Source organism: Denitratisoma sp. agr-D3, assembly GCF_054658675.1.
The window spans coordinates 789,804-903,165 of the sequence record NZ_BAAGIA010000001.1 but is presented as its reverse complement, the minus strand read 5'-3'; the positions used below and the strand labels follow the sequence as shown (position 1 = coordinate 903,165).

Annotated in this window: 110 protein-coding genes and 1 tRNA gene (2 of these 111 only partly in view); 40 read left to right on the top strand and 71 right to left on the bottom strand. The window is 62.4% G+C overall.

From position 1 onward, the window contains the following. Positions 1-1,229, bottom strand: the 5' portion of a protein-coding gene (locus ACYQ2U_RS04295) for a putative bifunctional diguanylate cyclase/phosphodiesterase (protein WP_459949091.1). 907 nt of this gene lie to the left of the window's left edge; 1,229 of the gene's 2,136 nt are visible here — the first part of the coding sequence; it begins with the start codon at positions 1,227-1,229; the stop codon falls past the left edge of the window. A gap of 295 nt (positions 1,230-1,524) precedes the next feature. Here ACYQ2U_RS04295 and prfB point away from each other — a divergent pair. From prfB to ACYQ2U_RS04280, 3 genes are all read left to right on the top strand, one after another. Beyond that, positions 1,525-2,629, top strand: a protein-coding gene (gene prfB, locus ACYQ2U_RS04290) for a peptide chain release factor 2 (protein ID WP_459949090.1) whose coding sequence is annotated in 2 segments (ribosomal slippage) — positions 1,525-1,605 and positions 1,607-2,629 — 1,104 coding nt in all. Because the reading frame shifts where the segments join, the coding sequence is not laid out codon by codon here. A 166-nt stretch (positions 2,630-2,795) separates the two neighbouring features. Continuing rightward, a complete protein-coding gene (locus tag ACYQ2U_RS04285) occupies positions 2,796-3,944 on the top strand; it encodes an ABC transporter substrate-binding protein (protein WP_459949089.1) in 1,149 nt (382 codons plus the stop codon). A 189-nt stretch (positions 3,945-4,133) separates the two neighbouring features. After that, complete coding sequence (locus ACYQ2U_RS04280; RefSeq protein WP_459949088.1) at positions 4,134-4,574, top strand: hypothetical protein; 441 nt, start codon at positions 4,134-4,136, stop codon at positions 4,572-4,574. Positions 4,575-4,868: 294 nt separating this feature from the next. Here ACYQ2U_RS04280 and ACYQ2U_RS04275 read toward each other — a convergent pair whose 3' ends face one another. The 4 genes from ACYQ2U_RS04275 to clpB all read right to left on the bottom strand — a co-directional run bounded on the left by ACYQ2U_RS04275 (position 4,869) and on the right by clpB (position 10,440). After that, positions 4,869-5,081 carry a hypothetical protein gene (locus tag ACYQ2U_RS04275; protein ID WP_459949087.1) on the bottom strand — a complete coding sequence of 71 codons (213 nt, stop codon included), beginning with the start codon at positions 5,079-5,081 and terminating at the stop codon, positions 4,869-4,871. Positions 5,082-5,184: 103 nt separating this feature from the next. Continuing rightward, a complete protein-coding gene (locus ACYQ2U_RS04270; protein WP_459949086.1) occupies positions 5,185-5,787 on the bottom strand; it encodes a hypothetical protein in 603 nt (200 codons plus the stop codon). Positions 5,788-5,881: 94 nt separating this feature from the next. Then, positions 5,882-7,561: a DUF262 domain-containing protein gene (locus tag ACYQ2U_RS04265; RefSeq protein WP_459949085.1), complete on the bottom strand. Its 1,680-nt coding sequence runs from the start codon at positions 7,559-7,561 to the stop codon at positions 5,882-5,884. 293 nt (positions 7,562-7,854) lie between these two features. Next, entirely contained in the window at positions 7,855-10,440 is a 2,586-nt protein-coding gene (gene clpB, locus ACYQ2U_RS04260; protein WP_459949084.1) for an ATP-dependent chaperone ClpB, read from the bottom strand. Between the two features lie 127 nt (positions 10,441-10,567). Between clpB and ACYQ2U_RS04255 the strand changes: the two genes are divergently transcribed. Then, positions 10,568-13,849, top strand: a complete 3,282-nt coding sequence (locus tag ACYQ2U_RS04255) for a PAS domain S-box protein (RefSeq protein ID WP_459949083.1) — start codon at positions 10,568-10,570, stop codon at positions 13,847-13,849. Positions 13,850-13,928: 79 nt separating this feature from the next. After that, positions 13,929-14,432, top strand: coding sequence for a phasin family protein (locus tag ACYQ2U_RS04250; protein ID WP_459949082.1), 504 nt, complete (start codon positions 13,929-13,931; stop codon positions 14,430-14,432). 128 nt (positions 14,433-14,560) lie between these two features. Here ACYQ2U_RS04250 and ACYQ2U_RS04245 read toward each other — a convergent pair whose 3' ends face one another. From ACYQ2U_RS04245 to acs, 7 genes are all read right to left on the bottom strand, one after another. Next, positions 14,561-15,685, bottom strand: a complete 1,125-nt coding sequence (locus tag ACYQ2U_RS04245) for a PepSY-associated TM helix domain-containing protein (RefSeq protein WP_459949081.1) — start codon at positions 15,683-15,685, stop codon at positions 14,561-14,563. 61 nt (positions 15,686-15,746) lie between these two features. Then, on the bottom strand, positions 15,747-17,783 hold the full coding sequence (locus ACYQ2U_RS04240; RefSeq protein ID WP_459949080.1) for a TonB-dependent receptor: 2,037 nt from the start codon (positions 17,781-17,783) through the stop codon (positions 15,747-15,749). A 235-nt stretch (positions 17,784-18,018) separates the two neighbouring features. Beyond that, the gene (gene moaE / locus ACYQ2U_RS04235) at positions 18,019-18,459 is read right to left on the bottom strand and encodes a molybdopterin synthase catalytic subunit MoaE (RefSeq protein WP_459949079.1); all 441 of its coding nucleotides are present in this window, start codon (positions 18,457-18,459) and stop codon (positions 18,019-18,021) included. 1 nt (position 18,460) lies between these two features. Next, positions 18,461-18,715 carry a molybdopterin converting factor subunit 1 gene (gene moaD / locus ACYQ2U_RS04230; protein WP_459949078.1) on the bottom strand — a complete coding sequence of 85 codons (255 nt, stop codon included), beginning with the start codon at positions 18,713-18,715 and terminating at the stop codon, positions 18,461-18,463. Positions 18,716-18,720: 5 nt separating this feature from the next. After that, positions 18,721-19,950 (bottom strand): molybdopterin molybdotransferase MoeA, encoded by a 1,230-nt coding sequence (locus ACYQ2U_RS04225; protein WP_459949077.1) that lies wholly within the window; start codon positions 19,948-19,950, stop codon positions 18,721-18,723. A gap of 18 nt (positions 19,951-19,968) precedes the next feature. Next, positions 19,969-21,168, bottom strand: coding sequence for a hypothetical protein (locus ACYQ2U_RS04220; RefSeq protein WP_459949076.1), 1,200 nt, complete (start codon positions 21,166-21,168; stop codon positions 19,969-19,971). Between the two features lie 76 nt (positions 21,169-21,244). Further along, entirely contained in the window at positions 21,245-23,221 is a 1,977-nt protein-coding gene (gene acs, locus ACYQ2U_RS04215; RefSeq protein WP_459949075.1) for an acetate--CoA ligase, read from the bottom strand. A gap of 271 nt (positions 23,222-23,492) precedes the next feature. Between acs and ACYQ2U_RS04210 the strand changes: the two genes are divergently transcribed. The 4 genes from ACYQ2U_RS04210 (at position 23,493) to murI (ending at position 26,793) form a co-directional block, all read left to right on the top strand. Then, complete coding sequence (locus ACYQ2U_RS04210) at positions 23,493-24,020, top strand: TIGR00645 family protein (protein WP_459949074.1); 528 nt, start codon at positions 23,493-23,495, stop codon at positions 24,018-24,020. A 40-nt stretch (positions 24,021-24,060) separates the two neighbouring features. Then, on the top strand, positions 24,061-25,605 hold the full coding sequence (locus ACYQ2U_RS04205) for a fumarate hydratase (protein ID WP_459949073.1): 1,545 nt from the start codon (positions 24,061-24,063) through the stop codon (positions 25,603-25,605). A 61-nt stretch (positions 25,606-25,666) separates the two neighbouring features. After that, positions 25,667-26,014 (top strand): RidA family protein, encoded by a 348-nt coding sequence (locus ACYQ2U_RS04200; protein WP_459949072.1) that lies wholly within the window; start codon positions 25,667-25,669, stop codon positions 26,012-26,014. After that, the gene (gene murI / locus ACYQ2U_RS04195; RefSeq protein ID WP_459949071.1) at positions 26,011-26,793 is read left to right on the top strand and encodes a glutamate racemase; all 783 of its coding nucleotides are present in this window, start codon (positions 26,011-26,013) and stop codon (positions 26,791-26,793) included. Before ACYQ2U_RS04200 ends, murI begins: the two co-directional genes overlap by 4 nt. Positions 26,794-26,860: 67 nt before the next feature. Here the strand turns inward: murI and ACYQ2U_RS04190 are convergent, their stop codons facing one another. The 3 genes from ACYQ2U_RS04190 to ACYQ2U_RS04180 all read right to left on the bottom strand — a co-directional run bounded on the left by ACYQ2U_RS04190 (position 26,861) and on the right by ACYQ2U_RS04180 (position 29,564). Further along, positions 26,861-27,277, bottom strand: a complete 417-nt coding sequence (locus ACYQ2U_RS04190; RefSeq protein ID WP_459949070.1) for a hypothetical protein — start codon at positions 27,275-27,277, stop codon at positions 26,861-26,863. A gap of 11 nt (positions 27,278-27,288) precedes the next feature. Beyond that, positions 27,289-28,545, bottom strand: a complete 1,257-nt coding sequence (locus ACYQ2U_RS04185) for a hypothetical protein (RefSeq protein WP_459949069.1) — start codon at positions 28,543-28,545, stop codon at positions 27,289-27,291. Positions 28,546-28,772: 227 nt separating this feature from the next. Continuing rightward, positions 28,773-29,564, bottom strand: a complete 792-nt coding sequence (locus ACYQ2U_RS04180) for an outer membrane protein assembly factor BamD (RefSeq protein ID WP_459949244.1) — start codon at positions 29,562-29,564, stop codon at positions 28,773-28,775. Here ACYQ2U_RS04180 and rluD point away from each other — a divergent pair. The 6 genes from rluD to ACYQ2U_RS04150 all read left to right on the top strand — a co-directional run bounded on the left by rluD (position 29,560) and on the right by ACYQ2U_RS04150 (position 37,404). Next, positions 29,560-30,525, top strand: a complete 966-nt coding sequence (rluD, locus tag ACYQ2U_RS04175; protein ID WP_459949068.1) for a 23S rRNA pseudouridine(1911/1915/1917) synthase RluD — start codon at positions 29,560-29,562, stop codon at positions 30,523-30,525. The genes ACYQ2U_RS04180 and rluD overlap by 5 nt on opposite strands. After that, positions 30,522-31,268 (top strand): peptidoglycan editing factor PgeF, encoded by a 747-nt coding sequence (gene pgeF / locus ACYQ2U_RS04170; protein WP_459949067.1) that lies wholly within the window; start codon positions 30,522-30,524, stop codon positions 31,266-31,268. The genes rluD and pgeF overlap by 4 nt, the downstream gene beginning before the upstream one ends. A gap of 83 nt (positions 31,269-31,351) precedes the next feature. Further along, positions 31,352-32,158, top strand: coding sequence for a ZIP family metal transporter (locus ACYQ2U_RS04165; RefSeq protein ID WP_459949066.1), 807 nt, complete (start codon positions 31,352-31,354; stop codon positions 32,156-32,158). 12 nt (positions 32,159-32,170) lie between these two features. Continuing rightward, entirely contained in the window at positions 32,171-34,483 is a 2,313-nt protein-coding gene (locus tag ACYQ2U_RS04160; protein ID WP_459949065.1) for a protein kinase domain-containing protein, read from the top strand. A 115-nt stretch (positions 34,484-34,598) separates the two neighbouring features. Next, positions 34,599-36,257: a two-component system response regulator gene (locus ACYQ2U_RS04155; protein WP_459949064.1), complete on the top strand. Its 1,659-nt coding sequence runs from the start codon at positions 34,599-34,601 to the stop codon at positions 36,255-36,257. 151 nt (positions 36,258-36,408) lie between these two features. Next, entirely contained in the window at positions 36,409-37,404 is a 996-nt protein-coding gene (locus ACYQ2U_RS04150; protein ID WP_459949063.1) for a response regulator, read from the top strand. A gap of 27 nt (positions 37,405-37,431) precedes the next feature. On the opposite strand, the gene ACYQ2U_RS04145 is transcribed toward ACYQ2U_RS04150, so the two are convergent. From ACYQ2U_RS04145 to ACYQ2U_RS04080, 14 genes are all read right to left on the bottom strand, one after another. Next, positions 37,432-39,513, bottom strand: a complete 2,082-nt coding sequence (locus tag ACYQ2U_RS04145; protein ID WP_459949062.1) for an EAL domain-containing protein — start codon at positions 39,511-39,513, stop codon at positions 37,432-37,434. Then, positions 39,510-40,958, bottom strand: coding sequence for an ATP-binding protein (locus ACYQ2U_RS04140; protein WP_459949061.1), 1,449 nt, complete (start codon positions 40,956-40,958; stop codon positions 39,510-39,512). The genes ACYQ2U_RS04145 and ACYQ2U_RS04140 overlap by 4 nt, the downstream gene beginning before the upstream one ends. Before the next feature lie 93 nt (positions 40,959-41,051). Continuing rightward, positions 41,052-42,011 (bottom strand): CDF family Co(II)/Ni(II) efflux transporter DmeF, encoded by a 960-nt coding sequence (gene dmeF / locus ACYQ2U_RS04135; RefSeq protein WP_459949060.1) that lies wholly within the window; start codon positions 42,009-42,011, stop codon positions 41,052-41,054. A 73-nt stretch (positions 42,012-42,084) separates the two neighbouring features. After that, positions 42,085-42,279 (bottom strand): Fe-S cluster assembly protein IscX, encoded by a 195-nt coding sequence (gene iscX / locus ACYQ2U_RS04130; protein WP_459949059.1) that lies wholly within the window; start codon positions 42,277-42,279, stop codon positions 42,085-42,087. Beyond that, on the bottom strand, positions 42,276-42,623 hold the full coding sequence (gene fdx, locus ACYQ2U_RS04125; RefSeq protein ID WP_459949058.1) for an ISC system 2Fe-2S type ferredoxin: 348 nt from the start codon (positions 42,621-42,623) through the stop codon (positions 42,276-42,278). The genes iscX and fdx overlap by 4 nt, the downstream gene beginning before the upstream one ends. A gap of 17 nt (positions 42,624-42,640) precedes the next feature. After that, the gene (gene hscA, locus ACYQ2U_RS04120; RefSeq protein WP_459949057.1) at positions 42,641-44,503 is read right to left on the bottom strand and encodes a Fe-S protein assembly chaperone HscA; all 1,863 of its coding nucleotides are present in this window, start codon (positions 44,501-44,503) and stop codon (positions 42,641-42,643) included. Positions 44,504-44,633: 130 nt separating this feature from the next. After that, positions 44,634-45,164, bottom strand: coding sequence for a Fe-S protein assembly co-chaperone HscB (hscB, locus tag ACYQ2U_RS04115; RefSeq protein ID WP_459949056.1), 531 nt, complete (start codon positions 45,162-45,164; stop codon positions 44,634-44,636). A gap of 4 nt (positions 45,165-45,168) precedes the next feature. Continuing rightward, complete coding sequence (gene iscA / locus ACYQ2U_RS04110) at positions 45,169-45,489, bottom strand: iron-sulfur cluster assembly protein IscA (RefSeq protein WP_459949055.1); 321 nt, start codon at positions 45,487-45,489, stop codon at positions 45,169-45,171. A 21-nt stretch (positions 45,490-45,510) separates the two neighbouring features. Further along, positions 45,511-45,894, bottom strand: coding sequence for a Fe-S cluster assembly scaffold IscU (gene iscU / locus ACYQ2U_RS04105; protein WP_459949054.1), 384 nt, complete (start codon positions 45,892-45,894; stop codon positions 45,511-45,513). A 10-nt stretch (positions 45,895-45,904) separates the two neighbouring features. After that, positions 45,905-47,119 (bottom strand): IscS subfamily cysteine desulfurase, encoded by a 1,215-nt coding sequence (locus ACYQ2U_RS04100; protein WP_459949053.1) that lies wholly within the window; start codon positions 47,117-47,119, stop codon positions 45,905-45,907. A 28-nt stretch (positions 47,120-47,147) separates the two neighbouring features. Further along, complete coding sequence (locus tag ACYQ2U_RS04095; protein ID WP_459949052.1) at positions 47,148-48,305, bottom strand: cysteine desulfurase family protein; 1,158 nt, start codon at positions 48,303-48,305, stop codon at positions 47,148-47,150. 16 nt (positions 48,306-48,321) lie between these two features. Continuing rightward, a complete protein-coding gene (locus ACYQ2U_RS04090; protein ID WP_459949051.1) occupies positions 48,322-48,822 on the bottom strand; it encodes a Fe-S cluster assembly transcription factor in 501 nt (166 codons plus the stop codon). 104 nt (positions 48,823-48,926) lie between these two features. Continuing rightward, entirely contained in the window at positions 48,927-49,679 is a 753-nt protein-coding gene (gene cysE, locus ACYQ2U_RS04085) for a serine O-acetyltransferase (protein ID WP_459949050.1), read from the bottom strand. Positions 49,680-49,759: 80 nt separating this feature from the next. Then, on the bottom strand, positions 49,760-51,976 hold the full coding sequence (locus ACYQ2U_RS04080) for a heavy metal translocating P-type ATPase (protein ID WP_459949049.1): 2,217 nt from the start codon (positions 51,974-51,976) through the stop codon (positions 49,760-49,762). 75 nt (positions 51,977-52,051) lie between these two features. Here ACYQ2U_RS04080 and ACYQ2U_RS04075 point away from each other — a divergent pair, with 75 nt between their 5' ends. Next, complete coding sequence (locus tag ACYQ2U_RS04075; RefSeq protein WP_459949048.1) at positions 52,052-52,462, top strand: MerR family transcriptional regulator; 411 nt, start codon at positions 52,052-52,054, stop codon at positions 52,460-52,462. A 19-nt stretch (positions 52,463-52,481) separates the two neighbouring features. On the opposite strand, the gene ACYQ2U_RS04070 is transcribed toward ACYQ2U_RS04075, so the two are convergent. The 3 genes from ACYQ2U_RS04070 to hemN are packed head-to-tail and all read right to left on the bottom strand — an operon-like array spanning position 52,482 to position 55,086. Next, positions 52,482-52,907 (bottom strand): universal stress protein, encoded by a 426-nt coding sequence (locus ACYQ2U_RS04070; protein ID WP_459949047.1) that lies wholly within the window; start codon positions 52,905-52,907, stop codon positions 52,482-52,484. A gap of 10 nt (positions 52,908-52,917) precedes the next feature. Continuing rightward, positions 52,918-53,622 (bottom strand): sulfite exporter TauE/SafE family protein, encoded by a 705-nt coding sequence (locus tag ACYQ2U_RS04065; protein ID WP_459949046.1) that lies wholly within the window; start codon positions 53,620-53,622, stop codon positions 52,918-52,920. A gap of 60 nt (positions 53,623-53,682) precedes the next feature. After that, on the bottom strand, positions 53,683-55,086 hold the full coding sequence (hemN, locus tag ACYQ2U_RS04060; RefSeq protein ID WP_459949045.1) for an oxygen-independent coproporphyrinogen III oxidase: 1,404 nt from the start codon (positions 55,084-55,086) through the stop codon (positions 53,683-53,685). Here hemN and fnr point away from each other — a divergent pair. After that, positions 55,074-55,913 carry a fumarate/nitrate reduction transcriptional regulator Fnr gene (gene fnr, locus ACYQ2U_RS04055; protein WP_459949044.1) on the top strand — a complete coding sequence of 280 codons (840 nt, stop codon included), beginning with the start codon at positions 55,074-55,076 and terminating at the stop codon, positions 55,911-55,913. The two genes, hemN and fnr, sit on opposite strands and share 13 nt — an antisense overlap. A gap of 7 nt (positions 55,914-55,920) precedes the next feature. Here fnr and ACYQ2U_RS04050 read toward each other — a convergent pair whose 3' ends face one another. The 3 genes from ACYQ2U_RS04050 to ACYQ2U_RS04040 all read right to left on the bottom strand — a co-directional run bounded on the left by ACYQ2U_RS04050 (position 55,921) and on the right by ACYQ2U_RS04040 (position 59,554). After that, the gene (locus ACYQ2U_RS04050) at positions 55,921-56,319 is read right to left on the bottom strand and encodes a SirB2 family protein (RefSeq protein ID WP_459949043.1); all 399 of its coding nucleotides are present in this window, start codon (positions 56,317-56,319) and stop codon (positions 55,921-55,923) included. A 109-nt stretch (positions 56,320-56,428) separates the two neighbouring features. Further along, positions 56,429-57,673 (bottom strand): nitronate monooxygenase, encoded by a 1,245-nt coding sequence (locus tag ACYQ2U_RS04045; protein WP_459949042.1) that lies wholly within the window; start codon positions 57,671-57,673, stop codon positions 56,429-56,431. Positions 57,674-57,814: 141 nt separating this feature from the next. Continuing rightward, entirely contained in the window at positions 57,815-59,554 is a 1,740-nt protein-coding gene (locus tag ACYQ2U_RS04040) for a PHA/PHB synthase family protein (protein ID WP_459949041.1), read from the bottom strand. A 99-nt stretch (positions 59,555-59,653) separates the two neighbouring features. On the opposite strand from ACYQ2U_RS04040, the gene ACYQ2U_RS04035 reads away from it, so the two are divergent. After that, entirely contained in the window at positions 59,654-60,097 is a 444-nt protein-coding gene (locus ACYQ2U_RS04035) for a universal stress protein (RefSeq protein ID WP_459949040.1), read from the top strand. 71 nt (positions 60,098-60,168) lie between these two features. On the opposite strand, the gene ACYQ2U_RS04030 is transcribed toward ACYQ2U_RS04035, so the two are convergent. From ACYQ2U_RS04030 to ACYQ2U_RS03985, 10 genes are all read right to left on the bottom strand, one after another. Then, complete coding sequence (locus ACYQ2U_RS04030; RefSeq protein ID WP_459949039.1) at positions 60,169-60,309, bottom strand: DUF3149 domain-containing protein; 141 nt, start codon at positions 60,307-60,309, stop codon at positions 60,169-60,171. Between the two features lie 40 nt (positions 60,310-60,349). After that, positions 60,350-60,862 (bottom strand): FixH family protein, encoded by a 513-nt coding sequence (locus ACYQ2U_RS04025; RefSeq protein ID WP_459949038.1) that lies wholly within the window; start codon positions 60,860-60,862, stop codon positions 60,350-60,352. 8 nt (positions 60,863-60,870) lie between these two features. Continuing rightward, complete coding sequence (ccoG, locus tag ACYQ2U_RS04020) at positions 60,871-62,289, bottom strand: cytochrome c oxidase accessory protein CcoG (protein ID WP_459949037.1); 1,419 nt, start codon at positions 62,287-62,289, stop codon at positions 60,871-60,873. Positions 62,290-62,359: 70 nt separating this feature from the next. Beyond that, positions 62,360-63,343 (bottom strand): cytochrome-c oxidase, cbb3-type subunit III, encoded by a 984-nt coding sequence (ccoP, locus tag ACYQ2U_RS04015; RefSeq protein ID WP_459949036.1) that lies wholly within the window; start codon positions 63,341-63,343, stop codon positions 62,360-62,362. An 11-nt stretch (positions 63,344-63,354) separates the two neighbouring features. Beyond that, positions 63,355-63,531: a cbb3-type cytochrome oxidase subunit 3 gene (locus ACYQ2U_RS04010; protein WP_459949035.1), complete on the bottom strand. Its 177-nt coding sequence runs from the start codon at positions 63,529-63,531 to the stop codon at positions 63,355-63,357. A 2-nt stretch (positions 63,532-63,533) separates the two neighbouring features. After that, positions 63,534-64,145 (bottom strand): cytochrome-c oxidase, cbb3-type subunit II, encoded by a 612-nt coding sequence (ccoO, locus tag ACYQ2U_RS04005; protein ID WP_459949034.1) that lies wholly within the window; start codon positions 64,143-64,145, stop codon positions 63,534-63,536. Between the two features lie 20 nt (positions 64,146-64,165). Next, positions 64,166-65,584 carry a cytochrome-c oxidase, cbb3-type subunit I gene (ccoN, locus tag ACYQ2U_RS04000; RefSeq protein ID WP_459949033.1) on the bottom strand — a complete coding sequence of 473 codons (1,419 nt, stop codon included), beginning with the start codon at positions 65,582-65,584 and terminating at the stop codon, positions 64,166-64,168. Positions 65,585-65,980: 396 nt separating this feature from the next. Beyond that, positions 65,981-66,175 (bottom strand): cbb3-type cytochrome oxidase assembly protein CcoS, encoded by a 195-nt coding sequence (gene ccoS / locus ACYQ2U_RS03995; RefSeq protein WP_459949032.1) that lies wholly within the window; start codon positions 66,173-66,175, stop codon positions 65,981-65,983. A gap of 12 nt (positions 66,176-66,187) precedes the next feature. After that, positions 66,188-68,638, bottom strand: coding sequence for a heavy metal translocating P-type ATPase (locus ACYQ2U_RS03990; protein ID WP_459949031.1), 2,451 nt, complete (start codon positions 68,636-68,638; stop codon positions 66,188-66,190). Between the two features lie 47 nt (positions 68,639-68,685). Continuing rightward, positions 68,686-68,761, bottom strand: a tRNA-Thr gene (locus ACYQ2U_RS03985). A gap of 169 nt (positions 68,762-68,930) precedes the next feature. Between ACYQ2U_RS03985 and ACYQ2U_RS03980 the strand changes: the two genes are divergently transcribed. The 7 genes from ACYQ2U_RS03980 to ACYQ2U_RS03950 all read left to right on the top strand — a co-directional run bounded on the left by ACYQ2U_RS03980 (position 68,931) and on the right by ACYQ2U_RS03950 (position 77,278). Continuing rightward, on the top strand, positions 68,931-69,377 hold the full coding sequence (locus ACYQ2U_RS03980) for a type IV pilin protein (protein WP_459949030.1): 447 nt from the start codon (positions 68,931-68,933) through the stop codon (positions 69,375-69,377). Further along, on the top strand, positions 69,364-69,981 hold the full coding sequence (locus ACYQ2U_RS03975) for a GspH/FimT family pseudopilin (protein WP_459949029.1): 618 nt from the start codon (positions 69,364-69,366) through the stop codon (positions 69,979-69,981). The genes ACYQ2U_RS03980 and ACYQ2U_RS03975 overlap by 14 nt, the downstream gene beginning before the upstream one ends. Before the next feature lies 1 nt (position 69,982). Continuing rightward, positions 69,983-70,465: a type IV pilus modification protein PilV gene (gene pilV / locus ACYQ2U_RS03970; RefSeq protein WP_459949028.1), complete on the top strand. Its 483-nt coding sequence runs from the start codon at positions 69,983-69,985 to the stop codon at positions 70,463-70,465. A 2-nt stretch (positions 70,466-70,467) separates the two neighbouring features. Beyond that, positions 70,468-71,568, top strand: coding sequence for a PilW family protein (locus ACYQ2U_RS03965; RefSeq protein WP_459949027.1), 1,101 nt, complete (start codon positions 70,468-70,470; stop codon positions 71,566-71,568). Next, a complete protein-coding gene (locus tag ACYQ2U_RS03960; protein WP_459949026.1) occupies positions 71,565-72,230 on the top strand; it encodes a pilus assembly PilX family protein in 666 nt (221 codons plus the stop codon). The genes ACYQ2U_RS03965 and ACYQ2U_RS03960 overlap by 4 nt, the downstream gene beginning before the upstream one ends. Positions 72,231-72,248: 18 nt before the next feature. Beyond that, positions 72,249-76,598, top strand: coding sequence for a pilus assembly protein (locus tag ACYQ2U_RS03955; RefSeq protein ID WP_459949025.1), 4,350 nt, complete (start codon positions 72,249-72,251; stop codon positions 76,596-76,598). Positions 76,599-76,783: 185 nt separating this feature from the next. Then, positions 76,784-77,278, top strand: coding sequence for a TonB family protein (locus ACYQ2U_RS03950; RefSeq protein ID WP_459949024.1), 495 nt, complete (start codon positions 76,784-76,786; stop codon positions 77,276-77,278). A gap of 5 nt (positions 77,279-77,283) precedes the next feature. On the opposite strand, the gene ispH is transcribed toward ACYQ2U_RS03950, so the two are convergent. The 7 genes from ispH to tsaE form a co-directional block, all read right to left on the bottom strand. Continuing rightward, the gene (ispH, locus tag ACYQ2U_RS03945) at positions 77,284-78,207 is read right to left on the bottom strand and encodes a 4-hydroxy-3-methylbut-2-enyl diphosphate reductase (RefSeq protein ID WP_459949023.1); all 924 of its coding nucleotides are present in this window, start codon (positions 78,205-78,207) and stop codon (positions 77,284-77,286) included. Next, positions 78,207-78,638, bottom strand: a complete 432-nt coding sequence (locus ACYQ2U_RS03940) for an FKBP-type peptidyl-prolyl cis-trans isomerase (RefSeq protein ID WP_459949022.1) — start codon at positions 78,636-78,638, stop codon at positions 78,207-78,209. Before ACYQ2U_RS03940 ends, ispH begins: the two co-directional genes overlap by 1 nt. After that, positions 78,635-79,111 carry a signal peptidase II gene (gene lspA, locus ACYQ2U_RS03935; protein WP_459949021.1) on the bottom strand — a complete coding sequence of 159 codons (477 nt, stop codon included), beginning with the start codon at positions 79,109-79,111 and terminating at the stop codon, positions 78,635-78,637. The genes ACYQ2U_RS03940 and lspA overlap by 4 nt, the downstream gene beginning before the upstream one ends. Next, on the bottom strand, positions 79,104-81,908 hold the full coding sequence (ileS, locus tag ACYQ2U_RS03930; RefSeq protein ID WP_459949020.1) for an isoleucine--tRNA ligase: 2,805 nt from the start codon (positions 81,906-81,908) through the stop codon (positions 79,104-79,106). Before ileS ends, lspA begins: the two co-directional genes overlap by 8 nt. Next, complete coding sequence (locus tag ACYQ2U_RS03925; RefSeq protein WP_459949019.1) at positions 81,901-82,836, bottom strand: bifunctional riboflavin kinase/FAD synthetase; 936 nt, start codon at positions 82,834-82,836, stop codon at positions 81,901-81,903. The genes ileS and ACYQ2U_RS03925 overlap by 8 nt, the downstream gene beginning before the upstream one ends. Before the next feature lie 64 nt (positions 82,837-82,900). Further along, positions 82,901-84,241: an N-acetylmuramoyl-L-alanine amidase gene (locus tag ACYQ2U_RS03920; protein WP_459949018.1), complete on the bottom strand. Its 1,341-nt coding sequence runs from the start codon at positions 84,239-84,241 to the stop codon at positions 82,901-82,903. Further along, positions 84,160-84,693: a tRNA (adenosine(37)-N6)-threonylcarbamoyltransferase complex ATPase subunit type 1 TsaE gene (gene tsaE, locus ACYQ2U_RS03915; RefSeq protein WP_459949017.1), complete on the bottom strand. Its 534-nt coding sequence runs from the start codon at positions 84,691-84,693 to the stop codon at positions 84,160-84,162. The genes ACYQ2U_RS03920 and tsaE overlap by 82 nt, the downstream gene beginning before the upstream one ends. On the opposite strand from tsaE, the gene queG reads away from it, so the two are divergent. Then, entirely contained in the window at positions 84,688-85,740 is a 1,053-nt protein-coding gene (gene queG / locus ACYQ2U_RS03910; RefSeq protein ID WP_459949016.1) for a tRNA epoxyqueuosine(34) reductase QueG, read from the top strand. The genes tsaE and queG overlap by 6 nt on opposite strands. Positions 85,741-85,938: 198 nt before the next feature. Here the strand turns inward: queG and ACYQ2U_RS03905 are convergent, their stop codons facing one another. The 3 genes from ACYQ2U_RS03905 to ACYQ2U_RS03895 form a co-directional block, all read right to left on the bottom strand. Continuing rightward, complete coding sequence (locus ACYQ2U_RS03905) at positions 85,939-86,283, bottom strand: SpoIIAA family protein (RefSeq protein ID WP_459949015.1); 345 nt, start codon at positions 86,281-86,283, stop codon at positions 85,939-85,941. 35 nt (positions 86,284-86,318) lie between these two features. Beyond that, complete coding sequence (locus ACYQ2U_RS03900) at positions 86,319-87,182, bottom strand: DMT family transporter (protein ID WP_459949014.1); 864 nt, start codon at positions 87,180-87,182, stop codon at positions 86,319-86,321. Positions 87,183-87,261: 79 nt separating this feature from the next. Next, the gene (locus ACYQ2U_RS03895; RefSeq protein ID WP_459949013.1) at positions 87,262-88,371 is read right to left on the bottom strand and encodes an aromatic ring-hydroxylating oxygenase subunit alpha; all 1,110 of its coding nucleotides are present in this window, start codon (positions 88,369-88,371) and stop codon (positions 87,262-87,264) included. A gap of 139 nt (positions 88,372-88,510) precedes the next feature. On the opposite strand from ACYQ2U_RS03895, the gene ACYQ2U_RS03890 reads away from it, so the two are divergent. From ACYQ2U_RS03890 to folE2, 4 genes are all read left to right on the top strand, one after another. Further along, complete coding sequence (locus tag ACYQ2U_RS03890) at positions 88,511-88,771, top strand: exodeoxyribonuclease VII small subunit (protein ID WP_459949012.1); 261 nt, start codon at positions 88,511-88,513, stop codon at positions 88,769-88,771. A 2-nt stretch (positions 88,772-88,773) separates the two neighbouring features. Next, complete coding sequence (locus tag ACYQ2U_RS03885) at positions 88,774-89,664, top strand: polyprenyl synthetase family protein (protein ID WP_459949011.1); 891 nt, start codon at positions 88,774-88,776, stop codon at positions 89,662-89,664. Further along, positions 89,664-91,529 carry a 1-deoxy-D-xylulose-5-phosphate synthase gene (gene dxs / locus ACYQ2U_RS03880; protein ID WP_459949010.1) on the top strand — a complete coding sequence of 622 codons (1,866 nt, stop codon included), beginning with the start codon at positions 89,664-89,666 and terminating at the stop codon, positions 91,527-91,529. The genes ACYQ2U_RS03885 and dxs overlap by 1 nt, the downstream gene beginning before the upstream one ends. 93 nt (positions 91,530-91,622) lie before the next feature. After that, complete coding sequence (gene folE2, locus ACYQ2U_RS03875; RefSeq protein WP_459949009.1) at positions 91,623-92,432, top strand: GTP cyclohydrolase FolE2; 810 nt, start codon at positions 91,623-91,625, stop codon at positions 92,430-92,432. Positions 92,433-92,518: 86 nt separating this feature from the next. Here folE2 and rplS read toward each other — a convergent pair whose 3' ends face one another. From rplS to ACYQ2U_RS03850, 5 genes are all read right to left on the bottom strand, one after another. Continuing rightward, positions 92,519-92,887, bottom strand: coding sequence for a 50S ribosomal protein L19 (gene rplS, locus ACYQ2U_RS03870; RefSeq protein WP_459949243.1), 369 nt, complete (start codon positions 92,885-92,887; stop codon positions 92,519-92,521). A gap of 120 nt (positions 92,888-93,007) precedes the next feature. Further along, entirely contained in the window at positions 93,008-93,757 is a 750-nt protein-coding gene (trmD, locus tag ACYQ2U_RS03865) for a tRNA (guanosine(37)-N1)-methyltransferase TrmD (RefSeq protein WP_459949008.1), read from the bottom strand. Next, positions 93,757-94,269: a ribosome maturation factor RimM gene (gene rimM / locus ACYQ2U_RS03860; RefSeq protein WP_459949007.1), complete on the bottom strand. Its 513-nt coding sequence runs from the start codon at positions 94,267-94,269 to the stop codon at positions 93,757-93,759. The genes trmD and rimM overlap by 1 nt, the downstream gene beginning before the upstream one ends. Positions 94,270-94,274: 5 nt before the next feature. Further along, positions 94,275-94,526, bottom strand: a complete 252-nt coding sequence (gene rpsP, locus ACYQ2U_RS03855) for a 30S ribosomal protein S16 (RefSeq protein WP_459949006.1) — start codon at positions 94,524-94,526, stop codon at positions 94,275-94,277. Positions 94,527-94,635: 109 nt separating this feature from the next. Continuing rightward, positions 94,636-95,460 (bottom strand): YihY family inner membrane protein, encoded by an 825-nt coding sequence (locus ACYQ2U_RS03850; protein ID WP_459949005.1) that lies wholly within the window; start codon positions 95,458-95,460, stop codon positions 94,636-94,638. A gap of 48 nt (positions 95,461-95,508) precedes the next feature. Between ACYQ2U_RS03850 and ACYQ2U_RS03845 the strand changes: the two genes are divergently transcribed. Then, positions 95,509-95,859 carry a DUF2069 domain-containing protein gene (locus tag ACYQ2U_RS03845; RefSeq protein WP_459949004.1) on the top strand — a complete coding sequence of 117 codons (351 nt, stop codon included), beginning with the start codon at positions 95,509-95,511 and terminating at the stop codon, positions 95,857-95,859. Between the two features lie 3 nt (positions 95,860-95,862). Here ACYQ2U_RS03845 and ACYQ2U_RS03840 read toward each other — a convergent pair whose 3' ends face one another. The 6 genes from ACYQ2U_RS03840 to ACYQ2U_RS03815 form a co-directional block, all read right to left on the bottom strand. Then, complete coding sequence (locus ACYQ2U_RS03840; RefSeq protein ID WP_459949003.1) at positions 95,863-97,407, bottom strand: 2-isopropylmalate synthase; 1,545 nt, start codon at positions 97,405-97,407, stop codon at positions 95,863-95,865. Between the two features lie 19 nt (positions 97,408-97,426). Next, a complete protein-coding gene (gene pssA / locus ACYQ2U_RS03835; protein ID WP_459949002.1) occupies positions 97,427-98,185 on the bottom strand; it encodes a CDP-diacylglycerol--serine O-phosphatidyltransferase in 759 nt (252 codons plus the stop codon). Positions 98,186-98,248: 63 nt separating this feature from the next. Next, entirely contained in the window at positions 98,249-98,893 is a 645-nt protein-coding gene (locus ACYQ2U_RS03830) for a phosphatidylserine decarboxylase (protein ID WP_459949001.1), read from the bottom strand. Positions 98,894-99,118: 225 nt separating this feature from the next. Continuing rightward, positions 99,119-100,135 (bottom strand): ketol-acid reductoisomerase, encoded by a 1,017-nt coding sequence (gene ilvC, locus ACYQ2U_RS03825; RefSeq protein ID WP_459949000.1) that lies wholly within the window; start codon positions 100,133-100,135, stop codon positions 99,119-99,121. Positions 100,136-100,160: 25 nt separating this feature from the next. Continuing rightward, complete coding sequence (gene ilvN, locus ACYQ2U_RS03820; protein WP_459948999.1) at positions 100,161-100,652, bottom strand: acetolactate synthase small subunit; 492 nt, start codon at positions 100,650-100,652, stop codon at positions 100,161-100,163. 12 nt (positions 100,653-100,664) lie between these two features. Further along, positions 100,665-102,374 carry an acetolactate synthase 3 catalytic subunit gene (locus ACYQ2U_RS03815; protein ID WP_459948998.1) on the bottom strand — a complete coding sequence of 570 codons (1,710 nt, stop codon included), beginning with the start codon at positions 102,372-102,374 and terminating at the stop codon, positions 100,665-100,667. Positions 102,375-102,531: 157 nt separating this feature from the next. On the opposite strand from ACYQ2U_RS03815, the gene ACYQ2U_RS03810 reads away from it, so the two are divergent. Genes ACYQ2U_RS03810 through ACYQ2U_RS03795 form a run of 4 tightly spaced genes read left to right on the top strand, consistent with a single transcriptional unit; the run spans position 102,532 to position 104,561 of the window. Continuing rightward, complete coding sequence (locus ACYQ2U_RS03810; RefSeq protein WP_459949242.1) at positions 102,532-103,092, top strand: RNA polymerase sigma factor; 561 nt, start codon at positions 102,532-102,534, stop codon at positions 103,090-103,092. Further along, positions 103,089-103,490 (top strand): DUF3619 family protein, encoded by a 402-nt coding sequence (locus ACYQ2U_RS03805; protein WP_459948997.1) that lies wholly within the window; start codon positions 103,089-103,091, stop codon positions 103,488-103,490. The genes ACYQ2U_RS03810 and ACYQ2U_RS03805 overlap by 4 nt, the downstream gene beginning before the upstream one ends. Further along, entirely contained in the window at positions 103,457-104,125 is a 669-nt protein-coding gene (locus ACYQ2U_RS03800) for a DUF3106 domain-containing protein (protein ID WP_459948996.1), read from the top strand. Before ACYQ2U_RS03805 ends, ACYQ2U_RS03800 begins: the two co-directional genes overlap by 34 nt. 31 nt (positions 104,126-104,156) lie before the next feature. Further along, a complete protein-coding gene (locus ACYQ2U_RS03795; protein WP_459948995.1) occupies positions 104,157-104,561 on the top strand; it encodes an RDD family protein in 405 nt (134 codons plus the stop codon). A 19-nt stretch (positions 104,562-104,580) separates the two neighbouring features. On the opposite strand, the gene lptG is transcribed toward ACYQ2U_RS03795, so the two are convergent. Both lptG and lptF read right to left on the bottom strand, forming a co-directional pair. Further along, entirely contained in the window at positions 104,581-105,669 is a 1,089-nt protein-coding gene (lptG, locus tag ACYQ2U_RS03790) for an LPS export ABC transporter permease LptG (RefSeq protein WP_459948994.1), read from the bottom strand. Beyond that, a complete protein-coding gene (gene lptF / locus ACYQ2U_RS03785; RefSeq protein WP_459948993.1) occupies positions 105,660-106,739 on the bottom strand; it encodes an LPS export ABC transporter permease LptF in 1,080 nt (359 codons plus the stop codon). Before lptF ends, lptG begins: the two co-directional genes overlap by 10 nt. A 105-nt stretch (positions 106,740-106,844) precedes the next feature. On the opposite strand from lptF, the gene ACYQ2U_RS03780 reads away from it, so the two are divergent. From ACYQ2U_RS03780 to ACYQ2U_RS03770, 3 genes are read left to right on the top strand one after another with little or no spacing between them, the layout of a single operon-like run. Beyond that, the gene (locus ACYQ2U_RS03780) at positions 106,845-108,368 is read left to right on the top strand and encodes a leucyl aminopeptidase (RefSeq protein ID WP_459948992.1); all 1,524 of its coding nucleotides are present in this window, start codon (positions 106,845-106,847) and stop codon (positions 108,366-108,368) included. A 7-nt stretch (positions 108,369-108,375) separates the two neighbouring features. Next, positions 108,376-108,801 (top strand): DNA polymerase III subunit chi, encoded by a 426-nt coding sequence (locus ACYQ2U_RS03775; RefSeq protein ID WP_459948991.1) that lies wholly within the window; start codon positions 108,376-108,378, stop codon positions 108,799-108,801. Beyond that, positions 108,791-109,159: a hypothetical protein gene (locus ACYQ2U_RS03770; RefSeq protein WP_459948990.1), complete on the top strand. Its 369-nt coding sequence runs from the start codon at positions 108,791-108,793 to the stop codon at positions 109,157-109,159. The genes ACYQ2U_RS03775 and ACYQ2U_RS03770 overlap by 11 nt, the downstream gene beginning before the upstream one ends. An 18-nt stretch (positions 109,160-109,177) precedes the next feature. Here the strand turns inward: ACYQ2U_RS03770 and ACYQ2U_RS03765 are convergent, their stop codons facing one another. The 3 genes from ACYQ2U_RS03765 to ACYQ2U_RS03755 all read right to left on the bottom strand — a co-directional run bounded on the left by ACYQ2U_RS03765 (position 109,178) and on the right by ACYQ2U_RS03755 (position 112,437). Further along, on the bottom strand, positions 109,178-109,741 hold the full coding sequence (locus ACYQ2U_RS03765) for a GNAT family N-acetyltransferase (protein ID WP_459948989.1): 564 nt from the start codon (positions 109,739-109,741) through the stop codon (positions 109,178-109,180). A gap of 40 nt (positions 109,742-109,781) precedes the next feature. Then, positions 109,782-111,095 (bottom strand): homoserine dehydrogenase, encoded by a 1,314-nt coding sequence (locus ACYQ2U_RS03760; RefSeq protein ID WP_459948988.1) that lies wholly within the window; start codon positions 111,093-111,095, stop codon positions 109,782-109,784. Between the two features lie 115 nt (positions 111,096-111,210). Then, entirely contained in the window at positions 111,211-112,437 is a 1,227-nt protein-coding gene (locus ACYQ2U_RS03755; protein ID WP_459948987.1) for a pyridoxal phosphate-dependent aminotransferase, read from the bottom strand. A gap of 189 nt (positions 112,438-112,626) precedes the next feature. On the opposite strand from ACYQ2U_RS03755, the gene ACYQ2U_RS03750 reads away from it, so the two are divergent. Next, entirely contained in the window at positions 112,627-113,007 is a 381-nt protein-coding gene (locus ACYQ2U_RS03750; protein ID WP_459948986.1) for an Mth938-like domain-containing protein, read from the top strand. A 10-nt stretch (positions 113,008-113,017) separates the two neighbouring features. Beyond that, positions 113,018-113,362, top strand: partial view of a phospholipid carrier-dependent glycosyltransferase gene (locus tag ACYQ2U_RS03745; protein WP_459948985.1) — the 5' end (the start) only. 1,341 nt of this gene lie beyond the right edge of the window; only the first 345 of its 1,686 coding nucleotides appear in the window; its start codon is at positions 113,018-113,020; the stop codon falls past the right edge of the window.

Below are 113,362 nucleotides of genomic sequence, written 5' to 3'. Positions count from 1 at the left end.
CCGATGCTGCACGTCACGCACAACTCCTGGCCTTCCAGCACCATGGGGCGCTGGATTTCCTCCAGCACCCGGTTGATCACCTTCACCACGTAATGGACCTGGTAGAGGTTGTTGAGGATCAACACGAACTCGTCGCCGCCGTAGCGGGCCACCGTGTCGCTGCCGCGCAGGGCGCAGCGCAGGCGGTTGGCGATTTCCACCAACAGGTCGTCGCCGGCCTTGTGGCCCAGGCTGTCGTTGATGTACTTGAAGTTGTCCAGGTCGATGAAGGCCACCGCCGCCAGATAGCTGTTGCGCTCCGCCAGTCGGATCGACTGCTTGAGCCGGTCGGCGAACAGGGTACGGTTGGGCAGGCCGGTCAGCAGGTCGTGGCTGGCCTGGTGTTCCAGCTGGGCCTGATAGCGCTTGGTTTCGGTGATGTCCTGGACCGTGCCCTCGTAGTAGAGGAACTCGCCGTCATGGTCATGCACCGCCCGGGCGTTTTCGGAAATCCAGATCACCGTGCCGTCCAGGCGCCGTACCTGGGCCTCGAAGCCCTGGACATAGCCCTTGTCAGCCATGATCTGCTGGAAGCGGCGACGGCTGGAGGCATCCACGTAAAGCTGGGAGCCGATGTTCTGCAAGGCCGCGATCAGCTCGGTGGCGTTGTCGTAGCCGTAGATGCGGGCCAGGGCCGGGTTGGCGTTGAGGTAGTGACCGTCGGCGGTAGTCTGGAAGATGCCTTCGCTGGAGTTTTCGAAAATGCTGCGGTAGCGGGCCTCCGCCGAGGCCAGGTCGTGCTGGGCCTGGACTTGTTCGGTGATGTCCTCGACGAAGCCTTCCAGCACGGTGTTGCCGTTTTCGTCCACCACCTGGGCGCCCCGCTCCGCCACCCAGCACACCGAACCGTCGGCGCGGATGATGCGGTACTCGACGCGGAAGCGGCGGTTGGCCGCCAAGGCTGCCATCACCCGCTGGCGGACATTCGCCCGGTCGTCGGGGTGGGTCATGGATTCGTAGGACAGTTCCCGGTTCAGCAACAGGGCTTCCGGCGCATAACCCGTGAGCTGCTGGCAGCCGCTGCTGACGAAGAGCATGGTCCAGTGCTCGTCCAGCATGCAGCGGAAGATCATGCCGTCCAGGTTGTTCACCAGGGTTTGCAGCACCCGTACCGGGTTGACCCGCAACTCAGCCGCCATCCAGGTGTGGGCCAGGGGGGTGTCGTCGCAGACGAAGTTTTCCATGAGCATTAAAAAATCATTCACCGAGTGAATCACGCTGGCGTCACTATCGTTCGCCATAGGACGCAAGTCATAGTTAGCACAGGCAACATCTGTGCCTCGACGCCGAGGCCCACCGCTGCGGGCAAAGGCAGGACATCCCGCGCCAGCGCAGTGCATGAACAAAAGCGGGGAGGATCTCTTCGCACCAGGATTGTGCCGGCGCCGAAGGCAATGCCAGCGGCAAGGTCTTCCTTGCCTTGCCTCGCCGGACAGGGACAAACCGCCCAAGTATAATGCCCCGTTTTATTTCAGGCAGATGAAAATGGAAGCAGAACGCGTCAACGCCATCGAAAACCAACTCACCGGGCTATCCCAGCGCGGTGACGAACTGCGGAGGTATCTTTGACTTCGATGTCAAAGAGGAAAAGCTGACCGAACTCAACCGGGAGATGGAAGACCCGGCAATCTGGAACGACGCGGAAAAAGCCCAGGCCCTGGGCAAGGAAAAAAAATCTCTGGAAGCCGTGGTGCTGACCTTGCAGAACGTCAAGCAGCAACTGAACGACGCCAAGGAACTGTTCGACATGGCCAAGGCCGAGGGCGACGACGACACCCTGCTGGCGGTGGAAGCCGACCTGCAAGGGGTTGAAAGCGAAGTGGCGGGCCTGGAATTCCGCCGCATGTTCGCCAACCCGGCCGACCCCAACAACTGCTTCATCGACATCCAGGCCGGCGCCGGCGGCACCGAGGCCTGCGACTGGGCCGGCATGCTGCTGCGCCAGTACCTCAAGTACTGCGAACGCAAGGGCTTCAAGACCGAACTGCTGGAACAGACCGACGGCGACGTGGCCGGCATCCGCTCCGCCTCCATCAAGGTCGAGGGCGACTACGCCTACGGCTTCCTGCGCACCGAAACCGGCGTGCACCGCCTGGTGCGCAAGAGCCCCTTCGACTCCTCCGGCGGCCGCCACACCAGCTTTGCCAGCTTGTACGTGTACCCCGAGATCGACGATTCCATCGAGGTCGAGATCAACCCGGCGGACCTGCGCATCGACACCTTCCGCGCCTCCGGCGCCGGCGGTCAGCACATCAACAAGACCGACTCCGCCATCCGGATCACCCACGCCCCCACCGGCATCGTCGTGCAGTGCCAGAACGACCGTTCCCAGCACCGCAACAAGGCCGAGGCCATGGCCATGCTGAAATCTCGTCTGTACGAACTGGAGCTGCGCAAGCGCCAGGCCGAGGCCGACAAGCTGGAGGCCACCAAGACCGACGTGGGCTGGGGCCACCAGATCCGTTCCTACGTGCTGGACAATTCCCGCATCAAGGATTTGCGCACCGGCGTCGAAATCTCGGCCACCCAAAAGGTACTAGACGGCGACCTGGATGCCTTCATCGAAGCCAGCTTGAAACAGGGTGTCTAAAGCAGCGTCGATTGAATGGACACCGTTCGGGCTGAGCCTGTCGAAGGGCTCAGTACGAACGGATTTATTCAGTACCACCCAAACCGTACGCTTCCTCACCTAACCCGCTGACCACCGCCGTTCCCCTCCCCACCGGGAACGGCGGACATTGCCCCAGGAGCCCCCAATGAAGCTGCCCCGCATCGTTTTGATCCTGACCGCCTTGTTCACTGCCGCCAGCGCCCACGCCGACCTCAAGATCGGCGTGGCCGAGGCCCTCACCGGCGGCGGTGCCCAATACGGCGTGCCCATCCGCAACGGTTTTCAACTGGCGGCGGACGAAATCAATGCCAAGGGTGGCATCAACGGCAACAAGCTGCAACTGGTGATCGAAGACGAACAGGGCAAGAAGGAAGAAGCCATCAACGTCTTCAAGAAGCTCATCTTCCAGGACAAGGTGCTGATGATCTTCGGCCCCACCCTGTCCAACTCCATGTTCGCCGCCGGCCCCGTGGCCAACGGCGCCAAGGTGGTGGCCTTCGGCACCTCCAACACCGCCAACGGCATCACCGACATCGGTCCCTACATCTTCCGCAACTCGGTGATGGAATCCGACGTGCTGCCCACCACCGTGGCCACCGCCGTCAAACACTACAAGCTCAAGACCGTGGCCGTCATCTACGGCAACGACGACGCCTTCACCAAGAGCGGTTACGACGTGTTCAAGCAGGTGCTGGCCGAGCAGAAGATTCCCGTCACCACCACCGAAACCTATGTGAAGGGCGATGTGGACTTCAAGGCCCAACTGACCAAGATCAAGGGCACCAACCCCGACGCCGTGGTCTGTTCCTGCCTGGCCGAGGAAGCCGCCAACATCATGCTGCAAGCCCGGGGCCTGGGCCTCAAGGTGCCCTTCATCGGTGGCAATGGCTTCAACTCGCCCAAATTGTTCGAAATTTCCAAGCTGGCCGGTGAAGGCACCTTCGTCGGCAGCCCCTGGGCCAACAACAACCCCGCTCCCGCCAACAAGGCTTTCGTTGCCGCCTACCAGAAGAAGTACGGCGTCGAGCCCAACCAGTTCGCCGCCCAGGCCTACGATGCCCTCCACATCGCCGCCGCCGCATTGAAGGACGTGAAGCTCAGTGGCGACGTCAACGCCGACCGGGAAGCCCTGAAGAACGCCCTGCCCAAGGTGAACATCAACGGTGCCACCGGCCCCTTCAAGTTCCGCCCGGCCCAGACCAAGAGCGGCAAGCCCGGCGGCTGGGATGCGGACCAGAAGCCCTTCATCTATCTGGTGCAGGGCGGCAAGTTCAATCTCTACAACGCCAAGTAGGTAAGGCGCGTCCCAGGGACTCGTCTAGCGGAGCGACCAACTCCCATCACCGTCATCCCCGCGAAAGCGGGGATCCAGCGACGCCAGTAGAAAGACACGGGATTCCCACCCAGGCGGGCATGACGACGTTTCTGCCCATCGCTTTTACAATCCACGGCAGCCCTCTTCCCCGAACCGAAAGCGAACGCCATGACGGCCCCCTGCGACCTGGAGATTTTTGTCGGCGATGAAAGCCTCATCGTCCCCTGGCAAGCCCTTAAGGAGCAGGCCCCGCGCCGGGTACTGCGGAGACCGCCGGACTGCGCCGGCATCGAGGACGAGGAAGGCCGCCACTTCGAAGGCGTGGCGCTGGCCGACATCCTGCGCAGCCACGTCGGGCTCGACACCCTCTCCCCCGACGACACCCGCTGCCTCGCCATCATCGCCCACGCCAGCGACGGCTACCGCTGCCTCTTCTCCTGGGGCGAACTCTTCAACAGCCCCGCCGGCCCGAGCTGCCTGGTGGCCCTGAGCTGCGAAGACGCCCCCCTGGCCGAGATCGGCCCCCTGGCCCTGGTCATCGCCGCCGACAACAACTCCGGCCCCCGCTTCGTCAAGAATCTCTGCCGTATTGAGTTGAAGACCTTGTGAGGCAGTGCCGTCAGCCCCTTCACATTCCACCCGCCCCGCACCAAGAGCAGAAAACCAAGCGACAAGGATGTAGGCTAGAAGGACTTCATCCATCAGATGCAAGGAAAATTACGAGCGCGGCAGGGGAGGGTGAAACCGACGCAGCCAAACAGAAGGGCCGGGGTGTCACCACTCCGGCCCTTTTTCGAGAACAAGCACTGGTGTTGAGTCAAGCAACCTTGGCACCAGAGGAGCCGCAAGTCGCCTGCTTGAACGGCCTAGATCTCAGCGTCAAGCGCTGTCAGGCATTGCGGTCTATTTTTGACCTGACCGTTCTTTTTCATATTCTTCGTAGGATTGCTTGTTGAGCTTTTCCAAGCATCGTTCACTCTCGCCCGGCGGCTGGCTACGACAGTTGTTTTCAGCGCCGCGTTTCACCCCCTCGTACCAAGCCTGAGTACTGCAAGCAGTGACGGTTGCAGTTAAGAAGGTGAGCCCAACAATGACTGCTGCTTGCTTTGTTTTCATTCCTAGTTGCCTTCAGGGTTGATGGTTAATTTCCACTATCGTTGCTCAAGCCTAACATTTGACGTGAGGGGACGTCGTAGCGGCGAAACCGCGGAGGGAATGGTCAGGCTGATATCGTGCCATCGCTTTCAAGAGAAAAACCGAGACTGCCAAGAACCCCATCCACAAATTTGTAGATGACTTCAGTTGCAATATCCTCGGCTAGTTCCGCCATTTCTGGAGTTGCCCATTCAGCACGATGACTAACCCCGTTTCTAATATCTTGGATACATTTCAGTTCTTTCAGGAAGGTATCCTTGTGACCTTGAATTTTGTGATTCTGGATTTCGATACCTCCGTACTCACGCAGTACGTATCGCATAATTTTGTTGAATCTATCTAGACCATTGTTTCTTACCGCCAAGTCAGAGATTAGATCGGCCACGGCTTCATTATTAACGAGCCCGTAAATTACGGGCTTAAGCAAAGCAGACTTTAAAGAAACCTCAATCGAGACAACGAACAAAAGAAGTGCCGCCGTAGGGTGATTGCGGCGAATTTCAATGGCTTCTTCGTACGTCAAGAAAGCATCTTGGGCGACCAAGGGATTCTTGACATAGTACGAACGCAAACGATCATAGTTAAATTCTGAAATAGCCTCTGTTGAAATTTCCTCATAAAGATTCGAGAGCCACTCTTCTCTTGCGATGTCATCCAGCGTGTCCATTTTTACCTAACGTCCAAGGTCAGTGTCGCTGGGCGGCTTTATCGCGCAGCGACACTGCACCACTGGGTTAGCCGCCTTGCGTCAATACAGAGAGTCACTTAACTGCCCATACCCTGACAGCAATCTTGGCCATTTCCTTCTGACGTCTCTCTATTGCGCTCTTGTCCCACGCATCGAAATCGGTCAGCATCCTTGTGAAGTGAAACGATGACTTCTTGTATGCGCCCTTTTTGGAATTGAATCCATCGTTTCCAACCGTACTGTTAATTTTCGCGGACATGAGCGCAAGATTTCCCAATCTACGTTGAAAAGCTCGCGCTTCGTCAGCGCCCCACTTGTCCTGCCAATCCTCACCTAGAGTAAGTGGTAGAACATGTTCAAGATTCACGCGCCCGGTATCTTTGCTCGGAACCATTTCACATTCATCAGCAGAAGCAACGCCTTCCTCCAAATTGCGAAGGTAGTAACGCGCCAAGTTTTGCTTGGATATGCTAGCCACTGCGAAGGCTTGTTCAAATGCAGAGTCAGCAGGAAGCGTGATAAAGGCTTTGACAACATCCGACGCCGTAGTAAGTCTTCCCTCTGACACAGACTTGGCAGTTTCGCTGTAAATCCGTTCCAACGTACCACCCCCGACCCCTCCAACAATCTGGAATCGAACAGCAACAGCTTCCAATTTTTCGAATGCCTTCCGGATTTGGATGTCATCGAACCGCTCAAGGATTGCGAGCAACAGCGGTCTAATTTGCGTCATCCCCAGGAGATTCAGAGCAGCTGCACAATCGCGGACTTTGGTGTCGTACTTACTCCAATACTCATGGTCTGTATTGATGAGAGCGGAGTAAGTCTTTGCGGTGTCTCGCAAGGCTGATGAAAATAGTAGTGCTGCTTTCTTGCTTGTAACCTTGCGCTTAATAACTCCAAAGAGTTCTTTTTCTCGAACAAGCCCGTATCTGGACATAGCAAAATGCCGGAGGTAAGTAACAACAAGCGGGTCATCAGAGGCGCTCTCTAAAACAGCCACCATGGATAGCCATCTGTTCTTTGTTTCTTCAATCTTGTCGCTAGATTTGTGAAACAGATAGTTTTTCAGCAGGTCCGAAATCGCAAGTTCCAGCCCCCGATCATTGAGCGTCTCAAAAATGATGAACGCGTTACTGTCGTCCGGAGCTGTTACGACGATAACCTTGAGATTGGTTTCTAGATAGTCAAGCCAAGCATGTAGATCCTCCTCCGCGTCCTTCGACTTGGCGCAGAGCTGTTCGATGTAGGCGAATACCGTGCGAGCAGCATCAAGCAACCTCTGATGAGATTGGCGTGTGAATCTATCTGCATCAACGTTCGGGATGCTATCAATCAACTCTTGATAGAGCTCGTTGTCGATCTCATTAAGAACAAGCTTTGATTCCTTCTCCTTTGTCTTTCTATCGGTGCTCGCCAAAAATTCGCTTCTGACAGACGCCACAACATCAGCATCGCCATCACGCAGAAATATGTCCTTGATCGCCGCGATTAATAAGCTAACAGTGGTTAGACGTTGCTGTCCGTCGACGACTTCATAGCGCTGATTGACTGGCCCTGTTACAACCACTGACCCAAGAAAATATTCGTTTTCCTTGTTTCGAATTGCATCATTTATATCGGCAAGTAAGGATTCAACATGCTCCCGTTCCCAAGCATAGGATCGTTGGTATGCCGGGACTCTAAAGCGGCGTGTCTTTAATACCGTACTCACTCCCTCAAGCTGAATTCGAATTTCTTGCATCTGCGACATGAGGCCTCCCAGTGAGAACCTAGTGTGTGGGTTAAGGAAAGAAGGCGGCTAACGTGAAGTAGACACCAAAACAGGAAGCAAACAGAGTATCGGACACATGCATTGACTCCCGTTCGTCATGAAATAGACCGTATCTAAACATAGCAATTTCCCAAAGTCCAACCCCCTGTCCAATAACCTACCCACCGTAATCCAGCGCTCTTAGCGTCCCAACCACGTCCACGCAGCGCACAAAGCAAAGGGCCGGGGTGTCACCACCCCGGCCCTTTGCATGAAACAACCCACCCGCTTGCTCAGCCCTTGGCGAACTCGATGATCCCCGCCGGATTGGACGTGACCTTGATGACATCCTTGGCGGCGAACTTGCCTTCGAGGATGGCCTTGGCCAGGGGGTTTTCGATCCGTTCCTGAATGGCCCGCTTGAGCGGTCTTGCGCCGAACACCGGGTCGAAACCGGCCTTGGCCAGTTCCAGCAGGGCGGACTCTTCCACCTTGAGTTCCATGTCCAGCTTGCCCAGACGCTTTTCCAGGTAGGCCAGTTGAATCTTGGCGATGGAGGCGATGTTCTTTTCGTCCAGGCTATGGAACACCACCACTTCGTCGATGCGGTTGATGAACTCGGGACGGAAGTAGGTTTTCACTTCGCCCATCACTGCCAGCTTCACCACCTGATAGTCGTCACCGGCCATCTGCTGGATCATCTGGCTGCCCAGGTTGGAGGTCATGACGATCACGGTGTTCTTGAAGTCCACGGTGCGGCCTTGGCCATCAGTCATGCGGCCATCGTCCAGCACTTGCAGCAGCACGTTGAACACGTCCGGGTGGGCCTTTTCCACTTCGTCGAAGAGGATCACGCTGTAAGGCTTGCGCCGCACTTGCTCAGTCAGGTAGCCGCCTTCTTCATAGCCCACATAGCCGGGGGGCGCGCCGATGAGGCGGGCGACGGAGTGCTTTTCCATGAACTCGCTCATGTCGATGCGGATCAGGTGATCTTCGGCATCGAACAGGAACTCGGCCAGGGTCTTGCACAGCTCGGTCTTGCCCACGCCCGTGGGGCCGAGGAAGAGGAAGGAACCGTAGGGCTTGTTTTCGTCGGACAGGCCGGCACGGGAACGGCGGATGGCGTCGGACACAAGACGCACGGCCTCGTCCTGCCCCACCACGCGCTGGTGCAGTTTGTCTTCCATCTTGAGCAGCTTTTCCCGCTCGCCCTGCATCATCTTGCTGACGGGAATGCCGGTGGCGCGGCTCACCACTTCGGCGATTTCTTCGGTGCCCACCTGGGTACGCAGCAGCTTGTTGGGCTTGGCGGCACCATCATTGGACTTCTCTGCGGCCTTCAACTGGGCTTCCAGTTGGGGCAGCTTGCCGTATTGCAGTTCGGCCAGCTTGTCGAAAGCGCCCTTGCGTTGCAGCTCGGCCATTTGCACCTTGAGCTTGTCGATCTCTTCCTTGATGTGGGCAGAGCCGTGCACCTGGGCCTTTTCGGCTTTCCAGATTTCTTCCAGGTCGGAGTATTCCTTTTGCAGGCGAGCCAGTTCGTCCTCGATCAGGCCGAGGCGCTTCTTGGAGGCTTCGTCCTTTTCCTTCTTGACGGCCTCGCGCTCGATCTTGAGCTGGATCATGCGCCGGTCCAGCTTGTCCATGACCTCGGGCTTGGAGTCGATTTCCATCTTGATCTTGGCGGCGGCCTCGTCGATGAGGTCGATGGCCTTGTCCGGCAGGAAGCGGTCGGTGATGTAGCGGTGGGAAAGCTCCGCCGCGGCGACGATGGCCGGATCAGTGATGTCCACGCCGTGGTGCAGTTCGTACTTTTCCTGCAAGCCGCGCAGGATGGCGATGGTGCTTTCCACGCTGGGCTCGTCCACCATCACCTTCTGGAAGCGGCGTTCCAGGGCGGCGTCTTTTTCCACGTACTTGCGGTATTCGTCCAGGGTGGTGGCGCCGATGCAGTGCAACTCGCCGCGCGCCAGGGCGGGCTTGAGCATATTGCCCGCGTCCATGGCACCTTCGGCCTTGCCTGCGCCCACCATGGTGTGGATTTCGTCGATGAAGAGGATGACCCGGCCTTCTTCCTTGGCGATGTCGTTGAGCACGGCTTTGAGGCGCTCCTCAAACTCGCCGCGATACTTGGCACCGGCCAGCAGGGCAGCCATGTCCAGGGACAGCACTTTCTTGTCCTTGAGGGTTTCCGGCACTTCTTCATTGACGATGCGCTGGGCCAGACCTTCCACAATGGCGGTCTTGCCCACGCCGGGTTCGCCGATCAGCACCGGGTTGTTCTTGCTACGCCGTTGCAGGATTTGAATAGCACGGCGGATTTCGTCGTCGCGGCCGATCACCGGGTCCAGCTTGCCGCTACGGGCGCGCTCGGTCAGGTCGAGGCAGTATTTCTTGAGGGATTCCCGCTGGCTTTCAGCATCGGCACTGCCCACGCTGGCACCGCCGCGCACGGCCTCAATGGCGCGCTCCAGGGCGGGCTTGGCAAGGCCGTGCTCCTTGAGCAGACGGCCGGTTTCGCCCTTGTCGCCGGCCAGGGCCAGCAAGAACATTTCCGAGGCGATGAACTGGTCGCCGCGCTTTTGGGCTTCCTTGTCGGTCAGATTGAGCAGATTGCCCAGGTCGCGACCCACGGTCACTTCGCCGCCATGGCCTTCCACCTGGGGTAGGCGCTTGATGGCGGCTTGCAGGGCGGTTTTCAGGGGCGGCACATTGACGCCGGCCCGTTGCAGCAGGGAGACGGTACCGCCGTCGTCCTGCTCCAGCAGGGCCAGCAGCAGGTGCTGGGGTTCGATGAATTGTTGGTCGTTGCCCACGGCGATGCTCTGGGCATCGGCCAGGGCTTGCTGGAACTTGGTGGTGAATTTGTCGAGTCGCATGGAGAGGCTCCTAAAAGGCTTAGCCTGCAAATGGGGAATAAAGGCGGAATTTCAATAGCCCCGATGAAAAACCCCGGTCCGGGCTATTCCTGGATCATTCCGGGGCGGTGCCGATTAGAATCGGGGCATGATCAGCCGCCTGACCGCCCCGCTCCTGGACCGCCCCCGCCTGCTGCGCCGCCTGGCGGTCGTCGTCCCCCTGTTTCTGATCGCCGTTTATATCGGCTGGAACGCCTGGGAAGACTACAACAACGCCCTGGAACAGGAATACCTGCGGCTGGAAGTGGAAACCGAGGCGGCGGAAACCCAGTTGATCGCCACGGTGCAAAACCTCGATTCCCTGCTCCAGCAGGTGGTCCATGCCTCGACCAGCGCCGCCGGCCGGCGCGGCCTGGCCGAGTTGCTGGAAAGCCGCGCCCGCCTCACCCCGGAAATACAGAATATCTTCACCCTGGACATCAACGGCCGGCTGACGGCGGCGGCGGACCCCGGCCTGCGCCCCTGGCTGGAAGGCACCCCGCCCCAGCAGGAAGAGTACTTTCAGGTCTGGGCGCACCACACCCAGTCCAGCGGCTACCACCTGAGCCGCCCCATGCCCCTGCTGACCGGCAACACCATCGTGCCGATCTCCCGCCCCCTCTACGACGACCGGGGCCGCCTCAACGGCGTGGCCGTGGCCCTGATCGCCCCCCGCGCCTTCGCCCGCATTCTCAAGGTGGCCCAACACAGCCAGGACAGCGAGGCCCTGGTCATGAACCAGTCCGGCGACATTATTTACGGCCTGCCCGAATCCCCCTGGGGCGACGTGCCCGTGTTCTTCAGCACCGAGGCGCTGCAACGCCACCTGAGCAGCCCCGGCCCCCTCACCCGCTACTTGCAGCAACGCCACCCGAGCGGCGAAAGCCGCCTGCTGCTGCTGCGGGATACCCACGTCGGCGATCTGATCGTGATGCGCGCCTCGGCCTACACCGCCATCATCCATGGCTGGCAGCGGCGCGTGCTGGTGCAGCTGGCGGGCCTTGTCGTGCTCTGGCTGCTGCTGCTCAGCCTGAGCCGGCTCTACCAGCGGCAACAGGAACGCACCACGGAGGCCGACCGCTTCATCCACCATCTGGTGGATAGCGCCAACGTGATGATGGTGGGCCTGGATGGCGACTGCCGGGTGGTGCTGTTCAACACGGCGGCGGAAAAGCTCACCGGCTACACCCTGGCCGAAATCCAGGGCAAGAACTGGTTCTCCCTAACGGCGCCGGAACGGGCCGACTACCTGACCGAGCGCTACCAGACCGCCCTGCGCGACGGCAAGCTGCGCCGCACGCGGGAAAGCCCGCTGCGCACCAAGAGCGGCGAACAGCGGCTGATTGCCTGGCAGTACAGCCAGTTCCAAGGTGCCAACACCCCGGCCCAGGGGGTGGCCTTCGGCGTCGACGTCACCAGCCGGCGCCGCGCCGAGGAGGCCCTGCGCCGCAGCGAATCCAACCTGAAGCGGGCCCAGGAACTGGCCCTGATCGGCAGCTGGTCCCTCGACGTGCAAACCGGGGCCATGGAATGGTCCGAGCAAACCTATCGGATTTTCGCCCTGCCGCCGAGCCGGCAACCGAAGCTGTGGCACCTGCTCAATGCCGTCCACCCCGAGGACCGCCACGAATTCCGCCACCGCTGGGACCAGGCGCTACAGGAGGGCAAGCAGGGGGAATCCACCCGCTTCAGCCACCTGTACCGGATTCAGGTGGAGGGCCGGGTCAAGTGGATACGCCAGACCACGGACTTCGCCTTCGACGCCAATGGACAATCCATCCTCGGCCTGGGCACGGTGCAGGACGTGACCCAGCAGCAGGAAGCCGTGCAGCGCCTGGACGAGGCCCGGGAATTCAGCGACACCGTCATCGCCTCCTCGTCCACCGGCATTGCCGTGTTCACCGCCGAGGGCCAGTGCCTGATGGCCAACCCCGCCGCCAGCCGCATCCTGGACATGAGCCCCGAGGAGCTGCAACGGCAGAACATCTGGAACAGCCCCGTCTGGCAGCAGGCGGGCTTCGTCCAGGCCGCACTGGCGGCCCTCACCACCCAGGCCACCACCCGTAGCGAGGCCCGGGTCATGGGCCCCGGCGGGCGGGAGATCTGGGTGGAGGAAGTATCCACGCCGGTGGTCATCAACGGCATGCCCCACCTGCTCACCCTGTTCACCGACATCCGCAAGTTCCGCGAGGCGGAACAGGCCCAGCGCCGCGCCGCCCAGGCAGCGGAAGCCGCAAACCGGGCCAAGAACGAATTCCTGGCCAACATCAGCCACGAAATCCGCACCCCCATGAACGCCATCATGGGCCTGACCCACCTCGCCCGGCGCGAGGCGGACCCGGCCACGGTGCAGTCCTACCTGGCCCAGGTGGAGGATTCGGCCCTGGGCCTGCTCGACATCCTCAATGACCTGCTCGACTACGCCAAGATGGAAGCGGGCAAGATGCACCTGGACCTGGCCCCCTTCGACCTGGTCGAGCTGCTGACGGCTTGCCTCAACACCTACCGCCATCAGGCGGAGGGCAAGGGCGTGGCCCTGACCATGGCCTTGCCGGAAGGACTGCATCCCCGCTACCTGGGGGATGCCAAGCGGCTCGGCCAGATCGTGCACAACCTGCTCAGCAATGCCGTCAAGTTCACCGCCGCCGGCAGCATCGAACTCCGCCTGGAGATCCTGGCCAGCGACGACGACAAGCAGCGGCTGCGCCTGAGCGTCCGCGACAGCGGCATCGGCATTTCCCCTGCCCAGCAGGAGCAGCTGTTCCGGCCCTTCGAGCAACTGGACGGCTCCATCACCCGCCATTACGGCGGCACCGGCCTGGGCCTGGCCATCTGTCACCAGCTATTGACCATGATGCAGGGGAATATCCGGGTGGAAAGCCGCCCCGGCGAAGGCAGCACCTTCTACGTCAGTCTGGGGCTGGCGGTGGCCCGGGACGGCGACGCTCCCCGCGTGGAGGCCGCCATCGACGTCACCAGCCTGGCCTCGCTGTTTGCCGGCCAACGGGTTTTGCTCGCCAGCGACAACCCGGCCCTGCGCGCCTCCCTGGGCCGGCTATTGGCACAAGCCAAACTGGCGGTGCAGATCACCACCGGCGGCGACCAGGCTCTGGCGCAGCTCGCCAGCCAGCGGGTGGCCCTAGTGCTGGCCGACCCGGCCCTGCCCTGCCGCGATGGCCTCAGCCTGGGCCAGGCCCTGGCGACGAGCGAGGCCTGGCGCGACATTCCCCGGGTGGCCCTGACCATGGCCGGTGCGCCGGCTGACAGCAAATGGACGGAAACCCTTTGCTACGATGACGGTCATAATGTCGATACCGCGATGCTGATGACCCTGCTGCTGCGTCTGCTGCCCAGCACGCTGGGCCTCGGCAACGGCAATAATTCGCAATAATGACAAACAAAAGGACCTATCAACATCCGGGACTTGCCGTGCTACATTGAAACTGTTCTTACACAGGAGGAGACAGGTGATGGCCAATAATGAACAACTCAGCGAAATTCAACGTCGCAACCTTGAGGCCGCCATGCGCCTCGCCCAGTTGTCCATGGACAATGCGCAGCGCATCATGGCCCTGCAAACCGAACTGGCGCAAAGCCTGCTCGGCGACAGCATCCAGAACGCCCAGGCCCAGGCCTCGGCCAAGGACGGGCAGGAGATCTTCACCCTGCGCGCCCGCTACGCCCAGGACGTTTCCAAGAAGCTGATCGAGACCGCCAGCCGCATGGCCGAATTGGGCAACGAGGCACGGGTCGAGTTCTCGCGCATGCTGACCGAGCAACTGGCCTCGGGCAACCAGGAAATGACCACCGCCTTCCAAAGCTTCATCCAGAATCTGCCCGGCGGTAACCCGCAAATCCTGGAGGCCGTGCAGATGGCCGTGAGCAACGCCAACAAGGCCTTCGACCAGATCATCCAGGCCACTTCGTCCGGTTTCGAGTCGATCCAGAAGACGGCCACCGCGAAGAAGAAGTAAGCCAACGCGCCCCGGCGACGAAGCCGGCAGCAGAAACGGGAAGGCGGGCATGGCCCGCCTTCCCGTTTTTTGTTCACGCGCCCATGTCACGTACCCAAGGTCACGCCCTTAATCACACGCCACCGATGTCACCCACCCGATGGGGCTGCCCGCCGGACAGCGGCGCGCTGCCTGGCCTGGCGCCGGTCCTGCCAGCGCAAATAGCCCGTGACCAGCAGCGCCGTGGGCAACAGGCCGCCGAGCAAGGCCAGCAGCCGGCCGGGCAAACCGAAGGCCTCGCCGTTGTGCAAGGGATGCTGCCAGGCGAAAAAGTCATCGCCTCCTCCCTGCCGGGCGGGGTCGCGGGTCGCCAGTACCCGGCCGGTCCAGGCATCCACCCACACCAGGGTGCCGGGGAAACGGTAACTGGGTTCCCCGCCTTGCCACAGACGAAGCCGATACACGCCCTGCGCGCCCTTGGGCAATTCGATCCAGCGCAGACGGGCGCCGGGGAAACGGGCCAGGGCGGCGCTCAACGCCGCCGTCGGCCCGATCGGCTCGGCCCCCGGCACGGGGGTCGATTGGCGTTCGGGCGACGGCGCCAGGGGGGAGAAATGTTGGACCAGGGGCCGCGCGATTTGCGGCAAGGCGAGCACGACGCCGGTAAAGCACAACACCAGCAGCAGGAGCAGGCCGTACACGCCCAATTTCCCGTGCAGATCGAAATGGGTCAGCACCCGCCCCGGGCGCAAGCGGGGCCGCAGGGCCTGCTGCCATCGCCCCCGACTCGGCCACCACAGGGCCACGCCGCTGCCCAACAGCAACAGCATGGCGACACCGAGCCAGCCCACCACTTGGCGTCCGCCGCTCCCCGCCAGCAGGGAGTAATGCAGGTCGTAGATCCAGGTGACGGCGAAGCTGCCCCAGGGGCGCGCACTGGTGGGGCTGAGGGTATTGGCGTCCAGGGTGACGATCAGTGGCGCAAAGCCCTGGGCGGATGCAGCAGGGAAATAACGGGCGGAGAGCGGCCGACCCTCGGCGGCGGGCACTTCGATCCGCCATTGCCCCTCATCGCCACTCTTCAAGGCCAGGAGCCGCTGCGCCACGGCATCCCAGTTCACGGTCGCCACGGCCACAGGAGGATCGGCCCGCAGCGAAGGATTGAGCAGCAGGTCGAGCTCGGGATAAAAAACCAGCAGGCTGCCGGTCAGGCCCATGAGGGCGAACAAAAGACCCAGGGCGAGGCCCGTCCAGAGATGGACGGCCCCCACCACCCTGCGCGCCCTTCTCGGCAAGCCCATCGCCGCGTAACCGGGCTCAGTACTTCAACCGGGCTCAGTACTTCAGGTTGAGGGAGAGGTAGGCAGAACGCCCGGCGCCGGGCGAGAACATGGGCTGGTTGTTGCCGCTCCAGTTGAAGTTCTCGTAATAGACGTACTCGTATTTGCGGTCGAGCAGGTTCTTCACCTGGAAGTCCACGCTGACGGTCTTGGAGTAGTCGTAGCGGACGCTGGCATCGAACAGGACGATGCCGCCAAACTTGCCCAGGGCGTTGGCATTGTCGATGTAATAGCTGCCTTGGGCCCGGCCCTGCATGCCCAGGCGCCATTGCTCGCTGGCCTGGTACTCGGCCCCGACATTGGAAATGTAACGGGGCGTGGCGAACACCTCCTTGCCGGCCATGGAGACGCCATCGACCACGCCGCTTTCGATTTTCGCTTCCTGAATGGAATGGGACACCCAGAAATTGAAACGGTCGGACAGGCGCGCGGACAGTTGTAGATCGACACCCTTGCGGTGGGTCTTGCCCATGTCGATGATGGTCGAAGCAGCGGGCAGGTTTGCGATTTCCCGGGTGGCGTCCTGCTGCCAGGCCGCCACGCGCATTTCGGCGTTTTGCGCGATCTTGAACTTGGTGCCGAGTTCGTAGCCGGTGTTGATGGAAGGCTGGTAGTTCGCGGTACCCGCGGTCAGATAGCCGCCGGAACTGCCGGTGACGACCTGGAAGGTCCGCCCCCAGTTGGCATAGAGGCTGGCCGCCGGGGCCACGCTGTAGACGACGCTCAATTTCGGCTGCTTGATCCAGCCGTAATCCTGGAGCGGTGCCTCCGCGCCGGTGGTGTGCTGGCTCAGGTGGCCGGTGAAGCGGTCCACGCGGAAGGCGGGGACGATCTTCCAATCCTTGGCCGGCTTGATGATGGCCTGGACATAGGCACCAAAATTGTTGAGGGTGTAGTCATCGTCATTGCTGGTGGACGCCGGGGTGGAAAAGTCCGTGGGCGTCGCTGCCGCAAAGCGATAGCGTTGATAGCGGTTGGCCTGGTGCTCAAGATTGAAGCCGCCATCCAGCACCAGGGCATCGCTCGCCACCCAGGTCACTGAGTTGAGCCAGCCGGTGTGGTCCTCGATCCAATGCCGGTGCTGGCGGGCAGAGTTGGTTACCGCACTGGTATAGGTCAGGAAGCGATCGTCGTCGATGGTGTTGTAGTACAGCTTGCTGGAGAACGTGGTGTTGGCGTTCAGGCGGTAATCCAGGTGGCCGCTGAGGTGCTGCATGTCGCGCACGTCGTGGTCGTTGGCGTTCTTGGCGGGGGATTGCCAGCGGTCGGCGGCAAGCTCGCCGGCGGTGAGATACCCCGCCTCCTGGGCCGTGTTCCGGTAGGAACGGGCAATCACACCGAACTTGAGGTCGCTGCTGGGGGTGAAAAACCACTTGCCACCGACGCCGTACTTCTCGGACTTGGAATGGGCACGATAGCCATCGGAATCCTCGATGGCCAGGAAGTAGTTCTGGGCAAAACCGTCGTTCTCCCTCCCCAGGGTCGCCTGCACTTCCTGGGTGTTGAAGCTGCCGGCGCTGAACCGGCCCTCCGTGTAATTGCCTCCCTGCCGGGTCGCCACATTGATGTTGCCGCCGATGTTGTGCAGGCCGTAGCGCGGATCGTTGGTTCCCCGCACCACCTCGATGTAGTCGATGTCCGCCGGGAAAACCATGTCCATGTAGCGCAGGTTGCCGGTACTGATGTTGCTAGGAACGCCGTCGATCAGTAGCTTGATGCCGTTGATGTAGCCCTCGCCATTGAAGGCGCGGAACGAGGGTTTGCCCGATTCGGCCCCCATGCGGAATTCCGTGAGCTGGACGCCGGGCATCTGGCCCATCAGTTCCCAACTGTTCGTCACGTTCTTTTCGCGGATGTGCTCGGCGCCCATGACGTCGACGGAAGTCAGGATACGGCTGGCCGGCAGGGGCCCGTCATTGGGGGCGACGACGCTCACTTCGCCGAGTACGGTGGTGGATTCCTGTGCCCAGGCGCCGAACACGGAACACATGCCGAGCCAAGCCAATTTCCGCAACTGCCATTTCTTACCCATGGACCATCAATCTCTCGTTGAGGGGCGCAGGCGGGACCACCGGCCCATCTGCCCCCCATGCGTTGTTGGAGTTATCCACCGCCGGGCACAATGAACACCCACCCCGCCGAAGAACGGCGCCGGCGACGGAAAAGCAAGGCGGCGAAGTTTATTGGCCTGCGCCCACGGTCACCCCGCGACATGATGTCGCAGGGGGCGAGGGATCAGGGCAGGGGCAAGCCCGGGAGAGGGAAACTCAGTTCCAGCGGCTGGCGGCAGTGTCGTCGCTTTCGCGGGCATCCACCCAGCGACTACCTTGCGCCGTTTCTTCTTTTTTCCAGAAGGGCGCCCGGGTTTTGAGCCAGTCCATGATGAATTCGCAGGCGGCAAAAGCCTCGCCGCGATGGTCGGCGGCCACGGCCACGAGGACGATCTGCTCGCCCGGCAGCAGGCGGCCGATGCGATGGATCACCCGCACGGCGTGCAGCGGCCAGCGGGCACGGGCCTGCTCGACGATCTCGGCGATGGCCTTCTCGGTCATGGCTGGGTAATGTTCCAGGGTCATGGCCTGCACGCCCTCGCCGCCACGCCGGACCAGGCCGACGAAACTCGCCACGGCGCCGCCATCGAAAGCACCCACCCGCGCCAGTTCCGCGCCGGTATCGAAGTCCGCTGCCTGGACCGTTACCTCGAACATGTCAGCCTCCGGTCACCGGGGGGAAAAAGGCCACCTCGTCGCCGTCCGCCAGGGGCGTGTCGGCGCCGGCCATGGTCTGGTTCACCGCGGCCTTGAGGTTCTTCATGGTGGCCAGGCTTTGCCATTGGCCGTCGCGGCCAGCCAGGGCCTGGCGCAGTTGGCCCAGGGTCATGCCCCCGGCCGGCAGTTCGTAGCGTTCCTCGGCTTGACCAAGGGTTTCCCGCAGGGCGGCGAAATAGAGAATGTGCAGGGTCATGACGGTCAGTCCAGCAAGCCGCAGAAAGGCAGATAGGTCACCAGATCGCCGGCGGCGACGGTCTGGCCCGGAGGCAGGTCCACCAGGCCGTCCGCCCACAGGGTCGAGGTGAGTACGCCGGACCCCTGGTTGGCGAACAGGGCCAGCCGGCCATTTTCATCGCGTCGCACCCGCAGGAAGTTGCGCCGGGGTTCGGTCTTTTTCCAATCGAAGGCCGCCGGCAGCCGCAGCGGCGTGGGCAGGTCCGCCGCCATGCCTTGGCAGCGACGGATGAAGGGCCGCACCAGCAGCAGGAAGGTGACGAAGGCGGCCACTGGGTTGCCCGGCAGGCCGATGAAAAACGCCTCGCCACCATTGCCACCATTGCCGCCGTCGCGGCGGATCTGGCCGAAGGCCAGGGGCTTGCCCGGTTTCATGGCGATGGACCAGAGCGTGAGCCGACCTTCGGCTTCCACCGCCGGCTTGACGTGGTCTTCCTCGCCCACGGAGACGCCGCCCGAAGTGAGGATCAGGTCGTTGTCTGCCGCCGCACGGCGCAGGGCGGCGCGGGTATCGGCCAGGGTATCGGCGACGATGCCGAGGTCGTCCACGACGCAGCCCAGGCGTTGCAGGAAGCCCTTGAGCAGGTAGCGGTTGGAGTTGTAGATGGCCCCCGGCGGCAGGGGCTCGCCGGGGCTGACCAGTTCGTTGCCGGTGGAAAACAGGGCCACCCGCAGGGGACGCAGCACCGGCACCCGGGCGATGCCCACCGAAGCCAACAGGCCCAGGGCCTGGGGATTGAGGCGGCTGCCGGCGGCGAGGACGACGCTGTCCCGGGCGATGTCCTCGCCGGCACGACGAACGTTGTCACCTGCCTGGGGCTTGTGGTTGATGGTCACCGTGCCGTCGCCGTGTTCGCACAACTCCTGCATCACCACCGCGTCGGCCCCGGCGGGCACCGGCGCGCCGGTGAAGATGCGGGCGGCGGTGCCGACGGCCAGGGCGTGGCCGACACTGCCGGCGGGAATGCGCTGGCTGATCGGCAGCACCGTGCCGGCCGTCGCCACGTCGGCGCTGCGCAGGGCGTAGCCGTCCATGGCACTGTTGTCCTGGGGCGGCACCTGGATGGCGGAGACCTGGTCCGTGGCCAGGACCCGGCCCAGGGCCTGCTCCAGGGGCAACGTTTCCGTCCCCTCCACCGTGCGGGCGCTGGCCAACAGTTGGGCCAGGGCTTCGTCGAAACTCAGTTTGCTCATGGATTCACATCACCGGAATCAAACGATCACCACCGGGGCGAAACCGCCGCCAGGGGTGCGGAAATTGGTGGTCTGCCCCTGCCAGAGGCGGGCCGCCATCAATTGGATTTTGCCTTCATAGGCGTAACAGCGCAGGTCGTACTTCAACTCGACCGGCGCATTGTCCACCACCACGGTCCGCGACGGCGGCGGCGCCAGCACCTGGGCCACGTAATCGCCAGCCAGGATGTCGGCGAACACCCGCTTGGTGACGTTGGCGCCGCGATACACCGCCTTGCCGCCGTAGCCGCCGGCGGGCTTGAAGAACAGGCCCTTGCGCCGCGCCCAGAGGTCCGCCTCGTGTTCGGGGTGGACCCGCTCGGTGGCGGGCAGCGCGGCGGCGATCACGGCGATGTCCGCCGCCGTCGCGCCGATGTCCGCCAGCCAGGCAAGGTCGGACAGCAGTTCCAGGTTGTGCTTGTCCGCATACAGGGCATGATGGCGCGGCGACGGCGTCACCACGGCAACGCCGTCGCGCCAGGCAGCCCGTAGTGCGGCCTGGCCGGGCTGGGATAGGGAGAAATCCGTCAGGCGGTTGTACACCAGGTCTACCGCCTGGTCCTGGCCGTAGAGCACGCCGTCCCGCAGCGCCAGTTGCTCCGGCGCGCAGATGAGGGTGTCGATGCCGGAACGCAGCAACAGATCGCGGCATAGCTGGAAGTCGGGATAGAGATACTGGCTTTCCGGCGCCTCGTCCACGATGGCGACCCGGCGCAACGGCGTCGTCTTGCCCGCTGCCTGCCATTCCCGCTGGAACATGGCGACGAAGGCCTGTTCCACCGACTCGGCCTGGGCCGTATCGATGCCGGCCTGGCAGGCCAACAGTCGCGCGTTGATAAAAGCCCCACCGGCATTGGTGTTGATTTCGATCAGGCGGGGCCCCTGCTCGGTGATGTGGAAGTCGTAGCCGAAAAACACGCCGCGCCCTTCCGCCCGGCCCGGTGCGACGGCGGCGGCCACCCGCTGCTGCCAGCCGGGCAGCGCGGCAATCCGTTCAATGGCGGCGATGGCGTCGGCCATGAGCGCCTGCCAACGGGCGGCGAGGAATACCCGGCTATCGGCCAGCAGATTGGGACGGGCAGCCAGCAGGTCGGCGGCGCGGGCGATATCGAGGCAGGCGGAAAGGGGCTGGCCGTTGAGGCCCAGGGCCCGGATCACATCGTCGGAGGGGGAATCCATGGCAGCAGTTTAGCGGACGACAGCCAGAAAAAAGGGGCACCGAAGTGCCCCCAAGCCTCGTTCGCTTTGCTTTGCCTTAGGCAGACTGCTTGAGCTGCTCCAGGATGGCCGGGTTTTCCAGGGTGGAGGTGTCCTGGGTGATTTCGTCGCCCTTGGCCAGGGACCGCAGCAGACGGCGCATGATCTTGCCGGAGCGGGTCTTGGGCAGGTTTTCGCCGAAGCGGATGTCCTTGGGCTTGGCGATGGGGCCGATTTCCTTGCCCACCCAGTCTTGCAGCTCCTTGACGATCTTCTTGGCGGCGTCGCCCTCGGGACGGGCACCCTTGAGCACCACGAAAGCGCAGATGGCCTCGCCGGTGACATCGTCGGGACGACCCACCACGGCGGCCTCGGCCACCAGGGGATTGGCCACCAGGGCAGATTCGATTTCCATGGTGCCCATGCGGTGACCGGAGACGTTCAGCACGTCATCGATACGACCGGTGATGGTGAAGTAGCCGGTGTCCTTGTCGCGGATGGCGCCGTCGCCGGCCAGGTAGTACTTGCCCTGGAAATCGGCGGGATAGTAGGACTTCTTGAAGCGCTCGGGATCGCCCCAGATGGTGCGGATCATGGAGGGCCAGGGCTTCTTGACGACCAGGATGCCGCCTTGGCCCCAGGGCACGTCGTGGCCGGTTTCATCCACCACGGCAGCCTGGATGCCAGGGAACGGCAGGGTGCAGGAGCCGGGGATCAGGGGCGTGGCGCCGGGCAGCGGGGTGATCATGTGGCCGCCGGTCTCGGTCTGCCAGAAGGTATCCACGATGGGGCACTTGCCGCCGCCGACATTGTTGTAATACCAGGTCCAGGCGGCGGGGTTGATGGGCTCGCCGACGGAACCGAGCAGACGCAGGCTGGTCAGGTTGTAGTTCTTGGGATGCACGCTGGGCGTGGTTTCCGAAGCCTTGATCAGGGAGCGGATGGCCGTGGGCGCGGTGTAGAAGATGGTGACCTTGTGGTCCTGGATCATGCGCCAGAAGCGGCCGGCATCCGGATAGGTGGGCACGGACTCGAACACGATCTCGGTGGCACCGCAGGCCAGGGGGCCGTAGGCGATGTAGGTGTGGCCGGTCACCCAACCGATGTCGGCGGTGCACCAGAAGATGTCGTTCGGCTTGATGTCGAAGGTCCACTTCATGGTCAGCACGGCTTGCAGCAGATAGCCGCCGCTGCTGTGCTGCACGCCCTTGGGCTTGCCGGTGGAACCGGAGGTGTAGAGCAGGAACAGGGGATGCTCGGCATCCACCCACTCGGGCTCGCAGGTGTCGGGCTGGCTGGCGACGATGTCGTGGTACCAGACGTCGCGGCCTTCCACCATGTTGCATTCGCCGCCGGTGCGCTTGACGACGATCACCGTCTTCACTTGGCTGGCGGAACCGGCCAGGGCGATGCCTTCATCCACGGCGGGCTTCAGAGGCAGGGCCTTGCCGCCACGGCATTGACCGTCCATGGTGATCACGGCCACGGCGCCGGCGTCGAGGATGCGCTCTTCCAGGGACTTGGAGGAGAAGCCGCCGAACACCACGGAGTGGGTGGCGCCGATGCGGGCGCAGGCCTGCATGGCGACGATGCCTTCCACGGACATGGCCATGTAGATCAGGACGCGGTCACCCTTCTTGATGCCTTGGGCCTTGAGGGCGTTGGCGAACTTGTTCACCTTGCCCAGCAGTTCCTTGTAGGTCACCTTGGTGACGGTGCCGTCGTCGGCTTCGAAGATCAGGGCGACCTTGTCGCCGAGGCCGGCTTCGATGTTCTTTTCCAGACAGTTGTAGGAAACGTTCAGCTTGCCGTCGGGAAACCACTTGAAGAACGGCGAATTGGATTGATCCAGTACGGTATTGAAGGGCTGCTTCCAGACCAGATGCTCCTTGGCCAAGCGACCCCAATAGCCTTCGTAATCGGTTTCGGCCTCCTTGCACAGGGCCTCATAGGCAGCCATGCCGGAGACGGCCGCCTGCTTCACGACTTCGGGAGCAGGATGATAGGTACGGGTTTCCGGGGATTCGGTGGTCATGCTCAACTCCTCCTGATTCTGGGTATGGATTGCTTCGACAACACGTCAAACAAGGGACATTGCAATGGAATATTAGCAACGCTCTCCTTGAATTGCTTTAGATTTAATCGAAATAGCCTTACGCACCTCTTACACCCGAAGATTTCAAGCTTCAGCAAACAGCGAAAAGTCCTCCGCCGGCTGGAATAGGTACAATTCCGCCCTGCCTCAACGCCCCGCACTGCAACATAAGTCCCTTGCACCCTTGCGGGGGAAAATCCGGAGTCGTCCCATGAACAAAACCGTGAAGGCCATGGAGTCCTTCATCTTCTGGAGCCGCTGGCTCCAGGCGCCCCTTTACCTGGGCCTGATCGCGGCTCAGGGGGTCTATGTCTACCAGTTCATGCACGAGTTGGCCCACCTGGTGTTCAAGGCCGGCAGTCTCGGTGAAAACGAGATCATGCTGATCGTGCTGGGCCTGATCGATGTGGTGATGATCGCCAACCTGCTGATCATGGTCATCGTCGGCGGTTACGAAACCTTCGTTTCCCGCCTGGACCTGGACGACCACGTGGACCAGCCGGAATGGCTGTCCCACGTCAACGCCGGGGTGCTCAAGGTCAAGCTGGCCACTGCCTTGATCGGCATTTCGTCCATCCACCTGCTCAAGACCTTCATCAACGCCGCCCAGGTCGAGGACCGGGTGATCATCGCCCAGGCCGCGATCCACGGCCTGTTCCTCGTTTCGGCCATCGCCATCGCGGTGACCGACAAGATCATGACCTCCACCTTGGCCATCGGGTCCAAGGAAGCCCACTGACACTTTTCTGCCACCCTCTTTTTTGCCGCGAGAAACCACCATGACCGCCATCAAGCAGGAAGACCTGATCCAGTCCGTCGCCGACGCCTTCCAGTACATCAGCTACTACCACCCCCTGGACTACATCAAGGCCCTGGGCGAAGCCTACGAGCGCGAGGAATCCCCCGCCGCCAAGGACGCCATCGCCCAGATCCTGACCAACAGCCGCATGTCCGCCGAAGGCCACCGCCCCATCTGTCAGGACACCGGGATCGGCATGGTCTTCATCAAGGTCGGCATGCAGGTCACCTGGCCCGACGCCACCATGAGCATCCAGGAAATGATCAACGAAGGCGTGCGTCGCGCCTACAACGACAAGGTCAATCCCCTGCGCGCCTCCGTGCTGGCCGACCCCGCCGGTGCCCGCAAGAACACCAAGGACAACACCCCTGCCGTGGTGCACTTCGAGATCGTCGCCGGTGACGGCGTGGAAGTGATCTGCGCCGCCAAGGGCGGCGGCTCCGAAGCCAAGTCCAAGTTCGCCATGCTCAACCCTTCCGACGACCTGGTGGACTGGGTGCTGCACAAGATTCCCGAAATGGGCGCTGGTTGGTGTCCTCCCGGCATCATCGGCATCGGCATCGGCGGCACGCCCGAGAAGGCCATGCTGCTGGCCAAGGAATCCATCATGGCTCCCGTGGATATCCATGAACTGAAGGCCAAGGCTGCTGAATTTGCCAAGACGGGTGCCAAGCTGACTCGCGCAGAAGAACTACGTCTGGAACTGTACGAAAAAGTGAACGCCCTCGGCGTTGGCGCCCAAGGCCTGGGTGGCCTCACCACCGTGCTCGACGTGAAGGTGCTGGACTACCCCTGTCACGCCGCCAACCTGCCCGTGGCGCTGGTGCCCAACTGCGCCGCCACCCGCCACTGTCACTTCCACCTGGATGGCTCCGGCCCTGCCAAGCTGGAACCGCCCAAGCTGTCCGACTGGCCCGCCGTCACCTGGACACCGGACACCAAGGCCGCCACCAGCGTGAACCTGGACACCCTGACCAAGGAACAAGTCGCCTCCTGGAAGCCCGGCCAGAAGCTGCTGCTCAACGGCAAGATGCTGACCGGCCGCGACGCCGCTCACAAGCGCATTTCCGACATGCTGGCCAAGGGCGAGAAGCTGCCCGTCGACTTCACCAACCGGGTCATCTACTACGTCGGCCCCGTGGACCCCGTGGGCGACGAAGTGGTCGGCCCCGCTGGCCCCACTACCGCCACCCGCATGGACAAGTTCACCCGCATGATGCTGGAAAAGACCGGCCTGATCTCCATGATCGGCAAGTCCGAGCGGGGCCCCGTCGCCATCGAAGCCATCAAGGACAACAAGTCCGCCTACCTGATGGCCGTGGGTGGTGCCGCCTATCTGGTGGCCAAGGCCATCAAGTCCGCCAAGGTGGTGGGCTTTGCCGACCTGGGCATGGAGGCCATCTACGAGTTCGACGTGAAGGACATGCCCGTCACCGTGGCGGTGGATTCCTCCGGCACGTCCGTCCACGAAACCGGCCCCAAGGAATGGCAGATCAAGATCAGCCAAAAGAAAGCCGCGGCCTGATCATCTCCTTGTCCCCAACGAAGCCGGCCCTGCCGGCTTCGTTTCTTTGGCAACGCATCGTATGAGTATCCAACGTCACGGCACCACCGCCCGCTATTCCGACAGTGTCGTGCATAACGGCACTGTTTACCTGGTGGAGGTGCCCGCCACCCTCGACGCCGACATCACCGTCCAAACCCGGGAGGTGCTCGCCAGCATCGAACGCCTGCTGACCCAGGCCGGCAGCGATAAATCACGGCTGTTGATGGCCACCATCTACCTGCGGGACATGGCCGATTACGGCGCCATGAACGCCGTGTGGGACAACTGGTTGCCCGCCGGGACCGCCCCGGCCCGGGCCTGCATCGAGGCGCGCCTGGCCAACCCGGGCTACCGGGTGGAAATCGTCCTCACCGCTGCCGTCCAATGATTGGTGTCTTTGATTCCGGCCTCGGCGGCCTGTCGGTACTGGCCGCTATCGCCCGGGCCCTGCCCCAGGCCGATCTCACCTACCTGGCCGATACCGGCCACGTTCCCTACGGCGACAAAACCGAGGCCTTCATCCAGGGCCGGGTGCTGGCCATCGGCGACCACCTGGTGGCCCGGGGCTGCCGTCTGATCGTGGTGGCCTGCAACACCGCCACCGCCGCCGCCATCAGCGCCCTGCGCCAGCGTCATCCCGACATTCCGGTGGTCGGCGTCGAGCCCGGCGTCAAGCCGGCGGCGGCCAGCAGCAAAAGCGGTCGCATCGCCGTGCTGGCCACCGAGCTCACCGCCCGCAGCGAACGCCTGCAACGACTGATCGCCGCCCATGGAAGCGGCGTCCAGGTCCATGTGGAACCCTGCCCCGACTGGGCCACACGGGTGGAAACCCTGGATTGGGACAATGCGGAATTCGCCGCCGAGGTGGCCGCCAAGGTCGCCCCCCTGTTGGCCGCCGGCGCAGACCGCATCGTCCTCGGCTGCACCCATTACAGTTTCATCAAACCGATGCTGACACCGCTGCTGGGTCACCAGGCGGAAGTGGTGGACGTGGCCGACGCCGTGGCCCGCCAGGTCGTCCGCCTGATCGGCCATCCCCAGGGTAGCTCGGCGTTGACCCTGCTCGCCACGGCCCGCCCGGAACGCCTGCAAGCCGCCCTGCCCGCCCTGCACCTGCAATGGTTGGCCCAACGCTGCCACGACAGCGCCCGCCAGGCGGCGGTGTAACACCATCGGCAACAGGTAAAGAAAAAGCCCGGTACTGCCGGGCTTTTTCTTGGGAGTGTCGAGGCGCTTACTTTCTCAGGAGCACATTGACCCCGGGCCGAAGCTCGGACTCATCGACATAACCGATCGCCCCCGGGGTGTTTTGGACATAGTCCAACAGTTCGGCGACGCTACCGATTTCCCGCGGCGGCACCCCCTTGCCGATGTAGCGGCGCACCGTCCAGTAACCGATGTATTTCGCCTCATCCTGCTGCAAGTAGGTTTCCAGGAAGCGCTTGCGCAGGGCACTGCCCTGCACCGCATCCACCGGCTGCACCGCGACCCCGTTCACCTCGATGGTGCGCCCCGTGTAGATCCGCTCGACCTGGGTGGGATTGAGCTTGGCCAGGTTGGCATTGCCGATCACCACCACGCCGGCCCAGGCAGGGCTTGCCAATACAAGGGCCAAACTCGCCAAGCGAAGGGACTTGAGCATACTTTTCATCTCGCCTCCCCTCAGAAAGTAAAACTGTAGTTGAAGGAAAGCACGTCAATCGTGGTGTGATTGACGGGCCTGCCACCCGCGGGCGAATCGACGAACTGGGACGCCTGCCCCACCCACGTCCGCATCCACTCGGCCTTGACCTTGGACTTCGGCGTCAAGGCATAAGAAGCCCCTACCGCCAGGGACGATTGGTCGTAAACAGTCAGCGCATCGGCGGTGGCCTGTTGGGCGGCATTGATCTGGGTTGCCCCGGTGACGAAGGACGACACCGACGCATTCAACAGGTTTTGTTGTATGCGGAATTGCGAGTCCTTCGAACGCAATCCAGCCACGGTGACATAGGGCGTCACGTCGCCCATTTGCTTGAGCAGGGACAAATAACCGCCGCTGGCATCCACCCCGATCTTCAGCTCGTTCTGGATGATCTTGGCGTACTCGCCGACCACCCGGTAACCGCCGCCGAGATCAACTTCCGCCCCCAGGGTGAACAAATAGTTGTGGAACTTCTTCACCTGGGGCAGGGTGCCCATTTGGGGATCCACAACGTAGTAATGCCCGAGGAAAGTACCGAGATCCTGCAAGGGATAATCGGCGCCCGTCAGCTTGCCGCTGTTACTGCTCTGATAGTGGTGGAAGGCCGCCCGATAGGTGTCCGTGTCGGTCTTGAAACTGAGGGCGATGCCCTCGGCGAGCACGTTGATGTCCGCAAAACGCGGCCCGGTGTCGCGCAAATAGAGGCGTCGGCTGATCCTCGTCGCCCCGTGATAGATGTCGAAACTGAGGTCCCCGGCATCCAGGGCCCAAGAACGGGTGACGTTGGCGCCGATGAAGTCGGTGGACGGCGTGAAGGCGTAGACCTCCACGGGAAGGCGGACGAAGTCGTAAGCCGCCCCCACGTCCGTGTATTGGGAATAGAGATAGGTCGGCACCCGCATCTTGCCGAGCCGCAGCAGCCAATCGTCGTTGGGCCGCCAGGAGGCGAAGGCCCAAGCCGTGGTCACATCCCATTGACCGTCGATCTGCTGGGATGGCGCGTACTTGGCCTGGTAGGTGGCGCTCCATTGGGGGGAGAACTTAGCATCGACCTGGACGCCGAACAGGCTGTCCTGGTTGAAAGTGCCATTCTTGTCGATGAAACGCTCGTAGGCGTAGGACTTGTCCGACTTGGCGTAGCCGACCGTGCCGAAACCGGACACGGAATAGTCCACTGCCCAGCCGCAGGCCGATACCGCCAACAAAGTTCCCGCCAGGATTGGCTTGAATATCATGCGTCCTCCCCATGGACCAGCATTTTTTCTTACTTTAGCGCCTCGACACGGAAACCCTGCGGGTTGGCATCGAATAACCATGCGCACTGTATCGCCAAGTCTGCAACCGCCGCAACTGTTTCATCAGCCGCCGCCGGCCGAGAAAGTCTGGGCATGGCCCTCCCGGCCAAAGAAAAAGCCCGGTCAAGCCGGGCTTTTTCGTTCAAGCGAGCGTCATAGCCGGCCCATCACCACAAACGCCACCAGGGCTCCTCTCGCCCCAAGCCCCGGGTGTAGTAGGCGCTCTTGGGAAAGTTCTTGCGCATGATGCGCTCCGCGTCATCCCGCAGGTCGCGCATGCCCAGGTTGTCGTAGGACTTGACCAGGATGAACAGCGCTTCCTCGTTGGCAGGGGCGTCGGGATAGGTCTTGATGGCATCCTGGGCCCGGTTGACCGCCGCGATGTAGGCGCCCCGGTTGAGGTAATAGCGAGCCACGTGCACTTCGTGGGAGGCCATGGCATTGATCAGGTAGTTCAAGCGCAGGCGGGCGTCGTCGGCGTAGCGGCTTTCCGGGAACTTGGCCACCAGCTCCTTGAAGGCCTGGAAGGCATCGTTCAAGGCCTTGGGGTCACGTTCGGTGGAATCCTGCTGGCTGATGGCCCCCAACAAGCCCAAGTCCTCGTTGAAATTGACCAAGCCCTTCAGGTAGTAGGCGTAGTCCACGTTGGGATGGTTGGGGTGCAGGCGGATGAAGCGGTCGCAGGCGGCAATGGCCGAGGCCGGTTCGCTCTGCTTGTAATAGGCGTAGGCCACCTCGATCTGGGCCTGCTGGGCATAGCGGCCGTAGGGATAGCGGGACTCCAGCTTCTCGAAATACTTGACCGCCTTGTCGTAGGCGCCTTCCGTCATGGCGTCGTGGGCCTCCGAATACAGCTTGTTGGCCGACCACTTGGCCGTTTCGTCCACCTGGTCCGGCAACAGGCCGCAACCGGCGAGAAGGGAAAGCAGAACCGCAAGAACCGCTAAACTACGCATGATGAATGCCTCTGAAAAGGACGCGGCGGATTATAGCCCAGCCGCCCCCGCCGGCCCCCTGAAGACGGTCCCCGACACGGCCTCCGGCCAGCGTTTCGACCTGGTCCTGGCCGGCCTCTACCCCGAACACTCCCGCAGCCGCCTCCAGGGCTGGATCCGGGACGGCCTGGTGCTGCTGGACGGCGACCCGGCCGAGGTGCGGCAAAAGGTCTGGGGCGGCGAAAGCGTGGAACTGTTGCTGCCCGACCAGCAGGAGGACGGCGCCTGCCAGGCAGAGGACATTCCCTTTCCCATCGTTTTCGAGGACGACGACATCCTGGTGGTGGACAAGCCCGCCGGCCTCGTCGTCCATCCCGGCAACGGCAATTGGAGCGGCACCCTGCAAAACGCCCTGCTCCACCACGCGCCCCACCTCCATGCCGTGCCCCGGGCCGGTATCGTCCATCGCCTGGACAAGGACACCAGCGGCCTGATGGTGGTGGCCAAGACCCTGGCAGCCCAGACCGACCTGGTGCGCCAGCTCCAGGCGCGGACGGTCAAGCGCCACTACCTGGCCCTGGTGCACGGTGTCCTGGCCCGTAGCGGCAGCGTGGACGAGCCCCTGGGCCGCCACCCCACCCAGCGCACGAAGATGGCCGTGGTGCGGGAAGGGCGGGAGGCCCGCACCCACTACCAGCCGGAGGAAAGCCTGCCCGGCTGCACCCTGGTGGAATGCCGCCTGGACACCGGACGTACCCACCAGATCCGGGTGCACATGGCCCACCTGGGCCATTCCCTGGTAGGCGACCCGGTGTACGGCAAGCGCAAGTCCGCCACCCCCCTGCTCGACGCCTTTCCCCGCCAGGCCCTGCACGCCTGGCGCCTGGGCTTGATCCATCCCCGCAGCAAGGAAGCGCTGTCCTGGGAAAGTCCGCTGCCGGCGGACTTCTCGCGGCTCCTGGCCCAGTTGCGGCAAGCGTCATGACCCTCTTCATCGCTCCCGACTGGCCGGCACCGGCGCGGGTTCGCGCCTTGAGCACGACCCGCGCCAGCGGTTTCAGCCTGCCCCCCTACGACAGCCTCAACCTGGGCCACCACGTCGCCGACGATCCCGTCGCCGTGCGGGCCAACCGCTACACCCTGCAAGCCTGCGCAAAGCTGCCGGCGGCACCGCTCTGGCTGGAGCAGGTGCACGGCAGCCGTTGCCTGGACGCCGCCACGTACCGCCCCGGCAGCCAAGCCGACGCCATCATCACCGACCGCAGCGCCACGGTGTGCGCGATCCTCACCGCCGACTGCCTGCCCCTGCTGTTCTGCACCCGGGACGGCCGCCGTATCGGCGCCGCCCATGCCGGCTGGCGCGGCTTGGCGGACGGCGTGATCGAGTCCACCCTGAGCGCCCTCGGCGCAGCGGGGGATGAAGTCCTGGCCTGGTTGGGCCCAGCCATCGGCCCCGCCGCCTATGAAGTCGGCGGCGAGGTCCGCAGCGCCTTTCTCTCCCGCGATCCGGCGGCGGAAGCGGCCTTCCAGCCCAGCCCCGGCGGCGCCGACAAATGGCTGTGCGACCTCTACCACCTGGCCCGGTTGCGGCTGCGGCGGGCCGGCGTCGCCGCGGTCTACGGCGGCGACCGCTGCACCTGGCGCGAAAAGGAACACTTTTTTTCCTATCGCCGCGACGGCGTCACCGGCCGCCAGGCGAGCCTGATCTGGCTCACTGCCGAAGACTGAAACGGAGCGCAGTGCGCCAGCGCACGAAGGGAGACTGAGCAGGGCTCTATAATTCCGGCCTAGCCTCAACCCTGGTCGTCCTTATGTCCACCTTGCAATGGATCGTCTTCAGCGCCCTCGCCGGCGGCGCCTTCAGCGTCCTGGCAGCCGCCGTGTTCGCCTTTTCCGCCCGGGCCGCCTGGATCCCCATGCTGGTCAGCTACGCGGTGGGCGCCCTGCTCGGCGCCTCCTTCCTCGAAGTCCTGCCCCATGCCCTCACCGCCAGCGGCGACGCGACCCAAAGCGCGGCCCTGGTGCTGGCCGGCATCCTCGGCTTTTTCATCCTGGAAAAACTGGTGCTCTGGCGCCATTGCCACTTCGAAGCCTGCGAGGGCCACGAACCCCAATCCGGCCATGACCACCACGGCCACAGCCACCACGGCCACGACCACGGCCGCAGCGGCCTGCTGATCACCATCGGCGACACCTTCCACAACTTCGTGGACGGCGTGCTCATCGCCGCTGCCTTCATGGAGGACGTGAAGCTCGGCGCGGTCACCGCCCTGGCCATCATCGCCCACGAAATCCCCCAGGAAGTTGGCGACTTCCTCATCCTGCTCCACTCCGGCTACAGCCGGCGCAAGGCCCTGGCCCTGAACCTGCTGTCCAGCTTCGCCACCCTGGTGGGCGGCCTGCTGTCCTACTACGCCCTGTCCGCCGTCACGGGCGTGGTGCCGGTGATGCTCTCCCTGGCCGCCGCCAGCATGATCTACGTGGCCGTGGCCGACCTGATTCCCGGGCTGCATAAACGGGCCGAACTGAAAGCCACCGTGCAGCAGGTGGTGCTGATCGGCCTGGGCATCGCCACCATCACCCTCGCCCACCGACTGGTGGACGCCTTCGTCGACTAGCCGTCCAGCGCCATGACGCCCCCCCGCGCCCTGGGCCGTTTCGAGCTTCGTCGGGAAGTGGGGCGTGGCATCCAGAGCGAGGTGGAGCTGGCCTGGGACCCCAAGGAAGGGCGGGAGGTGGCGATCAAGGTCGTGCACTATCCGCCGGCCGATCGGCGTCAACTCAATCCGCAACTGCTCGCCTCCGCCGCGCAAGTCGTCGCCCTGCGCCACCCCCGCATCGTGCCCCTGTACGAATGCGGCGAGCACGGTGGATTGCCCTACCTGGTGCAGGAATACGCGCCGGGGCCTTCCCTGGCGGACAGCCTGACCCAGGCCGGCCCCTGGCCGTGCCAACGCGCCGCCCGGCTCGCGCGTGGCGTGGCCGAGGCCCTGGCCGTAGCCCACCACGCCGGCATCGTGCACCGCAACCTGACCCCCGCCAACATCCGCCTGACGGAAGACGGCAGCCCCCGGGTGATGGACTTCGCCTGCCCACCCCGGGTGGACGAACTGGCCGACATCATCCAGCAGGGCCTGCTCGGCACGCCGGCCTACCTGGCGCCGGAATACATCCAACACAAGACCGTTGCCCCCGCCGGGGACATTTACGCCCTGGGCCTGATCCTGATGGAAGCGATCCAGGGCCACCCCCTCGTCAGCGGGGACTCGGTGGGGCCGATGCTGCACCGGATCATGAACGAGGACGTCCTGCCGCCGCCCCAATTGGACCCTGCCCTGGCGGACATCGCCCGCCGCTGCTGCGCCCGGGATCCGGCCCAGCGTTATGCCGACATGGACGAGGTGGTGGCCGCCCTGGATCGCTATCTGGCCGAATCCCCCGAGGCGGACAACGAGGTGCCCAGCGTGGCCGCCACCGTGCTGGCCCAGATCGGCAGCGCCGACGACGCCCTGGCCGGCACCATCACGGCCATCAACCAAAGCGCGCCCACGGAACAGGAGGCCGTCACCCAGCTCACCAATACCGTGCTGCAAACACCGGCCCTGACCGACAAGGTGGTGCAGCTGGCCAATCTGGTTTACGGCCCCAAGACCGCCGATGGCGCCATCGGCACCCTCTCCCGGGCGGCGGTACTACTGGGCCTGGACGCCCTGCGCAACCTGGCCATCACCGTGTTGCTGGCGGAAAGCCTTCAGGGCAAACCCCACGGTCGCCAATTGACCGAGGCCTACCTGAAGGCCACCCTGGCCGGATTGCTGGCCCGGGACCTGAGCCACAGCATCGCTCCCCCCGAGGCCGACGAGGCCTTCACCGGCGCCCTGTTCCACGGCCTGGGAGAAATGCTGATCTGGCTCCACTTCCCCGACAAGGCCGAAGCCGTCAATGCATTGATGGCGGGCCAGGGGCTGGACGAAGCCACCGCCTCGGCCCAGGTGCTGGGCATGAGCTATGAAGCCCTGGGGCTCAAGGCTTCCCAGACCTGGGGTTTTTCCGCCGCCATCCGCTACAGCATGCACCGACTGCCGGAGGGCTACATCCCCCTGGCGGCCACACGGGAGGAAATCCTGCGGGTCATCGTCGCCTTCGCCCAGGACGCCAGCCAGCTCATCGCCGCCGGCGACAGCGCCGCCTGGGCCAGCGACCTTGCCGCCCTGGCCGACCGCTACGCCGAGAACCTGAACCTGCCCGCCGCCCGCATCCGCGCCCTGGTCGGCAAGTCCGCCGAGGACCTGGCCCAGATCGCCGCCATTCTCGGTATCGACCTGACGCAAAGCGACTTCGCCCAGCAACTGGATCGTTTCAGCAGGGACGAGACCACCGTCGCCCCGCCGCCGGCGGTCGATGAAGACGCCCCTAACGCCGAGACGCCGGCCATGGATGCCCTGCTGGAGGCTGGCGGCCGGGACATGGACAATTCCCTGGCGGAAAACGCCACGCCCAACGACATCCTCGCCATCATGCTGGAGACCCTGTACCGGGCCCTGGGCTTCCAACGGGTACTGCTCTGCCTCAAGGACGCCAAGGCCGAGCACATGGTGGCCCGCATCGGCTTCGGCATGGAGGGCCGCGAACTCCGCCAGCGCTTCCGTTTTTCCACCGCCTACAGTCCCGACGTGTTCCATCTGTCCCTGAAAAAAGGGGCCGACATCCTGATCGACAACACCGACGATCCCAACATCGCCGACAAGATTCCCGACTGGTTCCGCCGCGCCATGCCGGCCAAGACCTTCGTCCTCTTCCCCCTGGTGGTCAAGGGCAAGCCGGTGGCCCTGATCTACGGCGACAAGGACGAAGCGGGCAGCATCCATATCCCCAAGGAACAGGTGCACCGGCTCAAGGGGCTGCGCGACCGGGCCGCCGCCGCCTTCCGCCCACGCGCCTGAGTTCCCAGTCACGCTCCACCAACCCGAACAGGGCCGTTGTCGGGCAAGCAGCGGAATTCGCCGTGGCCGGAGACGGATGCTTTATCCTATGGCCATCGATAGACGAAGGTCACCGATGAACAGAACGCTGTTGCTGGTGGACGACGAACCCGCCCTGCTCCACTCCCTGCTGCGCCTTTTCCGCGACGAGGGCTACGAACTGCTCACCGCCGCCAGCGGCGAAGAGGCCCTGCAACTGCTCGAGCAGCACAGCGCCCAGGTCCTGCTGTCGGACCAGCGCATGCCGGGCATGTCCGGCGTCGAATTCCTTACCGAGGCCAAGCGGCGCTACCCCGACAGCGTGCGCATGGTGCTCAGCGGCTACGCCGACATCGAAACCATCACCGACGCCATCAATCGCGGCAACGTGTACAAATTCCTGCACAAGCCCTGGGACAACCAGTTGCTGCTGGAGAACGTGCGCGACGCCTTCCGCCAGTTCGACCTGATCCAGCAGAACGCCCAGTTTGCCAAGATCTACGCCAACACCTCCGAGGCCATTTTCATCGCCGACGACCAGGGTCGCATCCAGGCCGCCAATCCGGCCTATTGCGCCATCACCGGCTACCAGGAGGCGGAGGCCAAGGGCAAGCCGCCCCTGATCCTCAGCCCGGACCAGGAACGGGAAGACCATTTCGGCATCATCATCGCCAGTTTCGACGGCCGTGCCACCTGGACCGGCGAGATCTGGAGCCGGCGCAAGAACGGTGACGTCTTTCCAGCCTGGATCAACGTCTCGGTCATCCGCGACGCCGCCGGCCGCATCAGCCAGTTCATCGGTCTGTTCACCGACATTTCCGAACGCAAGCAAAAGGAAGTTGCCCTACGGGAAAGTGAAAAGCGCTTCCGCGACTTCATGGAATTCGCCCCCATCGGCATGGCCATCGTTTCCCTGGACGGCCATCTGCTCAAGGTCAACCAGGCGCTCTGCACCATCCTCGGCTACCCCCGCCCCCTGCTTGAATCCCTGGCCTTTGAGGACATCACCCATCCCGACGAAATCGCCGTCGACATCGCCAACCGGCGCCGGCTCATGACGGGGGAACTGGCGGTGCTCCAGCAGGAGCGGCGCTACCTGCGTCAAGACGGCCAATTGGTCTGGGTGCAGATCACCGCCTCGCTGCTGCGGGACACCCTGGGCGTGCCCCAATGCTTCGACGTCCAGGTGGAGGACATCACCGAGCGCAAACAGGCCCAGGACCAGATCCGCCAACTGGCCTACTACGACACCCTGACCAACCTGCCCAACCGCCGCCTGCTGCTGGACCGCCTCAACCAGGCCCTGGTCCAGGCCCGCCGTAACCAACAGATGGTCGGCGTGATTTTCCTCGACCTGGACCGGTTCAAAATCATCAACGACACCCACGGCCACGAAGTTGGGGACGAACTGCTCAAAACCGTCGCCCGGCTCCTCGGCCAATGTGTGCGCGGCATGGATACCGTGTCGCGCCAAGGCGGCGACGAGTTCATCATCGTCCTGTCCGAGCTGACCTCGATCCACGGCGCCCTGCGGGTGGCGGGAAAAATCCTCAAGGCCCTTTGTCACCCGATTCCGGTCAACGACCTTTCCCTGTCTATTTCCGCCAGTCTCGGCATCGCCCTTTACCCGCAACACGGGGTCGAAGCCCAGGACCTGATGCGCAAGGCCGACACCGCCATGTACGCCGCCAAGGAAGGCGGCCGCAATCAATACCGCATCTACGACCCGGCGTTATCCCCGCCCAACCGGGATTGAAGACCGGACAAAAGCCCCCACCTAGGCCATGAACTGTGGCCGAAAGCGCCCTTTCCCCCGGCTTTACAAAGCCATGCCAGGCGCTTATCTTCAAATCTATACATTCAACCCTTCCTTCCCGCGCCCTATCGTCCTCGGTAGGGCACCGGCCATGAATCCAACCACGCCCGCCCCTGAAAAAAGCCGTACCCTGCTGATCGTCGACGACGAACCCGGCGTTGTGCACGCCCTGCAACGGGAAATCCGGGCCACCCGCTTCGAGCGCCAGCCCCTGCTGGTGGAAGGGTTCACCGATCCGCTGCAAGCCCTGGCCCGAGCCAAGGAAAAGACCTTCGACCTGGTCATCGCCGACTACCGCATGCCGGTCATGGATGGCCTGAGCTTCCTCAAGGCCTACGCCGAGCTGCAACCGGACTGCCCGCGTCTGGTGATCAGCGGCCAGACGGACTTCGCCGCCCTGACGCGGATGATCAATGAAACCCACATCTACCGTTTCATTCCCAAGCCCTGGACCGAGTACTTCCTCAAAAGCTCCATCTTCCAGGCGCTGCGTCTCTACCAGGCCCAGCAGGAAAACCAGCGCCTGGCGGACGTACTGCGCCGGCAGGGTCTGAACCCGGCTGCCGACGCGGCCCAGGACAAGGATCTGGTCCTGATCGTGGACGACGAGCCGGCGATGCTCAGCGCCCTGGTGCGGGACCTGACCCTGCACTCGCCCATGGACGACCTGTTCGTCACCGTGCGCGAGGAGCTGACCCACCACCGTCCCGCCACGCTGACCGCCGACAAGCTCGGCCTCCACACCTGCACCTCGCCGCGCCAGGCGCTACGCATGGCCGACGACGTGAGTTTCTCCTGCATCATTGCCGATTACCGCATGCCGGAAATGGATGGCATCGCCCTGCTGCAAGCCTTCGCCGAGAAACAACCCGATTGCGAACGCATCCTGATCAGCGGCGAAATGAACACAGAAAGCCTGGTGAACGCCCTCGACCTGGCCCACATCTTCAGCTACGTGGGCAAGCCCTGGCTGGACTTCGAACTGGAGGGCAGCGTCGCCCAGGCCCTGCAACATCGTCGCTTCACCCTGGAAAATCGCCTGCTGGCGCAAATGCTGCGGGACAAGGACGTCGGCCTGGCGGATTGAGCGGCGACGGGTCGCGGCCGCCCATCCTCAGTCCGGCGGCGCCAGTTGGAAAAACGCCTGGCGGATGGTTTCCTTCAGCGCCTCGTCGTCCCAGGGCTTGGTCAGGTACTTCCACACCGCGCCCCGATTGATGGCATCGGTGACCGTGGCCAACTCCGTATAGCCCGAGAGGATGATGCGTATCGTGTTGGGGTAAAGACTGCGTACCCGGCTCATCAACTCGATGCCGCTCATGCCCGGCATGCGTTCGTCCGAAATCACCACCCAGACCGGCTCCCGGGCCAGGATCTCCAAGGCTTCCGCGCCGCTGGCGGCCGTCAGCACCCGGTAGTTCTCCCGGCGCAACAAACGACGCAGAGCGCTAAGCACATTCGGTTCATCGTCCACCAGCAGCAATGCCGGCAAATGGGCCTCCGGCGCGGACAGGCGCAGGCGCTTGCCGTCGCGCATCATGGCGGCCGCCTCGTCGGCGCTACAGGGCGGGCTGAACAAATAACCCTGGACCTCGTCGCACTCCTGGCGCCGCAAAAAGCGCAACTGGGCCTCGTCCTCCACCCCCATGGCCACGGTTTTCTTGCCCAGCTTGTGAGCCATGGCGATCATGGCCGACACAATGGAGGCATTGGTGGGGTTGGTCGCAACGTCCTCGATGAACAGCCGGTCGATCTTCAGGCGGTCCACGTCGAAGCGGGTCAGGTGCGCCAGGGAAGAGTAACCGGTGCCGAAGCCATCCAGGGACAGTTGCACGCCGAGGGCCCGCAGTCGGTCCACCATCAGGATCGAGCGGGTGGCGTCCCGCATCATCGCGCTCTCGCCCAACTCCAGCTCCACATGACGGGGCTCCACGCCGGTTTCCGCCAGCAGTTGGGCCATCAACCCCGGCAGATCGATCTGGTAGAGATTGCGCACCGACAAGTTGATGGACAGTTGCAGCCGTTGCCAGCCGGCCGCGTGCCACGCCTTCAGCTGATTCAACGCGGCCCGCAGCACCCATTCGCTGAGGGGCACGATGAGGCCGGTTTCCTCCGCCACGCCGATGAAGCGCGGTGGCGGGATCAAGCCCTTTTGCGGATGGTTCCAGCGCACCAGGGCTTCGAAGCCGACGATTTCGCCATCGTGCAGGCTCACCTTGGGCTGGTAGAGCAGCACCAACTCCTGGTGCTCGATGTCGCGCCGTAGTTCCAGGGGCAGGGTCAGCGTATCCAGGGCCTGGTCGCCCATGGCGGGATCGTAGTAGCGGTAGCGGTTGCCCCCCTCGCCCTTGGCCGCCAGCATGGCCAGGGCGGCATTGGCCAACAGGTGCTCGGCGTCGACGCCGTCGAGGGGATAACGGGCGATGCCGATGCTGGCGGTGAGAACGAAGGCATGGCCGGCCACGGTCATCGGCGCGCTGATCTCCGCCAACAAGCGGCTGGCGGTCTCGGCGCTGGCCAGGGGATCGACGTGGTTGCCCGGCAACACCACGATGAATTCGTCGCCCTCCACCCGGCCCACGGCGTCGTCGTGGCGCACGGCGCGGTGGATACGCTCCGCCACTTCGACCAGGATCTGATCGGTGACCCGCCGACCAAGGGACTCGGTGAGCCGGACGAAACCGTCCAGATCCACCGAGAGCAGGGCAAAGCCCCGACTCACCGGCTGGAAGCCGCGCAACAGGGCGCCCAGGCGCTCCATCATGGACGGCATGCTGGGCAAGCCGGTCAGGGCATCGAAAATCGCGGTACGCGGATGCTCGCCGGTGCCCTCCCAGAGGGAAAAGGCCTCGTCGATGATGGCGCTGAATCCGAGCAGGCGCCCCTGACCATCGTCCAGGGGCTGGATGAACAAGGACTCGCGCACGATGTCGCCGCTCTTGCGGCGGTTGAAAACCTCGCCCTTCCAGCTACGCCCCGCCAGGATCGCGGTCCACATCTCCTGAAAGGTGATCGCGGCGGTCAGGCCCGAGTGGAAAATGCGCGGCGTCTCGCCGATCAATTCCTCGGCACTGTAGCCGGAAGCTTCCTGGCGACGACGATTGGCATAACGGATACGACCGTCAACGTCGGTGACGATCATGCCGAAACCGCTTTGGTCCGCCAATTGGCGGAAGAAGGCGTCATCCAGGGTCATGGCGCGGTCTCCTCCCGGGTGGATCCCGTGGCCGGACCGGCCACCGGCAACCAGAGCCGGAAACGGGAGCCCTTGCCCGGTGCGCTTTCCAACTCGAAGTGCCCACCGTGCTTGTGCACGATGTCATAGGAAATGGACAAGCCCAGGCCCGTGCCCTTGCCCACCGGCTTGGTGGTGAAGAAGGGCTCGAACACCCGCTGCTGGACTTCCGGCGTCATGCCCTTGCCGGAGTCCTCCACCTCCACCCACACCCACGCACCATCGAGACCGCTACGCACGGCGATGTGGCCATGATCGTCGATGGACTGGGCGGCATTGACCAGCAGGTTCATGAACACCTGGTTCAGCTGGGCGGGCATGCAGCGCACCAGGGGTAAATCGCCGTAATCGCGGACCACCTCGGCCTTGTACTTGAGCTCGTTCCAGACCACGCTCAAGGTGCTTTCCATGCCCTTGTTGAGATCGGCCATCTGCCATTGGGCCTCGTCCACGTGGGAAAAATCCTTCAGGCTGACGACGATCTTGCGCACCCGGTCCAGGCCGTCCTGGGATTCCCGCAGCAGATCGGCAATGTCCTGACGCAGGAAGTCCAGGTCCATCTCCCGTCGCATGTCCTCCGTGGCCCGCCCTTCCTCCATGGCGTCGAGCAGATGTAGCAGGCGCTGCACATAAGTGCCCAGGGTGCCCAGATTGGAAGTGACGAACCCGATGGGGTTGTTGATCTCATGAGCCACCCCCGCCGCCAATTGGCCGATGGAGGCCATTTTTTCCGCCTGCAACAGCCGGCTCTGGGTTTGCTCCATCTTGCTCAAGGTGTTGCGCAGTTCCTGCTGTTCGGCCTGGAGCCGGGCATTGACCGCCGCCAGGTCGCGGGTGCGCTCGGCCACCATTGCTTCCAGATGGGCATTGCCCCGGATCAAGTCCTGGTTTTGCAGCGACAGCACCTGGTAAAGACTTTGCAGGGCCTGCAACAGGGCGGACGTGGCGCCATCCTGCTGGCCGGCCTCGGCCTCATAGGCCGCCGTCGGCGACTCCCCGCGCCGGATGCGGGCAATTTGCCGCGCCATCACCTGGTCCTCGCCCAGGATATGGAAGGAGAGCCAGGCCGCCAGGAAGCCCTGAATGCTGTCCGCCGGATGGCGCATGGATTCACGGGACTGCCACATCTGCATCGCCTGCTCGGCGAACGCCGCGTGGTGGCGGTGGTGGCTTTCCCGATAACGGGGGTCGAGACCTGCCTCCACCATCAACTGCTCCTCATCGGCAAAGTGGCGCAGGGAATGCTCGGCCAGTTGGCGAAACACCCATTGCAGCCGCTCCTCGCTACCGTCGCCAGCAGCCAGCAGGGTGCCCAACTCGTTGATCAGAGCCACCAATGCCCGATGCTGCTCGTCCACCTCGGACAAGCCGGTGTTGTAATGCGGGTCCCAGACGATGGCTGCCATGAATCTCCCCTGAACGGCCCTTCAGCGCTGGAAGGGCAAACTTATGAAGGGAGTATACGGAACCTGACCCGGCTCCAGCGCGGGGAAAACCCCTTAGGAATGGGCGCAGTAGTTCACTTCCACCGACAGGTGCACCAGTTCCTCATGCTCGGCCAAACGCTGGCGCACCTCGTCGGGACTGATGGTGACGCCGTGGCTGATAAGGCCGAGGATGGCCGCATAGTGGCCGCGCCCCACCCGCCACACGTGCAAATCGGCCACCTCCACCCCGACCCAGCCCGGATGATTGGCGACGGACTCCCGGATTTCGGCCACCAGGGGGGTGTCCATTTCGCAGTCCAGCAACACCCGCCCCGTTTCCAGCAGCAGTCCCTTGGCCCAGACCGCCACCAGCACCGCTCCCACCAGCCCCATCACCGGGTCGAGCCAGGTCCAGCCCCAGGCCATGCCCGCCCCCAGGGCGGCGATGGCCAGCACCGAAGTGGCGGCATCGGCCAGCACGTGCAGATAGGCGGCTTTGAGGTTGAGATCGCCATGGTGATGACTGCCATGGTGGTCGTGACTATGATCATGCCCATGATCGTGACCGTGATGATGACCGCCGCCATTCAGGATCAGGGCACAGACCAGGTTGACCACCAAGCCGATCACCGCCACCACGATAGCTTCGCCGAAATGGATGGGCTCTGGCACCAGCAGGCGCTCCACCGAACCCCATACCATGGCCGCCGCCACCAGCAACAGGAACAGGGCGCTGACGAAACCCGCCAGTACCTCGATCTTCCAGGTGCCGAAGGCAAAGCGCTGGTCCCGGGCGTAGCGCCGGGCGGCGGCATAGGCGAAGGCCGACAGGCCGATGGCCAGGGCATGGGAGCTCATGTGCCAGCCGTCCGCCAGCAACGCCATGGAATTGAAGGCCCAACCGGCGGCGATTTCCACCGCCATCATCACCAGGGTGATGATCAGCACCCGACGGGTGCTGCGCTCGGCAGCCACCGTATCGCCGACGAATTGGTGGTCGTGGTTCCAGAGGGAATGGTCGTGCTTGTTCATGGCGTAAAGGTAACAAGAAAAAGGGCGATTCGCCGAATCGCCCTTGCGATGCAATAACCGAGCCGTTTTCGGGCTATTCCAGTTCGTCGATCCAGGTCTGCTGGATGGCTTCGAGGATTTTTTCGCCGCAGTGCTTGGGGTCGTCGTTGAACTCGGGCAGGGCCATGACCCAGTTCATCAGGTCAACGAAATTGATCTTGGTCGGGTCCGCTTCGGGATGGGCCTCGATCAGAGCCAGGGTAACGTCCAGGGTGTCGGTCCATTTCATTTCCGTCCCCCTCCTTCCTTCGCCATGTTGATGGTGTATTTGGGAATCTCGATAGTGAGCGGGGTCTCGGCCACCACGGCCTGGCAGGATAGGCGGGATTGGGGCTCCAGGCCCCAGGCCTTGTCCAGCAGGTCGTCCTCGGTTTCCTCGGCCGGGGTCAGGGAGTTGTAGCCCTCGCGCACGACCACGTGACAGGTGGTGCAGGCGCAGGACTGCTCACAGGCATGCTCGATGTGGATGTCGTTTTCCAGCAGGGCGTTGCAGATGGTGGTGCCCGGCGCGGCGTCGATGACGGCGCCATCGGGACACAACTCCCAGTGGGGGAGGACGATGATTTGGGTCATGGCGGGATTTCCTTGCCTTACAGTTCGGTGACGTTCTTGCCCGCCAGGGCCCGCTGCACGCTTTGGTTCATGCGGCGGGCGGCGAATTCCTCGGTGGCCTTGGACAGGGCGCTCATGGCTTCGTCGACGGCGCGGCGATCATCGCCGATCATGACGGACTGAAGCTTGGTGATGGCGGCATCGACGCCCTTGCGTTCGGCATCGTCGAGCAAATGGGCGTCCTCCTTGAGGGCGGACTGGGTGGCCTCGATCAGGCGCTGAGCCTCGACCTGGGCCTCGCGCAAGGCGCGGCGGAAGGCATCGTCGGCGGCGTGGCTCATGCCGTCCTTGAGCATGGCGGCGATTTCGTCGTCGGACAGGCCGTAGCTGGGCTTGACCTCCACGTGGGCCTCGACGCCCATGGTCTGCTCGCGGGCCGAGACGGACAGCAAGCCGTCGGCATCCACCTGGAAGGTAACCCGGATGCGCGCCGCGCCGGCCACCATGGCAGGCATGCCGCGCAGTTCGAAACGGGCCAAGCTGCGGCAGTCGGACACCAGTTCGCGCTCGCCCTGCACCACGTGCACCGCCATGGCGGTCTGGCCGTCCTTGAAGGTGGTGAAGTCCTGGGCGCGGGCCACGGGAATGGTGGAGTTGCGCGGGATGATTTTTTCCACCAGGCCGCCCATGGTTTCCAGGCCCAGGCTGAGGGGAATCACATCCAACAGCAGCCAGTCGTCTCCCGCCGCCCGGTTGCCCGCCAGCAGGTTGGCCTGGGTGGCGGCACCGAGAGCCACCACCTTGTCTGGATCCAGATTGTTGAGGGGGTCCTGGCCGAAGTACTCGGCCACGGCACGCTGGATCTGCGGCATGCGGGTGGAGCCGCCCACCATGACCACGCCCTTCACTTCATCCACGCCCAGGCCGGCGTCACGCAAGGCCTTCTTGACCGGCGCCAGGGTTTTTTGCACCAGGGTGCGGGTGATCTCGGTGAAAATCTCGGTGGTCAGCACCAGGTCCACGTATTCATTGCTGCCGAGCTTGACGGTGATCGGCGCCTCGGCGCGATTGGTCAGAGTTTCCTTGGCCTCGCGGGCCTTGGTTAGCAACAGGCGGGCATCCTGGGGCGACAGGGGGGCCAGCTTGGCCTGTTCGATGATCCAGCAAAACACCCGTTGGTCGAAGTCGTCGCCGCCCAGAGCGGAGTCGCCGCCGGTGGACAGCACCTCGAACACGCCCTTGGACAGGCGCAGGATGGAAATGTCGAAGGTGCCGCCGCCCAGGTCGTACACGGCGTAGATGCCCTCAGCACCGTTGTCCAGGCCATAGGCGATGGCGGCGGCGGTAGGTTCGTTGAGCAGGCGCAGCACGTTGAGGCCGGCCAGCTTGGCCGCATCCTTGGTGGCCTGGCGCTGGGCGTCGTCGAAATAGGCGGGCACGGTGATGACGGCGCCGGTGAGCTCGCCGCCGAGGGCGGACTCGGCCCGCTGACGCAACACCCGCAGGATGTCGGCGGAGATTTCCACCGGGCTCTTCACGCCCTGGTGGGTGCGCAATTTGACCATGCCCGGTGCATCAACGAAATCGTAGGGCATGGACTCGATGTGGGCGATGTCCTTGCGACCCCGGCCCATGAAACGCTTGACGGAAACAATGGTGTTCTTCGGGTCCTTGGCCTGGCGGGCCTGGGCGTCGTAGCCCACCACCACGCCGCCGTCGGCTTCGTAGCGCACCACGGAAGGCAGCAGGGAGCGCCCCTGTTCATCCTTGAGCACCGCGGCCATGCCGCTGCGCACCGTGGCCACCAGGGAGTTGGTGGTACCCAGATCGATGCCGACGGCAAGACGATGTTCGTGGGGGGCGGCCGATTGCCCCGGTTCGGCGATTTGCAGCAATGCCATGTTGTTTAAGGCAGAGACTAGGGACTGGGGACTCGGGGCTAGGGAAAATCAACGAGCGTTTCACGCCCATGGAAATCCCCTGTATCGCTCCCTAGTCTCCAGCCTCTAGCCCCTCCCAATGTCCTTTCATTCAGGCGCCCACCACTTCCAGGGCGTCGTCGATTTCCTGCAACAGCTTTTCCTGAAACATCAATTGCCGCACCCGCTGCGCGGCGGCAGCGTAGTCCCGCTGTTCGTCGATGTCCCGGCCCAGGGCCAGGTGCTGCTCCTTGATTTCCCGGCGCAGGCGGCCGTGGAGGTCCTCCAGCAGTTCACCGTTGCGTTCCACCCGGGCGTCGGACACGGCTTCGCGCAGTTCCATCTGCTCCATGAGGAAGTCCACCGGCATGGCGGTGTTGTCTTCCACCCGAGGATCGTGGCCGGCCAGATGCAGCAAATAGCGCGCCCGAGCCAGGGGCTGCTTGAGGGTCTGGTAGGCCTCGTTGGCCTGGCTGGCCCATTGCATGGCGCGACGCTTGTCGGGCTCGGGCAGGTGGGCGTGCTTGTCGGGATGAACCTTGGCCTGTAGCTCGCGGTAGCGCTGTTCGAGCAGGGCGGAATCCAGGGCGAAGCCCTGGGGCAGGCCGAACAGGGCGAAATGGTCCCTGTTGAATTCGCTCATGGGCCTAGACCTGGAAGCTTTCGCCGCAGCCGCATTGGTCCTTCACATTGGGGTTGTTGAACTTGAAGCCCTCGTTCAATCCTTCCTTGGTGTAGTCCAGTTCGGTGCCGTCCAGGTAGGGCAGGCTCTTGGGATCCACCAGCACCTTGAGGCCATGGCTGTCGAAAACAATGTCATCGCCTTCGGCGCTGTCGGCGAACTCCAGCTTATAGGCCATGCCGGAACAGCCGGAAGTCTTGACGCCGAGGCGCACGCCGATGCCCTTGCCACGCTTGGCGAGGAAGTTGGACACGTGCTTGGCGGCGCTTTCGGACAGGGTAATCATGGTGAACTCCTTTGCGGATACTCAGGCGCTGTGTTTTTTCTTGTAGTCGGCCACGGCGGCCTTGATGGCGTCCTCGGCCAGGATCGAGCAGTGGATTTTAACCGGCGGCAGGGCCAGCTCCTCGGCGATCTGGGTGTTCTTGATGTCCAGAGCCTGGTCCACGGTCTTGCCCTTGACCCACTCGGTCACCAGGGACGAGGAGGCGATGGCGGAACCGCAGCCGTAGGTCTTGAACTTGGCGTCCTCGATCACGCCGTCCTTGCCCACCTTGATCTGCAACTTCATCACGTCGCCGCAGGCGGGGGCGCCCACCATGCCGGTACCGACATCTTCGGAGTCCTTGTCCAGGGCGCCGACGTTGCGGGGGTTTTCGTAGTGGTCGATGACTTTTTCGCTATAGGCCATGTTGTTCTCCTTAGTGGGCTGCCCACTGCACGGTGTTGAGGTCGATACCTTCCTTGAACATTTCCCACAGGGGAGAGAGTTCGCGCAGTTTGGTCAACTTTTCCTGCAAGTGGCTGACGGTGTAATCAATCTCTTCCTCGGTGGTGAAGCGGCCGATGGAAAAGCGGATAGAGCTGTGGGCCAGTTCGTCGGAGCGGCCCAGGGCGCGCAGCACGTAGGAAGGCTCCAGGGAGGCGGAGGTGCAGGCGGAGCCGGAGGACACGGCCACGTCCTTGATGGCCATCATCAGGGACTCGCCCTCGACGAAGTTGAAGCTGACGTTGAGGTTGTGGGGCACGCGCTGTTCCAGGTCGCCGTTCACATAGACTTCCTCGATCTGTTGGATGCCCTTCAACAGCTTGTCGCGCAGCATGCGGATGCGTTCGTTCTCGGTAGCCATTTCTTCCTTGGCCAGACGGAAGGCCTCGCCCATGCCGACGATCTGGTGGGTGGGCAGAGTGCCGGAGCGCAGGCCGCGCTCATGGCCGCCGCCGTGCATCTGGGCCTCCAGGCGGATGCGGGGCTTGCGGCGCACGTAGAGGGCACCGATGCCCTTGGGACCGTAGGTCTTGTGGGCGCTGAAGGACATCAGGTCCACCTTCAACTCATTCAGGTCGATGGGCATCTTGCCGGTGGCCTGGGCCGCATCCACGTGGAAGATGGTGCCGTTGGCACGGCAGATCTCGCCGAACTCGGCGATGGGCTGGATCACGCCGATTTCATTATTCACCGCCATGATGGAAGCCACCACGGTGTCGGGGCGCAGGGCGGCCTTGAACTGCTCGACGCTGATCAGGCCGTCCTCGCCCGGTTGCAGATAGGTCGCCTCGAAGCCCTGGCGTTCCAGTTCCTTTACGGTATCCAGCACGGCCTTATGCTCGGTGGCCACGGTGACGATGTGCTTGCCCTTGGTGGGGCCGTAGAAGTGGGCGGCACCCTTGATGGCGAGGTTGTTGGATTCGGTGGCGCCGGAGGTCCACACGATGTCCTTGGCATCGGCACCCACCAGAGCGGCCACGTGGGCACGGGCCTCTTCCACGGCGGCCTCGGCTTCCCAGCCATAGGCGTGGGAACGGGAAGCAGGATTGCCGAAGTGCTCGGTGAGCCAGGGGATCATCTTTTCAGCGACCCGGGGATCCACCGGCGTGGTGGCGGAGTAGTCGAGGTAGATCGGAAACTTGAGCATTGCAAAACTCCTGAGTAAATCTTGGGGCTCACACCGCCAGGGCGGTGAGCCGTTTCAGTTGAGCGACGGTGGCGGACAGCGCCGCGAGGAAATCGTTGATCTGGGCCGCGTCATTGGCCGCCCCCAGGCTGACCCGCACGGCGCCCCGGGCCAGGCCGGCGGGCACGCCCATGGACAGCAGCACGTGGGACGGCTCGGGATTGGCGCTGGAACAGGCGGCACCGCTGGCCACGGCGAAACCGGCCCGGTCCAGCTTGGCCACCAGGGTTTCCCCGTCCAGGTCGGGAAAGGCGAAGTACGTAGTGTTGGGCAGGCGCGCCACGCCAGCACCGAAAATGGTCGCCCCCTGGGCCAGCAGGCCCTGCTCCAGGCTTTCGCGCAGGGTCGTCAGGCGGGCTTGCTTGGTCTCCAGGTCGGCCACGGCCAATTCGCAGGCGATGCCGAAACCGACGATGGCCGGCACGTTCTCGGTTCCGGACCGCAGGCCCCGTTCATGACCGCCACCGGAAATCAAAGACTCGAGTTCGACGCGCTTGTCCAGCACCAGGGCGCCAGCCCCCTTGGGACCGCCGACCTTGTGGGCGGAGAGGGTCAGGCCATGCACACCGGCGGCATTGAGACGGCGGAAATCCAGGGGAATCTTGCCCAGGGCCTGCACGCCATCGCTATGGAACCAGGCCCGGCTCGGCTTGGCCTGCTCGGCGAGAAACGCCACGTCCTGGACCACGCCGGTTTCGTTGTTGGCCGCCATGACCGACACCAGGGCCGGACGCTGCTCCAACAGGGCGGCGTAGTCCGCCTCCAGCACCCGGCCGGCGGCATCGACGCCGATCTCGTGCATCAACCAGCCCTTGCGTTGCAGCAGTTTGGCCGGTTCCCGCACGCAGGGGTGCTCGACGGCGGACACCGCCGCCAGTCCGGGCTTGAGGCAAGCCGCCGCCCCCTTGAGGAACAGGTTGTTGGCCTCGGAACCGCCACTGGTGAACACGACTTCGGTGGGATGGGCCCCCACCGCCGCAGCCACCCGCTGACGTGCCTCGTCCACCGCCTTGCGCGCCGCACGACCGTATTCATGGCGGCTGGAGGCGTTGCCGTAGCGCACGTCGAAGTACGGCAGCATCGCTTCCAGCACCGCCGGCAGGACCGGGGTGGTGGCGTTGTGATCGAGGTAAACAGGGGCGAACATGGCCTTGGCCCGGTATTCAGGCGGCGACGCGGATCTCGGTACGACGCACGGTGCGGCGGGCGGGACGCTGATCGTGGAGCACGGCCACGGGGGCCTCGACGCCGGTAGCGGCGCGCTGCTCGCGCACCTGGTCGCCGAGGGAGACGGAGCCCAGGTATTCGTACATCTTTTCATTCAGCGTGGACCACAGCTTGTGGGTCATGCAGGGCATCTGCTCGCCGTCGCAGTCACCCTTGCCGCCGCAGGAGGTGGCATCGAGCACTTCATCCACGGCGCGGATGATGTCGGCGATGGAAATGGTGTCGGCCTCCCGGGACAGGCAATAGCCGCCACCGGGGCCGCGAACGCTGGAGACCAGCTTGGCCCGGCGCAGTTTGCCGAACAGCTGTTCCAGGTAGGAAAGGGAAATGTGCTGACGCTCGCTAATACCGGCCAAGGTGACCGGCCCTTCGTGCTGGCGCAGGGCCAGGTCGATCATCGCGGTTACGGCGAAACGTCCTTTGGTTGTCAGTCTCATGGTCCACCTCTCTCTGGTGTTGGGATTACCGGTTGGGGGAAAGCAGCAATTACCTGATCAATTCAGTCGGGATTATCGCATCCCGACAAAATCAGTCAACTAATTTAGTCGACGATCTTGGAAATGGACCGGGGATCGAACTTGTCCGCCGTGGCCGCTTCGTCTTCCACCGACACCCCAGCCCGCTCCAGTTGTTCCAGCAGATGGGCAATGCGCCGGTCGGTTTCCACCGCGTGGTCGAGCAGACCATGGATGGCCTTGCTCATGGGGTCGTCTTCCATGCGGCTGACGCCATAGGCGGAAAAGCCCATCTGGTTGGCCTTGGCCTCCCGCGCCTGGTCGCGACCGGGATCGATGATGCGGGCGGGAATGCCCACGGCGGTGGCACCGGGCGGCACGTCGCGCACCACCACGGCGTTGGACCCCACCTTGCCCTCACGACCGACGATGATGGGACCCAGCACCTTGGCACCGGCGCCGACGACGACGCCATCCTCCAGGGTGGGATGGCGCTTGCCCTTGACCCAGGAGGTACCGCCCAGGGTGACGCCGTGGTAAAGGGTGCAATCGTCGCCGATCTGGGCAGTTTCACCGATGACCACACCCATGCCGTGGTCGATGAAAAAGCGGCGGCCGATGGTGGCGCCGGGATGGATTTCGATGCCGGTGAACCAGCGCGCCCAGTGGGACAGCCAACGCGCCAGCCAGCGCAGCCGGGCCTGCCAAAGGCGGTGGGCAATGCGGTGCAGCAACAGGGCGTGGAGCCCCGGATAACAGGTCAGCACCTCCCAGGTGGTTCGGGCCGCAGGATCGCGCGCAAAAACGCTGGCGATATCTTCACGCAAACGGTCGAACACGGAAAAACCCCCGGGGAAAATGGTTAATAAGGGGCGAATTATAGCGCCCGCCCAGGAAAAACCGAGTACGACAGTCGGGATTACAACGTGGCGCCGGGCGCCTTCCAGCGCCGCAGCAGCAGCGAATTGCTGACCACGGAGACCGAGCTCATGGCCATGGCGGCTCCCGCCACCACCGGATTGAGCAGGCCGAAGGCGGCCAGGGGAATGCCCAGCACGTTGTAAATGAAGGCGAAGAACAGGTTCTGCCGAATCTTGCGCAACGTGGCCCGGGACAGGGAAATAGCGTCGGCCACGCTGCCCAGGTCGTTGCGCATCAGGGTGATGTCCGCCGCTTCCATGGCCACGTCGGAGCCGGCGCCCATGGCAAAGCTCACATCTGCTGCCGCCAGGGCCGGGGCATCGTTGATGCCGTCGCCGGCCATGCCGGTGAAGCGGCCCTCGCTCCGCAGCTTGTCGATGGCCTTGGCCTTGTCGGCAGGCAGCACCTCAGCTTCGAAACGCTCGACGCCAGCCTGGCGGGCAATGGCCGCCGCCGTACCAGCGTTGTCACCGGTGAGCATGACCACCGCAACGCCCTGGGCCTGCAACTGGGCCACGGCGCGACGGGAGCTTTCCCGCAGCGGGTCGGCAATGCCGATCACCCCCAACAGGCGCTGCCCGGTCGCCAGGGCGACGATGCTGCGCCCGGCTCCTTGCAGTTCAGCAATACGCTGCTCGGGCAAAACCACGCCCTGGGCCTTGAGCCAGGCCGGCGAACCGGCCAGCAAGGGTATCCCGGCCACGGTACCAGCCAAGCCCCGCCCGGCCTCCGTGCGAGTATCGGTGGGGGTTACCAACACCAGGCCCTCAGCCCGGGCACGGGCCACGATGGCCACGGCCAGGGGGTGGGTGGAAGCCTGCTCCAGGCTGGCCGCCAGGCGCAGCAGATCGGCTTCGCTGCCGTCCAGGGCAATCAGGTCCGTCACGGCGGGGGCGCCCTGGGTCAGGGTGCCGGTTTTATCGACCGCCAACACCTGGAGCTTTTCCGCCAGCTCCAGGGCCTCGGCATTGCGAATCAGGATGCCGGCCCGGGCGCCCAGGCCGGTGCCCACCATGATGGCGGTGGGCGTGGCCAAGCCCAAGGCGCAGGGACAGGCAATGACCAGCACGGCTACGGCGTTGATCAGGGCGGCGCTGAAATCGCCCTGCACCAGCCACCAGCCGAGAAAAGTGAGTAGCGCCACGGAACACACCGCCGGCACGAACACGGCCGCGATGCGGTCCGCCAGCCGCTGCACGGGCGCCTTGGAGCCCTGGGCCTGCTCCACCAGGCGGATGATGCTGGACAGCAGGGTATGGCCGCCGACACCGGTCGCCTTGCAGCGCAGGAGGCCGTCGCCGTTGGTGGTGGCCGCAAACACCTTGCTGCCCTCGCCCTTAACCACAGGCAGGCTTTCGCCGGTCAGCATGGCCTCGTTGAGATGGCTGTTGCCTTCCAGCACTTCGCCGTCCACCGGCACACTTTCGCCGGGCCGCACCACGAACACGTCGCCGGGGATCAGGGCCGCCACGGGTACCTCTGCCAACTGGCCGTCGCGCTCAATGCGGGCGGTCTGGGGCTGCAAACGCACCAGGGCTTCGATGGCGCCGGAGGTACGGGCTTTGGCCCGGGCTTCGAGGATCTTGCCGAGCAGGATCAGGGTGATCACCGTGGCCGAGGCTTCAAAATAAACATGCTGATCGTGGAGGCCCAGCACCGTGACCACGGTGCTGAACAACCAGGCCATCGAGGTGCCCAACGCCACCAGCACGTCCATGTTGCCGCTGCCGCCCTTGAGGGCATACCAGGCACCCACGTAGTAGCGGCTGCCGATCCAGAACTGCACTGGCGTGGCCAGCAGCAATTGCAGCCAGCGCGGCAGGGGTTCATGGCCCATGGCACCACCGCCCATACCGAACATGTAGAACATCTGCCCCAGCAATGGCAGGGTCAGCAGGGCGGAGATCAGGAAGGCCCTGCGTTCCTCACGGTAGTAGGCCTCGCGTCTTGCCTTCTCTTCCGCCCGGCTGTTGTCGGTGACCAACAGGGCGTGATAACGACCCGAGGCTTCCACAGCAGCCACCATGGCTGCCGGTTGCACTTGATCGCTGTAATAACGAACATGGGCTTTTTCCGCGGCGAAATTGACCACGGCCTCGACGCCGGGCAATTCGTTGAGAGTCTTCTCCACCCGGGCGGCGCAGTTGGAACAGGTCATGCCCGTCAGGGCCAGTTCGCAGGTTTGCAGAGAGGGTGCGGTTTCGGCAAGGGACATGACTGTCTCCGGGTCAGCAGGAACGTTGGCAATAAAGGGAGTCTAAACTCTGTACCTCAGTACGGAGTCAACCCCATGCCATCACAAGCAAAACCCATGACCATCGGCACCCTGGCCAAGACGAGCGGCCTAGGCGTGGAAACCATCCGCTTCTACCAGCGCAAGGGCCTACTGGCCGTGCCGGACAACCGCGAGGGTTATCGCACTTACGACAAGGACCACGTGGAGCGTCTGCGCTTCATCCGCCGGGCCCAGGCGGTAGGTTTCACTCTGGAGGAGACGGCGGAATTGCTGCGCCTCAACGACACCCGGGACCACGCGTTGGCCCGTTCCCTGGCCCAGGAGAAAATCGGTCAGATCGAACAGCGCATTGCGCAGCTACAAACCATGGCCGACGCCTTGAAGCACCTGGTGCATGAGTGCCAGCACGGTGCGGCGGGCATGCCCTGCCCCATCATCCGCCTGTCCCTGGCGGAGGCGGATTAATGGATCAACTCACGGGTTGTCAGCGGTTCAGCATGACCGGCACGTGGGCCAGGTGCAACACCTTGCCGGCCACGGAGCCCAGCACGGCCGTCGCTACTGCGCCGCGACCATGGCTGCCCATGCAGATCAGACCGCAGTCCAGTTGCTGGGCCTGATGCACGATCACTTCGGCGGGGTGGCCGACGTGGATGTGGGGCGTGGCCGTCAAGCCGGCGCCTGCCAACAAGGCCAAGGCCGGCGCCAGGATGGCGTCGCCCTCTTCCCGATAATGTTTGTCCAGGGTTTCCTTGCTCACGTGCTTCAAGGCCAATCCCACGGGAACGGGCGCATGGACGTGCAACAAGTGGATTTCAGGGTGGCCGCGGAACCAGCGCACGTGCTCGATCAGCCCCTGGACGGCGCGCAGGGAAGCCTCGGAACCATCGACTGCCAGCAGGATTTTCACTTATTCGTCCTCAAACGTAACAGACCACACCTTGCCACAACATGCGGCCCAGGTTGGGGGCATTGAACAAACCGAACACACCGAAAGCCAGCACCAGCAGGCCCGACAGGGTGCGCACCAGGGGTGCCTGGGCAACACGGCGGAAACGGGCCAACAGCACTCCCGCCAACAGCAGATTGGGCAGGGTCCCCAGGCCGAAGGCCAACAAAGTCGCCGCACCGCGCCCGGCGGAGCCGCTCATCAGGGCCGTGGCCAGCACGCTGTAGACCAGGCCGCAGGGCAGAAAACCCCATAGCACGCCGAGGGGAAAGGCCTGGGCGACGCCGCGCACGGGCAGGAAGCGACGGGTGACCGGTTGGATGCGCTGCCACAACCATTGCCCCCCTCGCTCCACGGCCGCCAGACTGCGAGTAAAGCCCACCAGATACAAGCCCAGGGCCACCAACATCAGGTTGGCCGCCACGTACAAACCCAGTTGTATGGGCAGCCAGCCATTGAGCAGCAGGCCCAGGCTGCCGATGAAGCCCATCGCCGCACCGGCCAACACATAGCTGGAAATGCGTCCCAGGTTGTAGGCCAGATGCAGGGACCAGGCAGGCTTCTGGCCGGGAAGTTGGACGGTCAGGGCGGACACGATGCCGCCGCACATGCCGACGCAGTGGGTGCCGCCCAGCAGGCCGATCAGGAAGACGGCGAGAAAGCCGGAGTCAGGCATGGATCGATTCAGGGAAAAACATGGGATGGGATTATCCCATCCCCGGGGATGGAAAATCCCTTAAATCACCTTCGAGTACTTGACCTGCTCGCGGGCTTCCCGCAGATAACGGTCGAAGGCCATGGCAATGACACGCACCAACATACGGCCCTTGGGCAACACGGAAATCCACTGATCGTTGATTTCCAGCAAACCGGCCTCTTCCATTTCCTTGAGGCTTTCCAGCTCCACCGCGAAATATTCGCGGAACTTGATCAGGTGGGCGATCTCGATGGACTCGATGGACAGCTCGAAGTGGCACATCAAGGCCTGGATGATGGAACGGCGCAGCAGGTCGTCGGACGTCAACTCCAGGCCGCGCATAATGGGCAGCACGTTGTTGTCGAGGGCCGCGTAATACTCTTCCAGGGTGCGGAAATTCTGGCTATAGGTGGGGCCGACCTTGCCGATGGAAGACACGCCAAACGCCAGCAAATCAGCTTCGGCGTAGGTCGAATAGCCCTGGAAGTTCCGATGCAGGCGCCCCTGGCGCTGCGCCACGGCCAACTCGTCGTCGGGCTTGGCAAAGTGGTCCATGCCGATAAAGACGTAACCGGCCTCGGTCAAACGCCGAATGGCCAATTGCAGAATCTGCATCTTGGCATCGGCGGAGGGCAAGTCGGCTTCGTTGATACGCCGCTGGGGCTTGAAGTGACCGGGCAAATGGGCGTAGTTGTAGATGGACAGGCGATCTGGCGACAGCTTGATCACCTCGTCCAGGGTCCGGTTGAAACTGATGACGTTTTGCTTGGGCAGGCCGTAGATCAAATCCACGGAAACCGACTTGAAGCCGAACTCACGGGCGGAATCGATGACGAGCTTGGTTTCCTCGATGGACTGGATGCGGTTGACGGCTGCCTGCACCTCGGGCTCAAAATCCTGAACCCCTACGCTCATACGGTTGAAGCCCTGCTCGGCCAGCAGGCGGACATTGTCCCGGTCCACCTTGCGGGGATCCACTTCGATGGAGTACTCGCCGTCGGGCAGCAGGTTGAAGTGGCTGCGGATCAGGTCCATCAGGCCGATGGTTTCCTCCCGGGAAAGGAAGGTCGGCGTACCGCCACCCCAATGCAATTGCACCACGTCGCGGGAGCCTCCCAGGACGGCGGTCTGCATGGCAAACTCCTTGGCAAGATACTCGATGTACTTGGCGGAACGGGAGTGGTCCTTGGTGATGATCTTGTTGCAACCGCAGTAATAGCAGATCGTATTACAGAAGGGGATGTGCACGTATAATGACAAGGGACGGCTGACAGCCCCGACTTCATTGTCAGCACGCCTAGCCAACCAATTTGCATAGGCCTTCGCATCGAAAGTCTCTACAAAACGGTCGGCAGTGGGGTAAGAGGTATAGCGCGGCCCGCTGATGTCGAAACGACGAATGATCTGCGGGTCAAAAACGAAATCTTGAAATGTACTTTGCATGGGCCCTATCCTGCGAGTGCATAAGATGCCTGAACGGCACGGACGTCACTTTGACACAGATCAAACGACAACCGAACCCCAATACCAGTGGCGAAGCCAAGGTTATCCCGTTGACCTTGAACACGCTGAAGGTCGCATGCTCGCAATGCAACCTTCAGGAGTTGTGTCTTCCCCTGGGCTTGTCGGAAACGGAGCTGGGCCGGCTGGATACGCTGATCGGCGCCCGGCGCAAAATCAAGCGAGGCCAGCACCTCTACCGCGCCGGAGAAAACTTCGAGGCGATCTACGCCATCAAGACCGGCTTCTTCAAGACCGACGTGCTACTGGAGGATGGTCGCGACCAAGTGACCGGCTTCCAGATGGCGGGCGAGTTGCTGGGCATGGATGGCATCAGCAGCGAGGCGCACACCTGCAATGCCGTGGCCCTGGAGGACAGCGAGGTCTGTCTGATCCCCTTCAATCAACTGGAAGAACTGTCCAGCGAGATTCGCACGCTGCAACGCCACTTCCATAAGGTCATGAGCCGCGAGATCGTGCGCGACCATGGGGTCATGATGCTGCTCGGCTCCATGCGCGCCGAGGAACGTCTCGCGGCGTTTTTGCTCAACCTCTCCCAGCGCTTCATGGCCCGGGGTTATTCCTCGACGGAATTCCATTTGCGCATGACCCGCGAGGAAATCGGCTCCTATCTGGGCTTGAAGCTGGAAACCGTCAGTCGAGCTTTTTCCCACTTCCAGGACGCGGGCTTGATCGGCGTCCAACAAAAACACATCCGCATCCTGGACGGCGACGGCCTCAAGCGCCTGCTCAACCACCCACCGGCCTAGTGTCCAATCAGCGCAGCGCCAGCAGGAACCCCCAGGGGCTCTTGCTGAGGGCCACCGACACGATATACGCCGCCACGACCAGGGCCCCCAACCAGCAGGCGACACGAAGGGGCTTGGAGGCGACGAGGCGGAACGACGCAATCCCCAAACCGATATAAAGCAGCAGGGCCAGCACCTTCGCCGTGACCCAGGGGGCAACGAAGGGATATTGTTCCGTCGCCAGCGACAACCCCGCCGCTGCCAGGAGCAACAACGCATCGTTGCTGTCGATCAAGCGCCGGACCCACGGTCTGGACGGCAGCGAGGAACCGGACAACAAGAGCAGGCCACGACTGAAAAACCCGAGAATGCTGATCACCGCGCAGGTGACGTGCAGGGGCTTCAAAAACAGATAATAGTCAGCCATGGGCGGATGACCTCGAGTCCAAGCCGATCAGAACCAGGGGCTTGGTATTGTTCGACGCTAAGCCAAGGCTACGTCCCGATGGATGGAAGAACAACCGGGACGGGCCGATTCAGGGCAGAGCGATCTGATGGTCCTTGCTGAGCAGATAGTCATTGAAAATGTGCTCAGCCGTGAGAATCTCGTAATCGCCGTTGGGCAACTTGCGGGTGGTGTCCTTGAGGCGGTAAGTGTAATGGCCGCAGGTCCAGCAATCGAAATTCCGCATGTGGGTACACAGACAGGTCTTGTCCATGACATGAACCTTGCGGGCATCGGGATGCAGGGCGACTTCGCGGTTATAGGCCTCGATATAGGAACAGGAGCCATTGCCGTCCAACAGATAGCCGTAGGCCTCGCAGTTGGGGCGGATACCATCACCGATGGCCGGGCTGTTTTTCAGCATCCGCATGGGGTAGCCGGTAGGGGAAATCGTATTGACCTCGATGTCCTCTTCATTGGCCTTGAAGTACTCCTGCTGCACGCGCTCGGGCAGACCGCACTCCTTGGCCACGGTAAAGCGCGTGGCAACCTGCACGGCGGCAGATCCATTTTCCAAAAAGGAAACGGCATCGCTGCCCGTGAAAATACCCCCGGCGGCAATCAGGGGAATATCCAAATGCTCTTGCTGCAACCACGCGTGAATTTCGGTGACGATGGTTTGCAGGTTGTACTTTTTCCAGTCCTCCAGGCCGAAACCCAGATGGCCACCCGCCAAAGGCCCCTCAATCACGATGAAGTCCGGCAAGCGGTTGAGTTTGACGTTCTTGCGCAGGAACAACTGCAACGCCCGCAGGGACGACACAATGATGCCCAGCTTGGCATCGCGGAAACGCGGGTTGTCCTCCATCAGGGCAAACGACCCCAGGTGCAATCCGGCCGACAGGGTAATGCCATCAATGCCGGCATCCAGCGCGGCATTCAAGCGGACCCGCAGCGTGTCCTTGGGGCCGTTCATGGTCAGCTTTTCCATGCAGTTGATAAAGATCATGCCTTCGCCACGCTTGGCTTCCATGGTCTTCCCCACATGCATGCGGGTCGCTTCTGCCAACTGCCCCAAGTCGAATTGGACGGCTGACTTATCCGTATTGGCGACGTTGAACTTGTACTGCTTGAGCTTTTCCTTGACGAAGTGTGTCTTGAACCGACGATCGGCAACCGTGGGCACCATGGCGTCGGAAATGTGGCCGACACCGCCTAATCGGGCAGCCTCCAATGCGAGTTCCGCCGTGGAAATGTCCACCCCCATGCCACCGATCATGATGGGCACCACTTCCCGCTTACCGAACTTCAGGCGGAAATCATCCACACACTTCATTGCATCCCCTTGGCCCTCGTGGGGCAGTCAGAGCCAGAGCGGCCCCGGAAAAAGGCGTAATGATAGCCGATCTGCCTCTGTTTCCGGGCGTTTTGTCCCCTCTTTCCCCGGTCTATGGGCATAAACCCGGCGGACAAATTCTCACGGCTCCACCACATAGGTTCCCGGTGCATCCGCCAGGGCGGGATAGCGCTTGCTATCGACCGCCGGCGGGGACTCAAGGGCACCCGAACGGGGTCGCAGCCATGCCACCCAATCCTCCCACCAGGATCCTTTTTGATGGGCGGCGGTTTCCTTCCAGGCCTCGGGCGTGTGATGCCGTTCCACCCCACCGACCCAGAACTCCCGCTTGGGCGGATTGACGACAGGATTGACGATACCCAGGATATGGCCTGAGGAGGAAAGCACAAAGCGCTTGTCCCCGGCAACGAAATTGTTGATCCTGAATGCCTGCCGCCAAGGCGCGATATGGTCGTCCTCGGCTGCCACGGCATAGGTCGGCTGGCAGATCTGCTCCAGATCGATCGGCTCGCCGGCAAGGGTCAAGGCGTTCTTCTTGATGAGATTGTTTTCCAGATAGAACTCCCGCAAATACCAGCTGTGCATCGTCGCAGGCATGCGGGTGGTGTCCATGTTCCAGTAAAGCACATCAAAAGCGGGGGGCTTTTCCCCATAGAGGTAACCATGCACCACGTAGTGCCAGATCAGGCTGTTGGAACGCAGCAGACGGAAACTGGCGGCCATTTCCTTGCCGTCGAGATAGCCTTTCCGCTTCATGGACTCGGTTAGCCAATCCACCGTGCTCTTGTCGAGGAATACCTCGATATCGCCAGGCTTGTGGTAATCCACCAGGGTGGTGAAGAAGGTGGCGCTCGCGACCGGCATCGCATCTTTGGCGTAGTGCCGATTAGCCCAGGCCATGTAGGTCGCCAAGGCTGCGCCGCCGATGCAATAGCCAACGGCATTGACCTGATCGCTCCCGCTCTGCTCCCGGGCCACGGTGAATGCCTGGTCCAGCCCTTCAATCAAGTAATCCTCGAAGGTCACATCGCTCATGGATGCGCCGGGATTCTTCCAACTGGTGATGTAGACATCGAACCCCTGGTCCAGGAGAAACTTCACCATGCTCTTGCGGGCATTCAGATCGAGAATGTAAAACTTGTTGATCCAAGGCACCACGATCACCAAGGGAACACGGTGCACCTTGGCTGCCGTCGGCGTGTAGTGAATCAGTTCCAGCAAGCGATTCCGGAAAATCACCTTGCCCGGCGTGGTCGCCAGGTTCGTGCCAACATGGAAGTCCTCGGTCGTCGTCATCCTGACGGTCCCCGCCTGGAGATCGTCGAAGAAGTTGCGCATGCCGTTCATCAAACTGCCGCCATTCGTCTCGGCAGCCAGCCGCAAGGCCACTGGATTGGTCAACAGAAAATTTGTCGGGGCGATGGCATTGAGCCACTTACGCCACCAGAATGCCGCGCGCCGCCTATCCTTGTTGGACAAGCCCGGCGTCTCGTAAAGCATGTCCTGGATATGCCGCGTGAGGGTCAGGTACCACTCCTTGGTGATGTCCCAAGTGGGCGATGCCGTCCATACCGGATCAACAAAGCGCGTGTCATCGGGATTCGGGGCCACCACATCCTGGCTTTCCACGCCCCAGGCACGGCGCCAGGAGTGTTGTTGCAAATCCCAGATTTTCTGCGTCAGGACACCCAGTGCCTGGGACAGCTCCTGGGGATGGGATAGCCAAGCCAATTGGGAATGCAGCAGTGGCGTTGCCATCCCCATCGGGTCCACCTGGGACTCGATGGTCGACTTGACGTTGCGAAAAACGTCCTGCGGATTAAGAAGCGGAACATTATGGACCGGATTTTTCTTTGCCATCACACATCCTCGCGATCATGCATCTTCGAACATCTTACCCTTGGCATCGGTTCCCGTATGGACCTAGAATGGCTCCAGACAGCAACCCCAGGAGGCAGAATGTTCAAACATCTTCTTGTGCCGACGGACGGCTCGCAACTCTCCGCCGACACCGTCAAAAAAGCCATCAGCTTCGCCAAGGAAACTAGCGCGGAGGTCACTTTTTTCTACGCCAAGCCCGACTATCCTATCGCGTTGTACGGGGAAGGGGCATTGATCGACCCGACCACGCCCGACCAGTTTTCCGAAATGGCAGAAAAGCAAAGCGTCGAGATTCTCAATGCCTGCTTGGCCGCGGCCGGCAGCGCGGGCATCACGGCCCATACCGCCAGCGTGACCAGCGATGTACCGTGGGAAGCCATCATCAAGACTGCGGAAGCCCAGCAATGCGACTTGATCTTCATGGCGTCCCATGGGCGTCGCGGCCTGTCCGGATTCGTCCTCGGCTCCGAAACCCAGCGGGTGCTGACCCACTCCAAAATTCCTGTACTGGTCTATCGTTGACATCGGTGTAAACCAACGCAGCCCTGACTAGTCAGGGCTGCGTTGCTCAATGCGGGGAATGTAGATAGAACTTAGTGCTGTGCCTTCTTGGCATCTTCTTCAGCATGCTTTTGGACAAAGCGATAAATGTAGGCGCCCATCACGACCACAAAACCAATCGTGAACAGGCTCAACAAGCCGATATCGCTGCCAAACAAGATTTGCAATGCCATGGAACATCCTCCTCATTGCCGATTGCGAACATCGATAGGGTCATACCCCACCAATCACCGTCGCACCTGACGCGGGCAGCGTTACATTCCCCATCAAGCGCCACGTTCCTGCCTCGTCCTCCACGGTGACAATCCAGTGTCCCGCCCGTGGCAAACGACATTCCCCCATATAGCCATCAGTGCCGCGCTGTAGCTTCAGTGTTTGATCCAGCCCGGCGCGTGTGGGATGCGCCAAGGTGATCTTGATCTGTTGCGGCAGCGCGTAGCTCGCGTCCTTGCTGCTCAATTTGGCCGCAATCGACTTGTCCGTCAGCGTAATGCCGATTTCCAGCCCCAGGGCCTTGGCTCTATCGCTCATGGCAATGGTCTGATTGACGGACAAGCCTTTCTTGTAATAGTCCTCCACCACAAGACCATCCGCGCTGGATAGGGCAACCCATGCCGATATGACGGAGGCCACCACCACCATGAGCGGCCCCGACATCAGGATCCAGGGCCAGGGTTGCTTGTACCAGGGGCCAGAATCCTTTGCTGCGCTGTTACGAACTGACATGCTTGCACTCATGGCTGAATAAAAGTTGTTTTTTCATGGACAGAAATCTTCTCGTCACTCATCGATTTCACGTCCAAGAAGATGGGGTTGGAGCCTTTCTTGCCGGATTCAGGCGGCACCCGGACCTGTATCGTCATGGCCTGGGTGGTGGCAGGCGCCACGTCGATCTGCGTCGCCCCTTCCAGTTGAATGCCATCCAGTCCGCTCACCGACAGGGCATAGCGCTGGCTGGTTTCGGAAACATTCATGATCTGTAGGCGATACACGTTTTCGATCACACCACCCTCCACTTCCCGCGCCAAAGTGGCCCGGTCGCGGATGATATCCACGCGCAAGGAAGGCTTGGTCGCCAAGCCCCAGACGAAAGCGAGAATGATCAGCAGCAGAATACTGGTATAGATGATGACCCGGGGCCGCACGATGTGCCCGGCGATATCCCGCCAGCCCCAATGCTGCTCGATCGCATGTTCCGTGGTGTAGCGGATCAAGCCACGGGGGTAGTTCATCTTATCCATCACCTGATCGCAGGCATCGATACAGGCGGCACAACCAATACACTCGTATTGAAGTCCCTTGCGGATATCGATCCCGGTAGGGCAGACCGCGACGCACAACTCGCAATCGACGCAATCACCCAAACCCTGGGCTTTGTAATCGACCTTCTTGGATCGGGTGCCACGCGGCTCGCCGCGCTCCACATCGTAAGTAATCACCAGGGTGTCGGGATCAAACATCACCCCCTGGAAGCGAGCATAGGGGCACATGTACTTGCACACCTGCTCACGCATATGCCCCGCCATCAGATAGGCAAAGGCACCGTAAAAGAATATCCAGAACAGTTCCCACGGACCGAAGTTGAATGTGGGCACTTGGGAAAGCAAGGTCTTGATCGGGGTGAAATACCCCACCAGGGTAAAGCCCGTCCACAAGGACAACAAAATCCAGCTACCGTACTTGCCGGTACGACGGGCAAATTTTTCCAGGCTGAAGGATGCCTGATCAAGCTTCATGCGCGCATTGCGGTCCCCCTCGAAAAACCGCTCCAGCCACATAAAAATTTCCGTATAGACAGTTTGTGGACAGGCATAACCGCACCACAAACGGCCGCCGATCGCCGTGAACAGAAACAGCGAATAGGCACAGATGATGAGGAGGATGGCCAGCAGGAAAACATCCTGGGGCCAGAAAACCAAACCGAAAATGTAGAACTTGCGTTCCACCAGATCGAACAAAACTGCTTGCCGCCCATTCCAGGGAACCCAGCACAATCCGTAGAAAATTAATTGGGTGACCCAAACCGCAATCCATCGCCAGGTGGCAAAAATGCCGGAAACCGCTCTTGGATAGATTTTCTTGCGGACTTCGTAAAGGGACTCCTCAATAGGCTCCTGATTGGCTGATACGGAATTGGGGGATTCGACGCTCATATATTAGTATTGGCTAATCGTATAGCTGAAAAAAAACTCCCCGGATTTTACCGGGGAGCTTTGGACAACTTTACTTCTTTTCACCACCTGCATCAGCAGGCTTGGCGTCGCCTTGCGGCTCAGCCGCCTTGGGCTCGGCCTTTTGCCCGCCACCCAAGCTATACACATAGGCGGCCAGCAAGTGCACCTTCGATTCGCCAAGGAAGTCGCCGAAGGCCGGCATGCGGTTCTGACGACCCTTGGTGATGGTTTCGATAATGGTGTCCTCGGAGCTGCCATACAACCAAACCTTGTCGGTCAGGTTGGGAGCAAGACCCACATTACCCTTACCTTCAGGACCGTGGCAGGCAACGCAAGCCTGGGCAAACAACTCCTTGCCACGCTGGGCGCGCAGGGAATCGGAAGCCAGACCAGACAAGGAACGCACGTAGTTGGCCAGATCCTTGATCTGATCGGCGTTCAGGTCAGGCTTGAGACCCTTGGCCGGCATGGCAGCATCGCGGCCCTTGAGGATGGTTTCCTTGATGGTCTCAGGCGAACCACCCCACAACCAATCGGAATCGGTCAGGTTGGGGAAGCCCTTAGCACCCTTGGCATCGGCACCGTGACACTGGGCGCAGTAGGTCAGGAACAAGCGCTGACCGGCTTCCTTGGCCTTGGGGTCGGCAGCAACGGCAGCCACGTCCATCTTCAACTGAGGACCGTAAGCCTGATTGAACTGCTCGTCAGCGGCGGCCTTTTCAGCCTCGTACTGACCACGCATGGTCCAGCCATACTTGCCAGGGTTATTACCGAAGCCAGGATACAGCGCCAGGTACACAATAGCGAAAACGATCGTCAGGTAGAACATCCAGCGCCACCAGCTAGGCAGCGGGTTGCTGTACTCCTCCAACGTTTCATCCCAAACATGGCCGGTGGTTTGACCTGCATTGTTGGGTGCCTTGCTCTGGGACCAGAGCAGCACAACGCAGAACAAAATACTGCCGAACACCAGAACCATCACCCACAGGTTCCAGAAGTTGCTAACGAAGTCACTCGTAATTTTGAAGTCCATTTGTATATCCCTCACTTGTCTGCGCCAGCAGTATTACCAGGATGCATTGCCGCATCGTCCTCAAAAGGCAGCATCGCTGCCTCATCGAATGCGGCCTTACGATGACTGGAATAAGCCCACCACACGATGCCCACAAAAATCAGGAACGTGAGCACCGTAATGAGTGAGCGCAGATCGTTGATATCCATGATTAGCGAGTCTGCTTGAGGGCCAAACCAAGGCCTTGCAGGTAGGCAATCACAGCCTCGAGCTCAGTCTTGCCTTCCAGGGCCTTGGGAGCATCTGCAATTTCCTGCTCGGTGTAAGGCACACCGACCTTGGTCAAAGCAGTCATCTTGGCCTGGATAGCGCCGTCCTTGAGGGGACGATCCAACCAGTAGTAGGCAGGCATATTGGACTCGGGCACCACGTCACGGGGATTCAGCAAGTGGGTCTTATGCCAGAGATCGGAGTAACGACCACCGACACGAGCCAAGTCAGGACCTGTCCGCTTGGAACCCCATTGGAAGGGATGGTCATAAACATACTCGCCAGCTACAGAGTAATGACCATACCGCTCGGTTTCAGCACGGAAGGGACGAATCATCTGGGAGTGGCAGTTATAGCAACCTTCCCGAATATAAATATCCCGACCAGCCAAGCGCAGAGGATCGTAGGGCTTCACCAACTCATTTACCGGAGTGGTAGTGGACTTTTGGAAGAACAAGGGCACGATTTCCACCAAGCCACCGACGCTAACAGCAAGCACTGTCAGAACGATGAGCCAGCCCAAGTTCTTTTCAATTTTTTCATGGGTCAACATGATTCAAATACTCCTTCAAATCAGGCGTGGGCAGGTTCAAGAACAGGGGCATTCACAGCCTTGCCACTCGCAATGGTCTTGAACATGTTGTAGGTCATGATGAGCATGCCAACCAAGAACATCAAGCCACCCAACACGCGGATCGTCCAGAAGGGATAGGTTGCCTTGACACTCTCAACGAAGGAATAGGTCAACGTACCGTCGGGGTTGGTGGCACGCCACATCAGCCCCTGCATCACACCGGCAATCCACATAGAGGCGATGTAGAGCACCACGCCGATGGTCGCCACCCAGAAGTGCAGAGTGATCAGTCGGACGGAATACATCTCAGACTTGCCAAACAGACGGGGCAGCAAGTAGTAGATGGAGCCGATGGAGATCATCGCCACCCAGCCCAGAGCACCAGAGTGAACGTGGCCCACGGTCCAGTCGGTGTAGTGGGACAGCGCATTCACGGTCTTGATGGACATCATGGGACCTTCGAAGGTGGACATACCGTAGAAGGACAGGGAGGTGATCATGAACTTCAGGATCGGATCATCGCGCAGCTTATGCCATGCACCGGACAGGGTCATGATGCCGTTGATCATGCCGCCCCAACTGGGAGCCAGCAGAATCAAGGAGAACAGCATGCCGACGGACTGGGTCCAGTCAGGCAGCGCGGTGTAGTGCAGATGGTGGGGACCCGCCCACATGTAGGTGAAGATCAGGGCCCAGAAGTGCACCACGGACAAGCGGTAGGAATACACCGGGCGACCGGCTTGCTTGGGCACGAAGTAGTACATCATGCCGAGGAAGCCAGCAGTCAGGAAGAAGCCCACGGCGTTGTGGCCGTACCACCATTGCACCATGGCGTCTTGCACGCCGGCGTAAGCGGAGTAGGACTTGGTCAGCGTGACGGGAATTTCGGCGCTGTTGACGATGTGCAGCAGGGCAACCGTCAGGATGAAGCCACCGAAGAACCAGTTAGCCACGTAGATATGGGGAGTCTTACGCTTGAAGATGGTGCCAAAGAAAACGATGGCATAAGAAACCCACACCACGGCGATCAGCAAATCGATCGGCCATTCCAGCTCGGCGTATTCCTTACCGCTGGTAATACCCAGAGGCAAAGTCACGGCGGCCAGCACGATGATCAACTGCCAACCCCAGAAGGTAAACGCCGCCAGACCAGGCGCAAACAAAGGGGTGTGACAGGTTCGCTGAACCGAGTAATAGGAGGTGGCAAACAACGCACATCCACCAAAGGCGAAAATCACTGCATTCGTGTGCAGGGGACGCAGACGGCCATACCCCAGCCATTCAACAACACTCAACTCAGGCCAAACCAATTGCGCAGCAATGATTACGCCCACCAGCATGCCGACGACCCCCCAAATGACGGTCATCACAGCAAACTGGCGCACGACTTTGTAGTTATAAGTCGCTTGCGATTGCATGATGGAAACACCTCCCTAGAAACAAAAAAATCCGAACCGTGAACACAAATTCATTGCCCACGACCTTACCAGCGCGAAGGATACACTGAGAAGCCGCCGTTTATTTGACTCAGGTCAATGTTGCCGGTCTCGTTCTTTTGGAATTAAGGCAGGGAAACCTGGCCAATTCGGCTTACTTGAAAAGTACCACCCGGCCCCGCTTTAGCTGGCCGCATTTAACTTTTGTATAAAAATTGGACAAAAAAAAGGGTGCGCATAGCGCACCCCCAACCCCAACAGAGAGACTTTAAAGGCACAACATCTCGCCTTCGACTGCGTTCATTATGAAAGCACCGGCAATTAGCGCATTGACCTAGGTCAAACGGGCTGCACATCCTACGCAGGGTGCTCCCTGATTCAGGGCTTTTGATCGCCTTGGGGCTGATTTCCCTCATGGGTTTCCTGCGGCACCTGGTCGTCGTCCATCAAAATTCGATAACCGGGCCCTTCCAGGTCCTCGAATTGGCCATTACGAAGACACCACCAGAAAATAACGGCGATCAGGAATACAAGTACAACTGACATGGGTATCAGTAGATAAAGGATTTCCATCGCTTTTCCTTTTCAACTCCGCGAGTTTCGCTGCAAACGCAGCGCGTTCAGAACAACGAATAAAGAACTGGCCGACATGCCGATACCGGCCATCCAAGGGGTAACCCAGCCAGCCATGGCGAAGGGGATTGCCAGGAAGTTGTAGGCAAAAGCCCATACCAGATTCTGTTTGACGATCCGCATGGTGGCCCGGGCCAGGGCAACGCCATCCGCCAACACGTCCAGATCCCCGCCGAGCAGGACCATATCCCCCTGGGCACGAGCCAAATCGGTACCCTCGCCCATGGCAATGGAGACCTGGGCCTGGGCCAGCACCGGCGCGTCGTTGATGCCATCACCGACCATGGCAACCACCGCACCCGTTTTTTGCAACCGCAGCAACTCTGCGTGCTTGGCTTCCGGCGACAAGCCGCCCAGCGCCCTGACGATGCCCGTTTCAGCGGCAATCCGCTCGGCCGAAGCCTGGGTGTCGCCACTCATGATCAAGGTGCCGATCTTCAGCCGCGCCAATCTGGCCAAGGCCTTCATGGCAGAGGGGCGCAACGCGTCCTCCAGGACAAAGAATCCCAGCCAGCCGCGCCCATTGCCCAGGGCAATCAACAGGCGTCCCTCGGCACGCAAAGCCTCCATGTCGGCAGGCAAAGGCTGGCCGTGCAACTCAGCCACAAACCCGATCCGTCCCAAGCGGCAAGTATCGCCAGCCACCCGGGCTTCCACGCCGCTACCGGTCACCGATTTGATCGATTCGATGGTCGGCAACTCAACCCGCCCCTGCTGCCCATGGCCCTCCACCAAGGCCCGGGCCAATGGATGCTCGGACGCCTGCTCCATGGCGACAGCCACGGCCAAGACCGCCGCTTCGTCCTGCCCGCCGTACGGATGGACAGCGCGCAGCACGGGCTGCCCCACGGTCAAGGTCCCGGTTTTATCGAACACCATGGTATCCACCCGGGCCAAGGTTTCCACGGCGTGGCCTCGCGCCACCAGCAAGCCGCGCGAAGCCAGAACCCCCGTGGCCACTGTCAGCACTGCCGGCGTTGCCAGGGAAAGGGCGCAGGGACAACTGACCACCAGAACGGAAATGAACACCAGCAACGCCCGGTCGGGATCGATGCGCAGCCACACGGCAGCCGTCACGACGGCCAACAGCAGCAAGGCCGAAACAAAGCGGGCGGCGATCTTGTCCGCAGTCAACACCATGCGCGGCTTTTCAGTAGCCGCTCTTTCCATCAGCCTGGCAATGGCCGCCATCCGAGTCTGTTCGCCGACCCGCGTCACCTGAACCACCAAAGGGCTGCTGGTATTAACGCTGCCGCCGGTCACGCCGTCCCCCTCGCGGCGGTTAATCGGCAGGCTTTCACCGGTCAGGAGGGACTCATCCACCGCGCTGTCGCCACTCACCACCCTGCCATCGGCCGGAATGGTTTCCCCAGGCCGCACCAACACCCTGTCGCCGACCACCAGGTCGGAAACCACCACCCGGTCAGTATCCAGGGCGGGATAGGCGGTCAGTCGATTGGCAAAAGCCGGCATGGCCCGACTCAAGGTTTCCACGCCGCGTACCGCTTTTTGGCGTGCCATCATTTCCAGATAGCGCCCCGTCAGCAGGAAGAAAACGAACATGGTGACCGAATCGAAATACACCTCGCCGTGTCCACTCACCGTCGCCCATAGACTGGCGACGAAGGCCGCGCCCACACCCAGGGCAACGGGCACGTCCATGCCCACCCGGCGCAGGCGCATGTCGCGCAAGGCATTGCTGAAAAACGGGGCCGAGGAATACAAGACGACGGGAATCGTCAGCAGCAAGCTGGCCCAGCGCATCAATTGCTCGATGTCCGCCGTCATGGTGCCATCATCGGCCAGATAGACCGGAATGGCATACATCATCACCTGCATCATGCCGAAACCGGCCACGAACAAGCGCCACAACGCCGACTTGCGCTCCTTGCGGGCCAATTGCTCCGATTTGCCAGCATCGTAAGGATGGGCACGATAGCCGATGGCGGCAATGGCCTCGAGGATCTTGGAAAGCTGAGTTTTCCGGGTATCCCAGCGCACGCGGGCACGGCGGGTGGCGTAATTGATTTCGACGCCGGTGACCCCGGGCTGACGGGAAATATGGGATTCGTTGAGCCAGACGCAGGCCGCGCAGGTAATCCCCTCCAGAATCAGGGAAGCCTCGGCCTCGCTCTCCCCCACGGGGCGGACGAAGCCTTTTTGCACGTCGGGGTGATCGAACACCCCCAATTCCTGCAAGGCGGCGGGCAAGGCCTCCCGGGGGCTTTCTGGCATCGCGTCACGATGCCGGTAATAGTCCCCATGGCCGCCGGCAATAATGGCCTCGGCCACGGCTTGGCAGCCGATGCAACACATCTCCCGGGGGCTGCCGTCGATGGCGACGGAAAAATCCACGCCTGCCGGAATCGGCAGTCCACAATGGTAGCAATTGCGTTCCGACATCCCCACGCCTCAAAAGGAAAAGGCCCGCTCGTGGCAGGCCTTGAATCTGGTGCTGCTGACCGGAATCGAACTGGTGACCTACTGATTACGAATCAGTTGCTCTACCGACTGAGCTACAGCAGCGGAGGCCGGCATTATACGTCAGCCCTCGTTCGGGGAGGCGGTTGCAAAGTCCGTCACGGACAATCAGCAAGGCCCTGCCGTTCAGCGCTGGATTTCTGCCTTTTGTCAGAAAATCCGGGTGACAATGCCGGGATTCGTGCTAATTACCGGGAATTGAAAGGAGTTTTCCATGGAGCAGCGATCCGTCGCCGGGTTTTCCCTGATCGAGCTGATGGCCGTCGTCGCCATCATCGGTATTCTCGCGGTCATCGCCATCCCGCAATACACGAGCTACGTCACGCGCAGCCGCATCACCGAAGCCGTGTCCACCCTATCGGACATGCGGGTACGCATGGAGCAGTATTTCCAGGACAACCGGACCTACGTCGGCGCCTGTCAAGCCGGCACCCTGGCGCCCCTGCCCGCCGCCACTGCCTTTTTCCAATATGCCTGCCCGGCCGCCAGCCTTACCGCCACCACCTACACCATTACCGCCACCGGCATCGGCGCCATGAACGGGTTTGCCTATAGCATCGACCAGAACAACGTCCGCGCAACCACCACGGTCCCCACCGTCAACGGCTGGCAAGGCGCGCCCAAGAATTGTTGGATTCTTAAACCGGATGGATCCTGCTGACGCCGTGAGAAATCACCACCGAGGCATCTCCCTGATCGAACTCATGGTCGCCGTGGCGATCATGGGCTTCCTTTTCGCCCTGGGACTTCCCGCCTTCAATACCTACCTGGCCAATACCAAGCTGCGCACCACGGCGGAAAGCTTTCTGGCCGGCGTTCAGCAAGCCCGGGCCGAGGCCGTGCGCCGCAACGCCAATGTGCAATTCACCCTCACCAACGACCTGCCGACACCGGATTCCGTCGCCACCGTCAATGCCGTCGCCAACGGCCAAAACTGGCTGATCCGCACCGCCGACCTGAGTACTTTCATCGAAGCCAAGACCGGCGCCGAGGGTACCGGCGGCAACCAGAGCAGCGCCTCTCAAGTCCAGATCAACAGCGGCGGCGTTTCCGCCATTACTTTCAACGGCCTGGGCGGCAGCACCCTGGGTGCCGTTGCCGTATTTCAATTCAGCAACCCCACGGGCGGCAACTGCAAAAGCGCCACGCCTTCCGGCCCCATGCGTTGCCTGAACGTCACCGTTTCCATCGGCGGCCAGGCCCGGCTTTGCGATCCAGCCGTGGATGCCGCCGCCATCGCGGCTGGCGATACCCGAGGCTGCTGACATGCGATCCACCCGGCAAGACCAACGCGGCGTGTTCCTTCTGGAAGCCCTGATCGGCATCCTGATCTTCTCCATCGGCGCCATCACCATGATCGCCCTGCAAGCCAACGGCATCGCCGCCCAGACAGACGCCCAGTACCGGATCGAGGCGGCTAACCTCGCCGATCAAATCCTGGGTGACATCAATCTCAACGTTAATCGCCAAAACGCCACAACCCTCCAGGCATCCCTCGCCGGCTTCGCCCACCAGACCGGTGGCAGCAACTGCAACTTTTCCGGCGCGGCCTCGGCCAATGCCTTGGTCACCGCCTGGGTAAGCGCCATCACCACCGATGCCGCCTCCCGGCTGCCCGGCGCCACCTCAACCATGCAGCAGATTCAAGTCGATACCGGTACGTTCAATCGGGTTACCGTCACCCTCTGCTGGCAATCCCCGGCCGATGTCCAACCCCGGCGTCACACCGTCGCGGCCTACATCAATTGACCATGCCCAATTACCGCCGCCCCCTACCCCATCGTCACAGCCATGGTTTTTCCCTGGTGGAAATCCTGGTGGGGGTCGCCATCGGCCTGATCGGCATTGTCATCATGTTCCAGATGTTCGCCACCTGGGAAGAACGCAAACGCACCAGCGCCTCCGGCAGCGATGCACAGATATCAGGCTCCATCGCCCTTTACCAACTGGAACGGGATATCCGGCTGGCCGGTTATGGCTTCGGCGCATCAACCTCGGTGGGCTGCACCGTCAACGCCTACGATGCAGCCAGACCCACGCCCGCCTTCACCTTTCCCCTGCTGCCGATTCAAATCACCGACGGTGCTTCCGGCGCGCCCGACACCATCACGGTCCTCCACGGCGACTCTCCGATGATGCCCGGCAGCGTCACATTTACGTCGTCCTCGGCCTCGTCGAAAACCACGAACTCCCGCACCAGTCTACGTCGCGGCGACTTGGTGATTGCCGCCCAGAGCAGTAGTTGCGGCATGGTCGAGATCACCGGCGACAGTAATGGTGACGGCATCACGGTCGACCACAACACCGGCAACTACACCAACTATAAGAACGTCACCGGTGCCGCCCGCTTCAACGGTGCCGGTGGCCTCGGCGTGGCTTTTACGGCCGGCAATCTGTTCAACCTGGGCACCGGCCCCCAACGCAACCTCTGGCAGGTCCGCAACGGCAAGACCTTGGGCAACGTCAACGATCTGCGCTACGTGGACAGTGATGGCGACAACAGCAACGACTTCGCCGAAGTCGCGGAGGGCATCGTCAATCTCCAAGCCGAATACGGGCTCGACACTGACAACGACACCATTGTGGACACTTGGCAGGTCGCCGCGCCTGCCGCCTGGAACATGGTACGAGCCATCCGCGTTGGCCTGCTGGCACGCAGCCAACAATACGAGAAAGTCGCTGTCACCACCCAAGCCCCCGCTTGGGCCGGAGGTACTTTCACCATGACCAACCTGGACGGCAGCAGTGGCGCCATCGCCACGTCTGATGCCAACGATTGGCGCCACTACCGCTATCGCGTTTATCAGACCATTGTCCCGCTACGCAACATGGTATGGGGCACGGCGCCATGAGGCTACGCCGGTCCATCACCGCACCACGCCGTCAGCAAGGCGTCGTCCTCATGATCGCCCTGATCATGCTGGTCGCCATGACCCTGACCGGCATCATTCTGTTCCGCCAGATCGGCACCGGCGTCATCATCGCCCGCAACCTCACCTTCAAACAGGCGGCTCTCAACGCCTCGGACATGGGCGTGGAAGCCGCCCGTAACTGGCTTGTGGCAGGCACAGCCAATCTCGAGCAGGCCAGCGTCGCCAATGCCTACTACCCCGCCTGGTGCAATGTCAGCGTCAACGCCAGCGGCCAACCCGATGCCAACAACGACGGCAAGACGGACGACTGCAAGGCCACACCGGCACCCGCCGAATTCGACCCGCTCACCTACAACTGGGCCAACTCCGTGTTGGTCACTGCCGACGACGGCAACGGCAACGCCGTGCGCTACGTCATCCACCGCCTGTGCCGCATTCCAGGCTCCTTGAATGCCACCAACAGCGATGGCGTGCCCCAGGAATGCGTCACCCTGGGCACCTCGGGTTCCGGTGGATCCAAGGGTTCCACAGCCTACGGCAGCGGCACCTTGACCAACACGGTCCAGCCCTATTTCCGCGTCACGACCCAGACTACGGGCCCGCAGAACACCGTCGCCTACTCCCAGGTCATTCTCTACTGATTCGACGAGGTATCCGCCATGGATCATCGCCCCCGACTTCGCCGTACACACCGCCCCCTAGCCCTGCTGCTGGCCTGCGCCAGCCTATTCAGTGGGACAGCCGGCGCCGACACCGACTTGGCCGATGTCCCCCTGGCCAGCTCCTCGTCGGACCAGGTCAAGCCGAACATCCTGTTCATTCTTGACGACTCAGGCTCCATGAACTGGACCTACATGCCAGACGGGCTCAGCAACAGCACCATCGGCTACCGCAACAACTCCTGCAACTACATCTATTACAACCCCGCGATCAGTTACGACATCCCCAAGAACTACGACGGCTCCTTGCTCAACAACAGTTCACAAACCACATTTACCGCCGCCTATGCCCAGGGCTACGACAGCTTCATGGGCACCAATAATGGCAAAGACAATCTCAGTACATCCTTTTCTGCGGATGACAATGAGTCGGGCCGAGCCGCTTATTACTGGATGTTGAACGACCCCACAGGGGTAACTAGCGCTACTACCCTGACACCCAAGACAGGGATTTGCAACTTTTCCACGGGCTCGGTACCAAGCAACGCCACGGGTATTTGTTGCAATACCCGCGCCGACAAAAACTACAACACCGCTTGCACCAGCCCGAGCTATCCAACCAATAGTCCGGCCAGTTGTTCCTCTCCTGGCACGCAAACCCTGGTCTGGAAAAAGGTAGCCGTAGGTGCCACTTCCAGCCCCAGCGGCGGCGATGAACGGCAGAACTTCGCCAACTGGTACAGCTACTACCGCACCCGAATGATGATGATGAAGGCCTCTGCCGGTCGCGCCTTGTTCAACCTCAGTGACCGTTACCGGGTCGGTTTCATGACCATCCACCCCGGCACCTTTGACTCCAGCGGATCCGCCAATGGGAGCAGCGTTTCGTCTTCAAAGTTCCTCAAAATCACCGACTTCGATGCGACTCAGCGTAGCAACTGGTTCAGCAAGCTGTACGCTCAATCAGGGAATTCATCGACACCACTGCGTACCGCACTGTCTGTCGCCGGACGCTACTACGCTGGCAAAAATGATGCCATCAACAAGGGCATGGTGCCCAGCACCAGTGACGACCCCGTGCAGTACTCCTGCCAGCAGAACTTTGCCATCCTCACTACGGACGGTTATTGGAACGATGGTGACAGCCGAGCTCTTGATGGCGCCAGCTCTTTAGCCAACCAGGATGGAAACATTGCCGAACTGGATGCCTACAACCCTAGCGGAAAAAGATTTCCCGTCTCTCCACGCCCAATCTTTGACGGTGGCACGGCCACCTACACATGGAATAGTGCAGAAATTCAGTACCAGAACGACCATGCCACCTGCGTGCTATCCACAACCCCCACACAAAGTACGGGAACTTTGCAAAAGAAAACATCAACGTGGGGAAGCTGGACCAATGCAACGTCGTGTAGCGGCGGCACAAACACTTGCCGGGTTATCAACTGGACCACGGCGACTGCGGTTGCATCCTGCACCCCTAACTACACATGTTCTGGCTCCACCTGCACCTACACGGCTTCACCCGTGGTCTCATGCGGGACTAGCAACAACTATGGCTATCTGAAGCAATATCGCACCCGCACCACGACAACGGTCTACCCCGGCCCCAATCAAACAGGTTCCATTCTGAGCGGGCCATCCCCCTCCAGTTGGTCCGCCTGGACCAACGTAGACGGCGTTTGCTACGCCAGTGCACAAACTCTACCCGCAAATGGCACCGTCACTGGCAGCGCACCGCCTACTCCACCGGATAATTGCACCAGTGGGTCCCAAGTCTGGCCATGCGAGACCTATTCTTCCAGCGGCGGCAGCAGCAATACCCTGTCTGACGTGGCGCAGTACTACTACAAGACTGACCTGCGCAGCAGTAGTCTGAGCAACTGCACCGGGGCCCTAGGCGGCAGCCTCAGCGTCTGCGACAACAATGTCCCCTCCACAGGCACGGGCGGTGAAGATGACAAGGCCAACTGGCAGCACATGACCACTTTCACCATGGGGCTAGGTTTATCCGGCACGCTGAATTACTCAGCCACCTACAAAACGGACACCAGCGGCACATTCGACAACATCCGCAAAGGCTCCACCAACTGGCCTGCACCAACGGCCGACGACCCAACGGCCCTGGATGACCTCTGGCATGCCGCCGTCGACGGACGCGGCCAGTACTTCAGTGCCCGGGATCCGGATACGGTGATCAACAGCCTGACCAACGCCTTGTCCGGCATCAGTGCCCGCGTGGCATCAGCGGCAGCGGCGGCCACCTCCAATCTGGAACCGGTGGCCGGCGACAACTTTGCCTACACTGCCAAATACGTGACCCTACAATGGACCGGCGAATTGGAGGCACGGGAAATCAACCTGACGTCCGGTGCCATCAGCGGCACACCCATCTGGTCCGCGCAGACAAAACTGGACGCCATGGTTGGCAACGCCTGCGACAACCGCAATATCAAGCTTTTCCGCAGCGGCGCCACCAACAACCTGGTGGACTTCAAGTGGAATACCTATGTCTGCGATGGCAGCGGCAATGCCACCGGTTCGGCAGTGACCACCCTCAGCGCTACCGAGCAGGCTCACTTCGACAGTAGCGGCAGCGACACGACGGGGGCCTCCATCAATGAAATCAGCTTGTTGAGCCAGTACCCGAATCTGGGGGATGGCAGCGGCAGTACCGTCAACCAGCGCTCTGCCGCCGCCGGCGCCAACCTGCTTAACTTCCTGCGCGGCCAGCGGGGCAAGGAAGGCTTCGACTCCGGCCCGCCTGCGACCAATACCAATATCAACAAGTTGTATCGGACCCGCAACCATGTACTTGGCGACATCATCAGTGCCCAGCCAATTTTTGTTCGCGCACCATATGCCGAATACACAGACAACGGCTACATCGCTTTCCGCAGTAGCCTATCCAACCGCACAGCAATGGTTTATGTTGCTGCCAATGACGGCATGCTCCACGCATTCAAAGCAGGCTCCTCCGTCACCGACACCGAAGGCGGCAAAGAGGCCTGGGCATTCATCCCCACCATGGTGCTACCCAACCTGTACAAACTGGCTGACGAGAATTACGCCACCCAGCACCAGTTCTATGTTGATGGCACCCCTACCGCCGCGGACGTGTTCGACAAGACGGCCTCGGCGGACTGCGCCCTAGCTTCTCCCACGGCACCGGAGAATTGCTGGAAAACCGTGCTGGTGGGCGGACTCAACAAGGGCGGCAAAGGTTACTACGCCCTGGACATCACCGATCCGGCCAACCCCAAGGCCTTGTGGGAATTCAAGAACAGCGCCACCTGCCTGACGGTGGATGCCACCACCAAGGCCCCCACCAGCACTGCCTATACCGACTGTCATATCGGCTACACCTACAACAATCCCATCATCGGCAAGCTGGCGGATGGCACTTGGGCGGTCTTCGTCACCTCGGGCTACAACAACGACAACGGTGTCGGCTACCTCTACGTCCTCAACGCCATCACCGGCCAGGTGCTGTACCGCATCGGCACCGGCGTCGGCAGCAGCAGCGACCCCAGTGGCCTCAACCATATCAATGCCTGGATCAACAACGCTTCGGTGGACAACACAGTAACCCGAATTTATGGGGTAGACCTTAAGGGCAACATTTGGCGTTTTGATGTAAACAACTCCATTAATCCTATCGGTCGGGAAGCAACGCTGCTGGCCCAGGTAGTCGACGCCAACGGCGTTGCTCAGCCGATCACCATCAAGCCTGAATTGGCAGAAATCGAAGGGTCCCCCTTCATCTATGTTGCAACCGGGCGTTACCTGGGCACCACTGACATCGCCAACACCCAGAGACAATCCATCTGGGCATTCAAAGACCCCATGACCTCCACGGCACTCAGCAATATCCGCAGCCTGCTGGGCTCCCGCACAATCACAAATCAAGGTAGCGGTACCAGTGTTTCTCGCCTGATGGGTTCCACGTCTGGCACTTGCAGCGCTGGTGACGGCTGGTATTTAGATCTTCCAGATAGCGGAGAGCGTGCCAATATCGACATGAAGCTTCAGCTAGGTACCTTACTGGTGCCGACAAACGTACCGATTAGCAATGCCTGCAACATCGGTGGCTACAGCTATTTGAACTTCTTCGACTATCGTACGGGCTGCTCTGTCGTGAGCAGTAACAACTTCACCATTGGACAAAAGTTAACCGGCGCAAGTGGTGTCGAAGCCATCATAGTTGGGATTAATGTTGTACGTCTGCCCAGCGGGAAAACCGTCGTCATCATTACCTTATCAACAGGTGAACAGATTACCTTCGACGCTCCCTTCAGCACTCCCGCCCCCACTGGCAAGCGGGTCAGTTGGCGGGAGGTGGTGCAATAAAGTCGGCAATCCCCGCGCCTGGCATCGTTAGACTGGATGCTGCCACGACGACGGACAAGCGGCTGGGCCGTTTATCCGTCGCCGTTTCCTTGTCCCTGATCGTCCATGGTGTCCTCTTCAACCTGCCCCCTGGCCAACCATGGAAAAACGAGCCCGCTGGGTACCTGCCTGACAAGCCCCTACGGGTGGACCTCCCCCGCGAGACGGCCATTGCCGATGAACGGGCGACATCGATTACGCCGCAGCCTGACAAGACAATCGAATCCACGGCGCGGTCTACACAGGACAACCCGACAACGGCGGCCACGACCCATCTCGCCACCGTCAGCGGCTTGATCGCGGGCCCCTGGTACTACCCAGCCCGTTACCTTCATCGCCACGTCACGCCGCTCCGGCCGATCTGGCCGGACTATCCGGCGGCTGCCCAGAACACGGCAGGTAGCGTCACCCTTCTGTTGCTGGTGAATGAGGAGGGGAAAGTGGATCGCTACCGGATCGAGTCCGCCGAACCGCCCGGGGTCTTTGACGACGCCGTGATCCGCGCTTTCACCGGGGAAACCTACGCACCGGGCTTGATCGCCGGCATGCCGGTCAAGGGGCAGTTACAGGCGGAGGTCAGCTTCGAGCCAGGACAACCGCCCCGGCTGAATCTGCGGCCGGGGAATGCACCCCAGCCCTGAGGAGATCAGGCCACCAGATCCTTGGGCAGGGGGAACTGGACGTTTTCCTCCTTGCCGGGCAGTTGCACTACGGCCGCGTGGCCGAGGGCCTGGAGACGGGCGATGACATCCGCCACCAGCACCTCCGGCGCCGATGCGCCGGCCGTGACGCCGACCTTTTGCCGACCTTCGAGCCACAGCGGATCAATGGCCGCCGCGTCGTCCACCAGATAGGCAGACACCCCCAAATTGGCCGCCACTTCACGCAAGCGATTGGAGTTGGAACTGTTGCGGGAACCGACGACGATCACCACGTTCACTTGGCCGGCCAATTCCTTGACCGCGTCCTGGCGATTCTGGGTGGCGTAGCAGATGTCGTCCTTCTTCGGTCCGACGATGGCGGGGAAGCGCTGCTTGAGGGCGGCGACGATGACGGCGGCGTCGTCCATGGACAGGGTGGTCTGGGTGACGTAGGCCAGCTGTTCGGGATCGCTCACCACCAAGCCCGCCACGTCCTCCGCCGTTTCCACCAGGTACATGCCGCCCTGGGCCTGGCCCATCGTACCCTCCACTTCGGGATGCCCCTTGTGGCCGATCATGACGATTTCGCGCCCCTGTTCCCGCATGCGGGAGACCTCGATGTGCACCTTGGTCACCAATGGGCAGGTGGCGTCGAACAACCGAAAACCGCGACTGGCCGCCTCGTCGCGGACCGACTTGGGCACACCGTGGGCGCTGAAGATCAGGGTGGCGCCAGCAGGTACTTCGTCCAGGTTTTCGATGAAGATGGCGCCCTTGCGTTTCAGGTCGTCCACCACGTAGCGGTTGTGCACCACCTCGTGGCGCACATAGATGGGCGCACCGAACTTTTCCAGCGCCCGTTCGACAATGGTGATTGCCCGCTCGACGCCGGCACAGAAACCGCGGGGGTTGGCGAGCAGGATTTCCATCACAGCACACCGATCACCTGGACTTCGAATTCCAGGTGCTTGCCCGCCAGGGGATGGTTGAAATCCATCAGGACCGTGTCGTCGTCGAAGCTGCGAACGAAACCGGAGAACTTCTCCCCCTGCTCCGACATGAAGTCCACCTGCGCCCCGGCTTCCACCACGAAATTGTCGGAAATCTGCTGGCGACCGATGCGTTGCACCAGGTCGTCGCTGCGGGCGCCGAACGCTTGGCCCGGCTCCAACTGGAAGGTCTTGCGCTCGCCCTCGGCCATGCCCATGACGCACTGTTCCAGGGTCGGCGCCAATTGGCCGCTGCCCATTTGCAAGGTGGCCGGACGCTCCTTGAAGGTATTCATCAACTCCAGGCCATCGGCCGCCGCCAGGCGGTAGTGGAGGGTCACGAAGCTGTCGGGTTTGATGATTTCGGTCATTTGCGGTTTTCCTTCAGTTGAAGCCACAGGATCAGTACCACGCCGACGCAGATGGCGGAGTCGGCCACGTTGAACGCCGGCCAATGCCAACCGGCCACATGGAAATCGAGAAAATCCACCACCGCACCGTAGCTCAACCGGTCGATCACGTTACCGATGGCGCCGCCCATCACCAGGGCCAGGGCCGTGCACAGGGGCTTGTTGGCGTGATGGCGCGGCAGCAATTGGCCGATGTAGCCGGACACGGCCAGGGCCAGCAGGGTGAAAAAGCCCGTTTGCCAGCCGCCGGCATCGGCCAGGAAGCTGAAAGCGGCGCCCCGATTAAGGACGAACACCAGATTGAAGAAACCGGTGAGCGGATGCCCTTCGCCGAGTTGCAAGGCGCCCATGATGGCCGCCTTGCTCCATTGGTCGAGCACCACCACCAGGGCCGCCAGAGCGTACCAGGGCAATACCTTGCGCAGTTCAAGCATGGCGGCGGACCTCGCCAGCGCCATGGAGATTGCTCACGCAACGGCCGCACAGTTCGGGATGGTCGGCATCCGCCCCGACGTCGCTGCGCCAATGCCAGCAACGACCGCATTTGGCGTGGCTGCTGGGCAGGGCAACAATGGCCTCGGCGGCGGTATCGGCCGCCTTGACCAATAGGGTCTTGGAGCAGATGAGGACAAAGCGAAGATCGTCCTCAAGGCTGGACAGGGCGTCGAAGCGGGCGCCACTGGCGCGGATTTCCACCTCGGCCTGGAGCGAGGAACCGATCTTGCCCTCGGTACGCAGGTTTTCCAGCCCCTTGCTCACTTCGGCCCGCACCTCGCGGATATGCCGCCAACGCTCCAGCAAGGCCTCCTCCTCGCCCAGTTCGGGCAGGCGGTGCCACGTGTGCAGCATAACGCTGTCTTCGTTGTCGGCGCCGATCACGCTCCAGATTTCCTCGGCGGTGAAGGCCAGGATCGGCGCCATCAGCTTGACCACGGTCTGGGTGATGTGCCACAGGGCGGTCTGTGCCGAGCGGCGCGCCGGGGAGTCCACCGCGCTGGTGTAGAGCCGGTCCTTGAGGATGTCCAGATAGAAACCGCCCAGGTCTTCGGAACAGAACAGTTGCAGGGCCTGGACGACGCGATGGAATTCGTATTTGTCGTAGTCGGCCTCGCACTGGGCCGCCAATTGGCGCGTCAGGGCCAGGGCGTAGCGATCGATGTCGAGCAGCTGGTCGACGGGCAGCGCATCCTTGGCGACATCGAAGTCCACCGTATTGGAAAGCAGGAAGCGCAAGGTGTTGCGCAGGCGACGATAAACCTCCACCACGCGATCCAGAATCTGCTTGGACAAGGCCAATTCGCCGGAGTAGTCGGTGTTGGCCACCCACAGGCGCAAAATTTCGGCGCCCTGCTTCTCGCTGATCTCCTCGGGCAGGATGGTGTTGCCGAGGGACTTGCTCATCTTGCGGCCGGTTTCATCCACGGTGAAGCCATGGGTCAGCAGGGCCTTGTAGGGAGCGTGGCCGTCAATGGCTGCCCCCGTGAGCAGGGAGGAATGGAACCAGCCGCGATGCTGGTCGGAGCCTTCCAGATATAGGTCGGCCCGCGGGCCCGTAGCGTGACCGTCGTTATGGGAACCCCGCAGCACGTGCCAATGGGTGGTGCCGGAATCGAACCACACGTCCAGGGTGTCGCTGATCTTGTCGTACTGGGCCGCTTCATCGCAGAGCAATTCGGCAGCGTCCAGCTTGAACCAGGCTTCGATGCCGGCCTGCTCCACGCGCTTCGCCACTTCTTCCATCAATTCCACCGTGCGGGGATGCAACTCGCCGGTTTCCTTGTGCAGGAAGAAGGGAATCGGCACGCCCCAGTTGCGCTGACGGGAAATACACCAGTCGGGACGGCCGGCGATCATGGCGTGCAGGCGCGGCTTGCCCCAGGCGGGATAGAAGGCGGTTTGCTCAATGGCATCCAGCGCGTGTTCGCGCAGGGTGGCGCCGTCCTTGGCCTTCACATCCATACCCACGAACCACTGAGCCGTGGCGCGATAGATGATGGGCGTCTTGTGGCGCCAGCAGTGCATGTAGCTGTGGCTGATGGTTTCGTGCTTGAGCAGCGAACCGACTTCCTGCAACTTGGCGACGATGTTCGGGTTGGCCTTCCAGATGAACTGGCCGCCAAAGAACTCCAGGCTGGGTACATACACGCCGTTGCCTTGCACCGGATTAAGGATGTCGTCGAAGCTGCGGCCATTGGCGCGCCAGATCACGAAGTCGTCCGCACCGTAGGCAGGGGCGCAGTGCACGATGCCGGTACCGGCATCCACGCCCACGTACTCGGCCATGTACACGGGGGAACGGCGGTCGTAGAAGGGATGCTGGAACTCCAAACCGGCCAGCTTTTCACCCTGAGTCTTGGCAAGGATGGTGCCTTCCAGACCGTAGCGCTTGAGGCAGCCTTCCACCAGTTCCGCTGCCAGAATCAGGAGCTTGTCGCCCGCATCCACCAGGGCGTACTCGAACTCGGGATGGATGTTCAGGGCCTGGTTGGCGGGAATAGTCCAGGGGGTGGTGGTCCAGATCACCACGTGGGCCACCTTGGGCAGGGCAGACAAGCCGAAAGCCGCCGCCAGCTTGGCTTCGTTATCCGCAGCGATACGGAAAGCCACGTCGATGGCGTCGGACTTTTTGTCCTCGTACTCCACCTCGGCCTCGGCCAGGGCGGAGCCGCAGTCGAAACACCAATTCACGGGCTTGAGGCCCTTGAACACGTAACCGCCCTTCACCATCTCGGCCAGAGCGCGAATTTCGCCTGCCTCGTTGGCGAAGTTCATGGTCAGGTAGGGATTGTCCCAATCCCCCAGCACGCCCAGGCGAATGAAGCCGGCCTTCTGGATTTCCACCTGTTCGGCGGCGTAGCTACGACACAGTTCGCGCACCTTATCGGCGGGCAGGTTCTTGCCGTGGGTCACTTCCACCTTGTGTTCGATCGGCAGGCCGTGACAGTCCCAGCCCGGCACGTAGGGTGCGTCAAAACCGGCCAGGGTCTTGGAACGGACGATGATGTCTTTGAGCACCTTGTTCAGGGCGTGGCCCAGATGCAGGCTACCGTTGGCGTAGGGCGGGCCGTCGTGGAGGATGAACTTGGGCCGGCCGGCGGATGCCTTGCGGATCTTCTGGTAGAGCTTCTTCTCCTGCCATTGCTTGATCCAGCCCGGTTCCCGCTTGGCGAGGTCGCCGCGCATGGGAAAAGGCGTGTCGGGCATGTTGAGGGTGGAACGGTAATCAGCCATTTTGCCTACCTGCAAAGTAATCCTGGGTTGCCTGCACATCGAGCCCGATCTGGTGCTTGAGTGCGTCGAAAGAATCGAATTTCACTTCGTCCCGCAGCCGGTGTTGGAAATGCACCGTGACGTGGGCGCCGTAGATGTCCTGGGCGAAATCCAGCAAATGCACCTCCAGCACGGGCTTCAATCCCTGGGCCACCGTGGGCCGCACGCCGATGCTGGCGGCGCCGGCCAGTTGCCGCTTGTCCAGGCCGGACACGGTGACCGCATAGACGCCCTTCATGGGCACCCGCTTGCGCTTGAGTTGCACATTGGCGGTGGGATAGCCGAGGGTGCGGCCGATCTTGTCGCCATGAACCACCCGTCCGGCGATGGCGTAGGGACGACCGAGCAACAGCGCGGCCTTGGCCAGATCGCTCTCGGCCAGGGCCTCGCGTACCGCCGAACTGGACACCCGCAGACCTTCGCACTCCACCGTGCTCAAGGCCTCGGCACTGAAACCGTACTGGCGGCCGTAGGCCTGAAGCATGACCAGATCGCCGCGCCGTTCCCGGCCGAAGCGGAAGTCGTCACCGATGATCACGTGCCTGACCGCCAAGCGCTGCCACAGCACGTCCTCGATGAAATCTTCCGCCGTCATTGCCGCCTGTTGGCGGTTGAAGCGGAACAAATACACCTGGTCCACGCCGCAGGATTCCAGCAGGGCAAGCTTCTCCCGCAGGCTGGTCAACCGCGCCGGGGCCAGCTCGGGAGCGAACACTTCGCGCGGATGGGGCTCGAAGGTAAGCACGGCGGCCGGCACGCCCAGGGCGTCGGCCCGGGCGCGCAATTGGCGCAGCATGGCCTGATGCCCCAGGTGCACGCCATCGAAGTTGCCGATGGTGAGCGCCGTGGGGGAAACCGCCTGCCCTGGAACTCCGAGAAAAACCCGCATGAAAGACAAGACCTTGCCCGGTTCGGGCAGCGTGGGACGACCGTTGGGAAAGGGCCGGATTATATCAATCCAGGCGGGCCAACTTGGACTTGGCGAGAGGCGGATTCTTGGCGAAATAACGCTTGATGCCCCGCAGCACGGCTTCGGCGATGCGGTCCTGATAATCCTCGTCGGTCAAACGGGCTTCTTCCTCGGGATTGGAGATGAAGGCCGTCTCCACCAGGATGGAAGGAATGTCTGGCGCCTTGAGCACGGCGAAACCGGCCTGCTCCACCTCGCCCTTGTGCAGGGTATTGATGCGCCCCAACTCGCCCAGCACCGACTTGCCCAGCTTCAGGCTGTCGTTGAGGGTGGCGGTCTGGGACAGGTCAAGCAGGGTCTTGGCCAGGAAGGGATCCTTCACCGCCAGGTTCACGCCGCCGATCAAGTCGGCGTCGTTTTCCTTTTTCGCCATCCAGCGCGCCGCCGCCGAGGAGGCGCCGTTTTCCGACAGGACGAAAACGCTGGAACCCCGGGCCGTAGGCTTGAGGAAGGCATCGGCATGGACCGAGACGAACAGGTCGGCCTGGACCCGGCGTGCCTTTTGCACCCGTTGGTGCAGGGGAATGAAAAAGTCGCCGTCCCGGGTCAGGGTGGAGCGCATATTGTTCTCGGCGTCGATCTTGGCCTTGAGCCGGCGGGCGATGGACAACACCACGTTCTTTTCGTAGTTGCCGCCCTGGCCCACGGCACCGGGATCTTCGCCGCCATGGCCGGGGTCCAGCACCACCGTGACCAAGCGCGAAACGTCCGGCAGCTTCTCGCCCCGGTCGGCGCGGTCGAGGCTTTTTTCCTTGGCCTTGTCCTTCGGCGGCTCAGCGGGAGCGTCGGCAAAATTCAACTGGCTTTCCGCCTTGAGGGAACCGTCGCCAGCCTTTTCCAGGAAGGCCATCAAGGGGTCCACCGGCTGGGCGGGATATAGGTCCAACACCAGACGGTGGCCGTATTCCCCCACCGGGGCCAAGGTGAACACCTGGGGCTTGATTTCCCCCTTCAATTCAATGACCAAGCGCACCACGCCCGGCTTGTTACGGCCGGCGCGGATCAATTTGATGTAGGGATCGGTGCCGGAAATTTTGCCCGGCAGGCTTTGCAGCACGGAGTTGAACTCGACGCCCTCCAGGTCCACCACCAGGCGGTCCGGGTCCTTCACCAACAACTGGGTGTATTTGATGGGCTGGTTGTATTCCAGGGTGACGCGGGTGTAGTCCCGCGCCGGCCAGACCCGCACGCCGAGGATGCTGCTGACACTGGCGGCAAAGCCGACCGGCGTCACCGCCAGGGTCAGGCTGGCGGCGGCAAAACGGAGGATGTCGCGGCGCGTGAAGCCGATTTCGTCAACGCTGCTTGGAGGACGCTTAGACATGTCGCACCCCGCTCGTTTCCAGCGACCAGCCGCGCCCGACGGCCTTCGCCATGGACCACCAGGACCACGCCGAGGTCCGCTGGCGGCAGATAAGGCCCGGCCTTGTCGGGCCATTCGACCAGACAGATGCCCTGCCCTGCAAAGTATTCGTCCAGACCGGCTTCAAGGTATTCCTCTGGCTGATTCAGCCTATAGAAATCAAAGTGATACAAGTTTAATCCAGAAACCGCATGAGGTTCAACCAGGGAATAGGTGGGGCTTTTCACCCGGCCCCGGTAACCCAGGGCCTGCAACAGCCCCCGCACCAGGGTGGTTTTGCCCGCCCCCAGGTCGCCTTCCAGGGTGACAACGTCCCCGTGGCGCAAAGCTTGAGCCAGGGCCGCGCCCAGGGCCAGGGTGGCGGTCTCGTCGGGCAGATCGACGGTCAGGGCGTTATCATCGGCAGCATGCATGGCGACTGGAACTCACTGGCGGAGCGGATCAAGGAATGGGGCCTGGCCCTCGGCTTCGATGCCATCGGGATTTCCGGCACGGATCTGGGCGACGCGGAACAAGGTCTGAAACACTGGCTGGCCGCCGGCTTTCACGGGGAAATGGATTATATGGCGAGCCACGGCAGCAAACGCAGCCGCCCTGCCGAACTGGTGCCCGGCACCCGCAGCGTGATCACCGCCCGCCTCAACTACCGCCCCCAGGCCACGGATTCCACCAGCGTGCTGAGCGATGCCAGCAAGGCCCATGTCAGCCGCTATGCCCTGGGCCGCGATTACCACAAGGTGCTGCGCAACCGCCTACAAAAGCTGGCGGAGCGCATCGCCGGCGAAACCGGGCCTTTGGGCTACCGTGCCTTCACCGACTCGGCACCGGTGATGGAAGTGGCCCTGGCCGCCCAGTCCGGCATCGGCTGGCGCGGCAAGCACACCCTGTTGCTGACCCGGGAAGCCGGTTCCTATTTTTTTCTCGGCGAGATCTATACCGACCTGCCGTTGCCTGCCGATGCCCCCGTCAGCGACCATTGCGGCAGTTGCAGCGCCTGCCTCCAGTCCTGCCCGACCGGAGCCATCGTCGCCCCCTATCAGGTGGATGCACGACGCTGCATTTCCTATCTGACCATCGAACTCAAGGGCAGCATCCCCGAGCCCCTGCGCCCCCTGATCGGCAACCGGGTCTACGGCTGCGACGACTGTCAATTGTGTTGTCCCTGGAACCGCTTCGCGCCCCTGAGCCGGGAGGAGGACTTCGCCGTGCGCAACGGCCTCGACCAGGCTAGTCTGGTGGCCCTGTTCGCCTGGGAAGAAGAGGAATTCAATCGCCGTCTGGAAGGGTCCGCCATTCGCCGCATCGGCCACGAACGTTGGCTGCGCAATCTGGCGGTGGGGCTGGGCAATGGTCCGGCCACGACCGAGGCCCTGCAAGCCTTACGCGGCAGGAGCGACCATCCCTCGCCCCTGGTGCGTGAACACGTGGCCTGGGCCCTGGCCCACTTGCAGTCGCGCTAGAGTCGTCGCGCCACCTAAACGGTGCCGATCCCTAAGCGGCGCCGATCAAAACCTGGCGATTCCCGCGCAGGTGGGAATCCAGCAGCATTCGAGCGTAAGGACACAGGACCACCGCCAGCGTGGTGACGACTTCGATGGGGAATTTCCAGCGCTCGAGCCGTCCCTCAAACGAAAGACGGCCCGGCATTCACGAAGGACTCAGGCAGCAACCCAGGCCTGGGCTTCCTGCTCGTTATCGAACACCCGCACGTCGGCGGTGACGAAAATCTGCGACAGCCAAGCACTCCAGGTGACCCACTGGCTGTCGGTCAGCACGGCGATACGCTTGAAATCGCCAGCATGCTGGCGGGAGAACTTGATCTCCTCCCAGGCCATGTCCACGGTGAAACCGGCCATTTGCCGCAGGTCGAAAAACAGGTTCACCGGGCCTTCGAACTTGATCTTGAAACAAGCCAGTTCTTCAAACTCCTTGAAGTCCGCCAGGGTGAACTCCCCCAGCACGGCGAGGGTGACGAGATGGTCTTTGTGGTCGATGGCGATCATGGATGCGTCCTTTGCGTAATGGCGGCGAATATAGCCTAATCGGGTTCCACGGGGGCCGGCGTCGCGCGGGAAATGGCGGTCATCAGCATGCCGCTCAACAAAATCAAGGCGATGCCCAGCCAGGCCACCAGGGGCAGCACCTCCTGCCAGAGCAGCACACCGAACAGACTGGCGAAGACCACGGTGGAATAGGACAGGTTGGCCACGGTCAAGGGCTTGCCGCGCTTGAAGGCGATGGTCAGGCCCATCTGCCCGACGTAACCGAAGCCGCCCATGCCCAGGGCGAGCCACAGCAGACGCCCTTCCAGGGGATGGAAGCCGCCCTGGGCCAGGGTCCAGGCCAATCCCACCACGGCCGAGCAGGCGGAAAAATAATAGACGGTGCGCCACTCGGGCTCGCCCAGTTGCCCCAGGCGCCGCACATTGAGCACCGCCAGGGCGGCGAAAACGCCAGCCGCCAGGCCCACCAGGGCACCGAACCACTGGTCGCGCTGCAAGGTGGGTTGCAGCAACAGGATCACCCCGGCGAAGCCCAACAGCAGCAGCAAACTGGAACGCCAGCGCACCGGCTCCCGATACCAGAGCCAGAGGATCAGGGCCATGAACAGGGGCGAGGTGTAGGCCAGGGTCGCCGCCGTGGCCAAGGGAATCATGGCGATGGCGGAAAAATAGGTGGCCATGCCGCCGCAGCCCACCACCGCCCGCAACAGGTGGGCCTTGAGATGGGGGGTGTGGATCGGGTGGCCCCGCATCAGCACGTATAACTGGGCCAGCAGCCAGGCGATGCCACCCCGGTAGAACACGGCCTCCGCCGCGCTCAGGTCGGGAGAGGCCAGCTTGATGCAGACGCCCATGCAGGCGAACCCCAGGCTGGCCAACAGCATCCAGAGAATGGCCATCACGCCGCGCCCCAAAGAAAAGGGGCACCGCAGTGCCCCCCGCAGGACATCCCGAAATGAGCGGACAAAGCCAATCGTCTCAGCGCCCGCCGAGGTGATCGGCCATGACGCGCCGGTAGAACTCGTGGAAGTGCTGCATACCGTCCTCCATGGGCGACTGGTAGGGGCCCACTTCGCTGCGCCCCTGCTGCATCAGGGCGTAACGGCCCCGATCCATGCGCTCGCCGATGTCGTCGTCCTCGATGGCGGTTTCCATGTAGGCGGCTTGCTCCGCCTCGATGAACTCGCGCTCGAAATCGACGATCTCTTCGGGGTAATAGAACTCCACCACGTTGAGGGTCTTGTTCACGTCCTGGGGAATCAGGGTGGACACCACCAGCACGTGGGGATACCACTCCACCATGATGTTCGGGTAGTAGGTCAGCCACAGGGCGCCGTGCTCTGGCAGCTGGCCGTTGTAGCGCTCCAGCACCGCCTTGTTCCACTTGGCGTAGGTGGCGGAGCCAGGCTTGGCCAGATTGGTCACGCCCACCCGCTGCACGGAATACCAGTCGGCGAACTGCCAGGTCAGATCGTCGCAGGTGACGAAACTGCCCAGACCGGGGTGGTAAGGCGCAACGTGGTAGTCCTCCAGATAGACCTCGATGAAGGTCTTCCAGTTGTAGTTGCACTCGTGCAGTTCCACCTTGTCCAGCTTGTAGCCGGAGAAGTCGAACTGATCGCCGACCTTCATGCCCGCCAGATCGGCGTTCACGTCACGGGGACCCTTGAACAGCAGGCCGTTCCAGTTCTGGAGCTTTTGCTTGTTCAGGTTCAGGCAGGGATTGGCCGGAAAATGGGGCGCACCGATCAGGGCACCTTCGCTATCGTAGGTCCAACGGTGGATCGGGCAGACGATGTTCTTGGCGTTGCCGCTGCCCTGCAACATGATGGCCTGGCGGTGGCGGCAGACGTTGGACATCTCGTAAAAGCCGTCGGGCTGACGCACGATCAGATTGCCGTGGTCCTTCCATTCGGTGGAGCGGTAATCATGGACGTTGGGCACCATGAGTTCATGGCCAACGTACCCGGGACCGGCATCGAAGATGAGCTTTTTCTCCAGTTCAAAGAGTTTTTCGTCGAAATACCACTCGACGGGGAACTGAGAAACGGGGCGAACGAGTTGCCCCTTGCTTGCGATGTCGGACATAGGGATTCCCAACCTCCAAGAAAACGACCCGGAAACCGGAAAATTACGAGGATTTCCCCTCTGAAAGGGGCCGGCGAGTATAGCCAATTTGGCCGAATTCGGCTATTTTTACGGCCTTTTCACCCCCCGTCTCCCGGCCATGGCAAAACAGGCCCCCGCCTCCCCCTCCGCACCGCCCGACAACTTCGAAAACGCCCTGGGCGAACTGGAACGCATCGTACAGACCATGGAGGAAGGGGAAATGCCCCTGGAATCCTCCCTGGCCGCCTATCAACGGGGCGTCACCCTGCTCAAGTTCTGTCAGGACAAGCTGACCGCCGCCGAGCAAACCATTCAAACCCTGGAAAACGGCCAGTTGCGGGCCGCCGATCTGCCGCCCCTGGCCGGCGACGAAGACTGACCATGGCCGCTGCCCTGAACTTTGCCGACTGGATGACGCACATCCAGCAGCGCACCGAAACCGCCCTGGCCGCCCATCTGCCGGCCAAGACCATCGCCCCTGGCCGGCTCCACGACGCCATGGCCTATGCCACCCTGGGCGGCGGCAAGCGGGTCCGCCCCCTGCTCTGTCAAGCGGCCGGGCAGGTGTTTGCCGTGGCGGAGGACACCCTGGACTTTCCCGCCTGCGCGGTGGAAATGATCCACGCCTATTCCCTGGTCCATGACGACCTGCCCTGCATGGACGACGACACCCTGCGCCGGGGCAAACCCACCTGCCACGTGGAATTCGACGAAGCCACCGCCCTGCTCGTGGGCGACGCGCTGCAATCCCAGGCCTTCCAAATCCTGGCCGAGACGCCCGTGGCGGCCGAGCGCAAGGTGGACATGATCCATTTACTGGCCCAGGCCAGCGGCTCCCGGGGCATGGCCGGCGGCCAGGCCATCGACCTGGCAGCCACCGGACAGAACATCGCCCTGGAAGAACTGGAATTCATGCACCTGCACAAGACCGGCGCCCTGATCCGTGCCGCCGTGCTGCTGGGTGCCCACTGTGGCGGTGCCGACCCCATCGCGCTGAAGGGCCTGTCCCACTTCGCCAATCGCATCGGCCTGCTGTTCCAGGTGGTGGACGACATCCTCGACGTGGAAGCCAGCACCGCCACCCTGGGCAAGACCGCCGGCAAGGACGCCGCCCAGCACAAATCCACCTACGTCAACCTGCTCGGCCTCGCCGCCGCCAAGGAAAAGGCCGCCGAACTGCGCCAGGAAGCCCTGGATGCCCTCGCCCCCTTCGGCCCCGCCGCCCGCCGCCTGAGCGAATTGACCGACTACATCGTAGAACGAAGCTTCTGATGTCCGATACCGCCCTACCCTTGCTGGAAACCATCAACAGTCCCGCCGAACTGCGCGCCCTGGCGCCTAGCCAGCTTCCCGCCCTGGCCGCGGAGTTGCGCGAATTCCTGTTGCAGTCCGTCGCCAAGACCGGCGGCCACTTGTCGTCCAACCTGGGCACGGTGGAGCTGACCATCGCCCTGCACTACGTCTTCAATACCCCGGAAGACCGCCTGGTCTGGGACGTGGGCCACCAGACCTATGCCCACAAGATCCTGACCGGCCGCCGCGAGGGCATGGCCCGGCTACGCATGAAGGACGGCGTGTCCGGCTTCCCCCGTCGCTGCGAAAGCCCCTACGACACCTTCGGCGTCGGCCATTCCTCCACCTCCATCTCCGCCGCCCTGGGCATGGCCGTTGCCGCCCGCAACAAAGGCGAGGAGCGGCGCGTGGTGGCCATCATCGGCGACGGTGCCATGTCCGCCGGCCAGGCCTTTGAGGCCCTCAACAATGCCGGCGTCGAGGATGCCAACCTGTTGGTGATCCTCAACGACAACGACATGTCCATCTCGCCCCCGGTCGGCGCGTTGAACAAATATCTGGCCCGCCTGCTCTCCGGCCGCACCTTCAACGCGGCCCGTCGCGCCGGCGAGCGGGTTTTGAAGAACATGCCCTCGGTGCTGGAGTTCGCCAACCGGGTGGAGGAACACGTCAAGGGTATGATCGGTCCCGGTACCCTGTTCGAGGAACTCGGCTTCAACTACCTGGGCCCCATCGACGGCCACGACCTCGCCTCGCTGCTGCCCACCCTGCAAAACCTCAAGGCCCTCAAGGGGCCCCAGTTCCTCCACGTCATCACCCGCAAGGGTCAGGGCTACAAGCTGGCGGAAGAGGACCCGGTGCTATACCACGGCGTCTCCAAGTTCGACGCCAGCAACGGCATCAGCGGCGGCGGCGGCAAAGGCGGCGGCAAGCTGACCTATACCCAGGTTTTCGGCGACTGGCTGTGCGACATGGCCAAGGCGGACGAACGGCTGATCGGCATCACCCCGGCCATGCGCGAAGGCTCTGGCCTGGTGCGCTTCGCCGAGGAATACCCGCAGCGCTATCACGACGTGGGCATCGCCGAGCAGCATGCGGTGACCTTCGCAGCCGGCCTCGCCTGCGAGGGCATGAAACCGGTGGTGGCGATCTATTCCACCTTCCTGCAACGGGCCTACGATCAACTGATCCATGACGTGGCCTTGCAAAACCTGCCCGTGGTCTTCGCCATTGATCGTGGTGGCCTGGTGGGGGCCGACGGCGCCACCCACAACGGCGCCTTCGATCTTTCCTACCTGAGCTGCATCCCCAACATGGTGGTCATGACCCCGGCGGACGAAAACGAATGCCGCCGCATGTTGACCACGGCCTTCCATCACGACGGTCCCAGCGCGGTCCGCTATCCCCGCGGCAGCGGCCCCGGCACGGCTTTGGACGTCCACTTGCAGACCCTGCCCCTGGGCCAAGGCGAAATCCGGCGCGAGGGGCGCAAGGTGGCCCTGCTGGCCTTCGGCTCCCTGCTCGGCCCCGCCCTCAAGGCCGGCGAGGCAGTGGATGCCACGGTCGCCAACATGCGCTTCGTCAAACCCCTGGACCGGGATTTGGTGCTCGACCTGGCCCAGCGCCACGACGTGCTGGTGACCCTGGAGGAAAACAGCATCGTCGGCGGTGCCGGCGCCGAAGTGGCCCGCTGCCTGGAAGAAGCGGGCGTGACCGTTCCCCTCCATCGCCTGGGCCTGCCCGACCATTTCATCGATCATGGCGATGCCGCCCTGCTGCTGGCCGAAGCCGGCCTGGACAGCAGCGGCATCATCGCCTATGTACAAAAGCTAATCACCCCATAACCCCAGCCAATAACTGAGTTCTTTTGTCGGGTATGTTAGTATGCCTTCCATGCAGAGGGCCGAGACCCTCCCCACCCCAGAGAGAGCCCAGCCATGAACAGCCGAGACCCCATGTTGATCCCCGACGTACAAAACAGTGAAGACTCCCGCCAGCTCCCCATCAACAAGGTGGGGATCAAGGGCATCCGCCATCCGGTGAAGGTGCTGGACAAGAGCGAGGGCGTGCAGCACACCATCGCCGATTTCCGCATGTATGTGGGCCTGCCCCACAACTTCAAGGGCACCCACATGTCCCGCTTCGTGGAAATCCTGAATACCCAGGACCGGGAGATTTCCGTCGAGAATTTCGAGTCCATGCTGCGGGACATGGTCAAGCGCCTTGAGGCCGTGACCGGCCACGTGGAGATGACCTTCCCTTACTTCATCAACAAGTCGGCCCCGGTGTCCGGCGTCAAGAGCCTGATGGACTACGAGGTCACCTTCATCGGCGAAATCCTTGCCGACGGCAGCTACCGCCAAACCACCAAGATCGTGGTGCCCGTCACCAGTCTGTGCCCTTGCTCGAAGAAGATTTCCGACCGCGGCGCCCACAACCAGCGCTCCCACGTCACCGTGACCGCCCAGACCAACAGCCTGATCTGGATCGAGGAAATCGTGCAGATGGTGGAAGCCCAGGCCTCCTGCGAGCTCTACGGCCTGCTCAAGCGCCCCGACGAGAAGTTCATCACCGAGAAGGCCTACGACAATCCCAAGTTCGTCGAGGACATGGTGCGCGACGTGGCCGGCGTGATGAACGCCGAACCTCGCATCGACGCCTACATCGTGGAATCCGAGAACTTCGAGTCCATCCACAACCACTCGGCTTACGCCCTGATCGAACGGGATAAGCGCCTGCCCGTCTAAGCAAGGCAACCGACCAAACAAAAAGGGCACCTTGCGGTGCCCTTTTTGTTTGGGGAAGGGAACAGGTCCCTTCCTTCGCCTCGATTTCAGGAAGCGGTCTTGGCGACCAGCTTTTCCTTGATCCGGGCGGACTTACCGGAACGGCTGCGCAGGTAGTACAGCTTGGCGCGACGCACATCACCGCGACGCTTGACTTCGATGGAAGCCAGCAGGGGGGAATAGGTTTGGAAAGTCCGTTCCACGCCTTCGCCGGCGGAAATCTTGCGGACGATGAAGTTGGAGTTGAGACCACGGTTACGCTTGGCGATAACGACGCCTTCGTAAGCCTGCAAACGCTCGCGGTTGCCTTCCTTCACCTTCACTTGGACGATGACGGTATCGCCGGGGGCGAAGTCGGGCACATTCTTGCCCAGGCGTTCGATTTCTTCTTTCTCGATCTGTTGAATCAGGTTCAAGCTCATTGCTAACTCCTAGTGATCACGGCCTTTGGCCTTCCGGCAGAGCAGGACGAATCCTGATGCACGCGGTTTGGTTTGGCTCGCAGGTCGACTGCGAGCCCGGTATTCTACAACAAGTTACTGTTTTATTGCCTGTTCTTGGCGAAATTCCTCAAGCAGGCGTTGTTCTTCACGGCTCAATTGCCGGTCCCGGAGCAGATCCGGGCGCCGCAACCAGGTACGCCCCAGGGCCTGTTTCAGGCGCCAGCGCCTGATTTGCTCGTGGTTGCCGGACATCAGCACTTCCGGCACCGCCATGCCCTCATAAACCTCCGGCCGCGTGTAGTGGGGACAATCGAGCAGGCCGTCGGCGAAGGAGTCCTCCACCGCGGAGGCGCCGTCGTTGAGGGCGCCGGGCAATTGGCGCACACAGGCATCCATCAGGGCCATGGCGGGCAACTCGCCACCGGAGAGGACGAAATCCCCCAGGGAAAGCTCTTCGTCCACGCATCGTTGCAGCAAGCGCTCATCCACGCCCTCGTAGCGACCGCACAAGAGCACCGCACCGGGGGCCGCCGACAGGTCGAGTACCCGGCGGTGGGTCAGCGGAGCCCCCTGGGGGGAAAGGTAGATGACCTTGCGCTGGCTGTCGCCTGCGGCCTTGGCGGCATTAATGGCCTGCTCGAGGGGTCCGGGCAACATCACCATGCCGGGGCCGCCGCCGTAGGGGCGGTCATCCACCGTGCGGTGATTGTCCGTCGCCCAATCCCGGGGGTTATGGCAATGCAGGGCCCAAAGCCCCCGCTCCAAGGCGCGTCGGGTGATGCCCGACGCGGTAATGGCGGCAAACATGTCGGGAAACAAGGTGACCACGTCGAAACGCAGCATCACCAGTCCTCACCCCAAGCGACATGGATCACGCCAGCCGTCGGATCGACGCGCAAGACCACCGCATCGACAAAAGGCAGCAAGCGTTCCTTCGCCGTCTTGCCCTCGCCATCGCGCACCACCAGGACGTCGTTGGCGCCGGTGGCGATCAGGGAGGCCACTTTGCCCAGTACAACCGCCGACTCGTTCACCACCTGCAAGCCGATCAAATCGGCCCAGTAGTACTCGCCTTCGGCGGTCTTGGGCAATTCTTCCTTGGGTGCGGCGACAAAGCTGCCGGCAAGGGATTCGGCACCATTGCGATCATCGATGCCCATGAGCTTGACGACCCAGCCGTCAGCATGGGGTTTGATGCTGTCGAGGCCGAACTCGGTCCATTCGGACCCATCGGCGCTCTTGGCCAGCCACCAGCGGTGCATGCTCCGCCAGGAGTCTGGATCATCGCCGAAGGGGTGCAGGTGCAACCAGCCCCTGACCCCATACGGGGCGACCAGTCGCCCCAGAACCACCATCGGAATCAGGCGGCCTTCTTGGCGGACTGCTTGACCAGACGGGCGGCGGTGGGGGACAGCTGAGCACCCACGCCTTGCCAGTAGGCCAGACGTTCGGTGTTGATCACCAGGCCCTGCTCGGATTCGGCAGCCTTGGGATTGTAGAAACCGACGCGTTCCACGAAACGACCGTCGCGACGGTTGCGGGAATCGGTAACCACCAGATTGAAGAAGGGGCGCTTCTTAGAGCCACTACGGGCGAGACGAATGACGACCATGTCGTTCCCTTAAAATCGGAAAAAGCTGGCGATTATAGGGGCGAAGCCTCAAAGAAACAAGTCCGTACAGCAATAACTCGTTTGGCCGCCCCAACCCCGGTTTTTGGGCTCAGCGCCGGCGGCGTCCGGCAGCCGGCCCCGCCGTGCCGAAATCGGCGCTGATCAAGGCGCCCACCAGGATCACGCCCCAGGACAGATAGAGCCAGGCCAGGAAGATCGGAATGGCGGCGAAGGCGCCGTACATGATGCGGTAACCGGGCATGCTGGACATGTAACCGGCGAATAGCCATTGCATCAAACCGAATCCCGTGGCGGCCACCAGGCCGCCCGCCAGAGCATGATGTTTTTCCACCGGCCGGTTGGGCACCTTCCAGTACAGCAGGGTGAACAAGCCGGTGGAGAACAGGAAGGAGAGAATGCGGAACACCCAGGCCGTCGCCGCCTTCCATTCGTCCACCAAACCGAGGGAAACCGTGGCCAGATAGGTCACCAGGGCGATGCTGACGCCGAACACCACCGGCCCCAGCAACAGGGCCAGCAGGTGCATGGCCACCCGGCGCAGGAAGGGGCGGCTCTCCTTCACCCGCCAGATCTGGTTGAAGGCATGCTCGATGGTGAGCATCTGCATCAGTGCCGTGGCCGCCAGAGCCAGGGCACCGATCCAGGTCAGCCGTTCCGCCTTCTGGGCGAACAAGCCGACGTAGCGGGCAATGATGCCGCCAGCCTTTTCCGGCAGGAAGTTGGCGAGGAGGAATTTCTGCACGGCCACCCCCAGGGCATCGGCCAGGGGCAGACGCGACATGATGGCCACGGCCACGGCGATCATGGGCACCAGACCCAGCAGCGTGGCGAACGACAGTGCCGCCGCCGTCTGGGTGCAGCGTTCGTCGAGAAAGCGTCTCAACACGCGCAAGGGTAGTAGAAGGAGATGCATATAATCCGGGCCTTGTTCGATTTCTAGGCGACCGCTCGCCGCCATTTCATGCTTCGCATCCTCAACCTCCTCAGCAGTCTCAGCCTGATCGCCTTGATCGCCCTCAGCCTGGCCTGGGAGCTGTGGCTGGCTCCCTTGCGGCCTGGCGGTTCCATGCTGGTGCTCAAGGTGGTGCCCCTGCTGCTACCCCTGATGGGCATCCTCAAGGGGCGGCGCTACACCTACCAGTGGGCGTCCTTGCTGATTCTGCTGTATTTCGGCGAAGGCTTGCTGCGCGCCACCAGCGACGCCACGAGCCTGTCGCGGCTGCTCGGGCTCGCGGAAACCCTGTTGAGCCTGCTCTTCTTCGCCAGCACAGCCTGGTTCGCCAAAAAAACCGCGCCGACGAAGAAAGTCTGAGCCTTACACGTCCCCCTGGGGATTGATGCGCTCCTGGCCGGATGCCAGACGATTGAGGGCGTTGATGTAAGCCTTGGCGGACGCCACGACGATGTCGGTGTCGGCTCCCTGGCCGTTCACCACCCGTCCGCCCTTGGACAGACGGACGGTCACCTCGCCCTGGGCATCGGTGCCGGTGGTGATGGAGTTGACCGAATAGAGCAACAGTTCGGAGCCGCTCTGGACGATGCTTTCGATGGCCTTGAAGGCCGCGTCTACCGGGCCGCTGCCGCCGGACTCCACGTGGTGCTCCTGACCATTGTCGGACAGGGTCACGGCCGCCACCGGCTGCTCGCCGGTTTCGGAATGGAAGCGGGAGGACACCAGGCGGAAACGTTCCTGTTCGGGCGTGATCACCTCGTCGGACATCAGGGCGTGAAGATCCTCGTCGAAGATCTCGTGCTTCTTGTCGGCCAATTCCTTGAAGCGCGCAAAGGCAGCGTTGAGCACCTGCTCGGAATCCACCTCGATGCCCAGTTCCTGGAGGCGCGCCTTGAACGCGGTACGGCCGGAATGCTTGCCCAGCACCAGCTTGTTGGTGTTCCAGCCCACGTCCTCGGCCCGCATGATCTCGTAGGTTTCGCGGTGCTTGAGCACGCCATCCTGGTGAATGCCGGACTCATGGGCGAAGGCGTTGGCACCGACGATAGCCTTGTTGGGCTGCACCGGGAAACCGGTGATGCTGGACACCATTTTCGATGCCGCCACGATCTGGGTAGTATCGACACGGGTGTCGCACTTGAAGATGTCCTGGCGGGTACGCACGGCCATCACCACTTCTTCCAGAGCGGCATTGCCGGCCCGCTCGCCCAGGCCGTTGATAGTGCATTCCACCTGGCGGGCACCGGCCATCACAGCAGCCAGGGAGTTGGCCACGGCCAGGCCCAGGTCGTTGTGGCAATGCACGGACCAGACCACCTTGTCGGACGTGGGAATCCGTTCCCGCAGCAAGCGGATGCGCTCGGCGAACTGCTCGGGCACGTTGTAGCCCACGGTGTCGGGAATGTTGATGGTACCGGCGCCCTCTTCAATCACCGCCTCGATGATGCGGCAGAGGAAGTCCAGCTCGGAACGACCGGCGTCCTCACAGGAAAACTCCACGTCGCCGATGCCGTTGCGGGCGAAACGCACGGCCTGCCGGGCGGCGGCCACCACCTCGTCAGGGCTCATGCGCAGCTTCTTCTCCATGTGGATGGGGCTGGTGGCGATGAAGGTATGGATGCGTCCGGACTGGGCGGGCTTGATGGCTTCCAAGGCACGGGCGATGTCCTTCTCCGAGGCCCGGCAGAGACCGGCCACGGTGGAATCCTTGATGATCTCGGCCACGGCCTTCACCGACTCGAAATCGCCGTTGGACGCGGCGGGGAAACCGGCCTCGATCACATCCACCTTCATTTTTTCCAGTTGCCGGGCAATGCGCAGCTTTTCTTCCCGGGTCATGGAGGCGCCGGGGCTTTGCTCGCCGTCGCGCAGGGTGGTGTCGAAAATGATCAGATGGTCTTGGGCCATGAAAAGCTCCGGCAAAACATTAACGGGGTGGGGATTTGCGGCCGAGCAGGCTCGCCGCCGTCAGCACGTAGCCGGACAGGGCGTAGCAGAGGAACAGGCCGAACAGCACACCGGGGGGATAACTGGAAATCAGGGCAAAGCCGAGGGCGATGCCGGCAACGAAGATGAAGGGCACGCTCTTGCGCAGATTGATGCTCTTGCCCGAGTAATAGCGGATGTTGCTGACCATGGTGATGCCGGCGAACACCGTCAGGGCGAAGGTGTACCAGCGGGCGTCGAAACCGCTCCAGTCGTTGTCCAGCAGCACCCAGACCAGGCCGGCCACCAGGGCGGCGGCGGCGGGACTGGGCATGCCCTGGAAGTAACGCTTGTCCACCACGTCGATGTTGGTGTTGAAGCGGGCCAGGCGCAGGGCGGCGCCGACACAGTAAATGAAGGCGGCGATCCAGCCCCACTTTCCCAGGCCCTTGAGCGCCCATTCATAGGCCACCAGGGCCGGCGCCACGCCGAAGGACACCATGTCGGAGAGGGAGTCGTATTCCGCGCCGAAGGCGCTCTGGGTACCGGTCATGCGGGCCACGCGGCCGTCCAGGCCGTCCATCACCATGGCGATGAAAATGGCGACCGCCGCCTGCTCAAAGCTCTGGTTCATGGCCTGGACGATGGCGTAGAACCCGGCGAACAGGGCGGCGGTGGTGAACAGATTGGGCAGGATGTAAATGCCGCGACGGCGCAGCTCTGGATTGACCAGCGCGCGACGATGACGAATATCAGGCATGGGCGACCGTTGTCTGCTGCAAAAGGGCGTTCATTGTAGTCCTTCGACTCGCGGACGTCCCGCTTACGCCAGTTCCGCCAGCACCGTGCTGGTGGCGCTGACCTTCTCACCGATCACCACCTTGACCCGCACGTCGGTGGGCAGATACAGGTCCACCCGCGAACCGAAGCGGATGAAGCCGTAGCGCTGACCGCGCTTCAACTGGGTCCCGGCTTCCACGTAGCAGAGGATGCGGCGGGCAATCAGGCCGGCCACCTGGACGCAGGTGATGTCCTGACCGTCGCTGGTGCGAATGTGCAGGGCATTGCGCTCGTTTTCCGTGGAAGCCTTGGCCAGGTCGGCATTGATGAACTTGCCCGGGTGGTACCAGCGCTGCAGCACCTCACCATCCACCGGGCTGCGGTTGGAATGGACGTTGAACACGTTCATGAAGACGCTGATCTTGAGGCAATCCCGCTCCAGCCAAGGGTCGCGGACCGGCTCGATGGCGACGATACGGCCATCGGCGGGGGAAAGGACGCTCTTGTCGCCGCCGGGCACTTGGCGCGGAGGATCGCGGAAGAACTGGACGCAGAAGACGAAGAAAATCCAGAAAGGCGCGGACCAGGCACCCCACAACGTGGAAGCGATCAGTGCGACAACCAGGGAACCGCCGATGAAGGGCCAGCCTTCGCGGGCCAGCAGGGGATGAGGATAGTTGGGCTGCATCTTGATGGGTGTCCTGGAATGAGGAGGAATACGCCTGGCGTACTCAGGATGGAAAAGGGCACAGCGCTGCTGTGCCCTTTCTTCTTACAGTCCTGAAAACTCAGGGCTGATGAAGAAATCGTTGCGAGCAGTCCGAGGCTGGCGCGAGAAGCACAGCCGTACACGAAGTACGGCGAGCATCGCAGGGCCGGGATCGGGCTGCGCAGTTGATTTATTCACCAGCGCTTAGTTCTTGCTCTGGTCGACCAGCTTGTTCTTCTTGATCCAGGGCATCATGTCGCGCAGCTTGCCACCCACCACTTCGATGGGATGAGCGGCGTTGTTGCGACGACGGGCCGTCATGGCGGGGTAGTTGGTCTTGCCTTCGAGGATGAACATCTTGGCGTAGTCGCCGTTCTGGATACGCTTCAGGGCGTTGCGCATGGCCGCACGGGATTCCTCGTTGATCACTTCGGGACCGGTCACGTACTCGCCATACTCCGCGTTGTTGGAGATGGAGTAGTTCATGTTGGCGATGCCGCCTTCGTACATCAGATCCACGATCAGCTTCAGTTCGTGCAGACATTCGAAGTAGGCCATTTCAGGGGCGTAGCCGGCTTCCACCAGGGTTTCGAAGCCCATCTTCACCAGTTCCACGGCACCGCCGCAGAGCACGGCCTGTTCGCCGAAGAGGTCGGTTTCGGTTTCTTCACGGAAGTTGGTTTCGATCACGCCGCCCTTGGTGCCACCGTTGGCAGCCGCGTAGGACAGAGCCACGTCCTTGGCCTTGCCGGTCACGTCCTGGTAAACGGCGATCAGGGAAGGCACGCCGCCGCCCTTCAGGTACTCGGAACGCACGGTGTGGCCGGGGCCCTTGGGGGCGACCATGATCACGTCCACGTCGGCGCGGGGCACGACCTGGTTGTAATGCACGTTGAAGCCGTGGGCGAAGGCCAGGGCAGCGCCGGCCTTCAGGTTGGGGGCGACTTCCTTGTTGTAGACGTCGGGAATGTTCTCGTCGGGCAGCAGGATCATGACCACGTCGGCGCCCTTCACGGCGTCGGCGATTTCAGACACCTTGAGGCCGGCACCTTCGGCCTTGGCCCAGGAAGCACCGCCCTTGCGCAGGGCGACCGTGACGTTCACGCCGGAATCGCGCAGGTTCTGGGCGTGGGCATGGCCCTGGGAACCGTAACCAACGATGGTGACTTGCTTGCCTTTGATGAGGGACAGGTCTGCGTCCTTGTCGTAATAAACCTTCATGAAAACCCCTTGTTGATGAATCAGATCAGATTTTAAGAATGCGATCACCGCGACCGATGCCGGAGACGCCGGTGCGCACGGTTTCGAGGATGAGGGCCTTGTCCAGGGCCTCGATAAAGGAATCGAGCTTGGCCGAGGTGCCGGTCAATTCGATGACATAAGTAGTTTCGGTGACGTCCACGATGCGGCCACGGAAGATGTCCGCCATCCGCTTCATTTCTTCGCGATCCTTGCCGGCGGCGCGGACCTTGACCAGCATCAGCTCCCGTTCCACATGGGGCGCCTCGGACAAATCCACCACCTTGACCACGTCCACCAGCTTGTTGAGCTGCTTGGTGATCTGCTCGATCACGTCGTCGGAACCGTTGGTGACGATGGTCATGCGGGACAGGGAGGCGTCTTCCGTGGGGGCCACGGTCAGCGTCTCGATGTTGTAGCCACGGGCGGAGAACAGACCGGAAACCCGGGACAGGGCGCCGGCTTCGTTTTCAATCAGAATGGAAATAATGTGTCGCATAGCTCTACCGCCTTACAGGTCTTCGGCCAGGATCATCTCGGACAGGCCCTTGCCCGCCGCGACCATGGGATAGACGTTGGCCTTCTGGTCGGTGATGAAGTCAAGGAAGACCAGCTCGTTCTTATGCTTGACGAAGGCCTCGCGCAGGGCGGGCTCCACATCGGCGGGCTTGTCCACGCGGATACCGACGTGGCCGTAGGCCTCGGCCACCTTGACGAAGTCCGGCAGGGAGTCCAGATAGGACTCGGAATAGCGGTTGCCGTGGAACATCTCCTGCCACTGGCGCACCATGCCCAGATAGCGGTTGTTCAGGTTCACCACCTTGATCGGCAGACGGAACTGCTTACAGGTGGAGAGTTCCTGGATATTCATCTGGATCGAGGCTTCGCCGGTGACGCAGGCCACCGTGGCATCGGGATTGGCAAAGCGCACGCCCATGGCGTAGGGCAGGCCGACGCCCATGGTGCCGAGGCCGCCGGAATTGATCCAGCGCCGGGGCTTGTCGAAACCGTAGTACTGGGCGGCGAACATCTGGTGCTGGCCCACGTCGGAGGTGATGAAGGCATCGCCGCCGGTCACCTCGTAGAGCTTCTGCACCACGAACTGGGGCATGATCACCTCGTCCCCCTGGGGGAACTTGAGGCAGTTCTTGCCACGCCAATCCTCGATCTGCTTCCACCAGGCATCCAGATGCTTGGCATCGGGCTTGGCCTTGGCCTCGTCCAGCAGGGCCAGCAATTCGGCCAACACGTCGGGCACGTGGCCGACGATGGGCACGTCCACCTTCACCCGCTTGGAAATGGAGGAGGGATCGATGTCCACATGAATGATCTTGCGCGGCACGGAACCGAAATGCTCGGGATTGCCGATCACGCGGTCGTCGAAACGGGCGCCGATGGCCAGCAGCACGTCGCAGTTCTGCATCGCCATATTGGCTTCGTAGGTGCCGTGCATGCCCAGCATGCCCAGGTTCTGCTTGTCCGTGGCGGGATAGCCGCCCAGGCCCATCAGGGTCTGGGTGATGGGGAAGCCGAGGGACTTGACCAGTTTGACCAACTTGTCGGAGGCATCGGAAAGAATGACGCCGCCACCGGTGTAGATCATGGGGCGCTTGGCTTCCAGCAGCAGCTTGACGGCCTTCTTGATCTGGCCGCTATGCCCCTTCACCACCGGGTTGTAGGAACGGATGGTGACTTCTTCCGGATAATGGAAATCGCACTTGGTGGCGCTCACATCCTTGGGAATATCCACCAGCACCGGACCGGGACGACCTGTACGGGCCAGGAAGAAAGCCTTTTTCAGGGTGATGGCGAGATCCTTGACGTCCTTCACCAGGAAGTTGTGCTTGACACAGGGGCGGGTAATGCCGACCGTATCGCACTCCTGGAAGGCATCCTGACCGATGTAATAAGTCGGCACCTGGCCGGAGATCACCACCAGCGGAATGGAATCGCAGTAAGCCGTGGCAATACCGGTCACCGCATTGGTGACGCCCGGCCCCGAAGTGACCATGGCCACGCCCACCTTCTGGGAGGAGCGGGAATAGGCATCGGCGGCATGGACCGCCGCCTGCTCGTGGCGCACCAGGATGTGCTTGACCTTATCCTGCTTGAAAAGCTCGTCGTAGATGTGCAGAACCGAACCACCCGGATATCCGAATACGTGGTCGACCTTTTCTTCCTGGAGACACCTTATTACAATCTCCGCACCCGTCAGTTGCATGTTTCCCGCCGTTTTTTTGTTTTACACAAGACCAGCGCCTTCGCTGGGAAACCCGAAACCTTAACGATTCGCGCTGGTTTGGTCAAGGCTGGATGCCGAATTCCGGCTCGAAAAACCCTACCGCTTTTACTATTTTCGCTTCCCCAAGAGGCCCAGGCTGGCTACCCGAAACGAACTTTCCCGCTTTCTCGCCGATGTGGAGCGCCGGGCCTTTAAACAGGCGGTTTATGCGGTACACGACGACCACGCCGCCCTCGACATCGTCCAGGACGCCATGCTCAAGCTCGCCGAGAAATACGGCGACCGGCCTGAAACCGAGTTCCCGATGCTGTTCCAGCGCATTTTGCAGAACACCATCCGGGACTATTACCGCCGGCAAAAGGTCCGCTCCCTCTGGACCACCCTGCTCTCGGCCCTGAGTCCTGCCGACGACGACGATGCCGACCCCCTGGAAACTTTGGCCACGGAACACCTGTCCAATGTTCCGACCCCCCATGGCGAGACGGAAACCGCGCAGTTGCGCAAAGTTCTTGAACTGGAAATAGAAAAACTGCCAGCACGTCAACGGGAAGCCTTCCTCATGCGTTACTGGGAGGAAATGGATATTGCGGAAACGGCGGCGGCCATGGGCTGCTCGGAAGGCAGCGTGAAAACCCACTGCTCCCGAGCCACCCACACCCTGGCCGAAGCCCTCAAGGCAAAAGGAATCACCCTATGAACACGATTTTGGAAAGACAACAGGAGCAGCAGCTGGCCCATCTGGTGCGCCAGACCTTGAACGTTGGTTGCCGGGAAATTTCCGCCGACGTGGCCGCCGCCCTCGGCAAAAGCCGTCAGATTGCCTTGGATCGGCAAAAGCAGCCCGGTGTAGGCCTGCAATTGGCCGGTTTTGCCCGTCTTCATGTGGAGGGACTGGGCAAGCCCCTGCGCACGGCCTTTATGATTCTTGCCCTGATGAGCGGCATGGCCGGCACTTGGTACTGGAATACAATCCAGGCCGCCGAGGACAATGCCGATGTGGATTCCGCCTTGCTGTCCGACGAACTCCCCGTAGCCGCCTATACCGACGCAGGATTCCGTGCATGGCTGGAACACAACGCCGACTTCGACAACTGATCCCCGGGCTTCTGCTGGCCTGGGTCGGCATTGCCCCATCTCTTGCAACCGCAGCCCTGGCTCCAGACGCTGCGGTTTCTGCTTTGGCGCTCGCCTCCTGGAGCGACCTGACCGACAACCAGAAACAGATCCTGGCGCCGCTGGAAAAAGTCTGGGACCAGTTGGAACCCATCCACAAGATCAAGTGGCTGCGGGTCACCGATCGCTATCCCAGCCTACGGCCGGCGGAACAGGAACGCCTGCAAAAACAGATGCTGGATTGGGCCCGCCTGAGTCCCGAGGAGCGCAAGCAGGTTCGCGAAAAGTTCATGAACCTCAAGCAGGCGGCGCCCGATAAAAAGGAAGTCATCAAGCAGAAGTGGAAGGAATACGAGGAGCTTTCCGACGAGGAAAAGCAGCAGCTCAAGGAGAAGGCCGAAAAAGCCGCCGCCAGCAAGCTCGCCAAATCCGCCCCCGTTACCCGTCCGATCAAGCCCCTGAGCCAGCCGCCAGCCCTGAAGCTGGTCCCCACGGCCAAGGCGGTGGTTTTCACCCCGGGTGAGGACTGGCCCAACGTGATTCCCGGCCCGGTGCCCAAGGCCGGCAGCGCACTCTTCCCCTTGCCCTCCAGCAAGAACCTTCCCCAGGGGAAATAGCATTCCGACCATCTTCCTTGCCGGCGAGCCCTTGCCGGGCATCCGCCGTCGCCTCGCCAGTCTGCTGTACGAAAGCCTGCTGATGCTGGGCGTGCTGTCCATCACTTTCATGGTGCCCCACCTGGCCCTGGGCATCCTTTTCCAGGTAGCTGCGCCGGGTTGGCTGCTGTGGCTTCATGTCTTCCTGGTGATGGGCGCTTATTTCGTCTGGTACTGGCGCCATGGCGGCCAGACCCTGGCCATGCAAACCTGGAAGATCCGCGTCGAATCCGTTTTTGGCGGCTTGCCCAGCCTGAAACAAGCATGGCTGCGCTATGCCCTGGCCTGGGCTGGGATCGGCTTCTTTGGCGCCGGCTTGATCTGGGCGCTGTTCGACCGGGAACGACAGTTCCTTCACGACCGCCTGGCCGGCACCCGAATCGTTTTCAAGAAATAGCGTTGTTCCGGCGCGAAGCTCAGCGCCGCTCCACCCACCACAGCATGCCGCCGGCACCCAGCAGGAACAACAGGCTGGGCGTGACTGCCGATACCATGGGCTGCCAACTGTTGATGGCCCCCAAGCTGGAGAACAGCCCGTTCAGCATGTGGAAGCCAATGCCGAGCATGATGCCGGCGAACACCTTGAGGCTGACGCCACCGCTGCGCCCCTGGAGGAAACCGAAAGGCAGGGCCAGCAGCATCATCACCAGGGCGGAGAAGGGATAGCTGAGTTTTTTCCAGAAGGCGATCTCGTAGCGATCGGTCTTCTGCTTGTTTTCCGTCAGGTGGTGGATGTACTGGTAGAGGCTGACGATGGACATCTTTTCCGGCACCACCAACAGGATGGAAAGGATGTCCGGCGTCAGGGCCGAGCGCCAATCCATTTCATCCAAACGCACCACCCGAGCCCGCTCGGACTCGAACCAGGTCTGGGTCACGTCGAACAGCCGCCATTGGCCTTCCTGCTGGCCATCCTGATACACGCCCCGCTTGGCCTCGCTGATGTTCTTCAGGTGGAAGCGTTCGTCGAACTGGTAGATCCGCACGTCCCGTAGGGAAACGTCGGGCTGCACGTCGCGTACGTTGATGAAGGACAGCTCGTCCCGCACCCACAGCCCGCTGCGAAACTCCTGGGCCACCATGGAACTCATGGCCCGCAGGCGCAGTTGCTGGGCGGCCTTTTCCGCCGGTGGCGCCACCACCTCGCCGAAGACGAAGGTCAGCACCACGAACAACAGGCCCAGTTTCATCAAGGCGCGGAACAATCCAGCCGTGGACAGGCCGGACGCCCGCAACACGGTGATCTCGGAATGCCGCGCCAGGGTGGTCAGGGCGTAGAGGGTGCCGATCAGCACCGCTATCGGCGCCAATTCGTAAAAACGGCCGGGCAAGGTCAAGGTGACGTACATCACCACCTGGGGCAACTGATAATTGCCCTCGCCGATGTGCTGCACCTCGCCGATCAGATCGAAAAAGGCGAACAGCATGAGGAAGGCGGCCAACACCAGGGCTGTCGCGCCGTAGATTTCCCGCGCCAGATAGCGCTCGAAGATTTTCAACGCCATAGCCGCGCCCAGGAAATCACCGACAAACGGCGCCAGAACAGGGCCGCCAGAATCGCCAACATCGCGCAGTGCACCGCCCACAGGCCCAACTCGAAGGGCAGGCGGCCCTGGCGCACCCAGGCCTGGCTGACGCTGATCAGGTTGCTGTAGATCATGTAGGTCAGGATGGCGAAGATCAGGTTGCTGGTACGCCCCGCCCGGGGATTGACGAAGGAGAGCGGGATCGCCAGCAGGGCCAGGGTCAGGGCAGACAGGGGGACACCGAAGCGCCAGACCAGTTCGCCCAGGTTGGGCGGCGTGGGATTGCGCAGCAACTCGGGCAGGGGCTGGTTACCGGGGTTTTTATCCACGCCGCGGGTTTCCTTTGTTTCCACCCGCACCGAATAACGTTCGAACTCCATCACCCGATAATCGGCCGTGCCGGGCATGCCTTCGTAGCGGCGGCCATGGTCCATCACCAGGAAGCGGTCACCGTTGGCGGCGGTTTCGGTATGCCCCTCGGCGGCGGCCATGATGCCCAGCCGTCCCTGTTGCATGGAATTGACGAAAATGTTGCGCACCTTGCCGGCATCGCCGGCCACGGCCTCAACGAAGAACACCCGGTCGGCGCCGGCGGATTCATTGAAACTGCCCGGTGATACCTTGGACACGTCGTCCTGCCCTTCCATGCGCTGGCGATAGTCCGCGCTCTTGCTCAGGGCCCAGGGGGAAAGGAACAGGGACAGCAGGGCAATGGCCAGCACCAGGGGCAGGGAGAACTTCAACACCGGCCACACCCAGGCGGTCAGGGGTTGGCCGGAGGCGAACCAGACCACCATTTCCGAATCCCGGTACCAGCGCGACAGGGTCATCAGCACCGCGATAAACAGAGTGAGGGACAGCAACACCGGCAGATAATTCAGCGCACCGAAGCCAAGCAGGGCCACCACCGCTTCCGACGCCAGCTTGCCGCCGGCCGCCTCGCCCAGCAGGCGGATCAGCTGGGTCGTCAGCAGGATGGCGAACAGCGCGACGAACACGGCCACTGCGGTTTGGGAAAACTCCCGCAACAGGGCACGCTGGAAGATCATGGGCTTTTAGGCTTTATCTGGGACGGGGGATTGGGGATAATCGCCGGATTGACCGGGCTCGTCCGAATCGGGCGGGCCTTTCCCCATCGGTGAGAGGAGTAGCGCGTGGAATTTAGCATAAAGAACCTGGCCCCGGAAAAGCTCAAGACCGACTGCCTGGTGCTCGGCGTCTATGAAAACGGTGTCCTGACCGACGCCGCCAAGGCGGTAGACAAGGCCAGCGGCGGAGCCGTGGCCAAGGCCGTCAAGGCCGGCGACATCAGCGGCAAGAGCGGTGCCACCCTGTTGCTGACCGGCGTGGCCGGCATTGCCGCCACCCGCTTGCTGCTGGTGGGATTGGGCAAGAAGGAAGCGCTCGACGCCAAGGCCTACCGTGGCGCCGTGACCGCCGCCTTCAAGGCGGTACAGGACACCGGCAGCGTCGACGTGACCCTGACCCTGACCGAATTGACCGTCAAGCCCCACGACGGCGCCTGGTCCGTACGCCAGGCCGCCAGCCTGGCCGGCGACGCCCTCTATCGTTTCGACAAGCTCAAATCCAAAAAGGACAGCGCGCCCAAACTGAAGAAGATCGCCTTCACCAGCGCCGATCCCCAGGCCGCCACTGCCCTCAAGGAAGGCCATGCCATCGCCGCCGGCCAAACCCTGATGAAGGACCTGGCCAACCTGCCCGCCAACCACTGCACCCCCTCCCACCTGGCCAAGACCGCCGTGGCCCTGGGCAAGGAGCTGGGCCTGAAGGTGGACGTACTGGACAAGGCCGCCATGAAGAAGCTCGGCATGGGCAGCCTGCTGGCCGTGGCCCAGGGCTCCGTCGAGCCGCCCAAGCTGATCGTCTTCAAGTACAACGGCGGCGCCAAGACCGACAAGCCCATCGTCCTGGTGGGCAAGGGCATCACCTTCGACACCGGCGGCATCTCCCTCAAGCCCGCCCCCGACATGGACGAGATGAAGTACGACATGTCCGGTGCCGCCAGCGTGTTCGGCACCCTCAAGGCTGCCGCCCTGCTGAAGCTGCCCCTCAACATCGTCGGCATCGTCGCCGCCAGCGAAAACATGCCCAGCGGCAGCGCCGTCAAGCCCGGCGACGTGGTCACCTCCATGTCCGGCCAGACCATCGAAATCCTTAACACCGACGCCGAAGGCCGCCTGGTGCTGTGCGACGCCCTCACCTACGCCGAACGCTTTGATCCCGAAGTGGTGGTGGACATCGCCACCCTCACCGGCGCCTGCGTGGTGGCCCTGGGCAACGTCGCCAGCGGCCTGCTCGCCAACAACGATGAACTGGCCGCCGAACTGCTGGCCGCCGGCCAGGCCAGCCATGACCGGGCCTGGCAACTGCCCCTGTGGGACGACTACCAGGAACTGCTCAAGAGCCCCTTCGCTGACATGGCCAACATCGGCGGCCGCTGGGGCGGCACCATCACCGCCGCCTGCTTCCTGGCCCGTTTCACCGAAAAGTTCAAATGGGCCCATCTGGACATCGCCGGCACCTCCTACCGAGGCAACGCCACCAAGGGTTCCACCGGCCGCCCCGTACCGCTGCTGACCCACTTCCTGCTGAAGCGGGCAGCGGCCAAGAAGCCCGCCAAGGCGGTCAAACCCGTCGCCCCACGGCGCAAGGCCTGAAGCGGACATGCCCCAGGTACGCTTCCTCCATGGCGCCCGGGATCGCATCCAGGCCGCCGCCGCCTGGATCGGCGACGCCTGGGCGCGGCGCGAACCGGTGACGGTCTACGCGCCGCAACGGGACTTGGCCGACAGACTGGACCGGCAGCTCTGGATCGCGCCGCCCCTGGGCTTCATTCCCCACTGCCGCGATCACTCGCCCCTGGCGGGGGAAACGCCGATCCTGATCACCGATCGCCCCGATCCCGGCCAGCAACACCGCAACCTGCTCAACCTAAGCGACGAGATTCCCCCAGCCCTGGCCGATTACGAGACCCTGGTGGAAATCGTCAGCGGCGACGACGCGGTGCGCCTCTCCGCCCGGGAACGGGTGCGCTACTACAAGGAACAGCAGTACGACGTGCTGTTCGAGGATGTCTCCCATGGCCCTTGACGACAACGGCAAAGCCGATGGCAGCACCAGCGATGTCCTGGGCGCCGCCGATGCCTTTATGTCGCGCCTGACGCCCCCCGCCGAGGAGGACGTACCGCTGCTGACCGAGGTGGTCGAGGCGCCGGCGGAACTCGGTGGTGTTGTGCCCGCCACGCCCCATCTCTCCCCCACTGCCCAGGCGGCGCTGAGCCAGGAATTGGAAGAATGGCTGGACATGCATCTGACCGAGGCGGTCTTGAAGGTCCTCGATGGCGTGGCCGACCAGTTGGTGGCCCGTATCACCCAGGAGGCCCGGCAGGATCTGCTGCCGCGCCTGCACGCGGCGCTGCTGAAGACCGCGCCCGACGACGCGACCTAGGCGCACTCGCCCAGGGCGCTAGGGCATCCTGGCGGAGAGGGGACGGGACATGACGATGCCGTCCCCGGCGGTGCCGTCATTGCCTCGAAAAAAGCCCGTCAGGCGCCCGTCCTCGACGAAGCCCGCCTTGGCGTAAATCCGCCGCGCCGCCGTCCAATGCTCATTCACCAGCAACACTGCCCGAGAGAGCGCCGGATGCGCTGCGCCGACCCGCGCCAGGCAGGCCTGAAAAAAGCCCATGCCGCGACCGCCGCCGCGCAGGGCCGGATCCAAAGTCATGGACGCCACGTAAAGCACGGTACCCGCCACCGGGTCGTGCCGTTCGCGGATGTCGTGACCGAGACGGAAACTGTCGGCCAGGGCGGCATCCTCCCGCCGCCATATCTCGGAAAAGAAACATCCCGCCACCTTTCCGCCCACAACGGCCATGATCGCGCCCTGGGGAAAGGTTTCGATCCGCTGCTGGTAAACCGCCCGGCTTTCATGGAAAGCCGGATCAAAACCCAGGGTCTCCAGGGCCATGATCCCGTCGAGATCGGCCTTTTCGGCGTTTCTCAGGGTCAGTTCCGGCAGCATGTCCATCGTGGCACCGGGGGAGCAGCTGCGCCCCCGGCAAGCGGCATCAACCGTTGAGGTCTTCCAGGCGCAGGCGCTTGACCTTGCCCTTGACGGCGGCCAGGCCCTCGATCTTGGCGATGGCGGCATCGGCCTGCTTTTCCACGCAGACGTGGGTGAGGATGATGATGTCGGTTTCGCCCTCGCCTTCGCCCGGCTCCCGTTGCAGCATGGCGTCGATGGAAATGGCGTTGTCGGCGAGGATGCGGGTGATGTCGGCCAGCACGCCGGGCTTGTCTTCCACCCGCAGACGCAGATAGTAGGCGGTTTCGATGTCGGCCAGGGGCAGGATGGGGGTGTCGGACAACTGGTCGTGCTGAAAGGCCAGATGGGGCACGCGATGCTCGGGGTCCACCGTGTGGGCCCGGGCCACGTCCACCAGGTCGGCGATCACGGCACTAGCGGTGGGCTCGGCACCGGCGCCCTTGCCGTAGTAGAGGGTGGAACCCACGGCGTCGGCCTGTACCAACACCGCGTTCATCGCCCCTTCCACGTTAGCGATCAGGCGCTTGGCGGGGATCAGGGTGGGATGCACGCGCAGCTCGATGCCCTTTTCCTTGCGGCGGGTGATGCCCAGCAGCTTGATACGGTAGCCCAGTTGCTCGGCGTACTTGATGTCCTCGGCTTCCAGCTTGGTGATGCCTTCCACGTGGGCCTTGTCGAACTGCACGGGGGTGCCGAAGGCCAGGGCGGAGAGGATGGAAATCTTGTGGGCGGCGTCCACGCCTTCGATGTCGAAGGTGGGGTCGGCTTCGGCGTAACCCAGACGCTGGGCCTCCTTCAGCACCTCGGCGAAGGACAGGCCCTTGTCGCGCATTTCGGACAGGATGAAGTTGGTGGTGCCGTTGATGATGCCGGCAATCCACTGGATGCGGTTGGCGGTGAGGCCTTCGCGCACGGCCTTGATGATGGGGATGCCACCGGCCACGGCGGCTTCGAAGGCCACCATCACGCCCTTCTTGCGGGCGGCGGCGAAGATTTCAGTGCCATGAACGGCCAGCAGGGCCTTGTTGGCGGTGACCACGTGCTTGCCGTTCTCGATGGCCTTGAGCACCAGCTCCTTGGCCACGCCATAGCCGCCGATCAGCTCCACCACCACATCCACGTCGGGATCGGCCACCACGGCGAAGGCGTCGTCGGTGATCCTCACATCGCCGCCGGTGACCTGCTTGGCCAGTTCGACGTTCTTGTCGGCCACCACGGAAATGCGAATGGGCCGACCGGCGCGGCGGGTGATTTCCGCTTCGTTGCGCTTAAGGACAGTGAAAGTGCCGCCGCCGACGGTGCCGATGCCAAGAAGGCCAACATTGATGGGTTTCATAGTTTTTTAGGGGCTAGAGACTAGAGGCTAGGGATTAAAGACAGAGACGGGGCCGAGGGTCGGGGCGGTTTCGGTGTTACCTGATCCCTAGCCCCTGGCATCCAGCCCCTGCTTTTCAGGTGCCGTGACGCTTGCGATAGCCGTCGAGGAAGCGGGCAATGCGGCCGATGGCATCCCGCAGGTCGTCCTCGTGGGGCAGGAAGACCACGCGGAAGTGATCGGGATGGGGCCAGTTGAAGCCGGTGCCCTGCACCAACAACACCCGCTCCTGCTCCAACAGTTGCAGGATGAACTGCTGGTCGTCGTCGATGGGGTACATCTTCGGGTCCAGCTTGGGGAATAGGTAGAGGGTGGCCTGGGGCTTGTGCACCGTGACCCCGGGGATCTCGGAGAGCAGCTTGTGGGCCAAATCCCGCTGACGACAGAGGCGGCCGGTGGGCGCCACCAGGTCGTTGATGCTCTGGTAGCCGCCCAGGGCGGTCTGAATGGCAAACTGGCCGGGCACGTTGGCGCACAGACGCATGGAGGCCAGGATGCCCAAGCCCTCGATGTAATCGCTGGCATGACGCTTTTCCCCCGACACCACCATCCAGCCGGCGCGGAAGCCGCAGCCCCGGTAGTTCTTGGACAGGCCGTTCATGGTAACGAACAACACGTCCTCGGCCAGGGAGGCGATGGAGGTATGGGTGGCACCGTCGTAGAGCACCTTGTCGTAGATCTCGTCGGCGAACACGATCAGGTCGTGGGTGCGGGCGATTTCCACCAGTTCCTTCAGCACCTCGTCGGAATACAGGGCGCCGGTGGGATTGTTGGGGTTGATCACCACGATGGCCCGGGTATTGGGGGTGATCTTGGCGCGGATGTCGTTCATATCCGGTACCCAACCGGCACCCTCGTCGCACAGATAGTGACGCGGCGTGCCGCCGGACAGGCTCACCGCAGCGGTCCACAGGGGATAGTCGGGGGCCGGCACCAACACCTCATCGCCGGGGTTGAGCAGGGCCTGCATGGCCATCACGATCAGCTCGGAGGCGCCATTGCCGATGTAGATGTCGTCGATGGTGACGCCGGCAATGCCCTTCTGCTGGGTGTAGTGCATGATCGCCTTGCGCGCGGCGAACAGCCCCTTGGAGTCGGAATAGCCCGAGGAATCCGGCAGGTTGCGGATCATGTCCTGGACGATTTCCTCCGGCGCGGTGAAACCGAAGGGGGCCAGATTGCCGATGTTCAGCTTGATGATGCGCTGGCCGTCCTCTTCCATCTGCTTGGCCCGGGCCAGCACGGGGCCGCGTATGTCGTAACAGACGTTGGCGAGCTTGCTGGACTTCAGAACGGGTTGCATGATGGGCCTCAAAAAATGAAAGCCGGAACCTCCTTCCCGTCAGGCAGTTGGAACAAACACTGCAACCGGAAGTGGAAGTGCCGGGCAAAGATATAATGTTACCGTTCCTGATGCGCCCCAATCAAACCCAGGGGCGTTTTTTGTTTCCCCCATGCGCTGTTTTCGCCCCGATCCAGGCCCTACCCGTCCATGAAGCTTCACTCCGACCAGAGTTTCGGCCTCAACACCATCACCGGCTACGGCCCCGGCTATGTGGCCGTCAACAAACGGAACCACCAGGCCAGCCTGATCCTCACGCCCCAGACCATCGAGCCCGACTGGCCGGTGACGGGGGTCGAATCCCTCACGGCCGACCTGTTGCTGCCCCTGGCCCAGCGCACTTGCGACGTGCTGCTGCTGGGCACCGGCCAGCGCCAGAAATTCCCTTCCCCGGCGCTGCTGCGGCCCTTGATCGAGGCCAGCGGCGGCCGCATGGGCGTGGAAATCATGGACACCGCCGCCGCCTGCCGCACCTACAACATCCTCACGGCGGAGGGCCGCAACCCCCTGGCCGCCCTGATCGTGGAATAACCCCAAGCTGATGAATAAACGCGCAACCCCCTGGCTTGCCTTGCTGGCCATTGTTTCCGTCCTCGGCATCCTCTGGTTCGGCAGTCTCGATGAACGCAAGCTGGTCCGCCCCGACGAGGGCCGCTACGCCGAAATCCCCCGGGAAATGGTGGCCAGCGGCGACTGGGTGACCCCCCGCCTCAATGGCATCAAATACTTCGAAAAACCCGCCCTCCAGTACTGGGCCACCGCCGCCGGCTACGAAATCTTCGGCGAGCACCCATGGACCGCCCGTCTCTGGCCGGCCCTGACCGGCTTTGCCGGCATCCTGCTGGCCTGGTTCCTCGGCCGCCGCCTGTGGGGCCCCCGCGCCGGC

Coding starts and splice junctions, on each gene's coding strand:
- moaD (WP_459949078.1), bottom strand. CDS start 18,715: ATGACCCTGCACATTCTCTATTTCGCCGCCCTGCGGGAAACCCTTGGT.
- queG (WP_459949016.1), top strand. CDS start 84,688: ATGCATGGCGACTGGAACTCACTGGCGGAGCGGATCAAGGAATGGGGC.
- pssA (WP_459949002.1), bottom strand. CDS start 98,185: ATGCCTGATATTCGTCATCGTCGCGCGCTGGTCAATCCAGAGCTGCGC.
- ACYQ2U_RS04025 (WP_459949038.1), bottom strand. CDS start 60,862: ATGTCAGTTCGTAACAGCGCAGCAAAGGATTCTGGCCCCTGGTACAAG.
- fdx (WP_459949058.1), bottom strand. CDS start 42,623: ATGACCCAAATCATCGTCCTCCCCCACTGGGAGTTGTGTCCCGATGGC.
- rpsP (WP_459949006.1), bottom strand. CDS start 94,526: ATGGTCGTCATTCGTCTCGCCCGTAGTGGCTCTAAGAAGCGCCCCTTC.
- ccoG (WP_459949037.1), bottom strand. CDS start 62,289: ATGAGCGTCGAATCCCCCAATTCCGTATCAGCCAATCAGGAGCCTATT.
- ACYQ2U_RS03890 (WP_459949012.1), top strand. CDS start 88,511: ATGGCAAAACAGGCCCCCGCCTCCCCCTCCGCACCGCCCGACAACTTC.
- pilV (WP_459949028.1), top strand. CDS start 69,983: ATGCGATCCACCCGGCAAGACCAACGCGGCGTGTTCCTTCTGGAAGCC.
- ACYQ2U_RS04240 (WP_459949080.1), bottom strand. CDS start 17,783: ATGGGTAAGAAATGGCAGTTGCGGAAATTGGCTTGGCTCGGCATGTGT.
- ACYQ2U_RS04275 (WP_459949087.1), bottom strand. CDS start 5,081: ATGAAAACAAAGCAAGCAGCAGTCATTGTTGGGCTCACCTTCTTAACT.
- ACYQ2U_RS04155 (WP_459949064.1), top strand. CDS start 34,599: ATGAACAGAACGCTGTTGCTGGTGGACGACGAACCCGCCCTGCTCCAC.
- ACYQ2U_RS04185 (WP_459949069.1), bottom strand. CDS start 28,545: ATGATATTCAAGCCAATCCTGGCGGGAACTTTGTTGGCGGTATCGGCC.
- ACYQ2U_RS04270 (WP_459949086.1), bottom strand. CDS start 5,787: ATGGACACGCTGGATGACATCGCAAGAGAAGAGTGGCTCTCGAATCTT.
- rimM (WP_459949007.1), bottom strand. CDS start 94,269: ATGGTGGTTCTGGGGCGACTGGTCGCCCCGTATGGGGTCAGGGGCTGG.
- ACYQ2U_RS04190 (WP_459949070.1), bottom strand. CDS start 27,277: ATGAAAAGTATGCTCAAGTCCCTTCGCTTGGCGAGTTTGGCCCTTGTA.
- ACYQ2U_RS03850 (WP_459949005.1), bottom strand. CDS start 95,460: ATGCATCTCCTTCTACTACCCTTGCGCGTGTTGAGACGCTTTCTCGAC.
- hscA (WP_459949057.1), bottom strand. CDS start 44,503: ATGGCATTGCTGCAAATCGCCGAACCGGGGCAATCGGCCGCCCCCCAC.
- dmeF (WP_459949060.1), bottom strand. CDS start 42,011: ATGAACAAGCACGACCATTCCCTCTGGAACCACGACCACCAATTCGTC.
- trmD (WP_459949008.1), bottom strand. CDS start 93,757: ATGCTGCGTTTCGACGTGGTCACCTTGTTTCCCGACATGTTTGCCGCC.
- acs (WP_459949075.1), bottom strand. CDS start 23,221: ATGACCACCGAATCCCCGGAAACCCGTACCTATCATCCTGCTCCCGAA.
- ACYQ2U_RS04010 (WP_459949035.1), bottom strand. CDS start 63,531: ATGGATATCAACGATCTGCGCTCACTCATTACGGTGCTCACGTTCCTG.
- tsaE (WP_459949017.1), bottom strand. CDS start 84,693: ATGCATGCTGCCGATGATAACGCCCTGACCGTCGATCTGCCCGACGAG.
- ACYQ2U_RS03905 (WP_459949015.1), bottom strand. CDS start 86,283: ATGATCGCCATCGACCACAAAGACCATCTCGTCACCCTCGCCGTGCTG.
- ACYQ2U_RS03760 (WP_459948988.1), bottom strand. CDS start 111,095: ATGAAACCCATCAATGTTGGCCTTCTTGGCATCGGCACCGTCGGCGGC.
- pgeF (WP_459949067.1), top strand. CDS start 30,522: ATGACCCTCTTCATCGCTCCCGACTGGCCGGCACCGGCGCGGGTTCGC.
- ACYQ2U_RS03975 (WP_459949029.1), top strand. CDS start 69,364: ATGGATCCTGCTGACGCCGTGAGAAATCACCACCGAGGCATCTCCCTG.
- ACYQ2U_RS03925 (WP_459949019.1), bottom strand. CDS start 82,836: ATGCGGGTTTTTCTCGGAGTTCCAGGGCAGGCGGTTTCCCCCACGGCG.
- iscX (WP_459949059.1), bottom strand. CDS start 42,279: ATGAAATGGACCGACACCCTGGACGTTACCCTGGCTCTGATCGAGGCC.
- ACYQ2U_RS04035 (WP_459949040.1), top strand. CDS start 59,654: ATGTTCAAACATCTTCTTGTGCCGACGGACGGCTCGCAACTCTCCGCC.
- ACYQ2U_RS03885 (WP_459949011.1), top strand. CDS start 88,774: ATGGCCGCTGCCCTGAACTTTGCCGACTGGATGACGCACATCCAGCAG.
- ACYQ2U_RS03940 (WP_459949022.1), bottom strand. CDS start 78,638: ATGACCGAAATCATCAAACCCGACAGCTTCGTGACCCTCCACTACCGC.
- ACYQ2U_RS04255 (WP_459949083.1), top strand. CDS start 10,568: ATGATCAGCCGCCTGACCGCCCCGCTCCTGGACCGCCCCCGCCTGCTG.
- ACYQ2U_RS04280 (WP_459949088.1), top strand. CDS start 4,134: ATGACGGCCCCCTGCGACCTGGAGATTTTTGTCGGCGATGAAAGCCTC.
- ACYQ2U_RS03980 (WP_459949030.1), top strand. CDS start 68,931: ATGGAGCAGCGATCCGTCGCCGGGTTTTCCCTGATCGAGCTGATGGCC.
- ACYQ2U_RS04040 (WP_459949041.1), bottom strand. CDS start 59,554: ATGGCAAAGAAAAATCCGGTCCATAATGTTCCGCTTCTTAATCCGCAG.
- ACYQ2U_RS03840 (WP_459949003.1), bottom strand. CDS start 97,407: ATGGCCCAAGACCATCTGATCATTTTCGACACCACCCTGCGCGACGGC.
- ACYQ2U_RS03920 (WP_459949018.1), bottom strand. CDS start 84,241: ATGTCTAAGCGTCCTCCAAGCAGCGTTGACGAAATCGGCTTCACGCGC.
- ACYQ2U_RS04075 (WP_459949048.1), top strand. CDS start 52,052: ATGCCATCACAAGCAAAACCCATGACCATCGGCACCCTGGCCAAGACG.
- ACYQ2U_RS03830 (WP_459949001.1), bottom strand. CDS start 98,893: ATGCAGCCCAACTATCCTCATCCCCTGCTGGCCCGCGAAGGCTGGCCC.
- folE2 (WP_459949009.1), top strand. CDS start 91,623: ATGAACAGCCGAGACCCCATGTTGATCCCCGACGTACAAAACAGTGAA.
- ACYQ2U_RS04250 (WP_459949082.1), top strand. CDS start 13,929: ATGGCCAATAATGAACAACTCAGCGAAATTCAACGTCGCAACCTTGAG.
- ACYQ2U_RS03765 (WP_459948989.1), bottom strand. CDS start 109,741: ATGGACATGCTGCCGGAACTGACCCTGAGAAACGCCGAAAAGGCCGAT.
- ACYQ2U_RS04065 (WP_459949046.1), bottom strand. CDS start 53,622: ATGCCTGACTCCGGCTTTCTCGCCGTCTTCCTGATCGGCCTGCTGGGC.
- ACYQ2U_RS04150 (WP_459949063.1), top strand. CDS start 36,409: ATGAATCCAACCACGCCCGCCCCTGAAAAAAGCCGTACCCTGCTGATC.
- ACYQ2U_RS03990 (WP_459949031.1), bottom strand. CDS start 68,638: ATGTCGGAACGCAATTGCTACCATTGTGGACTGCCGATTCCGGCAGGC.
- ACYQ2U_RS03805 (WP_459948997.1), top strand. CDS start 103,089: ATGAACACGATTTTGGAAAGACAACAGGAGCAGCAGCTGGCCCATCTG.
- ACYQ2U_RS04045 (WP_459949042.1), bottom strand. CDS start 57,673: ATGAAGTGTGTGGATGATTTCCGCCTGAAGTTCGGTAAGCGGGAAGTG.
- ACYQ2U_RS03965 (WP_459949027.1), top strand. CDS start 70,468: ATGCCCAATTACCGCCGCCCCCTACCCCATCGTCACAGCCATGGTTTT.
- iscA (WP_459949055.1), bottom strand. CDS start 45,489: ATGATTACCCTGTCCGAAAGCGCCGCCAAGCACGTGTCCAACTTCCTC.
- ACYQ2U_RS03895 (WP_459949013.1), bottom strand. CDS start 88,371: ATGTCCGACATCGCAAGCAAGGGGCAACTCGTTCGCCCCGTTTCTCAG.
- ACYQ2U_RS04100 (WP_459949053.1), bottom strand. CDS start 47,119: ATGCTCAAGTTTCCGATCTACCTCGACTACTCCGCCACCACGCCGGTG.
- ACYQ2U_RS04205 (WP_459949073.1), top strand. CDS start 24,061: ATGACCGCCATCAAGCAGGAAGACCTGATCCAGTCCGTCGCCGACGCC.
- ccoN (WP_459949033.1), bottom strand. CDS start 65,584: ATGCAATCGCAAGCGACTTATAACTACAAAGTCGTGCGCCAGTTTGCT.
- rluD (WP_459949068.1), top strand. CDS start 29,560: ATGATGAATGCCTCTGAAAAGGACGCGGCGGATTATAGCCCAGCCGCC.
- ACYQ2U_RS04220 (WP_459949076.1), bottom strand. CDS start 21,168: ATGGATTCCCCCTCCGACGATGTGATCCGGGCCCTGGGCCTCAACGGC.
- ilvC (WP_459949000.1), bottom strand. CDS start 100,135: ATGAAGGTTTATTACGACAAGGACGCAGACCTGTCCCTCATCAAAGGC.
- ccoP (WP_459949036.1), bottom strand. CDS start 63,343: ATGGACTTCAAAATTACGAGTGACTTCGTTAGCAACTTCTGGAACCTG.
- ACYQ2U_RS03775 (WP_459948991.1), top strand. CDS start 108,376: ATGCCCCAGGTACGCTTCCTCCATGGCGCCCGGGATCGCATCCAGGCC.
- moaE (WP_459949079.1), bottom strand. CDS start 18,459: ATGTTCGAGGTAACGGTCCAGGCAGCGGACTTCGATACCGGCGCGGAA.
- ACYQ2U_RS04140 (WP_459949061.1), bottom strand. CDS start 40,958: ATGGCAGCCATCGTCTGGGACCCGCATTACAACACCGGCTTGTCCGAG.
- ileS (WP_459949020.1), bottom strand. CDS start 81,908: ATGGCTGATTACCGTTCCACCCTCAACATGCCCGACACGCCTTTTCCC.
- lspA (WP_459949021.1), bottom strand. CDS start 79,111: ATGCTTGAACTGCGCAAGGTATTGCCCTGGTACGCTCTGGCGGCCCTG.
- ACYQ2U_RS04210 (WP_459949074.1), top strand. CDS start 23,493: ATGAACAAAACCGTGAAGGCCATGGAGTCCTTCATCTTCTGGAGCCGC.
- ACYQ2U_RS04225 (WP_459949077.1), bottom strand. CDS start 19,950: ATGAGCAAACTGAGTTTCGACGAAGCCCTGGCCCAACTGTTGGCCAGC.
- ACYQ2U_RS03955 (WP_459949025.1), top strand. CDS start 72,249: ATGGATCATCGCCCCCGACTTCGCCGTACACACCGCCCCCTAGCCCTG.
- ACYQ2U_RS04160 (WP_459949065.1), top strand. CDS start 32,171: ATGACGCCCCCCCGCGCCCTGGGCCGTTTCGAGCTTCGTCGGGAAGTG.
- murI (WP_459949071.1), top strand. CDS start 26,011: ATGATTGGTGTCTTTGATTCCGGCCTCGGCGGCCTGTCGGTACTGGCC.
- clpB (WP_459949084.1), bottom strand. CDS start 10,440: ATGCGACTCGACAAATTCACCACCAAGTTCCAGCAAGCCCTGGCCGAT.
- ACYQ2U_RS03770 (WP_459948990.1), top strand. CDS start 108,791: ATGGCCCTTGACGACAACGGCAAAGCCGATGGCAGCACCAGCGATGTC.
- ACYQ2U_RS03750 (WP_459948986.1), top strand. CDS start 112,627: ATGAAGCTTCACTCCGACCAGAGTTTCGGCCTCAACACCATCACCGGC.
- dxs (WP_459949010.1), top strand. CDS start 89,664: ATGTCCGATACCGCCCTACCCTTGCTGGAAACCATCAACAGTCCCGCC.
- hscB (WP_459949056.1), bottom strand. CDS start 45,164: ATGAGCGAATTCAACAGGGACCATTTCGCCCTGTTCGGCCTGCCCCAG.
- ACYQ2U_RS03900 (WP_459949014.1), bottom strand. CDS start 87,182: ATGGCCATTCTCTGGATGCTGTTGGCCAGCCTGGGGTTCGCCTGCATG.
- ccoS (WP_459949032.1), bottom strand. CDS start 66,175: ATGGAAATCCTTTATCTACTGATACCCATGTCAGTTGTACTTGTATTC.
- ispH (WP_459949023.1), bottom strand. CDS start 78,207: ATGGAAATCCTGCTCGCCAACCCCCGCGGTTTCTGTGCCGGCGTCGAG.
- ACYQ2U_RS03800 (WP_459948996.1), top strand. CDS start 103,457: ATGGCTGGAACACAACGCCGACTTCGACAACTGATCCCCGGGCTTCTG.
- ACYQ2U_RS04030 (WP_459949039.1), bottom strand. CDS start 60,309: ATGGCATTGCAAATCTTGTTTGGCAGCGATATCGGCTTGTTGAGCCTG.
- ACYQ2U_RS04050 (WP_459949043.1), bottom strand. CDS start 56,319: ATGGCTGACTATTATCTGTTTTTGAAGCCCCTGCACGTCACCTGCGCG.
- ACYQ2U_RS04165 (WP_459949066.1), top strand. CDS start 31,352: ATGTCCACCTTGCAATGGATCGTCTTCAGCGCCCTCGCCGGCGGCGCC.
- ACYQ2U_RS04080 (WP_459949049.1), bottom strand. CDS start 51,976: ATGTCCCTTGCCGAAACCGCACCCTCTCTGCAAACCTGCGAACTGGCC.
- ACYQ2U_RS04200 (WP_459949072.1), top strand. CDS start 25,667: ATGAGTATCCAACGTCACGGCACCACCGCCCGCTATTCCGACAGTGTC.
- ACYQ2U_RS03960 (WP_459949026.1), top strand. CDS start 71,565: ATGAGGCTACGCCGGTCCATCACCGCACCACGCCGTCAGCAAGGCGTC.
- lptG (WP_459948994.1), bottom strand. CDS start 105,669: ATGGCGTTGAAAATCTTCGAGCGCTATCTGGCGCGGGAAATCTACGGC.
- iscU (WP_459949054.1), bottom strand. CDS start 45,894: ATGGCCTATAGCGAAAAAGTCATCGACCACTACGAAAACCCCCGCAAC.
- lptF (WP_459948993.1), bottom strand. CDS start 106,739: ATGATCTTCCAGCGTGCCCTGTTGCGGGAGTTTTCCCAAACCGCAGTG.
- ACYQ2U_RS03755 (WP_459948987.1), bottom strand. CDS start 112,437: ATGCAACCCGTTCTGAAGTCCAGCAAGCTCGCCAACGTCTGTTACGAC.
- ACYQ2U_RS04285 (WP_459949089.1), top strand. CDS start 2,796: ATGAAGCTGCCCCGCATCGTTTTGATCCTGACCGCCTTGTTCACTGCC.
- hemN (WP_459949045.1), bottom strand. CDS start 55,086: ATGCAAAGTACATTTCAAGATTTCGTTTTTGACCCGCAGATCATTCGT.
- ccoO (WP_459949034.1), bottom strand. CDS start 64,145: ATGTTGACCCATGAAAAAATTGAAAAGAACTTGGGCTGGCTCATCGTT.
- ACYQ2U_RS03815 (WP_459948998.1), bottom strand. CDS start 102,374: ATGCAACTGACGGGTGCGGAGATTGTAATAAGGTGTCTCCAGGAAGAA.
- ACYQ2U_RS04095 (WP_459949052.1), bottom strand. CDS start 48,305: ATGTTCGCCCCTGTTTACCTCGATCACAACGCCACCACCCCGGTCCTG.
- ACYQ2U_RS04265 (WP_459949085.1), bottom strand. CDS start 7,561: ATGTCGCAGATGCAAGAAATTCGAATTCAGCTTGAGGGAGTGAGTACG.
- ACYQ2U_RS04145 (WP_459949062.1), bottom strand. CDS start 39,513: ATGACCCTGGATGACGCCTTCTTCCGCCAATTGGCGGACCAAAGCGGT.
- ACYQ2U_RS04090 (WP_459949051.1), bottom strand. CDS start 48,822: ATGAGACTGACAACCAAAGGACGTTTCGCCGTAACCGCGATGATCGAC.
- ACYQ2U_RS03845 (WP_459949004.1), top strand. CDS start 95,509: ATGCTTCGCATCCTCAACCTCCTCAGCAGTCTCAGCCTGATCGCCTTG.
- ilvN (WP_459948999.1), bottom strand. CDS start 100,652: ATGCGACACATTATTTCCATTCTGATTGAAAACGAAGCCGGCGCCCTG.
- fnr (WP_459949044.1), top strand. CDS start 55,074: ATGTACTTTGCATGGGCCCTATCCTGCGAGTGCATAAGATGCCTGAAC.